This window comes from Roseivivax sediminis (genome assembly GCF_900112685.1).
GTDB classification, from domain to species: domain Bacteria; phylum Pseudomonadota; class Alphaproteobacteria; order Rhodobacterales; family Rhodobacteraceae; genus Roseivivax; species Roseivivax sediminis.
This window is the reverse complement of record NZ_FOMS01000006.1, coordinates 1-115,343: the sequence shown is the minus strand read 5'-3', so window position 1 is coordinate 115,343 and position 115,343 is coordinate 1. Positions and strand designations below refer to the sequence as shown.

Annotated in this window: 104 protein-coding genes (1 of these 104 running past the window's edge); 47 read left to right on the top strand and 57 right to left on the bottom strand. The window is 66.7% G+C overall.

The annotated features are described in order from the left end of the window. From F3H57_RS10865 to F3H57_RS10855, 3 genes are all read right to left on the bottom strand, one after another. Positions 1-447, bottom strand: partial view of a DUF7146 domain-containing protein gene (locus F3H57_RS10865; RefSeq protein WP_149755941.1) — the start only. Its footprint begins 594 nt before the window's first position; only the first 447 of its 1,041 coding nucleotides appear in the window; the start codon lies at positions 445-447; its stop codon lies off the left edge, out of view. Next, a complete protein-coding gene (locus tag F3H57_RS10860; RefSeq protein WP_149755940.1) occupies positions 447-4,793 on the bottom strand; it encodes a strawberry notch family protein in 4,347 nt (1,448 codons plus the stop codon). The genes F3H57_RS10865 and F3H57_RS10860 overlap by 1 nt, the downstream gene beginning before the upstream one ends. A gap of 114 nt (positions 4,794-4,907) precedes the next feature. Further along, positions 4,908-6,056: a hypothetical protein gene (locus tag F3H57_RS10855; protein WP_149755939.1), complete on the bottom strand. Its 1,149-nt coding sequence runs from the start codon at positions 6,054-6,056 to the stop codon at positions 4,908-4,910. A gap of 302 nt (positions 6,057-6,358) precedes the next feature. On the opposite strand from F3H57_RS10855, the gene F3H57_RS22210 reads away from it, so the two are divergent. Further along, positions 6,359-6,508 carry a hypothetical protein gene (locus F3H57_RS22210; RefSeq protein ID WP_188129661.1) on the top strand — a complete coding sequence of 50 codons (150 nt, stop codon included), beginning with the start codon at positions 6,359-6,361 and terminating at the stop codon, positions 6,506-6,508. 33 nt (positions 6,509-6,541) lie between these two features. Next, complete coding sequence (locus F3H57_RS10850) at positions 6,542-7,198, top strand: SEC-C metal-binding domain-containing protein (protein ID WP_188129660.1); 657 nt, start codon at positions 6,542-6,544, stop codon at positions 7,196-7,198. Between the two features lie 156 nt (positions 7,199-7,354). Here the strand turns inward: F3H57_RS10850 and F3H57_RS10845 are convergent, their stop codons facing one another. The 10 genes from F3H57_RS10845 to F3H57_RS10800 form a co-directional block, all read right to left on the bottom strand. Next, positions 7,355-9,481, bottom strand: coding sequence for a ParB/RepB/Spo0J family partition protein (locus tag F3H57_RS10845; RefSeq protein WP_149755937.1), 2,127 nt, complete (start codon positions 9,479-9,481; stop codon positions 7,355-7,357). Between the two features lie 123 nt (positions 9,482-9,604). Then, a complete protein-coding gene (locus F3H57_RS10840) occupies positions 9,605-10,009 on the bottom strand; it encodes a DUF2958 domain-containing protein (protein WP_149755936.1) in 405 nt (134 codons plus the stop codon). Next, a complete protein-coding gene (locus F3H57_RS10835) occupies positions 10,006-10,716 on the bottom strand; it encodes a zincin-like metallopeptidase domain-containing protein (RefSeq protein ID WP_262504511.1) in 711 nt (236 codons plus the stop codon). The genes F3H57_RS10840 and F3H57_RS10835 overlap by 4 nt, the downstream gene beginning before the upstream one ends. Positions 10,717-10,777: 61 nt before the next feature. Continuing rightward, positions 10,778-12,469, bottom strand: a complete 1,692-nt coding sequence (gene ltrA, locus F3H57_RS10830) for a group II intron reverse transcriptase/maturase (protein ID WP_149755935.1) — start codon at positions 12,467-12,469, stop codon at positions 10,778-10,780. A gap of 452 nt (positions 12,470-12,921) precedes the next feature. Beyond that, positions 12,922-13,311, bottom strand: a complete 390-nt coding sequence (locus tag F3H57_RS10825; protein ID WP_262504508.1) for an ArdC-like ssDNA-binding domain-containing protein — start codon at positions 13,309-13,311, stop codon at positions 12,922-12,924. A 183-nt stretch (positions 13,312-13,494) separates the two neighbouring features. Next, a complete protein-coding gene (locus F3H57_RS10820) occupies positions 13,495-14,361 on the bottom strand; it encodes a hypothetical protein (RefSeq protein ID WP_149755934.1) in 867 nt (288 codons plus the stop codon). After that, positions 14,358-15,290, bottom strand: coding sequence for a hypothetical protein (locus F3H57_RS10815; protein WP_149755933.1), 933 nt, complete (start codon positions 15,288-15,290; stop codon positions 14,358-14,360). The genes F3H57_RS10820 and F3H57_RS10815 overlap by 4 nt, the downstream gene beginning before the upstream one ends. Next, positions 15,287-15,715, bottom strand: a complete 429-nt coding sequence (locus F3H57_RS10810) for a hypothetical protein (protein WP_149755932.1) — start codon at positions 15,713-15,715, stop codon at positions 15,287-15,289. The genes F3H57_RS10815 and F3H57_RS10810 overlap by 4 nt, the downstream gene beginning before the upstream one ends. 49 nt (positions 15,716-15,764) lie before the next feature. After that, entirely contained in the window at positions 15,765-16,274 is a 510-nt protein-coding gene (locus F3H57_RS10805) for a GNAT family N-acetyltransferase (RefSeq protein ID WP_149755931.1), read from the bottom strand. Between the two features lie 3 nt (positions 16,275-16,277). Beyond that, the gene (locus F3H57_RS10800; protein WP_149755930.1) at positions 16,278-16,577 is read right to left on the bottom strand and encodes a type II toxin-antitoxin system TacA family antitoxin; all 300 of its coding nucleotides are present in this window, start codon (positions 16,575-16,577) and stop codon (positions 16,278-16,280) included. 166 nt (positions 16,578-16,743) lie between these two features. On the opposite strand from F3H57_RS10800, the gene F3H57_RS10795 reads away from it, so the two are divergent. Continuing rightward, complete coding sequence (locus F3H57_RS10795) at positions 16,744-17,541, top strand: hypothetical protein (RefSeq protein WP_149755929.1); 798 nt, start codon at positions 16,744-16,746, stop codon at positions 17,539-17,541. 244 nt (positions 17,542-17,785) lie between these two features. Here F3H57_RS10795 and F3H57_RS10790 read toward each other — a convergent pair whose 3' ends face one another. After that, the gene (locus F3H57_RS10790) at positions 17,786-21,079 is read right to left on the bottom strand and encodes an NERD domain-containing protein (RefSeq protein WP_149755928.1); all 3,294 of its coding nucleotides are present in this window, start codon (positions 21,077-21,079) and stop codon (positions 17,786-17,788) included. Positions 21,080-21,152: 73 nt separating this feature from the next. Continuing rightward, the gene (locus F3H57_RS10785; protein WP_149755927.1) at positions 21,153-22,208 is read right to left on the bottom strand and encodes a hypothetical protein; all 1,056 of its coding nucleotides are present in this window, start codon (positions 22,206-22,208) and stop codon (positions 21,153-21,155) included. Positions 22,209-22,474: 266 nt separating this feature from the next. Here F3H57_RS10785 and F3H57_RS10780 point away from each other — a divergent pair, with 266 nt between their 5' ends. Continuing rightward, the gene (locus F3H57_RS10780) at positions 22,475-23,656 is read left to right on the top strand and encodes a hypothetical protein (protein ID WP_149755926.1); all 1,182 of its coding nucleotides are present in this window, start codon (positions 22,475-22,477) and stop codon (positions 23,654-23,656) included. A gap of 342 nt (positions 23,657-23,998) precedes the next feature. Here F3H57_RS10780 and F3H57_RS10775 read toward each other — a convergent pair whose 3' ends face one another. After that, on the bottom strand, positions 23,999-25,351 hold the full coding sequence (locus tag F3H57_RS10775; protein ID WP_149755925.1) for a tyrosine-type recombinase/integrase: 1,353 nt from the start codon (positions 25,349-25,351) through the stop codon (positions 23,999-24,001). A 262-nt stretch (positions 25,352-25,613) separates the two neighbouring features. Then, positions 25,614-26,288 (bottom strand): TetR/AcrR family transcriptional regulator, encoded by a 675-nt coding sequence (locus tag F3H57_RS10770; RefSeq protein ID WP_149755924.1) that lies wholly within the window; start codon positions 26,286-26,288, stop codon positions 25,614-25,616. Positions 26,289-26,408: 120 nt separating this feature from the next. Between F3H57_RS10770 and F3H57_RS10765 the strand changes: the two genes are divergently transcribed. Beyond that, positions 26,409-28,445, top strand: coding sequence for an NADH:flavin oxidoreductase (locus F3H57_RS10765; protein ID WP_149755923.1), 2,037 nt, complete (start codon positions 26,409-26,411; stop codon positions 28,443-28,445). 11 nt (positions 28,446-28,456) lie between these two features. Here the strand turns inward: F3H57_RS10765 and F3H57_RS10760 are convergent, their stop codons facing one another. From F3H57_RS10760 to F3H57_RS10730, 7 genes are all read right to left on the bottom strand, one after another. Next, positions 28,457-29,257: an ABC transporter permease gene (locus F3H57_RS10760; protein WP_149755922.1), complete on the bottom strand. Its 801-nt coding sequence runs from the start codon at positions 29,255-29,257 to the stop codon at positions 28,457-28,459. After that, entirely contained in the window at positions 29,254-30,255 is a 1,002-nt protein-coding gene (locus tag F3H57_RS10755) for an ATP-binding cassette domain-containing protein (protein ID WP_149755921.1), read from the bottom strand. The genes F3H57_RS10760 and F3H57_RS10755 overlap by 4 nt, the downstream gene beginning before the upstream one ends. Before the next feature lie 92 nt (positions 30,256-30,347). After that, positions 30,348-31,403 carry a quaternary amine ABC transporter ATP-binding protein gene (locus tag F3H57_RS10750; protein ID WP_149755920.1) on the bottom strand — a complete coding sequence of 352 codons (1,056 nt, stop codon included), beginning with the start codon at positions 31,401-31,403 and terminating at the stop codon, positions 30,348-30,350. A 12-nt stretch (positions 31,404-31,415) separates the two neighbouring features. Continuing rightward, positions 31,416-32,456: an ABC transporter permease gene (locus F3H57_RS10745; RefSeq protein ID WP_149755919.1), complete on the bottom strand. Its 1,041-nt coding sequence runs from the start codon at positions 32,454-32,456 to the stop codon at positions 31,416-31,418. 73 nt (positions 32,457-32,529) lie between these two features. Further along, entirely contained in the window at positions 32,530-33,513 is a 984-nt protein-coding gene (locus F3H57_RS10740) for an ABC transporter substrate-binding protein (protein WP_149755918.1), read from the bottom strand. Between the two features lie 129 nt (positions 33,514-33,642). Further along, a complete protein-coding gene (locus tag F3H57_RS10735; RefSeq protein ID WP_149755917.1) occupies positions 33,643-34,626 on the bottom strand; it encodes an ABC transporter substrate-binding protein in 984 nt (327 codons plus the stop codon). Between the two features lie 152 nt (positions 34,627-34,778). Beyond that, positions 34,779-35,753 (bottom strand): ABC transporter substrate-binding protein, encoded by a 975-nt coding sequence (locus tag F3H57_RS10730; protein ID WP_149755916.1) that lies wholly within the window; start codon positions 35,751-35,753, stop codon positions 34,779-34,781. Between the two features lie 441 nt (positions 35,754-36,194). On the opposite strand from F3H57_RS10730, the gene F3H57_RS10725 reads away from it, so the two are divergent. From F3H57_RS10725 to F3H57_RS10665, 13 genes are all read left to right on the top strand, one after another. Then, positions 36,195-36,431, top strand: coding sequence for a hypothetical protein (locus F3H57_RS10725; RefSeq protein ID WP_223163046.1), 237 nt, complete (start codon positions 36,195-36,197; stop codon positions 36,429-36,431). A 91-nt stretch (positions 36,432-36,522) separates the two neighbouring features. Beyond that, positions 36,523-37,971 (top strand): xylulokinase, encoded by a 1,449-nt coding sequence (gene xylB / locus F3H57_RS10720; protein ID WP_149755915.1) that lies wholly within the window; start codon positions 36,523-36,525, stop codon positions 37,969-37,971. Between the two features lie 214 nt (positions 37,972-38,185). Beyond that, positions 38,186-38,758 (top strand): cache domain-containing protein, encoded by a 573-nt coding sequence (locus F3H57_RS10715; protein ID WP_223163045.1) that lies wholly within the window; start codon positions 38,186-38,188, stop codon positions 38,756-38,758. A gap of 55 nt (positions 38,759-38,813) precedes the next feature. Further along, a complete protein-coding gene (locus F3H57_RS10710; protein ID WP_149755914.1) occupies positions 38,814-41,369 on the top strand; it encodes a methyl-accepting chemotaxis protein in 2,556 nt (851 codons plus the stop codon). A 60-nt stretch (positions 41,370-41,429) separates the two neighbouring features. Then, entirely contained in the window at positions 41,430-41,966 is a 537-nt protein-coding gene (locus F3H57_RS10705) for a chemotaxis protein CheD (RefSeq protein ID WP_149755913.1), read from the top strand. A gap of 11 nt (positions 41,967-41,977) precedes the next feature. Further along, positions 41,978-42,253 (top strand): STAS domain-containing protein, encoded by a 276-nt coding sequence (locus F3H57_RS10700; RefSeq protein ID WP_149755912.1) that lies wholly within the window; start codon positions 41,978-41,980, stop codon positions 42,251-42,253. Then, the gene (locus F3H57_RS10695) at positions 42,250-42,618 is read left to right on the top strand and encodes a response regulator (protein ID WP_149755911.1); all 369 of its coding nucleotides are present in this window, start codon (positions 42,250-42,252) and stop codon (positions 42,616-42,618) included. The genes F3H57_RS10700 and F3H57_RS10695 overlap by 4 nt, the downstream gene beginning before the upstream one ends. A 7-nt stretch (positions 42,619-42,625) precedes the next feature. Continuing rightward, positions 42,626-44,806, top strand: coding sequence for a chemotaxis protein CheA (locus F3H57_RS10690; RefSeq protein ID WP_149755910.1), 2,181 nt, complete (start codon positions 42,626-42,628; stop codon positions 44,804-44,806). A gap of 2 nt (positions 44,807-44,808) precedes the next feature. After that, entirely contained in the window at positions 44,809-45,282 is a 474-nt protein-coding gene (locus tag F3H57_RS10685; protein WP_149755909.1) for a chemotaxis protein CheW, read from the top strand. Next, positions 45,282-46,178: a CheR family methyltransferase gene (locus tag F3H57_RS10680; RefSeq protein WP_149755908.1), complete on the top strand. Its 897-nt coding sequence runs from the start codon at positions 45,282-45,284 to the stop codon at positions 46,176-46,178. The genes F3H57_RS10685 and F3H57_RS10680 overlap by 1 nt, the downstream gene beginning before the upstream one ends. Position 46,179: 1 nt before the next feature. After that, on the top strand, positions 46,180-46,566 hold the full coding sequence (locus F3H57_RS10675; RefSeq protein ID WP_149755907.1) for a response regulator: 387 nt from the start codon (positions 46,180-46,182) through the stop codon (positions 46,564-46,566). Then, positions 46,563-46,922: a hypothetical protein gene (locus F3H57_RS10670; RefSeq protein WP_149755906.1), complete on the top strand. Its 360-nt coding sequence runs from the start codon at positions 46,563-46,565 to the stop codon at positions 46,920-46,922. The genes F3H57_RS10675 and F3H57_RS10670 overlap by 4 nt, the downstream gene beginning before the upstream one ends. 824 nt (positions 46,923-47,746) lie before the next feature. Further along, positions 47,747-50,668, top strand: a complete 2,922-nt coding sequence (locus F3H57_RS10665) for an Ig-like domain-containing protein (protein WP_149755905.1) — start codon at positions 47,747-47,749, stop codon at positions 50,666-50,668. A 96-nt stretch (positions 50,669-50,764) separates the two neighbouring features. On the opposite strand, the gene F3H57_RS10660 is transcribed toward F3H57_RS10665, so the two are convergent. Continuing rightward, entirely contained in the window at positions 50,765-51,382 is a 618-nt protein-coding gene (locus tag F3H57_RS10660; RefSeq protein WP_149755904.1) for a nucleotidyltransferase family protein, read from the bottom strand. A gap of 240 nt (positions 51,383-51,622) precedes the next feature. Between F3H57_RS10660 and F3H57_RS10655 the strand changes: the two genes are divergently transcribed. Then, complete coding sequence (locus F3H57_RS10655) at positions 51,623-52,768, top strand: histidine kinase dimerization/phosphoacceptor domain -containing protein (protein WP_149755903.1); 1,146 nt, start codon at positions 51,623-51,625, stop codon at positions 52,766-52,768. On the opposite strand, the gene F3H57_RS10650 is transcribed toward F3H57_RS10655, so the two are convergent. Genes F3H57_RS10650 through F3H57_RS22205 form a run of 4 tightly spaced genes read right to left on the bottom strand, consistent with a single transcriptional unit; the run spans position 52,710 to position 56,705 of the window. Then, on the bottom strand, positions 52,710-54,041 hold the full coding sequence (locus tag F3H57_RS10650) for an HlyC/CorC family transporter (RefSeq protein WP_149755902.1): 1,332 nt from the start codon (positions 54,039-54,041) through the stop codon (positions 52,710-52,712). The genes F3H57_RS10655 and F3H57_RS10650 overlap by 59 nt on opposite strands. Before the next feature lie 57 nt (positions 54,042-54,098). Next, positions 54,099-55,028 carry a site-specific tyrosine recombinase XerD gene (locus F3H57_RS10645; protein WP_149755901.1) on the bottom strand — a complete coding sequence of 310 codons (930 nt, stop codon included), beginning with the start codon at positions 55,026-55,028 and terminating at the stop codon, positions 54,099-54,101. After that, positions 55,025-56,563 carry a hypothetical protein gene (locus F3H57_RS10640; protein ID WP_223163044.1) on the bottom strand — a complete coding sequence of 513 codons (1,539 nt, stop codon included), beginning with the start codon at positions 56,561-56,563 and terminating at the stop codon, positions 55,025-55,027. Before F3H57_RS10640 ends, F3H57_RS10645 begins: the two co-directional genes overlap by 4 nt. Then, positions 56,553-56,705 (bottom strand): hypothetical protein, encoded by a 153-nt coding sequence (locus F3H57_RS22205; protein ID WP_188129659.1) that lies wholly within the window; start codon positions 56,703-56,705, stop codon positions 56,553-56,555. The genes F3H57_RS10640 and F3H57_RS22205 overlap by 11 nt, the downstream gene beginning before the upstream one ends. A gap of 103 nt (positions 56,706-56,808) precedes the next feature. Between F3H57_RS22205 and F3H57_RS10635 the strand changes: the two genes are divergently transcribed. Next, positions 56,809-57,378 (top strand): shikimate kinase, encoded by a 570-nt coding sequence (locus F3H57_RS10635; protein WP_149755900.1) that lies wholly within the window; start codon positions 56,809-56,811, stop codon positions 57,376-57,378. After that, on the top strand, positions 57,375-58,493 hold the full coding sequence (gene aroB / locus F3H57_RS10630) for a 3-dehydroquinate synthase (protein WP_149755899.1): 1,119 nt from the start codon (positions 57,375-57,377) through the stop codon (positions 58,491-58,493). Before F3H57_RS10635 ends, aroB begins: the two co-directional genes overlap by 4 nt. A gap of 6 nt (positions 58,494-58,499) precedes the next feature. Here the strand turns inward: aroB and F3H57_RS10625 are convergent, their stop codons facing one another. Beyond that, positions 58,500-59,174 (bottom strand): site-2 protease family protein, encoded by a 675-nt coding sequence (locus F3H57_RS10625; RefSeq protein ID WP_149755898.1) that lies wholly within the window; start codon positions 59,172-59,174, stop codon positions 58,500-58,502. Between the two features lie 114 nt (positions 59,175-59,288). Next, on the bottom strand, positions 59,289-59,801 hold the full coding sequence (gene ssb, locus F3H57_RS10620) for a single-stranded DNA-binding protein (protein WP_149755897.1): 513 nt from the start codon (positions 59,799-59,801) through the stop codon (positions 59,289-59,291). A 225-nt stretch (positions 59,802-60,026) separates the two neighbouring features. On the opposite strand from ssb, the gene F3H57_RS10615 reads away from it, so the two are divergent. Next, positions 60,027-60,656, top strand: coding sequence for a lytic transglycosylase domain-containing protein (locus F3H57_RS10615; protein WP_394349826.1), 630 nt, complete (start codon positions 60,027-60,029; stop codon positions 60,654-60,656). A gap of 145 nt (positions 60,657-60,801) precedes the next feature. On the opposite strand, the gene F3H57_RS10610 is transcribed toward F3H57_RS10615, so the two are convergent. From F3H57_RS10610 to miaA, 3 genes are read right to left on the bottom strand one after another with little or no spacing between them, the layout of a single operon-like run. Then, positions 60,802-62,457 carry an ABC transporter substrate-binding protein gene (locus F3H57_RS10610; protein WP_149755896.1) on the bottom strand — a complete coding sequence of 552 codons (1,656 nt, stop codon included), beginning with the start codon at positions 62,455-62,457 and terminating at the stop codon, positions 60,802-60,804. Then, positions 62,454-63,335, bottom strand: coding sequence for an AraC family transcriptional regulator (locus F3H57_RS10605; protein ID WP_149755895.1), 882 nt, complete (start codon positions 63,333-63,335; stop codon positions 62,454-62,456). The genes F3H57_RS10610 and F3H57_RS10605 overlap by 4 nt, the downstream gene beginning before the upstream one ends. A gap of 4 nt (positions 63,336-63,339) precedes the next feature. After that, positions 63,340-64,227: a tRNA (adenosine(37)-N6)-dimethylallyltransferase MiaA gene (gene miaA / locus F3H57_RS10600; RefSeq protein WP_149755894.1), complete on the bottom strand. Its 888-nt coding sequence runs from the start codon at positions 64,225-64,227 to the stop codon at positions 63,340-63,342. A 312-nt stretch (positions 64,228-64,539) separates the two neighbouring features. Here miaA and frr point away from each other — a divergent pair, with 312 nt between their 5' ends. The 13 genes from frr to lpxB all read left to right on the top strand — a co-directional run bounded on the left by frr (position 64,540) and on the right by lpxB (position 76,784). Continuing rightward, positions 64,540-65,100: a ribosome recycling factor gene (frr, locus tag F3H57_RS10595; RefSeq protein ID WP_149755893.1), complete on the top strand. Its 561-nt coding sequence runs from the start codon at positions 64,540-64,542 to the stop codon at positions 65,098-65,100. Between the two features lie 84 nt (positions 65,101-65,184). Beyond that, the gene (uppS, locus tag F3H57_RS10590) at positions 65,185-65,910 is read left to right on the top strand and encodes a polyprenyl diphosphate synthase (protein ID WP_149755892.1); all 726 of its coding nucleotides are present in this window, start codon (positions 65,185-65,187) and stop codon (positions 65,908-65,910) included. After that, positions 65,907-66,710, top strand: a complete 804-nt coding sequence (locus F3H57_RS10585) for a phosphatidate cytidylyltransferase (protein ID WP_149755891.1) — start codon at positions 65,907-65,909, stop codon at positions 66,708-66,710. Before uppS ends, F3H57_RS10585 begins: the two co-directional genes overlap by 4 nt. Next, the gene (gene dxr / locus F3H57_RS10580) at positions 66,707-67,882 is read left to right on the top strand and encodes a 1-deoxy-D-xylulose-5-phosphate reductoisomerase (RefSeq protein WP_149755890.1); all 1,176 of its coding nucleotides are present in this window, start codon (positions 66,707-66,709) and stop codon (positions 67,880-67,882) included. Before F3H57_RS10585 ends, dxr begins: the two co-directional genes overlap by 4 nt. Positions 67,883-67,909: 27 nt before the next feature. Further along, complete coding sequence (gene rseP, locus F3H57_RS10575) at positions 67,910-69,253, top strand: RIP metalloprotease RseP (RefSeq protein ID WP_149755889.1); 1,344 nt, start codon at positions 67,910-67,912, stop codon at positions 69,251-69,253. A 128-nt stretch (positions 69,254-69,381) separates the two neighbouring features. Continuing rightward, complete coding sequence (locus F3H57_RS22790; protein ID WP_262504507.1) at positions 69,382-69,507, top strand: hypothetical protein; 126 nt, start codon at positions 69,382-69,384, stop codon at positions 69,505-69,507. A 135-nt stretch (positions 69,508-69,642) separates the two neighbouring features. After that, entirely contained in the window at positions 69,643-71,991 is a 2,349-nt protein-coding gene (bamA, locus tag F3H57_RS10570) for an outer membrane protein assembly factor BamA (RefSeq protein ID WP_149755888.1), read from the top strand. Further along, positions 71,991-72,650, top strand: a complete 660-nt coding sequence (locus F3H57_RS10565) for an OmpH family outer membrane protein (RefSeq protein ID WP_149755887.1) — start codon at positions 71,991-71,993, stop codon at positions 72,648-72,650. The genes bamA and F3H57_RS10565 overlap by 1 nt, the downstream gene beginning before the upstream one ends. A 68-nt stretch (positions 72,651-72,718) precedes the next feature. Then, positions 72,719-73,414: a YoaK family protein gene (locus tag F3H57_RS10560; protein WP_149755886.1), complete on the top strand. Its 696-nt coding sequence runs from the start codon at positions 72,719-72,721 to the stop codon at positions 73,412-73,414. A 161-nt stretch (positions 73,415-73,575) separates the two neighbouring features. Beyond that, the gene (fabZ, locus tag F3H57_RS10555; RefSeq protein ID WP_149755885.1) at positions 73,576-74,037 is read left to right on the top strand and encodes a 3-hydroxyacyl-ACP dehydratase FabZ; all 462 of its coding nucleotides are present in this window, start codon (positions 73,576-73,578) and stop codon (positions 74,035-74,037) included. Then, positions 74,034-74,822, top strand: a complete 789-nt coding sequence (gene lpxA, locus F3H57_RS10550; protein WP_149755884.1) for an acyl-ACP--UDP-N-acetylglucosamine O-acyltransferase — start codon at positions 74,034-74,036, stop codon at positions 74,820-74,822. The genes fabZ and lpxA overlap by 4 nt, the downstream gene beginning before the upstream one ends. A 10-nt stretch (positions 74,823-74,832) precedes the next feature. Continuing rightward, positions 74,833-75,618, top strand: a complete 786-nt coding sequence (locus F3H57_RS10545; protein WP_149755883.1) for an LpxI family protein — start codon at positions 74,833-74,835, stop codon at positions 75,616-75,618. Further along, on the top strand, positions 75,618-76,784 hold the full coding sequence (gene lpxB / locus F3H57_RS10540) for a lipid-A-disaccharide synthase (protein ID WP_149755882.1): 1,167 nt from the start codon (positions 75,618-75,620) through the stop codon (positions 76,782-76,784). Before F3H57_RS10545 ends, lpxB begins: the two co-directional genes overlap by 1 nt. 127 nt (positions 76,785-76,911) lie before the next feature. On the opposite strand, the gene F3H57_RS10535 is transcribed toward lpxB, so the two are convergent. Next, a complete protein-coding gene (locus F3H57_RS10535) occupies positions 76,912-77,604 on the bottom strand; it encodes an invasion associated locus B family protein (protein WP_149755881.1) in 693 nt (230 codons plus the stop codon). 566 nt (positions 77,605-78,170) lie between these two features. Between F3H57_RS10535 and F3H57_RS10530 the strand changes: the two genes are divergently transcribed. The 4 genes from F3H57_RS10530 to F3H57_RS10515 are packed head-to-tail and all read left to right on the top strand — an operon-like array spanning position 78,171 to position 80,402. Further along, positions 78,171-78,779: a VOC family protein gene (locus F3H57_RS10530; protein ID WP_316633042.1), complete on the top strand. Its 609-nt coding sequence runs from the start codon at positions 78,171-78,173 to the stop codon at positions 78,777-78,779. Beyond that, positions 78,776-79,267 carry a GNAT family N-acetyltransferase gene (locus F3H57_RS10525; RefSeq protein ID WP_149755879.1) on the top strand — a complete coding sequence of 164 codons (492 nt, stop codon included), beginning with the start codon at positions 78,776-78,778 and terminating at the stop codon, positions 79,265-79,267. Before F3H57_RS10530 ends, F3H57_RS10525 begins: the two co-directional genes overlap by 4 nt. Positions 79,268-79,298: 31 nt before the next feature. Further along, the gene (locus tag F3H57_RS10520; protein WP_149755878.1) at positions 79,299-79,982 is read left to right on the top strand and encodes a molecular chaperone DjiA; all 684 of its coding nucleotides are present in this window, start codon (positions 79,299-79,301) and stop codon (positions 79,980-79,982) included. A 48-nt stretch (positions 79,983-80,030) separates the two neighbouring features. Further along, complete coding sequence (locus tag F3H57_RS10515) at positions 80,031-80,402, top strand: hypothetical protein (protein WP_149755877.1); 372 nt, start codon at positions 80,031-80,033, stop codon at positions 80,400-80,402. Between the two features lie 42 nt (positions 80,403-80,444). Here the strand turns inward: F3H57_RS10515 and F3H57_RS10510 are convergent, their stop codons facing one another. The 4 genes from F3H57_RS10510 to F3H57_RS10495 all read right to left on the bottom strand — a co-directional run bounded on the left by F3H57_RS10510 (position 80,445) and on the right by F3H57_RS10495 (position 86,180). Further along, the gene (locus tag F3H57_RS10510; RefSeq protein WP_149755876.1) at positions 80,445-81,980 is read right to left on the bottom strand and encodes a Ppx/GppA family phosphatase; all 1,536 of its coding nucleotides are present in this window, start codon (positions 81,978-81,980) and stop codon (positions 80,445-80,447) included. Between the two features lie 189 nt (positions 81,981-82,169). Beyond that, on the bottom strand, positions 82,170-84,350 hold the full coding sequence (locus tag F3H57_RS10505; RefSeq protein ID WP_149755875.1) for an RNA degradosome polyphosphate kinase: 2,181 nt from the start codon (positions 84,348-84,350) through the stop codon (positions 82,170-82,172). Between the two features lie 55 nt (positions 84,351-84,405). Continuing rightward, positions 84,406-85,107: a P-loop NTPase family protein gene (locus F3H57_RS10500; RefSeq protein WP_149755874.1), complete on the bottom strand. Its 702-nt coding sequence runs from the start codon at positions 85,105-85,107 to the stop codon at positions 84,406-84,408. After that, complete coding sequence (locus tag F3H57_RS10495) at positions 85,104-86,180, bottom strand: AI-2E family transporter (RefSeq protein ID WP_149755873.1); 1,077 nt, start codon at positions 86,178-86,180, stop codon at positions 85,104-85,106. Before F3H57_RS10495 ends, F3H57_RS10500 begins: the two co-directional genes overlap by 4 nt. Positions 86,181-86,535: 355 nt before the next feature. Between F3H57_RS10495 and proS the strand changes: the two genes are divergently transcribed. Continuing rightward, positions 86,536-87,879: a proline--tRNA ligase gene (gene proS, locus F3H57_RS10490; RefSeq protein ID WP_149755872.1), complete on the top strand. Its 1,344-nt coding sequence runs from the start codon at positions 86,536-86,538 to the stop codon at positions 87,877-87,879. A gap of 161 nt (positions 87,880-88,040) precedes the next feature. Here the strand turns inward: proS and glmM are convergent, their stop codons facing one another. The 9 genes from glmM to F3H57_RS10445 form a co-directional block, all read right to left on the bottom strand. Beyond that, positions 88,041-89,381, bottom strand: coding sequence for a phosphoglucosamine mutase (glmM, locus tag F3H57_RS10485; RefSeq protein WP_149755871.1), 1,341 nt, complete (start codon positions 89,379-89,381; stop codon positions 88,041-88,043). Further along, complete coding sequence (gene folP, locus F3H57_RS10480; protein WP_223163043.1) at positions 89,371-90,402, bottom strand: dihydropteroate synthase; 1,032 nt, start codon at positions 90,400-90,402, stop codon at positions 89,371-89,373. Before folP ends, glmM begins: the two co-directional genes overlap by 11 nt. A gap of 28 nt (positions 90,403-90,430) precedes the next feature. Next, complete coding sequence (locus tag F3H57_RS10475) at positions 90,431-91,357, bottom strand: dihydroneopterin aldolase (RefSeq protein WP_149755870.1); 927 nt, start codon at positions 91,355-91,357, stop codon at positions 90,431-90,433. A 145-nt stretch (positions 91,358-91,502) separates the two neighbouring features. Beyond that, positions 91,503-92,114 carry a cell wall hydrolase gene (locus F3H57_RS10470; RefSeq protein ID WP_149755869.1) on the bottom strand — a complete coding sequence of 204 codons (612 nt, stop codon included), beginning with the start codon at positions 92,112-92,114 and terminating at the stop codon, positions 91,503-91,505. Between the two features lie 171 nt (positions 92,115-92,285). After that, a complete protein-coding gene (locus F3H57_RS10465) occupies positions 92,286-94,856 on the bottom strand; it encodes a putative PEP-binding protein (protein WP_149755868.1) in 2,571 nt (856 codons plus the stop codon). Positions 94,857-94,957: 101 nt separating this feature from the next. Further along, the gene (glyS, locus tag F3H57_RS10460; protein WP_394349829.1) at positions 94,958-97,051 is read right to left on the bottom strand and encodes a glycine--tRNA ligase subunit beta; all 2,094 of its coding nucleotides are present in this window, start codon (positions 97,049-97,051) and stop codon (positions 94,958-94,960) included. 119 nt (positions 97,052-97,170) lie between these two features. Beyond that, a complete protein-coding gene (locus tag F3H57_RS10455; protein WP_149755866.1) occupies positions 97,171-98,022 on the bottom strand; it encodes a DUF1206 domain-containing protein in 852 nt (283 codons plus the stop codon). A 61-nt stretch (positions 98,023-98,083) separates the two neighbouring features. Then, entirely contained in the window at positions 98,084-98,605 is a 522-nt protein-coding gene (locus tag F3H57_RS10450) for a DUF6446 family protein (protein ID WP_149755865.1), read from the bottom strand. Continuing rightward, complete coding sequence (locus F3H57_RS10445) at positions 98,602-99,531, bottom strand: glycine--tRNA ligase subunit alpha (protein WP_149755864.1); 930 nt, start codon at positions 99,529-99,531, stop codon at positions 98,602-98,604. The genes F3H57_RS10450 and F3H57_RS10445 overlap by 4 nt, the downstream gene beginning before the upstream one ends. A 158-nt stretch (positions 99,532-99,689) precedes the next feature. Here F3H57_RS10445 and F3H57_RS10440 point away from each other — a divergent pair, with 158 nt between their 5' ends. After that, a complete protein-coding gene (locus tag F3H57_RS10440) occupies positions 99,690-101,429 on the top strand; it encodes a trypsin-like peptidase domain-containing protein (RefSeq protein WP_149755863.1) in 1,740 nt (579 codons plus the stop codon). Between the two features lie 34 nt (positions 101,430-101,463). On the opposite strand, the gene purL is transcribed toward F3H57_RS10440, so the two are convergent. Both purL and F3H57_RS10430 read right to left on the bottom strand, forming a co-directional pair. After that, positions 101,464-103,623, bottom strand: a complete 2,160-nt coding sequence (gene purL / locus F3H57_RS10435; protein WP_149755862.1) for a phosphoribosylformylglycinamidine synthase subunit PurL — start codon at positions 103,621-103,623, stop codon at positions 101,464-101,466. A gap of 158 nt (positions 103,624-103,781) precedes the next feature. Continuing rightward, positions 103,782-104,009 carry a DUF1127 domain-containing protein gene (locus F3H57_RS10430; RefSeq protein ID WP_149755861.1) on the bottom strand — a complete coding sequence of 76 codons (228 nt, stop codon included), beginning with the start codon at positions 104,007-104,009 and terminating at the stop codon, positions 103,782-103,784. 104 nt (positions 104,010-104,113) lie between these two features. Here F3H57_RS10430 and F3H57_RS10425 point away from each other — a divergent pair, with 104 nt between their 5' ends. From F3H57_RS10425 to F3H57_RS10405, 5 genes are all read left to right on the top strand, one after another. Then, complete coding sequence (locus F3H57_RS10425) at positions 104,114-105,520, top strand: aminotransferase-like domain-containing protein (RefSeq protein ID WP_149755860.1); 1,407 nt, start codon at positions 104,114-104,116, stop codon at positions 105,518-105,520. A gap of 168 nt (positions 105,521-105,688) precedes the next feature. Beyond that, entirely contained in the window at positions 105,689-106,153 is a 465-nt protein-coding gene (gene rplM, locus F3H57_RS10420; protein WP_149755859.1) for a 50S ribosomal protein L13, read from the top strand. A gap of 3 nt (positions 106,154-106,156) precedes the next feature. Continuing rightward, a complete protein-coding gene (gene rpsI, locus F3H57_RS10415) occupies positions 106,157-106,645 on the top strand; it encodes a 30S ribosomal protein S9 (protein WP_149755858.1) in 489 nt (162 codons plus the stop codon). Between the two features lie 351 nt (positions 106,646-106,996). Continuing rightward, the gene (locus F3H57_RS10410) at positions 106,997-107,950 is read left to right on the top strand and encodes a hypothetical protein (protein ID WP_149755857.1); all 954 of its coding nucleotides are present in this window, start codon (positions 106,997-106,999) and stop codon (positions 107,948-107,950) included. A gap of 6 nt (positions 107,951-107,956) precedes the next feature. Continuing rightward, positions 107,957-108,778 carry a hypothetical protein gene (locus F3H57_RS10405; RefSeq protein WP_149755856.1) on the top strand — a complete coding sequence of 274 codons (822 nt, stop codon included), beginning with the start codon at positions 107,957-107,959 and terminating at the stop codon, positions 108,776-108,778. Between the two features lie 56 nt (positions 108,779-108,834). Here the strand turns inward: F3H57_RS10405 and F3H57_RS10400 are convergent, their stop codons facing one another. From F3H57_RS10400 to F3H57_RS10375, 6 genes are all read right to left on the bottom strand, one after another. Next, the gene (locus F3H57_RS10400) at positions 108,835-109,452 is read right to left on the bottom strand and encodes a TetR/AcrR family transcriptional regulator (RefSeq protein ID WP_149755855.1); all 618 of its coding nucleotides are present in this window, start codon (positions 109,450-109,452) and stop codon (positions 108,835-108,837) included. Beyond that, positions 109,445-110,326: a polyphosphate kinase 2 gene (gene ppk2, locus F3H57_RS10395; protein WP_149755854.1), complete on the bottom strand. Its 882-nt coding sequence runs from the start codon at positions 110,324-110,326 to the stop codon at positions 109,445-109,447. Before ppk2 ends, F3H57_RS10400 begins: the two co-directional genes overlap by 8 nt. A 71-nt stretch (positions 110,327-110,397) precedes the next feature. Continuing rightward, entirely contained in the window at positions 110,398-111,369 is a 972-nt protein-coding gene (locus F3H57_RS10390) for an alpha/beta fold hydrolase (protein WP_149755853.1), read from the bottom strand. Then, positions 111,366-112,319 (bottom strand): homoserine O-succinyltransferase, encoded by a 954-nt coding sequence (locus tag F3H57_RS10385; RefSeq protein ID WP_149755852.1) that lies wholly within the window; start codon positions 112,317-112,319, stop codon positions 111,366-111,368. Before F3H57_RS10385 ends, F3H57_RS10390 begins: the two co-directional genes overlap by 4 nt. Positions 112,320-112,400: 81 nt before the next feature. Continuing rightward, on the bottom strand, positions 112,401-113,258 hold the full coding sequence (locus tag F3H57_RS10380) for an ATPase (protein ID WP_149755851.1): 858 nt from the start codon (positions 113,256-113,258) through the stop codon (positions 112,401-112,403). A 52-nt stretch (positions 113,259-113,310) separates the two neighbouring features. After that, positions 113,311-114,225 carry a DMT family transporter gene (locus F3H57_RS10375; protein WP_149755850.1) on the bottom strand — a complete coding sequence of 305 codons (915 nt, stop codon included), beginning with the start codon at positions 114,223-114,225 and terminating at the stop codon, positions 113,311-113,313. Positions 114,226-114,848: 623 nt separating this feature from the next. Between F3H57_RS10375 and F3H57_RS22200 the strand changes: the two genes are divergently transcribed. After that, a complete protein-coding gene (locus F3H57_RS22200) occupies positions 114,849-114,989 on the top strand; it encodes a hypothetical protein (protein WP_188129658.1) in 141 nt (46 codons plus the stop codon). A 79-nt stretch (positions 114,990-115,068) separates the two neighbouring features. On the opposite strand, the gene F3H57_RS10370 is transcribed toward F3H57_RS22200, so the two are convergent. Next, positions 115,069-115,343, bottom strand: a 275-nt coding sequence (locus F3H57_RS10370) for a transposase (RefSeq protein WP_149755849.1), incomplete at its 5' end; no start/stop codon positions are given.

Below are 115,343 nucleotides of genomic sequence, written 5' to 3'. Positions count from 1 at the left end.
AAAGCCGCGTTTGCGCAAATACGTCTCCACGAGCGTCCCCGCGATCGGCTGCGACATGGCAAACAGCCGCCGCGCCGCTTCGGCCGAGCCCGATGGCGCGGGCGTGTTGGCCGATTTCCTCGACACGGGCTCTGGTTCTGGATGCGGCAGGCTGAGAAAGCGCCGGGCTTCCGCGACCACATCAGCGAAGTCGAGCAAATCGCAACTCTCGCGGATGATGTCCAGCAGATCGCCATGCTCGCCGGTGGCGGCATCGGTCCATTTGCCGGCCTGTCCCTTGGGCGAGTCCCTGAGCCGCACGAACATCGAGCGGCCGGGCGCGTTGCGGACATCGCCAACCTGCCAGTAATTGCCCTGGCGGCGACCGTTGGAGAGATAATGGCGGCACACTACCTCAGCCTGCCGGCCGAGGCGGTGTGCCAGATCGGAGGCGTCGGGACGGGCCATTACGCTGCCTCCCGCTCGGAAATCCGCGCGAGCGGATAGGTGTCGAGCAACCTGCCGAGAACCGTCGGGCCACTCGCATCCACCGGAACGAAGAAGCGGAGCTTCCACGAGATGATCTCGGTGAACAGCCCATAGGCGCGCAGGCGATCCCGCATGGTGTCGGTGAAGCCGGTCAGCTCGATCCGGTTCGCGCCCATGACGCGGGCGCGGCGAAGCTGAAGACCCTCGGCCAGGTCGAGAATGGTCCGCCCGTCGATCAGAGCGGCATAGGCGTCCTCAGGGGCGAGGCTGCTGGTGCCAGTTGATGCGGCGCTCGCCGCCCAGGCCGGTGAGACACGGCGGCCGATGATGCGCTCGCCGTCATCGGTCTGGAGCCGATAGACCCGCGTGGATTCATTGGGCAGGCGCTTCCACACGGGCAGGAGCAGTCCGGCGACGATATGGAGCGTGCTGTTCTCGTATTCCGGCACATCGTCGAGTTCACGGGTCCAGGCCGCCGCGAAGGTCTCGCGGTCGGCTTCCCGCCAATGGCTGCCGGCCATCGTCTTGAGGGAAGCGTGAAGATGCTCCATCGGCCGGACGAGGCGGACGCGGCGCTCGATCTCGCCATCATCAAGCATCAGCGACGGCGCCGGAAGTTGGACGGCGGCGCGGCCGGATTTGCCGTTCACCAGCAGCTTGCCGATATCGGAATCGGCATGCGCCAGCGCATCGGCCAGTCTCAGGGGCCAGTTGCGCCGTTTCTCGGAGATGGTGAGGAGCTGGGTTTCCGCGCCCGTCGCCGGATGGGTGTAGATCAGCTGCCGGTCAGTGACGACGAAGCTCTCGGCCATCAACGTTTCGAGGCCAACATCATAGACACCGCTTGCGATCGCGCCCTGGACCCTGGCGTCGAGCAATTGCTCGAAGGCGGTGAACAGGATGCCCTGAAGCTCGATCGTCAGCGCCAGCAAGCGGTTGAGGAAGGTGGTGATCGGCGGCAGATCGTCCTTGATGCCGTTGGCATCCATCAGCTTGAGGCCGGTGGCGCTCTCGAAGCGTTCGAGCGAGCATCCCTCGATCTTGCCGGGCACGATCAACAGATAGAGCTGGCGCAGGGCATCGCGGGCATAAGGGCTTTCCAGATTGTCCTCGGGGCGGAACAGGCCCTGACCGCCGGTCTGGCGCTGGCCGCGCGTGATCGCGCCGAGCGTGTCGAGCCGCCGGGCGATGGTCGAGAGGAAGCGCTTCTCGGCCTTCACATCCGTGGCGATCGGCCGGAACAATGGCGGCTGCTTCTGATTGGTCCGGTTGGTGCGGCCCAGCCCCTGAATGGCGGTATCGGCTTTCCACCCCGGTTCGAGCAGATAATGGACGCGCAGCCGCTGGTTCCTGGCGGAAAGATCGGCATGGTAGCTGCGGCCGGTGCCGCCCGCGTCCGAGAACACGAGGATGCGCTTGTGGTCATCCATGAAGGCGGCGGTTTCCGCGAGATTGGCGGACGGCGCGCGGTTCTCGACAGTGAGGCGGCCGCCGGTGGCGTCGGCACCCGACTTGCGCACGATGCGGCGCGAACGGCCCGTCACCTCGGCCACCAGATCGGTGCCGAACCGCTGCACGATCTGGTCGAGCGCGCCGGGAACCGGCGGCAAGGATCCCAGATGCTCGATCAGTTCGTCGCGGCGGGCGACGGCCTCGCGGCTTTCGACCGGCTGACCGTCCCGATAGACCGGGCGCGATGACAGATTGCCTTCACTGTCGGTGAAGGGCTCGTAGAGCTGGGTCGGGAAGGAATGCTGCAGATAGGAGCCGACATATTCGCGCGGCGTCACGTCCACGCAGATGTCGTTCCACTCCTCGGTGGGGATTTCGGCGAGGCGGCGTTCCATCAGCGCCTCTCCCGTCGAGACGATCTGAATGACGGCGGCGTGGCCTTCCTTAAGATCGCGCTCGATCGAGCGGATCAGGGTCGGCGTTTTCATGGAGGTCAGAAGATGGCCGAAGAAGCGCTGCTTGGTGCTCTCGAAGGCCGAGCGCGCGGCGGACTTGGCCTGCCGGTTGAGCGTTCCCTCGCTGCCGGTGATGTTGGCGGCCTGCATCGCCGCGTCGAGGTTGTTGTGGATGATCTGGAAGGCCCCGGCATAGGCGTCATATATCCGGCGCTGCTCTTCGGTGAGCCGGTGCTCGACCAGCTCATATTCCACGCCGTCATAGGAGAGCGACCGCGCGGTATAGAGGCCGAGCGAACGCAGGTCGCGCGCGAGAACCTCCATCGCCGCGACGCCGCCATCTTCAATGGCTTCGATGAACTCGGCACGCGTGGCGAAGGGGAAATCCTCGCCGCCCCAGAGCCCGAGCCGCTGGGCATAGGCGAGATTGTGGACATTGGTGGCGCCGGTCGCCGAGACATAGACCACGCGGGCATCGGGAAGCGCATGTTGCAGGCGCAGGCCGGCGCGCCCCTGCTGGGAAGGGGCGACGTCGCCGCGCTCGCTCTTGCTGCCGCCGGCGTTCTGCATGGCATGGCTCTCGTCGAAAATGATCGCTCCATCAAATTCTGGACCCAACCATTCGACGATCTGCTTTACCCGCGAAACCTTCTCGCCACGGTCGTCGGAGCGCAGCGTGGCATAGGTCGTAAAAAGGATGCCTTCGGTTAGCGTGATGGGCTTGCCCTGCGGGAAGCGTGAGAGCGGCGTCACCAGCAGGCGTTCCATGCCGAGCGCGGACCAGTCGCGCTGCGCATCCTCGATCAGCTTGTCGGACTTGGAGATCCAGACCGCCTTGCGCCGGCCGTGCAACCAGTTGTCGAGGATGATCCCGGCCGACTGGCGGCCCTTGCCGGCGCCGGTGCCGTCACCGAGCATGAAGCCGCGCCGGAAGCGGACGACATTGGTGGCGTCGGCGGGAGCGGCCTGGACGAAATCGAAGGTCTCATCGACCGTCCACGTTCCTGCGAGATAGTCGGAATGCGCCTCGCCGGCATAGATCACCGTCTCGAGCTGGGCATCGGACAGCACCGAATGGATGTTGGACGTCAGCAATGGGCGATAGCTCGGCTTGGGCGGCGCGACACTCGCCATCGCGGCCGACTGCACCAGTCTGGTTGGATGCGCCTGAGCGCCGGGAATGCGGATCGACTGCAATCCATATGCCTCATAGATGGCGTCGGTCAGACGCGCACCGTCCGGCGGGGTCCAGTCCACGGTCTCATAGGCAAGTTCGACGCCCTCGGGATCGGCGGCGACGGATGTGGCGGGACGCGCAGCGGCCTGGCGCGCGAGGTAACCGCGAACGGTTTTCGGTGCAGCGCTCGAACGGGCGGTGGTAACCATTGGCAATGAGACGGGCAGGCGCGGCGGCACCTGCGCCTCGATCCAGCCGAGCAGGGTGGCGACATCGGGCGCGGCGCCGGGCGATGCGGGAAACACGGCCGGATCGCCGGCGGGCACTTTGTCGATGACGGTGAGCCGCGTCGGGAACGTCGTGCCGTGCCGGGCATAGACCGAGCCGTCGATAGCGGCGGTGAAGACGACACGGCCGCGCTCAGCCAGGCGGACGAACGCCTCCCGCCAGTCCGGTGCGTCTGGTGCGAAATTGGCCCCGGTGATGGTGACAAGCCGTCCGCCGGGAGCAAGGCGGGCCAGCGCCGAGGCGACGTGGCGGTAGCAGGCATCGGTCACCCGGCCCGACACGTTCGCCATTGCCGAGAATGGCGGGTTCATCAGCACCACGCTCGGGATCGCCGCACGATCCAGATGATCGTCGATCTGGGCGGCGTCGAAGCGGGTGACGTCAACGGCCGGAAAGAGGGAGGCGAGCAGGTCGGCGCGGGTCCCGGCCAGCTCGTTGAGGAGGAGCGCACCGCCGGAGATTTCGGCGAGGACCGCGAGCAGGCCGGTACCGGCCGAAGGCTCCAGCACGATGTCGCCCGCCGTGATGCCGGCGGCGGTGACGGCGGCGAGGCCGAGCGGGCTCGGCGTCGAAAACTGCTGGAGCGCCTGGCTCTCCTCGGAGCGGCGCGTATGCGTCGGCAGGAGACCGGCGATTCTGGTGATGGCGGAAAGCCGTGCTGACGGAGACGCGGCTTTGCGGAAAAGCGCCTTTCCGTATTTGCGCAGGAACAGGACGGTCGCCGCCTCACAGGCGTCATAGGCGGTCTTCCAGTCCCAGGCGCCGGAAGCGTCTGAAGCGCCGAAGGCGGTTTCCATCGCGGTGCGCAACGTGGCAGCGTCGATGCGCTGGCCGCGCTCGAACTGGGGGAGGAGCTGGCGGGCCGCCGCTAGGATGGCGACTGAAGAGTCGAAGGCGGGAACGGACGGAAGCGGCGCGGCCTGCGCCGCCGCGCCCGGGAAAACATTCTGCATGGGAAGTGCCTCGGGAGAGCGGGAACGGGACGAACCCGCTGGTGCTCTCTCTCGACCGCACGGGCTCAAACCCGTCCCGGCCCACCTCTCACTCGAACTGCCCCGAAGGGTCCTCTATCGGATCAAATGGGCGCAACCGCGCTTTCGCAGAAAGGCCTGCATCGCTTCCGAAATCGGTGGCTCGACATCGAACACCCCGAAGCGCTGCCGAAAGCGATCCCATTGTCGGCCGAGATGCCCTTTTCGGCGTGCGCTCGGGCAAAGCCAAATCCAGTCGAGTCGCCAGGGTCTCTCGCCCGGGTGGCCCTGTGGCCGGAAGGAACAAGCGCCGATGATGCGTCCATCAACATCGAAGAACAGAAATCCGACAGCGTCGGGGTCGTGACCGGCATCAAGAGCCCATTGCGGAAAGTCGTACCCGAGCTCGCGTTTGAACTCGAGCGCTCGATCATACACTTCCTGGCGCTTCCATTTCGGCGAAGCCGCGTCAACCCATGCGGCATCCAAATCCCGCTCCAGCGCCTGCATGAAACGCCTATGGGGTCGAGGCTCGATGATCGAGAAGCGCTTGCGGTGGAATGACCGATGCGACTGCTCGTCGGTGCGGGATCCTTTGACATAGGTCATGCCGCAATCGGGGCATTCGACAGCTTTGGATTCCGGGCGCTTGCGGTACTTGGGCGCACGGACCGTCAGCCATAGTGCTTGACCGTCAGTATCCGCCACATACTCCACCCGATAGCCGTGAGGTGTCTTGAATCGCGTTGTTTTCCGGCCGTTCCATTCGCGATGGGGTGCGGTCAATGTGACGGGTTCCAATCGGTGGCGGTTTTCCTGGTAGAAGAGAACCGAGATTTCCTCGCCGGTCACATAGGGCGAAGCCGTTAGTCGCCCGCGGAGGCGATCGCAAAGTTCGGAGACATCGATGCGGAAGCCCAGCCTCTCCAGCCAGATGCAGAGTGCGGCCGCGTCGACGGCCGAAAGCTTCTGAAAGCCGTAGACCTCGTCATTTCGCCGCGCCGGTCGCGGAAACACCCAACGAGATGGCAGGCTCAATGCCGCTGCGAGCGTCTTGAGATCAATGACCGCCGGGGGATCGAGGCGGCGATCCTGTGAAAGCAGATAGTCCTCCAGTTCGGCGTCCGATGCCCATCCCTCTTCCGCAATGCGTTTGTCCATCGTATTCGGCCGGCGGGGCGTGACCGGCGCCGGTCTTTGCAAGGCCTGCCAAATCGCCTCTATGGTCTTGGCCTCGATCTCCATGTGCCTCCTCGCACCGCCGAACGAATCAGCGAACCGAACCTGATGGTGCCACGAGCATTGTAAATCGGTCTCGAAGTCATTGCCGGAAACGAATACGGGTCCGGCACGCCCCGTGGCTGGGAGCGAGAGAAACGCAGAGAACTTCCGTGTGAGTCGAAGCGGAAGATGCTATATCTGCATGCGAACGGAACGGGAACGGTGATTCTCCGAGGGGTGGAATGGTCTCTATTCTATGGACAGAAACAAACAGGCCGTCGGAACGGCACATCGTGGTGCATGTGCACCAGGACGGCATGCCCAGGATGGATAAGGGCTACTTCTTTGTCAGCGACGAGAAGGACTGGGGCGGATCGGGGCCGTTCGATATGCGCCTGGACGAGACGATAAAGAGGGCTGAACAGAGAGCCCGTGAGCTCGGTATCGAGACCGTTATCGTCATTCCTCGACCGTGATGGATTCTCGAAATCGCTCAATGGACGTGCGCAGTGCCCGCGATCAGCACCGATCTTTTCAAAAAGAACTTCACGACGACGCCAGAATCGCTGAATTCGGCGATTCGGGCGTTCTGTCGCGATATCAACCCGAAAGATGACCCGGTCTACCTGCCGGTCGCGCCGGACGCCGCCGCCGTGCGTTCGGAATGCTTCAACAATGTAGCGGCCAAAGTCGCAATTGAGGGTGGGACACTCGTCTATGGCTGGCTCATCTGGGAGTGGCCGCGTGTCTTCGTGGAAGCCGAACACCACGCGATTTGGGAGAAAGACGGCACGCTGGTCGACATAACGCCAGCCATTAACGGAGAGCAGCGGATTCTCTTTCTTCCGGATCCGACGCAGACTTATGACTTCGCCTCCCAAAAGCGCCGGATCAACATCAAGCGAAGTTCTGGAGTGTTTTCCAGTGTCGACGGTTGGATCGCTGCCGCAGACAGGTTGCAGCAGGCAATCGAGGACAACTCGACAGGCAACCAGGTTACGCTTGAGCGATCTTATCTTTCCGCCTTGGGGCGCGACATACAGAACAGCTTGGCCGCCGTGTTCGTGGATCTTGCCCGGGCGACGCGGCCGAATGACCCCTGTTTTTGTACAAGCGGCAAGAAATTCAAAAAGTGCTGCGGTCCCCTGGTTCAGCTCTATCCATGATGCCCCGCTTTCGCCGGGCATGATTGCGCTGTCGAAGCATGCCCTTGGTCCGTCTGCTGGAACGACAGCCCTGCCTGTCTGGCGTGAAGAGTAGACGCGCGGCCGTAGACGGACGAGAGATCGTGCGGGGCGGCCGGAACCGCCCCGCCAAAACGGTCACTCGGCAGCGACGAGGTGTTCTTCTTCGTCACCGTCTGCGGCACTTTCCGCGTCATCCCCGGCGAGGAATTCCGGCAAGTCCTCATTGCCAGCCTCGGCACCGCCCTCGACCGGCTCGCCGTCGAGATCGGCCACGCGCAGCGGCTCGGGCAGCCAGCCGGTATCGGCCAGGAGCCGCTCTGCCTCGGTCGCCATGTCGCCCTTCTTCATGTGGTCGATAAGCTGGGCGGCCTGCTCGCCCGCGCCTTCGCGGACGGCTTCGAGAATGCGCGCCTTGGTGACGCGGCCGAGATAGTTGCCGACGGTCGGCTTCCAGCCTGCTGCCACCATGTCGAGGCCCGTGGCGTGCTGGAGGCGGTCGGCCTGCGCCAGACGGACGTCGAGCCCGTGCTGGCTGACGCCGGTTCCGCCATAGGGGTTCGGCCGCTCGAACAGCGCGTTGACCCCGAAGCTGACGCAATGGGCGAGCAGATCGAGGCGCGAGGCGTCGTCGAGATCGGTCAGCCAGTCCCAGAGCGCCTGATCGTCGGCCGGGACGTGATCGCCCCAGCGTTCATGCCGCTCGGCAATTTCGCGGGCAGCTGCGCTGTCCTTCAACTCCTCCGGCTGCGCGGAAAAGAAGACATGGCGCACGCTGGCCTCGAGGCATCCGGTCGGCGCGGTGCGCCGGAAGGTGTCACTGACCAGCTTGTGCAGCAACAGGGTCATGGCGACATCCGGGTGTTCGGCGACGGCGTTGCGCAGCGCCAGGGTGCGATGCGCGGTCAGCTCGATGACGAGACGTTCGGGCAGCGGCTTAACGCCGTCATCCTCGTCTTCCTCCGGCTCGGCGGGCTGGCCGCCGATCGTGATGACGGCACGCTGGCCGGTGGATCCATCCGACTGGTCAGCATCGCCACCAGGCTCCGATGCGTCAGCGCCATCGGATCCGACCGGGCGTTCATCCTCGGGGCGGACATAGCCGCGATCCACCGACAGGGACCCATCCGCATCGATGCTGACGAAGGCGCCGGCGACGGCGATATCGTCCGGATCGTAGATCGTCGGGCGCCGCTCGAAAGCGTCGAGCGCCTGTTCGATCTCGCCCAGCCGCTCGTCGATCTCGTCGGGAAGCTCATCGGCCTCACCATATTCGGCTTCGATCCGGTCGTATTCATCCCGCAGCGCCTCGCGGATTGTGCGCTCTTCCTCGGTCAGATCGACCGTGGTGCCGACAAGCTGCCGCAGCCCATGCTGGTGGCCATAGGGGAAGCTCACAGCGACCTCGATCCATTTCCAGCCCTCGGCGGCAATGGTCTCCGCTTCGGCCTTCAGCTTCTTGGCCACCAGCTGATCGAGCAGCACCGGGTCCTGCAACCAGCCCCCATCGTCGGACTGGAAAAGGTCGCGCAGCACGATGCCGCCAGCTTCTTCATAGGCCTCCACGCCAACGAAAACGGCCCGTTTGTCGGAGGCCCGCACTGCGGTTTCGGTCAGCATCCGGCGGATGGTATAGGGCTCCTTCTGCCAGCTATCCTTGATCGCCGCCCAGACCTGTTCCTGTCGGGCATGGTCCTCCGAGACGGTGAAGGCCATGAGCTGTTCGAGCGTTATGCCGTCCTCGGCATAGGTTTCGAGCAGCGTCGGCGAGACGGATGCGAGACGCAGGCGCTGCTTAACGACCTTCACGTCGACGAAGAAGGCCGCGGCGATGGCCTCTTCGGTCATGCCCTTCTCGCGGAGGCCCAAGAAGGCGCGGAACTGGTCGAGCGGATGGAGCGGGGCGCGCTCGATATTTTCGGCCAGCGACACCTCGTCGATGAGGATATCGCCACCGGCCTCCGAGACGACACAGGGCACCGGCGCGGTCTTGTTGAGGCGCTTCTGCTTCACCAGCAGTTCGAGTGCCCGGTAGCGGCGCCCGCCGGCCGGCACCTCGAACATGCCGGTCTCTTGGCCATCAGCATCGATCACCGGCCGGACGTGCAGCGACTGGATCAGGCCGCGCCGGACGATGGACTCGGCGAGTTCCTCGACCGAGACGCCCGCCTTGACGCGCCGGACATTGGACTGGGACAGCACCAGCTTGTTGAAGGGAATGTCGCGCGAGGACGACAGGGTGATTTTCTGAGCGGCAGTAGCCATGTTCTCAACTCCGCGACGGGCGCCGAAAGCCTCTCTCTCGGTCTGAAAACCCGTCACGAAGCGAAGCGCCGCCCTCTTCCTCTAAGAGAGCGGCGCAGCATCGCGGAACCGGGCGATCGGCATTCAGGTTTTGCGATTTTCCGTGTCGGCGGTTTTCCGGTCCGGCGCCCCGCCACCGGAAGAACGGGCGTAGAGGATGCGCTCGGCCGCCCGGATACTGCCGGCCTGGCGCGCCGCCTCGGCCCAGACCGTGATCGGGAAGTCTCCAGTGAAGAGGACGTCCCGCTCGATTCCCAGGCCGAGGGGCAGCCGGACCGCTTCCATCTCGCGGAGGCTCCAGCTTCCGAGTTCGGGGCAGCCGATATCGGCCAAGCCGAACATGGTGTCGCCGTCCGCGTCCAGTTCGGCCGCGAGCCAGACACCCTCGCCGACGGGATTGAAGAACTTGACCACCGGGATGTGGTCGACATCGCGTTGACGGCCATTGGCGAGAAGCCTTGCGCGCAGTTCGTCGGTCAGGAGGATCATGCCGCGACCCTCCCGTCGTTCGCGATGGCTGCATCGCCGCTCGCAGCGTCATCGTCAGGCAGATGGGCCAGCAGCCAGTCGGCCGCCTTGCTGGCCTGCGACGCGGCGCGGACGACGGCGCGATTGTCCTCGCGCATGACCTCGAGCCAGGAACCGATGTAATCGGCGTGCCGGACGGTCGGCACGATGCCGAGCGCGGCGCAGCAGAACGCCGCCGAAATCTCGGCCACCAGTTCCTCGAAGGCGTATTTCTTCGAACCGAAGGAACCGGAGAGATCGCGGTTCAGACGCCTGGGGGCGCCGCTGGCATGGGAACATTCGTGCAGGGCGGTGCGATGCCAATTGATCGGCTCGAAGAAGGCCTGCGGCGGTGGGACCATCACATAGTCATGCGCGGGAACGTAGAAGGCGCGGTTGCCGCCGATGCGGAAGTCGATGCCGGTGGCCGCAATCAGTGCCTCGACCCTCGGCTCGATCAGGCCGGAATCGGGCGGCGGCGCGGCCGCCGCGATTTCTTCGGGGAGGTTCTCGCATTGCGCGGCATTGAAGACCGTGAAGCGCTTGAGGAACGGAATGGCCTGCGCTTCCTCGCCCGTCTCACGGGCGCGCCGCCTCTCGTCCTCGGGGGTGAAGCGATCGGCATAGACGACGGTCGTGCCGCGTTCGCCCTTGCGCACATTGCCGCCGAGCGCGAGGTCGGGTAGCAGGGCAGCGTTACCGCTGCCCCGCCCCCTCAGAACCGTGCTTGCGAGTTACCCCGCACACGGCTCAAGCAAACCGCTTGCGATCCCGTTCACTCCTCTCGGCCGCGAGGGCTTGGAGATGGCAGTAGAGGTGCATAAGACGCTGGTTATCGAGTGTGCGTTTTCCACCAAGGCGTGGTGCCATGATATGGTGGGCGCACAGGGCCTCGTCGTTGTGCAGGGTCTCGCCGCAGCGGAAGCACACGCCCCCTTGTTCCTTGGCGAGAACCTGTTGCCGGCCGGAGAGCTCGGCATGTCGACGCGAACGCCGCCATTTCCAGTAATCTTGGAGGGCAGGATCATCTGGCGACGAGCCCCCTTTGACGAGGATATGACGAACGATCGGAGTCCACGCAAACTTGATGAGACGCCCATGATCTCCGGCAGCATCGCCAAAGACCCAGTAGTCCATCCTCTTGGGGTGCAGTTTGCCCCAGTATTTGCGCCTGACCCAGTACCACGGCTTCTTCGGATGTGTCTTCCGTGCCCAGCGAACCTCCTTGCCGAAGGTCCAACTGTCAAGCTGGGCAAATAGCCGTTTCGATACAACGCTCCGATAATAGTTGCTCCAACCACGTATGATCGGATTCAGTCGAGTGAGAACGGTGACAATGTTCTGACCGTCCAGCCCTCGCCATTCCCGTACCATCCGGGCTTTCAGCGACTTCACCGATTTCCGAGAAGGCTTGATCAACAGTTTCCAACCCCACCGGGTTTCCGGAGCCCGATATTGGCGGATGTTGAAGCCGAGGAAGTCGAACCCGTCGGATAGATGCACTATCCGTGTCTTCTCGTCTGAGAGGACAAGGCCCCGCGCTGCCAGCCAGGCGGATAGCTCCACCCGAGCCTGACGAGCATCTTCCTCGCTATCGCAGAAGACGACAAAATCGTCCGCATAGCGAATCAAGCATCGCTTGCCGACATTGTCGCCACGGGTGATGTATTTCACACCAACCGCAGCTTCCATGCCGTGCAGGGCGATGTTGGCGAGCAGAGGACTGATCACGCCACCTTGCGGCGTACCGCTGTCGGTGTCGTGGAAGACCCCGCGCTCCATGTACCCCGCTTTCAGCCACTGACGGATGAGTTCCCTTGCCGGGAATCCGTCGACAGCATTGAGCAGGAATTCATGGTCGATATTATCGAACGCCCCTTTGATGTCGGCATCGAGAACCCATTTCCGTCGGCGCACTGGTGCGGCGACATTATAGATTCTGGCAATGGCATCGTGGCATCCCCGTCCCGGCCTGAACCCATAGCTGCAAGGTTCGAAGCGAGCCTCCCAGTAGGGTTCGAGCGCGTTTTTCACCCGTGCCTGCAAAGCGCGGTCACGGATGGTGGGGATGCCAAGGGGACGCAGCTTTCCGCCTACCTTCGGAATATACACCCTACGCGCTGGCGCTGCTCGCCACGGCTGTGCCGACATGAGGTCGTCGGTCAATTCGTTGCGCTCCGCGACGGTCGTCGTGACGATACCGTCTACGCCAGCAGTGTACTTTCCCTTGTTCTCCTGAGTGACCTGTCGCACGCTTTTCAGCGTGTTCGAGTAACTCCTGAGCATCAGGTTCTGTAAAGAACGGACCTTTGCAAGGTCGTTCTCACGGGACGCCCGGAAGATGCGCTGTCTCAGATTGCGAACGCGCCGATTGACCTGCCGCCAGTTCACGGCATTCCAGTCGGTCTGTCCCTTGGTTCCGTTTGCAGAAGAATTCCGCACCTAACTTTTCCCTCGGTTAGCAATCGTCACAACGTCTTCGGGCGGTTCACCAGACCCACGTCAGCAGCCTTTCAGCTTGGGCATCGCCCTATCCGGCGGGTTATGGATTTCCCTGACCTTTCGATCTGCCGGCATTCGCTTCTTGGGTCTTCCTGTTCCCGCTGGGCATTCAGCTTCCCTTACGGTCCGCCTACCGACGCTGCCGCCGGTTCCCATCGGGGTTTCCGTGTTCCACATGAAGGAGATGCGGTCGGGGCGGGCGCTCTCCGTACGCCGGGGCGCGGTGTTCGCGGTGGGGCCAAACACACCCCAGTTCGCATTTGCCCAGCTCGGCCGTGTCAACCAACGATTACGGCCTTACTTCCTCACGACGCGTTTCAATGAGAATTCACTTGCGTTCGCCCTTCCGACCTTCGCCTCGCCCGACGAAATGCGTTGGCTGCATTTCCATCTTAGGCTTCCATTCCCGCTTCACACCGCGCCGTTACCAGCGCCGCATGGGGAAAGCGGCGACAGAGTTGAACACTACTCATGGACCCATGGGTCACTCCTTTCATGCGACTTGCACGTCGCACGGCCTGGCGGAAAGTCAGCCAGCTCTGGCCCGAAAAACCGTGCTCGATCACGGCGCCCCACAGGATCAGCACATTGATCCCGGAATATTGCCGGCCGGTCGCGGCGTTTCTCGGCATGGCGAGCGGCGCCTTGGCCGCCGCGCTCCCCCAGGGCTGGACCCAGGGCACGCGGCCGCCCTCCAGTTCGGCCACGATCTTGTCGGTGATCTCATCATAGAGGCTCGTCCGGGCTGAGCCGGCGCGAACGCTGCGGTCATGTCTCGTCATCGCGGTTCTCCGCGACGGGCGCCGGAGGTCTCTCCTCCAGCTTCCAACCCGTCACGAAAAACCCCTCCAAACTCTCCCTCTACGGAGGGCGTTGCGGGGTCTCCCCGCAGAAGGGGTCGGCCAAGACTACAGGCTCGGCCGCAGGGGAAGGCCTTCCCCTCCTACCGATCTCGTCGAGAAGTTCTAAGGAGCGTTGCGTGAGCAGACTGCGTTCATGCCGGGATGGAGGGGGACTCGATCCATTTCTTCGCGGGGCTTGAAAGTCTGCGGGTAGCTGCGGCCGAGCAATCCAAAATCGGTCTCGCCATCACTGTGGACGCGGAGCACTGCGTCCGGACTGAGGGGAAACGCAGCGTAGAGGTCGAACATTCCCCAATCGGTATGGCACCCAAGGGAGCGGCCATAGTGCTGCGTGACGGACCTGGCCGCGTCATAGACATGACGCGTGACATGGAGAGGGACCGCGATCTCCAGCACACGCGCGCGACCGATGGACGACAGCTTGTCGATGGCGTCGCCCTCATGATGATTGAAGTAGACGGACTCACCGCCCCAATGTGCGAGAAGGGAGGTGACGCCGCCGTCGTCTCGCGGGAGCGGATGCGACACCATCCAGAACTTCCCGTTCCGGCCGCCGAATTCGTCGTCGTGGAACGGGCTCGAATCGAAGAAGAATTGAGCCTCCTCGGCGGCCAGATCGCCGCTGGCGACCAGACCGGCGATCCGCTGCTGCACCGTCTCCAAGGTGGCCGGACAGATCCCTTCGGCCCGGATGATCCCGATTTCATGATCCGTCAGGCGCGTATAATGCCATGCGCGAATGGTGCGCTCGGCCATGTCGGTCGCGAGGTCTTCGACAAACGCCAGATAGTCGCCGGCATACGGATTCGAAGGGGGTGGCCCGCGTCGGTCAGATGCCTCGCGGGCGAGGAAATTGGTGCGGCTCGTCCTATAATAGTCGATGAGAAGCGCACGCTGTTCACCCAGCCTGGCGAGGAGCGCCGCATCGAAAGTCGACAGATCCCAGAGATCGATAATGGAGCCTGTCATTCGGCCACCGGCGTCGGATCAGAACGCTCTTGAGCGAGAATATCCGCGGCCTGCCAATTGTCGCCATCTTGCGTCGCGACGAATTCGCGGTCCCACACGCCCCAGCCTTCCGGAAGCGGACGCTGTGCAAGCGGGTTGTGCACATAGGTGAGAGGGCGAACGCGACGGGACATATTGCCGAGCCCGATGCGCGACCACAGGACGCCCGAGATGTCGGCAAAGCGCTCGTCGAGAAAAGCGGTTCGCGGAATCGGATCGCCGTCGCGCTCGATGACGGGCGCAGCATGAAACCCCTGATCCACGATGTCGCCGGTTTCGAGGTCAACGGTGACGTAGGCGTCGCCGATGGGAAAGAGCGAGCTTATGATCAGGGGCGGATCGTCGCCGACATACGGCCCGAAACGGCTCGCGCTGATGGCAATGATGCGGACATCGTCCCTGCCAATGACGCCCTCGCTCAGATAGCGCGCGATCCTGCGGGATTTCGTCCAGAAGGCGCTTGTGGTGCGAAGTTGAGCCTGGCGAACGGGCGCCGGGGCGAATCCCCCGCCCTCATTGATGGGCACGGGACGCGCGATCTGGTCCGGTCCAGACTCGCCGTCATCTGGCGCGATCGCCTCGATCCAGATGCGGCGGCCGTCCTCCACGACGCAAAGGTCGGGCTGGCCGCCTTCGCGGAGACGCTCGGCCGCGGGTAGAAGCGCGCGCCCGGCTTCCAGCAATGTGCAGCCGAGATACATTTCCCAGAAGCGGCCGTCGACATCGCGCGCGAATCCGTGGCGAAAGTCGGGATCGGCATAGGGCTCGTAGGTTTCCCACATCGCCTCGATGCGCTCGTGCATCTCCTGTTCGGCCCGGGATTGCCGTGCCCTGATGTTGACAAAGCCCGGATCGAGATTGTCGCCGTCGATATCGAATATGCGGGTCACTGGTTTGCGGCTCCGACGGGATCGACGGCGAGGCTGGTCGGGAAGCCGCCATGGGGTGGCGCGATATAGGCCTGGCGCGCCTTGGCGATCGGCCACTTTTTGTCCCGCCACCAGTAGAAGTCGGGATGCCCCCGCGCGGCCTGTCTTATTTCACATTCCATCTCGGTGCTCTCCCGCGTTCCAGGGACGGCGAGAAGGCGTCCTGTCGCAAAGCAGCGCACTGCGCCGCGAGCCGTGGTCTCGGTATCGAACGCGACGTCGTCGAGGCATATGCCGTAGATATCGCGCGTGATGGCGCCGGTTTCGCTTTCGATGAGAAGATCCTTCGACGCCTTGTCGAACCAGACCTTGACGCGGCTGCCGATCGCCGGCGATGCATTCTGAATGTATGGAATGGCCGGCTTGGGCCGCTTATCTTTCGGCATTGCTGAAACTCATCATTAACGTTGATCGCGAAGGGACCATGCGCGCCCCTCAGCGTCTTGCCGCGGCGATCGAGGCGGTGATCGCCGCCATCGAGCGGAACAGGACCAGGGGATCGTCCTTCGATGGAAGGAATCCGCGCCGGCGCCAGAATTCCGCCGCCTCGTCGTCGACGGCGTTGACCATCAGCGCGCGACCGCCGACCAGCCCTGCCGCGGTCACACACCGCTCGAGAGCGTGCTTGAGCAGGCCTGTACCGATCCCGCGCCCAGCCCAGCCGATGTCGGTTGCGAGTTGCCCGAGCAGCAGGCACGGAACCGGATCGGGGGGTTGACCGGTGCGGATGGACCGCGGCAGGACGCCGGGAACGACGGCGGTCGGCGCGAGGCCATAGTAGCCGACCACACGCCCCGCCTCGTGCACGACCAGGACGGCGGTAAAGCCCTTCTCCTGGTTGGAAAGCGCCCGGGTCTTGAGCCAATGGTCGAGGGTCGGTTTTCCGCAGGTGAACCTGGAAACGTCGTGAGCCGCGGTGAGCGGTTCGGGAGCCGAGAGGACCAAGGCTCAGCTTTTGGCGCCGTAGCCGGGCTCCCACGGGGCCGGACGCTTTACCAGTTCAACGATTTCGGGCACCGGGGTAGCGGGTCCGGACAGGACCTTCATGAAATCGGCGAAGCCCTCCGGGCTCATGCGAATGAGCCCGTTTTCCATCAGCACATCCTCGGCGGCGCGCACGGCGGCCTCGCGGACGAAGTCCGTGCGCGAGCGGCCGCGCAGGCCGGCGGCGCGATCGATCATAGCGACGTCGGCCTCGGGAAGGCGCATCGAGATCGGGTGTTCCTTGCGTTCAGCGTTGGTGACCATGGTTTTCTCCTGCAGGGAAAGATAGACGAGCGTAGCGCAAATTGCAATACACATCACCGGTCAGACTCCCGACCTATCGCGACAATCAGGGCAGCGGAATCCTGCGCTTGACCAAACTCTCAGTTTGTGGGAGTTAATAACTACCACTTAATGGGAGTTACGAATCATGGCGCGCCCCGGACAGTCGGCAGCGGAAGCTTTCACCTCTCGTGAAGTCGCCGTCGCGGCCGATGTGACCCCCCGGAATTTCGCATTGCTGGTGGACCAGGGGCTGGCGCCTCGGTCGACGAACGATGGCTCCGGAAAGGCCGGTCACCGCACCTACGACAGCGCCGGCCTCGCGCACGCCGCGTTGATCGGGGCGCTTCATCTCGCCGGATTTGAGCTGTTGGTATCGGCCCGCCTGGCGGCGGCATTCGCCGACGATTTTGGCGCCAGTAATGGCAGGCTGCCGTCGAATCTCAACGCCTATATCCGCGGCGAGTTGAACCCGCACAAGGGTCTGCCCTGGGGTGAGATGCCCAATGATTTGCCACTCGATTTCGAGCAGGACTACTGGCTGCACTACCTGCTGCGCAACCGGTCGACGATCTATCGGCGCGGGATCGCGATCCGGGGCGACTGCATCATCGACATCGCGGATCACGCGTTCGTCCTGACCCATTCGCAAGGGCTGGAGAAGATCAAGATATTCTCCCCGGTTTCGCGGGAGGGCCTTCCGGCGAGCCCCGATTATCGGATCATTGGACGAGGGCCTTCCGCGCGCATCGTTCCCATTCATGAGGAGGTTGATAGCCTCGACTTTCAGATCGATCCGAAGTCTGCAGAGAGAATGCGGCAGCTCGAACGCGAATATATCGACGGGCGCAAGAATGCAGTGGCCGTGGTACAGGTCAATCTGTCGCTGGCAATCCGCAACGCCTTTGATCGGTTGCAGGACGATCGCGAGAAAAAGGCGGCGTAGCGAATGGAAACGCTATCAGTGACGACCCGATCAAAAAGCGAGCCGCGACAGGGATTGAGGCGGATCGGCCAGATGAAGATTGTCTCATCATTGCTCAACCGGTCTGAGGACCTGACGCCCGATCAGCTCAAGGAAGGCCAGGGGGTAAGTTGCTTGGGTGAGCATAAGCGCGCCGCCTTATCGGAAGAGGCGGGAACTGTGGATTGCCACGGTCTCTTGAGGATACAGCGGTGAATCCGCGCGTCTATCGGTTGACGGCGGTTGTGGAAGTCTCGATTGCGCGGATGACCTCGATGGCATCTCGCGCGAACGGGTGATCTGCACTTACACGCCGCAGCCTGCGGAGATCGTTGCGATCACCGTGCTTCGCAATCACGCCAAAGGCGAAATGCAGGTCCCGATCACGAAAGCCCACCCGATGATACGATGTCGGGGGCACGCCCTCATCAACCAACTTCCGGCTGACCGCGAGCAAGTCGACCGGAAACACATCCACCAGGTTAAGCGCTGGATAGTTAGGTGGTCGCTCCGCCACGTGGCTTGCCGCCAACGGCTCGTTTATTTCCGCGAGGCAGCCGATGACACGTTGCGGACGGAGCGCGTGCAATTCTTCCCAGGCCGTGCGGGCCTGTTCCCTGTCGGCGTCGCGGCCGGACTCGGCCGCATAGACCAGTGTTCTGATGAGAACCATGCATTGTTGTGCATCGTTCTCGGCCTCCACAACCGGAAGCGGCGCTGCGTGTCGTGCGAGGAAGCGAACCGCCAGCACGAAGGCAGCCATCTCGTCTTGGCTCATCGGGTTCGTCTGGGACGGAAGTCGCGCCAGGTTCGAGAACAATGGAGCGTCTGACGGCTCTTCGTATTCTGCGATCCTTTGCGCCAAGTACCTCACGCTCAGGGAATCGCCGATCCCATCAGCTTGAAAGGCGCGGCGATAGAGCAGACGCTGGGTCTCCTCCGGCAACGCGTAGACTTCCTCGGCATAGATCCAATCAAACGGGTGATCGAACATCCGCGTGTAGACGCTGAGAGCTTGCTCGCGGATATCGTCGCTGTCCGCTTCCCCAATCACAGCCGCGACCTCGTCATGGATGGCAGCGCGCTGCCCTTCGCCCTCGTCGTCGAGTGCCCCCAGTATCTTGAGGGCATCGATCACGCTCGAATTCAACGCCCAGTTCGAGGCATGAATCTCGAGGGCGTTGATCGCCTCGATGAGGCCCGCTTTCGCCGTCTCCTCAGCATCGCGGACGAACCCGACAATGTGCAGCAGCTCCAGCCGAACATGGTACGGCTCGTATCTCCACCGCGTGCGCAATACCTCGGTAAGCTCACGCGTGAATCGCGTGATGTCCTCCTTGCCAAACAGCTCATGGCGTTGCTTAAGAACGAACAGGAGCTCGCCGGAGGTCAAGCCGACAAGGGACCGCATGGTGATCCCCGCCGGGCGATTGCCGATGATATGGGTGAACCTCGTTGCGTCAGCCTGCGTCGCGGCGAGCGTGAAGTTGTGGCGCGGTCCGAAGCCATAATAGGCCAATGCGAAAGCTTCACTGCGCAAGGCGACGTTGCCTGCACGAGCCGCCTCGGCAAGCCGCGACCGTTCCTCGACCAGTTTTGTATCCATCGCCTGGCACAAAACCAGGTATTCCTTGATGCCCGTGCCCTTGGCCGCGCGAACGCCCAAGGCCTGAAAGCGGGCTCGACTCGTCGCCGGGGGCTCGATGTGCCCCTCCCATTCGAGGCGCTTGAAGGCCTCACCATCCGTTAGTACCAGCTTGGACTGCGCGATCTCGCAGAGAAGACTGGCGTGGCTGGACTCGAGAATAGCCCAGGCTGTCGCTGTCGCCAACGGACCGAGTTCACCGTCCGCTGCATCGGCGATGATGTCTGCATCCGTGATTTCCTCCAGCACCGCACGGCAGGCCGGCTCCGTGTCGAGAGCGGCGATGATGTCGCGGGCCAGTGGACGAAAGAGCGGCGTGCCCAACCGGACGCCAAGTTTGGCGGGATCTGTCTGCGCCAGCCTGACCAGTTCTTGAGCGGCGCACGTGCTCTGAAAGATTTCGTGACTGAAGGACACCCTGCCGCCTCGAGTTTCCAGAACGCCGGCGCGCAGAACTGCCTCGCAATCGTCGAAAGTCAGGTGCTGTGCCAGCATGAACTCATCGAAGGCAGTCTCCGATAGGGAATAGGCCATTTCGTCGGTGAGGCGCGCCGCGAGCCGTCGGAGGCCCAGCGAACCCGAACGCGCATGTGGTCCCAGTCGCGTGCGGATGAATTGGTCGACGAGTTCAAGGCGCGTAACGTTTGACCGCAACTCGTTACCGATTTCACCCACGATGCGCGCCTCAAACCCGCTCCGCACGCTGCGCAGCACTTCTCTTGCCGCCGAGGTCAAGGCGCCATGTCCCCGTTCGGCGATGCGTGCCTTCAATGTCTCTGACGGTTTCCCGACGCTGACGCTGCTCAGGCCGGCCAGACCTTCTGGACGTGGCTCCTGGCTCGCAACGACAACCCGCGCCTCATACCGCCTTGCTAGAGCCTTGAGTCCTCGCAGTGCTTGGCGCGCATTTTCGGCCGACAGCTCATTCAAGCCGTCGAAGATCAGGACGATCGGTATCCCCAATTGCGTGGCCCGGCGCAGGAGCCGCGGATCGTAGGAGTCAACGAGCAGCGAAATCTCGCGCTGAACCGCCTCCGCCCACGAGCCCGAAAACAGCTTCGCCGAAACGAAGAGGCATATGGCGCCGGTCGCTGTGTGCTGAAGTCCCAGCCATTTTGCCATGAGGCTCTTGCCACAGCCGGATGGTCCCCACAAGAAGCTGCCAGCCTGCTCATTGATGGAAGCCATGAGAGCCCCTGCCTGCTCGTCATCTTCCGGAATCCATAGATCGCCATCGTGCTGGTATTCTGCAGCGAACGCCCGCCGATAGCGTTCGGCCCACTCGCTAAATGCCCAGGAGTCTTCGGCTGCCAGCGCGGCGTCCAGGGAAGTTGCGGTCAACTTCAAGGACCGCGCAAAGCCCTGCCAGGCCGCCAGTGACCACGGACTGCCTCCCGTCGCTCCCAACGCAGCCAGCACCTCGGCAGTCGACCCGATCCGAACCTTGAAGTCGCCCGCAGTGATGGTTGACCCCGCAGGAAGGTCGCCGGTCATCGCGACGAACCCATCCGGGTAGAAATCGCCGATGGGCGCTGCCTGAGCCATGGCATCACGCAGACGGTTCTTGGCATCGAGCGCCTGCTGATAGGGGTTGCGGAACGGCGTCCACTCGCCGGATGGAGACAGCCGCTCCCACGCGCCATTGATTTCGCCTCGAACTGGAAGCTTGGTGGCTTTTGCTTCGACAAGTGCGACGCCATTCTCCGTCGCCACGACGAAGTCGATCTGTCGCCCTTTGAGGTGAAAATTGCACAGGATGACGGCCGCCGTCGCGCCTCGAGTAAGATGATCGACGAGGGCGCGCAGGAAGACACGTTCCGAGTCATGTTCCAGCGGTCCGCCGCAGAAGATCGTCATTTGGCGTGTCTGATTCATGATGTGGATTCTACAGTTTCGCTGCTGAAAAGCACTCCTCGATGCAGATCATCGCGATCACACCGATCGAGCGCTATCGGCTGTCCATGGCGACATCTTCGAGGTGCTGGTGCCATCCGTGCATGTCCTCGATGGGTTCGGCCATGATCTCTTCCAACTGGTCAATCTCCTTCCTGATTTGGTCAAACATCTCCAGTGCGGTCAGGGCCGTCCGTTTGGCGCTAAGCGACCCGGCCCGCTTTCTCCAGCTCTCGAACGGCAACTGCGGGTATCTGGGCTTCCAGCCAGGCAGCAGGCGCGCGTTGAGATCCACCAGCACTTTCGTCCCTCGCGCCATCCCGAGCGCGTCCACATCAAGCGGCTTGGGCGGGAGGCCCTTCGCCTTCAGCGCCTTATCGCCATCGCGGCGAAAACGAACGATTGCGGCGATCGTGTCAGCTTCGAGCTGGATCGTCCGCAGCGTATCGACAGGGTCAACTGTTCCCGAGCGTCCCCTGGCGATGATGCCGAAAGCCGACTCCGCCTGGTCGACCCGAAACAACACATGCGCGCTCAACGCTCGCTCGACCGACATTGGCGGTTGCGGACAAGCCGCGAGCAGCCGATCGCGTAGTCCAGTCAAATCGACCTGGGCTCTGCGGTACTTCGTGGTTACCAACTCAGGCAGAAGACGACGTGCCGCATCGCTGACGACTTCAGGTTCCCAGCGCAGATGACGCTGCGCACCGAGGAGCGATTCGAGCAGCCCAGCGGCTAGGCGGAAATAGAGGTGCGCGAGCTGCCCGATGATCGGATCGTCGCGGAGTCCGACATGGTAGAGCTGGTTCCGGTACTCGTGCAGGATTGCCATCGCCCGGACCTGATCGGGCGGAATGTGTCCGAGCTCTTTTAGAAACTGGATTTTCCTGTCGAAGGCGCGGCCACGAGCGTCGCTGCGCTGTTCCGGCGTGAGCCGGCGGGAATTCCTATGCCGATCCTCGAACAATAGGTCAGCGCATTTTTGATGGCACATCAGCTCCAAACCATTGTCGACGAGGATCAATGCGATCCGCCCATTGAGCGGGTGATCAATCGCCAGTTCAGCGAGTGCGCGGTCCAGTTGTTCTGCAATGGGAACGATCGATCGCACGGATCTTCTCCTAACGCGCGCCGCAGCCGTGACATTAAAGCTCGCCGCACCTTACATTATTTGACCCGCCGCATACGGACAGGTTCCGATAGCCACAAGGAGTTCGCATCCTGAACAACCCGCTCCCCTTTGATCTAGTGTCCGCGGTCGACGCTCTGTGGCGTCACGATGGTCCGGTAGCTGGCAATCTATATGCGTCCCCCGCGTTTGTGAGGCTTCGGGAAACCTGCCAGCGGCTCTATCAATCAGCGGGATCGAAGGACGCCGTGAACTTTGCCCTCAGCCAGGCCCTCTACGGTCTCGGATTTCGCTGGAGCGACGACGCACCCGCCCGCTTTGCTGTCTCCCCGGCTATCGCAGCGGCCCGCCTTGACCAAGCCTTCAGGCAGACGGAAGCGCACCTGTTACATCTCTGTCCGCTAGATCTCGGCGACGATGTCCCCGAACTGCGTTTTGGACCCAATGCCATTCGAAACTTCACGGCAGAGGAGCTGGACGATCTCCTCGACCCCGAAGGGTTGTCGCGAAAACGGCCCGGCTGGCGTTTCGACAGCCGGCGCTTCAGCCGGTTTGCCTGGCTCGTCGTCGAAGAGATCGTGGTCCTCCCCGGAAAATCTGGCGGCCGCGTTCTCCCCGGACTGTTCGCCGATCTGCGACAGGATTTCGGGCGGATCGAACCGCACAAAAGGCACTTCCCCGCTCCGGTCGAAGCCGCGCTCTTCGCGCTACTGACGGCCCCCTGGGAGGATGTCACCAGCTATTCCGACTTGGATTGGCGTCCCTTTCGCGTGCCATGGGTCCATACTCTGTCGGACGACCTGTTTGCGCGCCGATCGACGCCGCCCGATGCCGACACATTGTCGTGGGAGCCGGACTTCTACGAAGATGAGGACGGTGCCATGGTGGAGATTGAACGACCTACACGGTTGCCCCTGACCGACGCCGCGATCCCCCAAACAGCCTATCTGGATGATGCAGCCTGGACTGAACTCCTGGAGGCTCGACGTTCCCCGCTATTTCATCGCCCGATCGACCACTTCGCGATCCGGGCGTTCGCGAGCGATGGGATCGACGAGTTTCTTGCGCATGTCACGGTGATCGAGGCCGCACTGGGACAGCCGATCGACCATGACCCGAGGAAGCGCCCGAAAATCAGCGGACAACGGCGCCAGGGCGCGACAGCACGGGTCGCGTGGCGCCTCGCGGCGCTCCTGGACGATCCCTCGGCCGGCGAGAGATACCTCGCGCTTTTCAAGGAGAGAAGCGACTTCCTCCACGGCCAGGCGATGCAGGACATACCAAGCCAAGTGCGACTGGACGCTCGACGGCTTGCGCGTCGATGCGTGTGTGCCTTGATCGGCGCAGCAACCTCACCGTCGCCTCCAGAAAACCAGGATGCCTTCCTGAACGAGCTACTGCAGCGCGGTTCGTCGCAGGCTTCGGGTTAGAACGCCGCAGATGACGGCTTCGACACGCGCATGGCAGTATTGACGAGCTCCTGACCGAAATCATGAACTCCACACGATTCTAGCCGACGTCCGACGGAGAGGCGATTCATGCACGCCGCTCTTCCGTGTTGCCCCTGTGGGTCGGCATGCGTCGGTCGACGCCAACGAATGGCCGAAGTGCCCGCGACGAGATCGAACCGCCGCCTGTGCCGTCAATCCGCTGGGCGACCACGTGCAGCGTGATGCCAACGGCGACAATGGGGTCGAGAGCCGCCACTATTGCGCTGCGCCAGTCCATCGCGCTGGACTAAGATAAATCGAGCTCAAGCGCCCATTCGCGAGTTATGCCGCGATGCACTCCGTCTCGGCGGTTTCTTCGTCGCCGATAGCCTGAAGCAGGAAGCGCGACAGCGCGGCCTTTCGGGAATCGCGATCGAGCGCATAGGCGGTCTGCTTGAATTCGACCCCATCGAGCAGTCCCTGAATGTAGCCGGAGATCGTGTCGGCCGCCATGATGAGCGCGGTATCGAGCGTGTGGATGTAGTTGCTGGTCACCGATCCCTTTGAGTGGCCGACCAGTGCAGCGATCGTCACTTCGGTGAAACCAAGATCGTTCGCGATGCTGGCGAAGCTGTGGCGCAGCACGTGCGCCGTCACATCGGCAAGGGGGGAACCCCTGAAGATATTCCGCCAGTGGTTCGGGAAACTACCGAACGCGTTGTCCTCACCCTGGCCGGGGAAGACATAGGTGCCTATCTGCTCCTCACGCCTTGCTTCGAGATACTCGACCGCGGGGAGGCCAATCGGGCGGACGGACGCGCCCTCCTTGCTGTCAGCCAGGCGCAAGCAACTTGCGTCGGTATCGACCTCGGCCCATTTCAGATTGATCATTTCGCTTCGCCGGCAGCCGGTAAGGGCGATCTGACGGATGATCTCGACGGTCATCGCGTATTTTTCGATCTCGGCGGCTTTTCGCAGCATTTCGCCGAGTGTCCGATATTCGGCTTCGGTGAGACGGCGGCCACGCACATTGTCCTTTGGCTTACGGATGCCGTGAGCAGGGTTGGACGTGATGATGCCTGCCTCCATGGCGTAGGTGAGGATGCCACCGAGCAGTCCCACTGTTCGTGTCGCCGTGCCAGCCCCGCCTCGCACGATGGATTTGCCACGCAGCTTCTTGGTCTTGACGGTCACCGCCGTCTTGCCAGCCATGACATCCTTCAAAACCTTTGCGATGTCCGCCTTGACGAGGTCCTTGACCCGGCGATTGCCTATGAGCGGAATGATATGTCTTTTGATACGACCGACATCGCTGATGATGGTGCCCGCCTTCTTCGGTCGGCCACCCTTCCCGAGGATCAAACCCGCCTCCAGGTCCTTGAGGTACAGGGCGCACAATTCCTTGACGGTGATCGCCTGGTGATCGAGCAGTCGTTCTTCGGAGGGGTTGTCGCCTTGCGCGACGCGACCGAGCTGCACCTTGGCTTCCTGCCGGGCCGTCTCCGCCGTCCAGATGCCATGCAGGCCGATCGTGTAGCGACGGGTTCGACCTGCGGCGCGATATTGGATTAGGTAGCTGCGCTTGCCGGACGCGAAGATGCGAAGGCCAAAGCCGGGCAACTCGTCGTCCCAAATGAAATAGTCCTTCTCGCGGACGGCAGCGGCGTCCACCACACGTTTCGTGAGCCTTGCCATCAGGCACTCCTCCTGTTGAGGAGGGTCTGCTTCCGCGGAAGCACCACGGAAGCAGCCGGTTGAAAATCGGAGCGAAGTTTCGGATATGGATTTCGGCGAGGAAATCCAAATTGTCCAGCAGTGTCAGTAGGTTGTAGTTTCATAGCGTGCCCTGGCGTGCATTTAGGATAGCCAGGACAAATTGCTCCGAAGGCAGAGGCCTCAGGTTCGAATCCTGACGGGTGCGCCAGCATCCAGACCACAGCCGGATCGCCAGGTCCCCTCAGGTTTCAGCCTTGTGCGGTTGGGCATGCTCCGCGGCGTCGAAGCCGAGCCGCGCGTGGAAGCGGGCGAGTTCGTTCGGGGCGGGGCCTTCGCCGCAATAGGTCTTCACGTAGCCCGGCACCCGCGCCATGCGCACGGCCGGATCTTCCTGCACCTGCATCGAGATGTAGCCGATCTGCACGAGGTAGACGGTGCGCGCGCGCACGTCGGCGTCCTGAGGCGCATAGCCGAACCGTTCGAACATCGCCCGGATCGCCGCCAGCCGCCGTTCGTCCGCGTCGTTCACGCGCGCCATGACCGCATCGGACTGATGCGCCCAGCCGCGCACGGCGAAATCGAGCTGCGGCTCGAACAGCGCCTCGTCGTGAAAGACCACGATGAGGTTCAGCACCGCTTCCTGAATCGATTCGGCATAGGCGCTGCAGGCGGTCTCGAACGCGCCGCTGTTCTTGGCGTCCCACTCTTCGAGCAGCGCGTCCAGAAGGGCGCCGCGATCCTTGAAGAACCAGTAGAAGCTCGTCCGCGACAGGTTCAGCCGGGTCGCCAGCGGCTGGATCTTCACCGCGCCGAGCCCGGTGTCCAGGAAGGCGCGCTTGGCCGCGTCGAGCCACAGTTCGCGCGAGCCGCGCCAGCCCGATGTCTTGCCGGGATCGGTGTCTTCGAGCTGTTCCATGGCGCGACATTAAGAAGCCCCGCAGCGCCCTTCAACACAAAATATACATCGATGATCTTTTAATTGACACAAGTGAACATTTCCGGCATCCGAATTGCCAAGACGCCACGGAGGTGCAGCATGTCGACCGATCCCCTTCTCCAGCCCTACGATCTGAAGCATCTGCGGCTGAAGAACCGGCTGATGATCACCAGCCACGAACCGGCCTATCCCGAGGACGGCATGCCCAAGGCGCGCTATCGCGCCTATCACGCGGAGCGGGCGCGGGCCGGCGTGGCGCTGACGATGACGGCCGGGTCGGCCTCGGTCGCGCGGGACAGCCCGCCGGTCTTCAACAACATCCTGGCCTGGAAGGACGAGGTGGTCGGCTGGATGAGGGCGCTCACCGACGAGTGCCACGATCATGACTGCGCGGTGATGATCCAGCTGACGCATCTTGGCCGCCGCACCCGCTGGGACAAGGCCGACTGGCTGCCCGTCGTGTCGTCGAGCCACGAACGGGAGGCCTCGCACAAGGCGTTTCCGAAGGTGGCCGAGGATTGGGACATCGTCCGCATCATCGAGGATTATGCCGACGCGGCGGAACGGATGAGGGACGCCGGGCTCGACGGGATCGAGCTTCAGGCCTACGGGCACCTTCTGGATCAGTTCTGGTCGCCGGCGACGAATGATCTGGACGGGCCGCATGGCGGCAGCCTCGAGAACCGGATGCGACTGTCGATGGACGTGCTGTCGGCGATCCGGGAGAGGGTGGGCGAGGACTTCCTCGTCGGCATCCGCTACGTCGCGGACGAGGACCTCGCCGGAGGGATCACGAAGGAGGAGGGGTTCGAGATCTCGCGCCGCCTGAAGGCGAGCGGGCTGGTCGATTTCCTCAACGTGATCCGGGGCCATATCGACACCGACGCGGGCCTCACCGACGTTATTCCGGTGCAGGGCATGCGGTCGAGCCCGCATCTCGACTTCGCCGGAGAGATCCGTGCGGCGACGCAGGTGCCGACCTTCCACGCCGCCAAAATACAGGATGTCGCGACCGCGCGGCACGCCATCGCCAGCGGCAAGCTCGACATGGTCGGGATGACCCGCGCGCACATGGCCGACCCGCACATCGTCGCCAAGATCCTGCGCGGAGAGGAGGACCGCATCCGTCCCTGCGTCGGCGCCAATTATTGCCTGGACCGGATCTATCAGGGGGGCATGGCGCTGTGCCTGCACAACCCCGCGACGGGGCGCGAGCTCGAGCAGCCGCATGTCGTGCCGAAGGCCGAGACGCGCCGCCGCGTCGTGGTGATCGGCGCCGGCCCTGCGGGGCTGGAGGCCGCGCGCGTCGCGGCGGAGCGGGGGCACGAGGTCATCGTGCACGAGGCGGCGAACGATCCCGGCGGGCAGGTGCGGCTGACCGCGCAGACGCCGCGGCGGGCCGAGATGATCCAGCTGATCCAGTGGCGGTTCGAGGAATGCACGCGCCTCGGCGTGAGCTTCCGGTTCAACAGCTTCGCGGAGGCCGAAACGGTGCAGGCGGATGCGCCCGACGTCGTCATCGTCGCCACCGGCGGGCTGCCGCATACGGAGGTGCTGAGCGAGGGCAACGGCCTCGTCGTCTCGGCCTGGGACATCCTGTCGGGCGATGCCGCGCCCGGAGAGAACGTGCTGATCTACGACGATGCGGGCGATTACGCCGGGCTCCAGGCGGCCGAGAAGATCGCCGCCACCGGCGCGAAGGTCGAGATGGTGACCCGCGACCGCACCATCGCCTCCGAGGTCATGGCCATGTCGCTCACCCCGGCGATGCGCGCGCTGCAGCAGCGCGACGTGACCTTCACCGTGACGTGGAAGCTGGACGCCGTGGCGCGCGACGGCAACGGCCTCTGCGCCACGCTCGGCAGCGATTACGGCGGCGCCACGCGCGAGCGGCGCGTCGACCAGGTTGTGGTGAACCACGGCACGCGCCCGCTCGACGACGTCTATTTCGACCTGCGCGAGGGTTCGACAAACCGCGGCGAGGTCGATTACGAGGCGCTTGTTGCGGGCCGCCCGCAGGAGGTGGTGCGGAACCCCGGCGGCACCTACCGGCTTTATCGTATCGGCGACGCGGTGGCGGCGCGCAACACGCACGCCGCGATCTACGACGCGCTGCGGCTGGTCAAGGCGATCTGACGGCTGGCGCCCTAACGGCGCTGGTAGAGCCGCAGCGTCAGGGGCGCCAAGGCGGCCGTCAGAAGCACCGGGGCGATCAGCGCCAGCGCGATCTGCGAAAGGCTCGCCGTGCCGGCCATCAGGCCGCGCATCGCCGTGGTCATCAGCGACACCGGGTTGACCGCCACGAAGGCGCGCAGCCAGTCCGGCATCGTCTCGGGCTGGACCATGATGTTGGAGGCGAAGACCACCGGGAAAAGCACGGTGAAGCCCAGCGTCATCACGGTCGTCGGCGTGCGGATCAAGAGGCCCAGCACGATGAAGACCCAGCCGATCCCGAAACCGATGGTCAGCAGCAATGCGAAGGCGGCGATCACCCCCGGCAGTCCCGCCTCGGGCCGGTAGCCCAGGATCAGACCGATGCCGAGGATGATGCCGCCGGCGATGAGGTGGCGCAGCACGTCGCCCACGATCAGTCCGGCAAAGGGGGCCAGGGGCCAGATCGGCAGGCTGCGGAACCGGTCGAAGAGGCCCTTTCCGAGGTCCGTCGACAGGTTCATCCCCGAATAGACCGCGTTGAACGCCACCGTCTGCACGAGGATGCCGGGCAGGAAGAACTGCAGGTAATCGCCGGTCGATCCCGCCAGCGCGCCGCCGAAGACGAAGGTGAAGAGCAGCGTGAACATGAGCGGCGTCATGATCAGGTCGAAGAGCTGCTCGGGGACGTGGCGGAATTTCAGCACCGCGCGCCAGCCGAAGGTCAGCGCGTTGGACAGCGCCGAGGGGCGCGGCGGGCGCGCGGTGGGTTCCAGTCCGGACAGGGGGGCGCTCATGCCGCATCCTCCGATTGCGGGGCGCCGCCGGTGAGCGCGAAGAACACCTCTTCGAGGCTGGGCGAGCCCATGGCGAAATCCTCGAGCGGCACGCCGTCTGCCAGCAGTGCGGCGATGGCGCCGTTGGCCGCCTCCGCCGTGGTTGCCATGACCGACAGGCGCGCGCCTTCGGGGCTGCGCTGGACGGGAGCTTCGAGCCGCGCCTCCAGCAGCGCCGCGGCGCGGTCCAGCGGGTCCGCCTCGGCCAGCGTGACGTGTAGCACGCCCGATCCGGTCGCGGCCTTGAGCTCGCGGCTGGTGCCCTCGGCGATCTTGCGGCCGCGATCGATCACCGCGATCCGTTCGGCCAGCTGGTCGGCCTCTTCGAGGTATTGCGTGGTCAGAAGCACTGTCACGCCCGATTGCGCCAGCTGGCGGATCATCCGCCAGACCCGCTGGCGCGCCGTGGGATCGAGGCCGGTGGTTGGTTCGTCGAGGAACAGCACCCCCGGCGTGACGATGAGCGAGGCGGCGATGTCGAGCCGCCGGCGCATACCGCCGGAATAATCCTTCACCTGCCGGTGCCGCGCATCGGCCAGCTCGAACGCCGCGAACAGCGCGTCGGCCCGGTCGCGCGCCGCGCGGCGCCCGAAGCCCCAGAGCCGGGCGAGGAAGATCAGGTTCTCGCGGCCGGTCAGATCCTCGTCGAGAGAGGCGAACTGCCCGGTCATCGCGATGGCGCCGCGTACCGCGTCGGGGGCGGCCGTCAGGTCGTGGCCCATCACCTCTGCCGTGCCGTCGTCGGGCGGCGTCAGCGTGGCGAGCATGCGCATCAGCGTGGTCTTGCCCGCGCCGTTGGGGCCGAGAATGGCAAAGATCATGCCCCTGGGCACGTCGAGGTCGATGCCGGCGACCGCGTCGACGTCGCCGAACCGCTTGACGAGCCCGCGCGCGCGGATCGCCGGCGCGGCCGCGTCCGCATGCGGCGCGGCGTCTGTCTGAGTCCTGCCGTCGGGCATGATTCCCCCGTGCGCTGCCTGGGCCCGCGCGCGTCATAGCACGACCCGCGCCCGGGGGCGCGGGTCTTGTCGGCTCCGGGGCGGGGCGCCGCCTAGGAGGCCTGGCGCATCCCGTCCTCGGAGGCCGCGGTGGGGACGAGCGCCTTGACGACGTCGGTCATGGGCAGGGTGCCGACGGGCGTTCCGTTGCGGGTGACGCGGAAGCTCAGCCTCGTGTCGCCGTCGGCCTTGGCGATGACATCCTCGAGCGTGGCGTTCTCGTCGACCTCGCCAGAGAGACCGCCGGGATCGTCGGTCCCCTCGGTCATCACCGTGCGTGCGCGCAGCACGCGGGCGCGATTGATGTCCGAGATGAAGTCCACGATGTAGGGATCGTTCGGGTTCATCAGAATGTGCTGCGGCTCGCCCTGCTGCACCACCTCGCCGTCCTTCAGGATCACCAGGTGATCGGCGAGCTTCAGCGCCTCGTCCAGATCGTGGGTGATGAACACCACGGTCTTCTGAAGCTCGCGTTGCAGCTCGATCAGCAGATCCTGCATGTCGGTGCGGATCAGCGGATCGAGCGCCGAAAATGCCTCGTCCATCAGCATGATGTCGGAGTTCGAGGTCAGTGCCCGCGCGATGCCCACACGCTGCTGCATCCCGCCCGAAAGCTGGTGCGGATATTGCGGCCCCTGGCCCTCCAGCCCGACGCGGTCGAGCCAGCGGGTCGCCTCCTTCTCCCATTCGGCGCGCTTGGCGCCGTCGACGATCATCGGCGTGCCGGCGTTCTCCAGCACCGTGCGGTGGGGCAGGAGCGCGAATTTCTGGAACACCATCGACATCTTCTTGCGCCGCAGGCCGCGCAGCGCGCTGTCGGAATAGGACATGATGTCCTCGCCGTCGACGATCACCTGGCCGTCGGTGGGGTCGATCAGCCGGTTGAGGTGCCGGATCAGCGTCGACTTGCCGGAGCCCGAGAGCCCCATGATCACGGTGATCTCGCCGCTGGCCATGTCGACGTTGATGTCGCGCAGGCCGAGGACGTGGCGATGCTCGTCCAGAAGCTGTGCCTTGTCCATGCCGGCCTTGGCGTGGGCCAGGGCGGCCTGCGGCTCCTCGCCGAAGATCTTGTAGAGGTTGCGGACGGAAATCTTGGGATCGGTCATCTCGCGCCCTCCTTAATGCTTCTGTGCGGCGTTGACGCGGGCGAGCGCCGCCTTGGTGGACCGGTCGAGGATCACCGCCAGCAGCACGATGCCGAGACCCGAGATCAGCCCGACGCCCAGTTCGAGATTGCGGATGCCGCGCAGGACCAGGACGCCGAGGCCGGGCGCCGAGACCAGCGAGGCGATCACCACCATGGCGAGCGACATCATGATCGTCTGGTTCACGCCGGCCATGATGTTCGGCAGCGCCAGCGGGATCTGCACGCCGTAGAGCTTCTGGCGCTTGGTCATGCCGAAGGCGTCCGCGGCTTCGATCACCTCCTTGTCGACGAGCCGGATGCCGAGATTGGTCAGTCGGATCACCGGCACGATGGCGTAAAGGATGATGGCGATGCCGTAGAGCTTGGGCTCGGTGACGGAAAACAGGAAGATCAGCGGGATCAGGTAGACGAAGGGCGGCAGCGTCTGCAGCATGTCGAGGACCGGGATCATGCCCGCCTGCAGTCTGTCCGAACGCGACATGGCGATGCCGATGGGCACGCCGAGCGCCACGCATATGACGGCGCAGACGAAGATGATCGCCAGCGTCTGCATGGCGTAGTCGTAATAATCGATGAAGGCCAGGAGCGCGAAGGAGCCGACGACGAAGGCCATCAGCTTGAACGAGCGGCTGATGCCGAGCACGATCAGCCCCAGGATCGGGATCATCAGCCACCACGGCACCGTCTGGAACAGGTCGAGCGCGTTGCGAAGCGCCCAGCTCAGCGGTTGGGTCAAGGGATCGAGCACGTAGGACAGCCAGTCCTTGATATCGAGAAAGCCGCGTTCCAGCCCGCGGGTCAGCTCGCGCGACTGGGGAAACGACGCGCAGGCGTCGTTGAGCGCGTCCATCGACGGAAACGGCGTGTCCCAGAGCGACGTCTCCGGCGCCTCGCCCGAGCTTTGAGCCATCAGGTCAGCCATCGACATCGGTGCCGAGCCGCCGCCTTCGCCGTCCCCGCCGCACCAGCCCCTCAGGCCGAGCGTGTCGAATATCCAGTCGTAGGTTGCCATTGTCCCCTGGTCCTTCTTCTTGTGCGGCGCGGCCCCTCAGGACCGCGCCGGTCGGGCGCCGCGGCGCCGGTCGTTATTGGTTCAGCACGTTCGACAGACGCTCCCGTGCCGCATCGTTCAGCCAGTCCGACCAGACGTCCTGGTAGCTGGTCAGAAAATGCACCGCCGCTTCCTCGTTGGAGGCGGTGTTCTCGTCCTTCCAGGCCAGCACGGCGTTCATCTGGTCGTTGGTGAATTGCATGTTGCGCAGCATGTCGGTCACCTCGGGCTCCGCCTCGGCGAAGCTGTCGGTGACCACGGTGAACACGTCCGCGTTCGGGTAGGCCGACACTTGCGGGTCGGCGCAATCGGGTGTCTCGTTGCAGGCATGGGCGTCGGCGTCGAAGCCGCCCATGTCGATCCGCGTCATCGGGTAGCGCCCGAGGATCGCCGTGGGCGACCAGTAATAGCCGATCCACGGCGCCTCGTCGGCATGGGCCGAGGCGATGGAGGAGGCCAGCGTCTCGCCCGAGCCGTGGTCGAAGATCTCGAAGCCTGCGTCCTCGAAGCCGGCCGCGGCGAGGATGTTGTCGTTGACCGTCCGGCAATCCCAGCCGTCCGGGCAATTGTGGAAGCGGTTGTCCAGCAGGTCGGGATTTTTCAGCACACCGTCCAGCGTGCCGAGTTCGGGATGCTCCTCCAGCAGGTAGTCGGGCACGTACCAGCCCTGCACGCTGCCATCCGACAGAACGCGGGTCAGCGGTTCGAGTTTTCCTTCCTCGACCAGCCGGTCGTAGACGGGGGCCGAGTTGACCCAGAGCTCGGTGAGGATGTCGGGCTCTCCGGTCTCGGCCACGGAGGCGAGCGCCGGGGTGATCGACGACGGCACCTTGGTGACGTCGCAGCCATAGCCCTGGTCCATCAGGAACGTGGCGACGGCGGTCACGACCGACGCCGACGCCCAGCTCATTTCGGTGATCGTCGCCTCGCCGCAGCTGCCTTCGCCCTGGGCCGGGGCGAGGGTTGGGACGGTGGCGATGGCGGTCGCGGCCGCGGCGGCCATGAAGAGGTGTCGCATGTGCAGGTCCTTGGTATCCTCAGGTCTCGGAACTCCAGTCCCAGACATGCGGCGACATCGCGTCCTGACCAGTCGGCGGCGTTCACGAACGACTTCGCGGCGCGGGCTTTGCCCGCGCCGCGCCGCCGCTCACTCGCCCAGCACGGAGGCCAGACGCTCGCGCGCGCCGTCGCTCAGCCAGCCCGACCAAACGTCCTGGTAGCTGGTCAGGAAATGCACCGCCGCTTCCTCTGCGGAGGCATTGTTTTCCTCCATCCAGGCGAGGACGGAGTTCATCTGGTCGTTGGTGAACTGCATGTTGCGCAGGAAGTCGACGACCTCGGGCTCGGCCTCCGCGAAGCTGTCGGTGACCACGGTCAGCACCTTGCCGTTTGGATAGGCCGACAGTTCGGGGTCGGCGCAGTCTTCCGTGGAATTGCAGGCGTGCGCTTCCTCGTCGTACTCGCCGACATCGACGCGCGTCATCGGGTACCGGCCGAGCACGGCGGTCGGGGCCCAGTAATAGCCGAACCAGGGTTCGTTATTGGCATGCGCCGAGGCGATGGAGGTCGCCATGGTCTCGCCCGAGCCGTGGTTGAAGATCTCGAAACCGGCTTCTTCGAGGCCCGCGGCACGGATGTTGTTGGTGTTCACGGTCTTGCAGGCCCAGCCATCGGGGCAGTTGTGAAACCGCCCGCCGAGGAGGTCGGGATTCTCCAGAACGCCCTCGATCGTGGCCAGCTCGGGATGCGCCTCGAGCGTGTAATCGGGGATCCACCAGCCCTCGATGCCGCCGTCGGACAGCACCTCGGTCAGGGGCTCGACCTTTCCTTCCGCGGCGAGGCGGTCGTAGACCGGCGCGGCGTTGACCCAGAGCTCGGTGAGAATGTCGGGCTCGCCGTTCTCGGCGACCGACGCGATGGCGGGGTTGGTTGAGGACGGCACGACCGTAACGTCGCAGCCATAGCCCTGTTCCATCAGGAACGTCGCCACCCCGGTGACGACGGAGCCCGAGGCCCAGTTCATCTCGGTGATGGACGCCTCGCCGCAGGAGGTGTCGTCTTGCGCGAAGGCGGTGCCCGCGGTCAGAAGCGCGGCGCAGGAGGCGGCCGCGACGGTGAAGGTACGTGTCATGTGGGATCCCTGATGGTTGCCTTGTTTTCGGGTCGTGTTCTTGCTTGGTCCCGACCGGGTCTTCGCCGGCCTTGGGGACGGGGAACCGCACCGCGGCGCGCCGCGATGCGGAAAATGTGCGTGCCGCCGGCGCGGCGGCCGGCGACGCAGGATCAGCCGTCGATCACCGAGGACAGATTCTCGCGTGCGCTGTCGTTCAGCCAGCCGGTCCACTCGTCCTGGAAGGTCGTCAGGAAGTGTACGGCGCCTTCCTCACCCGAGGCGGAGTTGTCTTCCATCCAGGCGACCACGGAGTTCATGGTGTCCACGTCGAAGGTCATCTTCGACAGGAACTCCGTCAGCTCGGGATGCTCTTCCGAGAAGGTGCTGGTCACCGCGGTGTTCACCGGTGCCGCCGGGAAGTCCGACTTGCCGACATCCGTCGCGTCGGGGTTCTGCGCGGCGTTATGCGCCTCTTCGTTGTAACCGCCCAGATCGACCTTCACCATGTCGTAGCGGCCGAGCGGCGCGGTCGGCGCCCAGTAATAGCCGAACCACGGCGCCTCGTCCTCATAGGCCGCGGCCATCGAGGTCGCCAGCGTCTCGCCCGAGCCATGGTCGAAAACCTCGATCCCGGCATCGGCGACGCCAAAGGCGGGCAGCAGGTTGTCGTTCACCACCCGGCAGCCCCAGCCCTCGGGGCAGTTGTGGAAGCGCGCGCCGACGAGGTCGGGGTTCTCCAGGATGCCCTCGATGGTCTTCAGCTCGGGGTGTTCCTCGGCGAGGTAGGCGGGGATCCACCATCCTTCGACACCGCCGGGGTCCAGCACGGCGCCAAGCTCCTCGATCTGGCCTTCGTCCTTGAGGCGCTGATAGACCTCGCCGGTCGAGTTGGCCCAAAGCTCGGTGACGATGTCCGGCTCGCCGTTCTCGGCGACCGAGGTCACTGCCGGCACCGTGTCGGACGGCACGATGCTCACGTCGCAACCGTAGCCCTGCTCCATGATGAACTTCGCGACGTTCGACACCACGGAGGCCGAGGCCCAGTTCATCTCGGTGATCGAGACTTCGCCGCAGCTCTCGCCGTCCTGTGCGAAGGCGGGTGCGGCCAGAAGCGTGAGGGCCGTCGTCAGTGCAATCTGTCTCATGTCAGTCCTGTAATTTGCCAAGTCGTCCGGCAGGAACCCTAGCGCGTATGTCGGCCGTGTCGCTTTCGCGCCGCGAAATGCCGTTTGCAGCCAGTCGCCGGACCGATCGGGTTTCGCGCGAGGAAGGGTAACGGCGGAACCCCGCCGATGGAAGGCGCATCCCGGAATTTCTCCATGAAAGCCATGCATGCCAGTACATGAGCGATGCCCGCAATCCTGTGACGCCGAGGCGGTGGAAACATGCAGGAATACGACGTCGATTATTCGTCAAGCGACACTTTCTGTCGCTGCGGAGCCGCTGGGCCGGTCTCGCGGGACGGACCGCGGCGACGGGACGCGGTCGCTTCGCGCGAGGTCCGGGCCGGGCAGCCCTCGCGGGGCGGCAAGACGGCGCGCTGCCCGCCGTGGACAGTCGCCGCGCCGCACGGCATGATCCGAAACATGTTCGATTTGCAGACCCCGTTCCTGAAGCCGCTCTGGCGCCGCGTCGCGATCACCGTCGTCACGCTGCTGTGGGCGCTGGTGGAGATCGCCGGCGGCAATGTCGGCTGGGCCGTTCTGTTCGGCGCCGCCGGGCTCTGGTGCGGCTACCAGTTCTTCGTGGTCTGGGACCCCGAGACGGTCGATGCGCGCGCGGCCGCGCAGCGACCGTCCCGGCGCGAGGACGGCGAAGACTAGCGCCGCCGTCCGGGGACATCGGAACGTGCTTGCCGATCCCGGCGTCATTGGTCAGGTTGCGCCCGCATCTGGGCCACAAGGGAGCGGGACGATGAGCCATCTGGGGATCGATCTGGGCACGTCGGGGCTGCGCGCGCTGCTGGTGGGCGACGGCGGCGTGCCCATCGGCGCGGCAGAGCGGCCCTACGAGGTCTCCAACCCGCAACCGGGCTGGAGCGAGCAGGACCCGGCCACCTGGGTCGCCGCGCTCGACGGTGCGATCGAGGATCTGCGTGCCGCCCATCCCGAGTTCGCGGCGCTCTCCGGTATCGGCGTGGCCGGACACATGCACGGCGCGACCCTGCTCGACGCCGATGGCGCGGTGATCCGGCCCTGTATCCTGTGGAACGACACGCGCGCGCACGCAGAGGCCGCGGCGCTCGACGCCGCGCCGGACGTGCGGGGACTGTCAGGCAACATCGTCTTTCCCGGCTTCACCGCGCCGAAGCTCCTTTGGGTGGAGGCGCACGAGCCCGAGAATTTCGCCCGCACCGCGCGGGTGCTGCTGCCGGCGGCGTATCTCAATTTCCATCTGACCGGCGGTGCCGTGGCCGACATGTCCGACAGCGCCGGGACGTCCTGGCTCGATACCGGCGCGCGCGACTGGTCCGACCGGCTGCTGGCGGCCGGGCACATGCGCCGCGACCAGATGCCCGCGCTGGTGGAAGGCTCGGAGCCGGCCGGGACGCTGCGGCCCGACCTCGCCGCCCGCTGGGGGCTGACCGGCGAGGTCACCGTCGCCGGCGGGGCCGGCGACAACGCCGCCGCCGCCTGCGGCATCGGCGCGCTCGGCGAGGGGCAGGGCTTCGTGTCGCTGGGCACCTCGGGCGTGCTGCTGGCGGCGCGCGACGGCTACGCGCCGGCCCCCGAGACCGCGGTGCACACCTTCTGCCACGCGGTGCCGGGCCGCTGGTACCAGATGGGCGTGATGCTCTCGGCGACCGACAGCCTCAACTGGCTGGCGCGGGTCACCGGCTCCACTCCGGCCGAGCTGACCGCGACCCTCGGCGAGCTGCAGGCGCCGGGCCGCGAACGCTTCCTGCCGTACCTGTCGGGCGAGCGCACGCCGCACAACGACGCCGCGATCCGCGGCAGCTTCACCGGCCTCGGCACCGACACGACGCGGGACGCGATGACGCGCGCGGTGCTCGAAGGCGTGGCCTTCGGCCTGCGCGACAGCTTCGAGGCGTTGCGCGCCACCGGCGCCTCGCCCGAGCGTCTGTTCGCGATCGGCGGCGGCACCCGGTCGCGCTACTGGCTGGAGCTCATCGCCACGGTTCTGGGCGTGCCGCTGGCGCTGCCGGCGGGGGGCGAATTCGGCGCGGCGCTGGGGGCGGCGCGGCTCGGCCTCTGCGCGGCGACGGGCGCGGCGCCCGAAACGGTGATGACCCCGCCCGAAACGGGCCGGGAAATCGCGCCGCTGCCGGGCATGACCGCGGCCATGGAGGACGGCTACGCCGCCTTCCGCGCGACCTATCCGGCGATCCGCGGCATCCAGTAGGTGCTGCCGGGCGCTTCAGAATCGCCCTGCAGGTATCTGAACGCAAAAGAAATTTCGATTTCTCGGCGCTTTGGTAAGCGCGCGGTGCGCGCCGTTCGATAGAGTTTTAGGCGTTGTCCGATCGGGGATCGGGCACGCTTTACCGCGAATTAATCGGGGTCGGGGATGTTGCGACTGTCGGCGCGGAAGCCGTCAGTTTGCAGGAGACATTCTCATGACCTTCAAGTCTGCCCTGCTGGGCGCGGTCGGGGCCGTGTGCCTCGCCGGGGGCGCTTGCGCCGCCGAGGGCAACACGGCCATGATGGCCTACGTCAAGGATCAGGCTGCCATCCTCGCAGCGGACAGCGTCGTGATGTCCGCCATGCGCGCCAGCAACGCCCGGCATGCCGACCTGACCGAGGATCAGATCCTTGCGCTCGACGCCGCCTGGCGGGCGGAAGTGGGCGCTGCCGTGACACCGACCATCTCCCCGGTGCTGGACGATCCGGCCTCCGAGATCGTGCGCGGTGCCGTCGCCAACTCCCAGGGCCGGATGACCGAGGTCATCTTGATGGACAATCGCGGCATGAACGTCGCGATCAGCGGTGTCACCTCCGACTTCTGGCAGGGTGACGAGGCCAAGTTTCTGGAGACCTTCGGTGCAGGCCCGGAGGCTGTTCACACGGGCGAAGTCGAGTTCGACGAATCCACTCAGGCCTACCAGGTGCAGGTCTCGGTTCCCGTGGCGGACGAAACCGGTGCGCTCGTCGGTGCGGTCGCAGTCGGCCTCAACATCGACGCGTTCTAGGCGGTACATCCGCTCCTCTTCGCGTCTTGCCCCGTCCACCTACAGGAATACCGTCATGCGTGGCAGCCCCTCGACCTCTCCGTTCCGTTCGATTTTCGTCACGATTGCCGCGCTCTGCGTGCTCTCTTGCGCGATCGTCGCCTTGGCCATGACGCTGGTCTACAGCCGCGGCATTCTGGAGGCGGAGTCCAAGGGCCTCCGACAAGAAGCGGAAAATCTCACCACCCTCGTCGGAGAGATGTCGGCCGCCTCGGTCCGCTTCGGCAATACGGAGCATACAATCTCCTTCCTCGACCGCCTCATGGATATGGAGGAAGGTCGAATTCTCGGCGCGGTGGCCTCCGGCCCGGAGGGCGAGGCGGTCACCACGGCCGGCTCCATGGAGGGCGTGGACGCCACGGAACTCGCCCGAGAGGCGATGATGTCCCGGCAAAGGGTGACGGGGCAGGGCGGTCTGACCATTGCCGAACCCCTCTTCCATGGCGGCGGGACCGAGCCGGTCGGAGCCCTCGTCACGCACTGGACCGATGTCATAGCGGTGGAACAGGCCGGCGATCTGACCGGCCGCGCGCTCCTGGTCACCGGGCTGGTGACGCTTGCCGCCCTCGCTGCGACGATCCTGCTCTACAAGCTCCTCCTCGTCGATCCGGTGCGCACCGCCCGGGACGTGATCGGTCGCCTCAGCCGGCACGAATACGATTTCGACGTGCCGCAGCGCGGCCGCGCCGACGAGATCGGCGACATCGCCCGCGCTCTCGACGGCCTGCGCGAACAGCTCGTGAAGGGACGTGCGGCGGAACGCGAGGCGCAGTTCCAGGGTGCCGCCTTCCGCAACGCCTCTGCGGCGCTGATGATGGTCGACAACGACCTGCGCATCACGGCCGTGAACGGCCCGCTGCGGGAGCTCTTCCATCTGGCGCGGCCCGCGCTGAAGGAGTCCGGCCGGGCCAACCCGGATCCCGAGGCGCTGGTCGGTTGTACGATGGACGATTTCCACGGGAATGCGTCCAGCATCCGCGCCAAGATCCGCACACTCGGCGAGTCCGGCATGAACAGCCACATCATCCTGGGCAACCGCCGTATCGATCTGCGCGTGAACCGGGCCACGGACGTGGCGGGCGACACGATCGGCTATGTGCTGGAATGGATCGATATCAGCGATGTCTGGTTCAAGAACGCAATGGCTGACGCGATCGAATCCTCGCAGCTGATGTGCCAGTTGACCACCGACGGGCGGATCCTGCGCAGCAACGAGCTGTTCGCCGCAGCATTGAACAGCTCCCGCGAGGCGCTTGCCGACAGCGACTTCGGACGTCTGGTCACCGGCCTTGGTACAGAGGATGCCTCGCTCGCGGACACCATGTCCCGGGTCGCCGCCGGGACCGCCTTTCACGGCGAGATCCGGCTCCGGAGCGCAGAGGGGCGTGCGCTCGTGCTCGACGGCAGCCTGACACGCGTCGCTGACATGAACGGCAAGGTCGACCGTCTGTTCCTGCTGGCCAGGGATGTCACCACGGCCCACGAGGAGATCAAGGCCGCGCGCATGGAATCCGATCGCGCCGAGGCCGAACGCATCACCGTCGTCGACAAGCTTCGCATCGCGCTCAGCAATCTCAGCGACGGCGACCTGACGGCGCGCATCGAAGACCCGTTCGCGCCGAATTATGAAGACCTGCGTGTGGACTTCAACGCCGCAATGGACAAGCTCGAGACTGCGCTGGTGGAGATTCTCGACAGCGCCTCGAACATCCGCAACGAAACCGGCGACATCTCCAACACCGCCGACAGCCTGTCCAAGCGCACCGAGAGCACGGCGGCCACTCTCGAACAGACCGCGGCGGCGCTCGACATGCTGACCAACTCCGTCCGGCACACCGCGGACGGCGCCACACAGGCCGACAAGGCGGTCTCCGCCGCCCGTGTCAACGCCGAGGAAAGCGGCGGCGTGGTGGTGGAAACGGTCGCGGCGATGGACCAGATCGCATCCTCTTCCGAAGAGATCACGTCGATCATCAAGGTCATCGACGACATCGCCTTCCAGACCAACCTCCTGGCGCTCAATGCGGGCGTGGAGGCTGCTCGGGCCGGGGATGCAGGCCGCGGCTTCGCCGTGGTCGCATCCGAGGTCCGGGCCCTGGCGCAGCGCTCTTCGGACGCGGCGCGCGAGATCAAGGAACTGATCGCCGAAAGCGGCTCCCAGGTGCAGAAGGGCGTCGATCTGGTGGGCCGCACGGGCAAAGCCCTCCAGCAGATCGCCAACTCGGTGACGGAGATCTCGACTCTCGTATCGGACATCGCCGGCTCCGCCCAGCAACAGTCGATCAACCTCGAAGAGATCAACGGCTCGGTCACCAACCTCGACCAATCCACCCAGCAGGTCGCCGCGCGGCTGGAAGAGACGACCGCGGCCAGCGAAGCGCTTCGCAATGACGCTGTGTTGCTCGTGGATACATTGGCCCGCTTCAAGCTGAGGGGCGACGTCTCCGACGCGCGCAAGGTGCAGGCCCCGACACCGCTTCCTGAACGTGCCGTCGCAGGCACGCGCGCCACTTCCACGGCGCCGACTTTCGAACCTACCCCGCAAGCTACCGAGAAATGGGCCGACTTCTGAGCGACGGCGCCCGCCCTGACACGTCACCACTGCTTCTCACCTCAGCTCCGGACCCTCCTGATGAGTGATCATTCCTTCAATTCCAGCGCCGCGCCCGTCCGTAGCCGGCTGGTCGTGCAGGGCGAATTCGAGGTCTCGAACGATCCCGGGATCGTGCTGACCACACTGCTCGGGTCTTGCGTGGCCACCTGTCTGTGCGACCCGGCCGCCGGTGTCGGTGGCATGAACCACTTTCTTCTCGCCAGCCATGACGGCGGCGCGGGAGCGAACGAACGCTACGGCTCCTACGCCATGGAGGTGTTGATTAACGGACTGCTCAAGCTCGGGGCGCGGAAGTCCCGGCTCGAAGCCAAGATCTTCGGTGGCGCGACCATGGCCGGTCGCATGGGCCGCATCGGAGAGGCCAATTGTGCGTTCGCGCGGGACTATCTCGACACCGAGAAGATCCCGCTGGTCTCCAGCAGCCTTGGCGGGGATCGCGCGCGGCGGTTGCGCTACGTGCCGGTGACCGGCCAGGCCCAGATGCTGTTCGTCGCCGAGGCCGTGCCAGCCGCACGTGCCGCTGCCGCGCCGGTTGGTGATGTCGACCTCTTCTAGGATTCAGGACCATGACAGAGCCGTTCGCGCTTCCCGAAAAACTCGACACCGTCGCGGCCCCCGCGCTCAAGGACATGCTCGCCGCTGCAGAAGGGCGACAGATCGTGCTCGACGGCGCGCAGGTCCGCAAGATCGGTACGCTGTGCGCCCAGGTGCTCCTCGCCGCCCGCCGCGCCAGCGCGGCCGGTGGTCCCACACTGACAATCCAGCCTTCGCCGGCGATGGAGGACGACCTCCGCCTGCTCGGGCTCGACACCGAACTGCTTGCAGAAGGGGATGACATATGAGCCTCAAGATCCTCGCCATCGACGATTCGCGGACCATCCGGGAGATGCTGCGCATGTGTCTGGCCCGGGCAGGCTTTGACGTGCACACCGCGGAAGACGGTGTCGCGGGGCTCGATTGTCTCGATGCGGTAGATCCCGACGTGGTGATCACCGACATCAACATGCCCCGGCTCGACGGCTTCGGCGTGATTACCGCAATCCGCGAGAACGCCGAACGCACCGCTTTGCCGATCCTGGTACTGACCACGGAAAGCGCGCAGGATCTCAAGCAGCGGGCCCGCGAGAGCGGGGTCACTGGCTGGGTCGTCAAGCCCTTCGACGACGTCAAGCTTATCGCGGCCATCCGCCGCATCGCTTCCACGTGAGCCGCCCATGTCATCGCTCGACGATATCAAGCAGATGTTCTTCCTCGAATGCGACGAGTTGCTCGAGGCCCTGAACGACGGTCTGGCCGACATCGAAGCCAGCATGCCCACGGGCGCGCTCGACCCCGAGGTGATCAACGCCGTCTTCCGCACCGTGCATTCGATCAAGGGCGGTGCGGCGTCATTCGGTCTCGAGGCGATCGTGCGTTTCTCGCATTGTTTCGAAACAGTGCTAGACCAGATGCGCGCAGGCAAGCTGCCGCCGGATGCGGAGAACATCCGTATCCTGCAGCGCTGTGCCGACCATTTGGCGGATCTGGTGGCGGCCGGTCGCGCTGATCAGGCTCCGGACACCGCGACGTCCGAACCGCTGGTGGCCCAGCTGAACGGCCTGATCGGCGACGAGGGTAGAGCCTCAGCGGAACCGGTGCAGGTCCCCGAGCCCGAGCCGGAGCCCGAAAGCGACGACGACGACCTGAGTTTTCCTCCGCTCGCAATCCCGTTGGGGCCGGAGGATCTGGCTGCGCCGGCACAAATGCTCTATCGCATAGACGTGACCGCCTCGGCGGAGCTCTTTGCCACCGGGCATGAGCCGGTGCACCTCTTCCGCGAACTGGCCGGCCTCGGCGACCTGACCGTACGCGCCGATACCGCCGGCCTTCCCGATCTCGAGACCCTTGTACCGGAGACGCCTTACCTGCGCTGGCGGCTTGAGCTTGCGACCGACAGCGGCGAAGAGGACATTCGTGAAGTCTTTGAATTCGTGGACACACTCGCCACGGTGAACATCGAACAAGTGGAACCCGAGACATCGGCGACGATCGGGCCGGCAAGCGCGTCAGAAGCAGCCTCCGCGCCGCGGAACCCGAGCGCCGAATCGGAGAATACGCCGCTTCCGCTTACCGCCGCCAAGCAGTCTGGCGCCGCTCCGCCCAAGACCGCCGCCGCCGAAGCGAGCGCCCCGGCGGCGAAGGGGCCCAAATCGACGGTCCGGGTCGATCTCGACCTTGTGGATTCGCTGATCAACATCGTCGGCGAGTTGGTGATCAACCAGTCGGTCCTGACACAAAGCTTCAGCGAAGCCAACGTGGCGAACCGCGCCGACATCGGCAGCTCGCTTGATGAGTACAAATCGCTCGCGCTGCAGATCCAGGAAAGCGTGATGTCGTTGCGGGCACAATCGGTCAAGCAGCTGTTTCAGCGTATGGCGCGGATCGTGCGCGAGACCTCGGAGGTCGCCGGTAAATCGGTACAGTTCGATACGGAGGGCGAAGACACCGAAATCGACAAGACGGTCATCGAGCGTCTGATCGAGCCGCTGACCCATATCCTGCGAAATGCCATCGACCATGGGCTCGAGACAGCGGAGAGCCGCCTCGCGGCGGGCAAGTCCGAAACCGGAACCGTCTGTCTCTCCGCGTCGCACCGTTCGGGGCGCGTGCTGATCGAAGTGTCGGACGACGGAGCCGGGATCGACCGCAAGCGGGTCTTCGAGATTGCCGCGAGCAAGGGGCTGATCGCGCAGGACGCACAGTTGTCGGAGGCGGAGATCGACCGGCTCCTGTTCCTGCCCGGCTTCTCGACCAAGGCGGCCGTGAGCGACCTTTCGGGGCGGGGCGTCGGCATGGACGTGGTGCAAAGCGCAATCCGCAAACTCGGTGGACGCGTTGCCATTACCTCGGCGCCGGGGCGCGGCACTACCTTCTCGATCTCGCTGCCGCTGACACTGGCGGTGCTCGACGGAATGGTGGTGGACGTGGCCGGACAGACCATGGTCGTGCCGATCACGGCGGTGCTGGAAACGATCCGCCCGACGCGGGACGACGTGCACATGATGGGGTCCACCGCCCAGGTCATAAAGGTGCGCGACACGTTGGTGCCGATCGTCGATCTGGGGCTTGCCTTCGGGTACCGCAGCTGCGGGCTCACGGTCACGGAACTCGTGCTGCTGCTCATAGAGACCGAGCAGGGGGAGCGTTGGGCGCTCGCGGTCGATCGGATCATCGACCAGCGCCAGGTCGTCATCAAGAGCCTCGAAGGCAATTACGGCCACGTTCCCGGAGTGGCGGCGGCGACGATCCTGGGTGACGGCAAGATCGCCCTCATCATCGACCCCGAAGAAACCGCGCAGATGGCGGAGCGTGACCTGCCGGCCCCTGCGCCCCTGCTGACAGCGATCGGAGAATGACCATGGCCGAGCAGATCGAAGACGACCACAGCACCGGCGCGCGCGAACTGGTGTCCTTCGCCATCGGCGAGCAGGATTTCTGCATGGACATCATGCTCGTACGAGAGATTCGCGGCTGGACCAACGTGACCATGTTGCCACACGCGCCGTCCTACATCCTCGGGGTGATCAATCTGCGCGGTGCCGTGGTGCCGATTGTCGACCTCGCCTCGCGGCTCGGCCTCACGCCGCTGGAGCCGACGCAGCGCCATGTGATCATCATCGCGGTTCTGGGCAATCAGACGGTGGGCTTCCTCGTCAGCGCGGTATCCGACATCCTCGGCATTTCGCCGTCCGAGATCCAGCCGCCCCCGAAGGTGGGTGCCGACGCTACTGCCGGTTTCATCGAGGGCGTGATCGCCAGTGACGACCGCATGCTGCGCATCCTCAACATTGCCGCTGTCCTGCCCCGTATACAGATGCCCGAGGAAGCCTGATGACCGAATTGTCCGACGGCCCACGCCTCGGCGCGATGACCGGCTGCGATTTCACCGCCGCCGACTTCGACGCCATCGCCCGGATGTTGCACGAAGACGCCGGCATCACCCTGGGACAGGACAGCCGGCAACTCGTGTTCTCGCGCCTCAACAAGCATGTGCGGCGACTGGGACTGACCCGGTTCAGCGACTACATCGCGCTGGTGCGCGCGCCGGACCAGCGGGCCGAGCGCTACCGCATGGTCACCTCGCTGACCACGCACACCACCCGGTTCTTTCGCGAAAGCGAACATTTCGACTATCTGACGGAGGAAATTCTTCCCGGGCTGATCGCGCCCGTGCGCGCGGGGCGGCGGCTGCGGTTCTGGTCGGCCGGCTGTTCCACCGGCGAGGAGGCTTATTCGATTGCGGCGACGGTGCTGGCAGCCTTCCCCGACGCCGCCCGTTACGATGTGAAGATCCTTGCCACCGACATCAGTCGCGAGGTGCTGGATACGGCCGCAGAGGGGCGTTACCGCGACACCGCGTTGTCCGGTCTGCCATCACGGATGCGCGATATCCTGTTCGAGTCCGGCTCGGAGTCCGGCACCGTTTGCGTGCGCGCCGAATTGCGCGCTCTGGTGACATTTCGGTATCTCAACTTCATGGAACCCTGGCCGTTGAACGGCCCGTTCGACGCGATCTTCTGCCGCAACGTCGCGATCTACATGGCCGAGGCCACGCAGGCGCACATCTGGGCGGGGCTGGAGACGGTGCTCGGCCCCGAGGGCACGCTCTTCATCGGTCATTCCGAACGGCTCGGTCCGGAATTCCGCAATCGGCTCGAGTTGTGCGGCAAGACCACGTTCTGCCGCGCCGGAGACGCCCGTCTTTCCTCAGAACGCAGGACCCTCTGACATGTCTCTCAAGAATTCGCTTTCGGTCATGGTGGTCGACGACATGAGCACGAGCCGATCGCTGATCCTGATGGCCCTCGAACAGATCGGCATCACCAATATCGACTTCTGCAAGGACGGCCAGACGGCGTTGCAGAAGATCGCGGCGAAGCCGGTTCACATCGTCATCTCGGATTACAACATGCCCGGGCTCAACGGCCTGCAGCTGCTCAAGGCGCTGCGCGAGAACAAGCAGACCAGCCGTATCGGTTTCATTCTGGTGTCGGGCAAACTCGACAAGGAAATCCTCTCGACCGGCAAGAAACTGGGACTGAACAACTTCATCACCAAACCCTTCGACACTCCCCAGATGAAAAACTGCCTGCAGGCCGTGGTGGGGCCCCTGTGAGCGAGCCGAGCGACACAGTGAACCTCGACGTGCTGTTCCGGCGTCTGGCGGGCGAGATGCGCCAGCTCGAGCAGGACGGGCTGCGGCTGGAGGGGTGGATCACCGGTGCCATGAAGGAGACCGACGAGGTGATGCCACCGGTCTCAGCGGCGCTGCAGAACCTCGACCGGCTGTTGCAGACGCTGTGCGAACTCGGCCTGCTCTTCGACGGGCTCGCCGACGAGATCGAACAGCCGCCGGTCCTGAAGCTCGACCGGGCAATCCACAAGGTGCGCCTGCGCGACCTGTCGCTCGCGCTCACCGGGGCGGCCATGCCGTGCGACGCGCCGGTCAGCGGCGAGGTCGACCTCTTCTGACACGCGCGGGCCCCGGCCCGTATCGTGTTGGGCGCGGGCTCCCGCAGGAACCGGCGTTTCGTCCCGCCGATCCAGGGGGCGGATTAGTGGTGGCGAGCGGGTCTCGCCTGCGTCGCGCCATATGTCATGCGATCCCTTCGCGATATTGTGGCGCGGCAGGATCCCGAAATCGGGCGCAAGTGCGGCCGGCGTTGGTACGCGAATCGGATCTGGCGCTCAAAAGGGAGCGCGCTTGTCGTAAATCACGCGCGATCCGGGCTATTGGTTCGCGGCGCGGAACAACAGCGACCCTGCCGAAGTGTGGCGCACAGCGCCACGATATGTCGGGACGAGCCTGGTCTTTGCGTTTCCGATTGAAAGACAATTTTCGCAACATTTGCCTTCTTTTCGGAGATCCCTGGCCGCCGCCCAGTAAAATTCGTCTGAAATGGAAACAGTCACACAACCAAAACGAGATACGCATCCACGTAGATCGCCCTTTGGGGGCCATTATTCATGTCATAGTGCCGCCTTTGCGTCACTTTTATCATTGTGCGGAAGAGCGTCAGGGATAAGAGTACCGGCAAGCCTGACTGGGGGGTGAAGACTGCTGCTGGCCACGGGGGCGGCCACACCGAAAACAATTGTCGACCCGCGGGATGCGACGGTCACGTTGGCCCGGACAACCGGGTGTCCGCCGACGGGTAATCTGTGCCTGTCGCCAAGGGGCGTACCGCGCCCGCGACCGCTGATCCGCCGGGGCAACGTGGCAACCGGCCACCGCCGAGGCGCGGTGCGTCTCGGCGCGGGGGGCAGCCCCGTCCGAATGTGAAAAGGGCGAAGAGATGACGGATCAAGTTGGAAACACGAGCCCGGACGCTCAGGACGATGCCGTGAACGCCGGTGTCGGCGTTCCGGTCACGATCCAGGTACTCGGCAACGACAGCGACCCCGACGGCGACATCCTCGGCGTGACCTTCGTGTCGCAGCCGGCGAACGGATCGGTTGTGCTGAACGACGACAACACCATCACCTACACCTCGGCAGGCGACTTCACCGGCGTCGACACGTTCACCTACGAGATCGACGACGGCCGCGGCGGCACCGACACCGCGGAAGTGACCGTGACGGTCTCCAACGACGGCGACGGCAACACCCCGCCGACGGCCGTGGACGACGACCTCGTCACCACCGTCGATACCCCGGTGACCGCCGATCTTCTGGCCAACGACACCGATCCCGATGACGACATCCTCGGCGTTTCGTTCCTCGGCACGCCCGAGAACGGCACGGTCACCCAGGAGGATCCGCTCGGCCCGGTGGTCTACACGCCGAATCCCGGCTTCACCGGAACCGACAGCTTCACTTACGAGGTCGACGATGCCCAGGGCGGCACCGACTTCGGCACGGCAACGGTGACGGTGAATGTCGGCGACGGCGGCGGACCTGAGAACTCCGCGCCCGAAGCGGTCGATGACAGCGCCTCGACCGATGTCGGAACGCCCGTGACGGTTTCGGTCCTCGACAATGACACGGACGCCGACGGCGACCCGCTGACCATCACCGACGTGTCCGACCCGGCCAACGGCGCGGTGAATGTGAACGAGGACGGTACGGTCACCTACACGCCCGATGCCGGCTTCGTGGGCGATGACTCGGTCACCTACACGGTCGACGACGGCAACGGCGGCACCGGCACCGCGACGCTCACCGTCTCCGTGGAAGACGGGACCGGCGGTGACGGCGGTGGCGGCGACGGCGATGGCAACACCGCGCCCGACGCCGTGGACGACACGGCGACCACCACCGAGGGTGAACCCGTTACCATCGACATCCTCGCCAACGACACCGACGCCGACGGCGACATCCTTGGCGTGAGCTTCATCTCGACGCCCGAAAACGGGACCGTCACTCAGGAAGATCCGCTCGGACCGATCGTCTACACGCCGAATCCCGGCTTCGTCGGAACCGAAACGCTGACCTACGAGGTCGACGACGGGCAGGCCGGCGAGAACGCCACCGACACCGCCACTATCACCATCACGGTGACCGAGAGCGACGTGCCGCCCGATGGAATCGTCGAGGGCTCGGACGGGCCCGACCTGATCGACGAGGACTATACCGGTGATCCGGACACGCCGCCGGACATGATCGACAACGAGGACGCGATCATCGAAGGCGACGGCCCGAACGATGACCGCGTGGTCGCAGGTGGCGGCGATGACACGGTAAACGCGGGCCAGGGGTCCGACACCGTCCAGGGCGGCGACGGCGACGACCTCATCAACGCCGGCAAGCCGGTGACCGAGGGAGCCATCGACACCGACGTCGTCCCGGTCGGGGATCTGCCCGAGGGCAGCCCGTTCACCCAGGAAGACGATCCCTTTAACGGCTTCGACGAGGACGACGATCCCGAGGACGACCGCGACAGCGTCGAGGGCGGTGCGGGCAACGACACGATCTTCACCGGCGACGACCGGGACACCATCAATGGCGGCACCGGCGACGACGTGCTCGACGCCGGGGTGGACGACGACCTGGTGTATGGCGGCGACGGCAACAACCTCATCACCGATCCGCAAGGCGCCGACACGGTCTATGGCGGCGCGGGCGACGACACGATCCTGGTGGGCACCGATACCTATACCGACGTGCCGACCGAGGATTACCCGGCGCCGCTCGGCTTCGAGGGCGATCCGAACACCGACGACGGCCGTGACCTGGTGTTCGGCGGCGACGGCAACGACGTGATCCAGACCGGCGACGACGCCGACACGATCGACGGCGGCGCGGGCGATGACACGATCGACGCCGGCATCGACGACGACGAGGTGACCGGTGGCGATGGCGCGGATTCGATCGTCGGCGGGCAGGGCTCGGACACGATCGACGGCGGCGCGGGCTCCGACACCATCGAGGCCGGCGCGGATGCCGACCGGATCGTCGTGGGCTCGGCCGAAGAGGGTGCCGGCGACATTGTTTACGGCGGCTCCGAGGGCGACGACTTCGACACGCTCGACCTCACCGGCGTCGGCGCGGACGGCTTCCGCCTGACCAACGTCACGCCCGACGATGACGGCCCGGACCGCGAATCCAACGGCATCGACGGCACCGTCGAATTCCTCGACACCGAGGGCAACGTCACCGGCACGCTGGACTTCTTCAACATCGAGGAGGTCATTCCATGCTTCACCCCCGGCACTCTGATTGCGACGCCGCAGGGCGAACGGCTGGTGGAGGAACTGCGCGAGGGCGATCGGATCATCACCCGCGACAACGGCATCCAGGAGATCCGCTGGCTCGGTCGCAAGGATCTCACACCGTTCGAACTGGCGCGCGCGCCGCACATGAAGCCGGTGCTGATCCAGAAGGGTGCGCTTGGCAACGGCTTGCCGACGCATGACCTTCTGGTCTCGCCGAACCACCGCGTGCTGGTCAACAACGACAAGACCGCGCTCTATTTCGAGGATCACGAAGTTCTGGCCGCGGCCAAGCACCTGACCGGGCTCGAGGGGGTGGACGAGGTCACATCGCTCGGCGTGAGCTACATCCACTTCATGTTCGACGCGCATGAGGTGGTGCTGTCGAACGGCGCGTGGACCGAGAGCTTCCAGCCCGGCGACTACAGCCTCAAGGGCATCGGCAATGCGCAGCGCGAGGAGATTCTCGAACTCTTCCCGGAGCTCGAACACGATCAGGGTCTCCGCGCCTATGCTTCCGCGCGCCGCTCTCTCAAGCGGCACGAGGCGGAGCTGCTGACCAGGTAACCCTCCGGGATACGCAGCTGTCCGGACCCGCACCCCGGTCCGGCGGATCGGGAACGGGGGCGGCGGGCGCCGTCCTCGTTTCCGTGCACTCCACAGCTAGAGTCCGGTTCGGCGGCGCCAGGCGGCCCACTCCTCCGGCGTGTCGAGATCGGTGATCGCGTGCGTTCCGGGCAGTGCGACGGGCCACACACGGTCCGCCGCGCGCTCCAGCACCGGCCGCGCACCGCGGTCGCCGGACAGCGAGGCCAGCGCCGCGAAGCAGTCGCGCGGGAAGACCACGGGATGCCCTGGCCGGCCGTCCGCCGCGGTGGCGCGCAGGATCGTCGGGTGCGCGGGATCGAAGGCGCGGGCGAGCGCGGCGAAGTCCGCTTCGCCGAGTTCGGGCATGTCGCCGGGCACGAGCATGACCGCCCGGGCGCGGGCGGGCAGGGCGGCGACGCCGGCGCGAATCGCGGCTGCCATACCCTCCTGCGCATCCGGCACCAGCACCCCCCGTGCGTCCGTTCCGATCAGTGCGCGAGCGCGCTCCCCTGGCGGATCGGGTAGGGTTGCCGCAACGTCATCGCAGACCCGCGTGGCGGCGATTGCCAGTCTCCGCAGAAGCGGAACGCCATCGACGTGTTGTAGAACCTTGTCCGCCCCGCGCATGCGTCGGGCGAACCCCGAGGCGAGAATAAGGATTGAAATTCCGGTGTTGCGTGCTTCTTTGTTCATTCGGAATATGTAACGCGGTGGTTTGCGAGGATGATCCGGGTTTCATGATGCGTTTACACGCCCACCTGTCGGGCCACGTTGACACTGAGGGCTTCATTCCCGACAATCGGTTTTAAGTGGCGACAGCTCCACGTGGCTGATGAGGGTGGCAGGGACCATCAGCGTCAGATCCAACCGCCGGACACGAACCGGCACGCCCTTGCGAGTACCCTAACGAACAGGACGCCCTGCGATAAATTCATGCGCGCACCGATTCCAGATAACCAGGCCGAGCGCCTGGAAGAGCTCGAAAGCTACGGCATCCTCGACACGCCGCCCGAGGACAGCTTCGACGAGGTGGTCGCGCTGGTCAAACAGCTATGCGACGTGCCCGTCGCGCTGATCAGTCTTGTCGACTCGGATCGCCAGTGGTTCAAGGCGCGCGAAGGCTTCGCGCTGCCCGAAACGCCGATCGAGATGTCGATCTGCGCCCACACGATCCTCGACGAGGGTGTGCTCGAGATCCCCGACACCCAGGCGGATCCGCGTACGGAGGACAATCCCCTCTGCACCGCGGGCGACGCGCCGATCCGGTTCTACGCGGGTGCGCCGCTGATTTCGGCGTCGGGCTATGCGCTCGGCTCGCTCTGGGTTCTCGACACGCGGCCGCGCAAGCTCACGGATGTCCAGCGCGAGGCTCTGCAGACCATGGCGCGGCAGGTGATGCGCCAGCTCGATTTACGGCGCGCGCTGCGGAACGAGGCGATCCTGCGCAACGAGATCGACCACCGCGTGAAGAACTCGCTGCAAACCGTGGCGTCGTTCATCCGGCTCTACACCAGCCGCGCGCAATCGGAGGAGACGCGCGATGCGCTCGCCGCGATCTCGCGCCGGGTCAACGCGATTTCCCAGCTGCACAACGAGCTTTACCGGACCAGCGAGTTCGACATGATCAGGCTCGACACCTATCTGGGCCGCGTCACTGACCTGCTGCGCGGCTCCTTTGCCCGGAACGTGTCGCTGAAGACGTCCTTCGCGCCGGTGCGGGTGGATTCGCGCCGCGCCGCGACACTGGCGATGATCGTCAGCGAATTTGCCGCGAACGCTAACAAGCACGCGTTCCCGGACAACCGCGACGGCGTGGTGTCGATTTCGCTCGAGAAGGACGAGGACGAGGCGATTCACCTGACCTGTGCCGACAACGGCATTGGCGACCAGGCGGCCCATCTGCCCACGGCGGACAGTGAGATCACGTCGATCGGCATGCGCCTGATGGAAAGCGCGGCCGAACAGATCGGCGGCCAGCTGTCGCTCGATGCCAGCCCGCAGGGTTACCGGCTCACGCTGGTCACGCCTCCGCACGCGGCAGAAGCTGGGCCTCGAGAGGTCTTATTTTCAGCCGAGTGATGCGGTTGTTCTCGCGGCTCACGACCTCGAAGCGGAAGCCGTGGAAGCTGAAGGCCTGGCCCACGGTCGGAATCATCTGCGCCTCGTGAATCACCAGCCCGGCGACGGTGTTCGCCTCGTCGTCGGGCAGCTGGTAATCGGTCGCGCGGTTGAAGTCGCGGATCGTCATCTGCCCGTCGATCCAGAAATTGCCGTCCTCGGCCCGCGTCAGCGACGGCGCGGCGTCGGGGTCGAACTCGTCGGTGATCTCGCCCACGATCTCCTCGAGGATGTCCTCGAGCGTGATGAGGCCCTGCAGCGCACCGTATTCGTCCACCACCAGCGCGAAGTGCGTGCGCCGCTTCAGGAACTGCCGCATCTGGTCGTCGAGCGACGTGGTGTCCGGCACGAAATAGGGCGGCATCGCGATGTCGGCGATCTTGAACGACTTGAGCGCTTCCATGGAGCTTTCGGCGCCTTCCATCAGCCGGTACATCGCGCGCAGCAGGTCCTTGGCGTGGATCAGGCCGATGATGTTCTCGGGGTCGTCCTTGTAGACCGGCAGCCGGGTATGGCTCGATTCGAGGCACTGGGCGAGAATGTCCGAGGGATCGCTGTCGGCATTGATCATCTCGATACCCGACCGGTGCAGCATCACCTCTTCGACCATGCGCTCGGACAGGTCGAGCGCGCCGAGGATGCGGTCGCGGTCCTCGCGGTCCACAACCCCCTCCGAATGGCCGAGGTTGAGCGCGCCGGCGATTTCTTCCCGGACGGCAAGGATCTGGCTGTCGGGATCGGTCTGCACGCCGAAGAGGCGCAGGATGAGCCGCACCAGCCTCCGCACCGCGCCGACGACCGGTGCAAAGACCAGGATCGCCAGCTGGATCACGGGAGCGACGCGTGTCGCCGCCGACTCGGGATTGGTGATGGCGTAGGTCTTGGGCAGCACTTCCGCGAAGATCAGCACCAGCAAGGTCATGATCAGCGTTGCCAGCGCCACCCCGGATTCGCCCAGGAGCCGGGTGAAGAGCGCCGTGGCCAGCGACGTGGCGAGGATGTTGACCAGATTGTTGCCGAGCAGGACCGAGCCGATCAGGCTCTCGTTGTCCTCGGTGATCTTGAGCGCGCGTTCGGCACCCTTCGACCCCTTGTCGACGGCGGCGCGCAGCTTGCCGCGCGAGGCGGCCGTCAGGGCGGTTTCCGAGCCGGAGAAGAAACCCGACAGTACCAGAAGCGCGAGGATGGCGGCAGAGGTGATCCAGAAGGCGGCGTCGAAGGCGGCGGCGTCCATGAAGGTCCCGAAGGGCTGTGGCGGTTCAGACGGTTATGTGGTGTGCGGGGCGCAGCTTCAAGTCTCGCGCGCAAGCGGATGGTGGTCGAAGACCAGTTCGCGCAGTCGCTCTTCCAGAACGTGGGTGTAGATTTCGGTCGTGGCGACATCGGCATGGCCGAGAAAGGTCTGGATCGACCTGAGGTCGGCGCCGTTCTCCAGAAGGTGCGTCGCGAAGGCGTGGCGCAGCGTGTGCGGCGTCACCTTGGCCGGCGACACACCAGCCGCGACGGCCAGGTCCTTGATGAAGGCATAGAAGGCGTGCCGCGTCAGGTGCCCGGCCTTCCCGTGCGAGGCGAAGAGATGCGGGGAGGGCGCGCGCCCCTCCGCCGCCGAAGCTTCGTCCTGCGCCGTGCGCCTCTCGACCCAGGCGGTCAGCGCCGCGCGCGCCGGGGGACTCAGCGGCACCATGCGCTCCTTGCCGCCCTTGCCGCGGATGAGCAGCAGGCGCGGATCGCCACGCGCCGCCGCCATCGGCAGGGAGACAAGCTCGCTCACCCGCATGCCCGTGGCATAGAGCACCTGCATCAGGCAGGCGTGGCGCGTGCGGTCCGTCTCCGTCCGGCCCATGGTCTCGGCAGCAGCGAGCAGGCGGTCCACCTCCTCGGTCGACAGGGTCTTGGGCAGGCGCTTGTCGCGGCCCGGGCCGGCGATCTGCAGCGCCGGGTTGTCGCCGCGCAGCCCTTCCTCGAAGGCGAATCGGTAAAGCTGCTTGATCGCGGACAGCCGCCTTGCGCGCGTCGACTTGGCAAAGCCCTGCGCGTCGCAATGGACGAGATAAGCCTCCACGTCGTCGCGCCCCGCCTCGGCAAACCCGCTCCCGCGTCGGTCGAGCCAGTCCGCGAAGTCCTTCAGGTCCCGGCCATAGGCGAGCTGCGTATTGCTTGCCGCACCGCGTTCCGCCGCCTGCGCCTCCAGGAAGGCCGAGATCCAGTGTGCGTCACTCACCGGACATCCTCCGCGAGAATCGCCAGTTGCAGCGCGGCGCGGCGGGCGGTGTCCTCCAGCCCCAGCGCGCGCAAGGTGCCGAGCGCTTCGCTGAGGTCGTTGCCGTTGCCGTCGGCCCCCGATCCGAACAGCGCCATCGCCCGCAGGATCGCCTCGCCCAGCCGGTTCTCGCCCGCCATCGCGGTCAGCGCGCTGCTCTCGGCGCCGGGCGCGAATCCGGCGGCCAGCGCGGCGGCATGGGGCAGGGCGGGCGTCTCCTCCGGGGCCTCGCCCCGCGCCAGCGCGACCAGGAAGCGCAGCGCGTCGGTCTCCGCCGCGATCCGGTGCGAGGCGTCCTCGTAATCGTCCGACAGAAGCGCTGCCTCCGCCGCGATCCGCCCCGCGCGGCCCGGGAGTTCGCGCCCCGCGAGGTCAGGACCGAAAAACCGCGCGAAGGGCACGGCCAGCCCCTGCGCCCGCATCAGCGGCCATGCCGTGCGCAGCGCGCGTGCCAGCTCCTCGTCCGAACCGTCGCGCAGCGCCTCTTCGAAGCCCTGCACTGCCGCAACCCGGTCCCACACGCTGCCCGACGCTGCCGGTTCGCGCAGCGAATAGATGCCGAGAAGCCGGTTCTCCGACAGCGCCCCGGCGCGGGCCAGCCGTTCGGCCGCGTCGAGCTGTGCCTTCCAACCGCGATCCCCGGACAAAGCCGCGACCGCGAAGGCGCGCGGCAGGGCCGAGGCGGGCAGCGGCTCGCCCACCGCCTCGTGCAGCTTGAATTGCAGCGGCGTCGGCCGCACCGGGGGCGGCATGCCCGGCAACTCCTCGGCCATCTCGGGTGACAGGAACCGCTCCAGGAGGTCGGCGTCGCGCCCCTGCAGATCGCCAAGCGCGCGCCCCGATTCGAACGCCAGCGCGGCGCGCGGCCAGTCGCCCGCGCGGGCCGCGCAGAAGACCCGCGGCGCCACCGCTTCGGTCAGCGTCGGATCGTCCTGCAAGGCGTCGCAGGGGGCGCTCTCCTGTCCGGTCAGCAGCGCGACCTTGAACCAGACCGGAAAGAGCGACCGCCGCGCCGGCCCCGCCCGATCCAAGAGCGCCGAGGCGGCGTCGAGCGCGCCTTCCTCCATCAGTCGCGCCACGCGCACACCGAGGAACCCCTCGGCGCCGCCGGGCGGGTCCGCCTCGGCCAGCATCAGCGTGTTGAGCAGCGCCGCCAGTGCCGGCACCGCGGGGTCGGCCTCCTCGATCAGCCGGCGCAGGCGCGCGGGATCGCTCCCGGTCCAGAGCGTGCGGGGCAGACCGGTGACGGACATCGGCAAGAGCCCCGCCGCGCCCGCATCCGCCGCGCCGATAGGGCCCACGTCGACCTGCGGCGCGCGCGCGTCGCGGGTCACGGGCGGCTCGTCCGGAGAGGTCGGCCGGGGCGCCGGCTCGGCCGGCGGGGCGATGGACGGCTCCGCCAGATCCTGACCCAGCCAGTCGATCGCCGACAGGGGCTCCTGCGCGGCCGCAGGCCCGCCCAGCATCAGCGCCAGGACAAGCGGCCTAGTCCACATCCAGGTCGACCGGCTGGCGCACTTCCTCGGGCGCAGGCGCGAAACTGTCGAGGCCCAGCGGCTCCGCCACATAGGCGTAGACGACCAGCAGCACCGCCCCCAGCAAGACCAGATAAAACAGCCATTTCAGGATTCGTCCCATGGTCCCGCCCGTTGTTGTCGCCTCGGCATTTTTTTGCACTTATAACTGGCATTTTGCGCGAGTTCACGTCATTCACGCGGGAAATTCGGAATTTGGGCGAGTGATGGCCGAAAGATTGTCGGTTTCCGATCCGGCCTTGCGCAAGCCGGTGGTGATGGTGGGCATGATGGGCGCGGGCAAGACGGCCGTGGGCCGTGCTTTGGCGCATCGCCTGCGCGTGCCCTTCCTCGATTCGGACCACGAGATCGAGGCCGCCGCCAACATGACCATCGCCGAGATCTTCGCGCGCGACGGAGAGGCGTTCTTCCGCCAGAAGGAGGCGCAGGTCATCGCCCGCCTGATGGACGGCCCGCCGGGCGTCCTGTCCACCGGTGGCGGCGCCTTCATGCAGGAAGGCAACCGGGCAATGATCGCGAAGAAGGGCGTGTCCGTGTGGCTCAGCGCCGATCTCGATCTTCTGTGGGCGCGGGTGAAGCAGAAGGCGACCCGTCCGCTGCTGCGGACCGCCGATCCCTACGGTACGCTCGCCGATCTGATGGAGCGGCGCACGCCCGTTTACGCCCTGGCCGACCTGACCGTGCGCACCGAACCCGGCTTTTCCATAGACGAGACCGCGCGCCGGGTGATCGACGCGCTGAAGACCCGCCCCGACGTGCTGGAGACCGCATCTTGACCGTTCAATCCGTCGCCGTCGCGCTTACCGGACGCGCCTACGAGGTGCGTATCGGCACCGGCCTGATCGCCCGCGCGGGCTCCGAGATTGCCGACCTGCTTCACCGCCCCCGCGTCGCCATCGTCACCGACGAGGCCGTGGCCGCCGCCCATCTGCCGACCCTGCAGGACGGCCTCGCCGCGAACGGCATCGCGGCCGAGGCGCTGGTCCTGCCGCCGGGTGAGGCGACGAAGGGCTGGGCCGAACTCACGCGCAGTGTGGAGTGGCTGCTCGACCAGCGGGTGGAGCGGAGCGACATCGTGGTCGCGCTCGGCGGCGGGGTGATCGGCGATCTGACCGGCTTCGCCGCCGCGATCCTGCGGCGCGGCGTGCGCTTCGTGCAGGTGCCGACGACGCTTCTGGCGCAGGTCGACAGCTCCGTCGGCGGCAAGACCGGCATCAATACCGCGCACGGCAAGAACCTCGTCGGCGCCTTCCACCAGCCCGCGCGCGTGCTGGCCGATATCGGCGCTCTGGAGACGCTGCCGCCGCGCGACTTCCTCGCCGGCTATGGCGAGGTGATGAAATACGGCCTTCTGGGCGACGAGAGCTTCTTCGAATGGCTGGAGGAGAACGGCCCGGCCATCGCCGCCGGCGATCCCGCGCTGCGCGCGGCCGCGGTGCGCCGCTCGGTGGAAATGAAGGCCGACATCGTCGTGCGCGACGAGACCGAGCAGGGCGACCGCGCGCTTCTGAACCTCGGCCACACCTTCTGCCATGCGCTCGAAGCGGCGACCGGATATTCGGGCCGGCTCCTCCACGGCGAGGGGGTGGGCATCGGCTGCGGTCTTGCCGTGGCGCTTTCGGCGCGGCTGGGGCTCTGCCCGCAGGAGGATCCGGGCCGCGTGGCCCAGCACCTCGCCGCCATGGGGATGAAGGCGACGCTGGCCGACATTCCCGGCGATCTGCCCGACGCCGATCGCCTTCTCGACCTCATGGGACAGGACAAGAAGGTGGTCGATGGCCGCCTGCGCTTCGTCCTCACGCGCGGCATCGGGAAAGCCTTCGTCACCGATGACGTTCCGCCCGAGGCAGTGCGCACGCTGCTGACCGAGGTGCTTGCCGACCGGCCCTGAGGCGCGTCAGCGCGTCGCCGCCGCCTCGGCCCGCGCGGCCAGGAAGATGATCACCCCGATCAGCACCAGCAGCAGGCCGCCCGAATAGACGCCCCAGGCCGCGAAGACGACCGCGATCGTCTGACCCAGCAGCGCCGCGATCCGCGTCGCCCGTCCGCGCTCCATGAAGAAGGCGAGGGTGGCGCGCAGGACGCGCCCGCCATCCATCGGGAAGGCCGGGATCATGTTGAAGATGACCAGCCACAGGTTCAGCGCCGCGAGCCTCCCGGCAAAGCCCGCCACCGTGCCGTCCGCGGACAGCACGTTCGCCATTTCCAGCTGCCCCACGGCCAGCCAGAGCACCGCTGCGATCACCACGTTGACCGCCGGGCCGGCCAACGCCACGGCGATTTCTTGCCCCGGCCGGCGGGGCATCCGCGCCAGTCGTGCGACCCCGCCCACCGGCAGGAGCGTGATGTCGGGGGTGGCGATCCCGAAGCGGCGCGCCATCAGTGCGTGGCCGAACTCGTGGGCCACCACGCAGGCGAAGAGGGCCAGCACGAACGCGACGTTCACCGCGGCAGCAACGGCGCCACCCGCGCTCCACGCGCTGGCCGCCACCCAGACGAGCAGCAGGAAGAACGTGTTGTGCACACGCAGCTCGGAGCCGAGAAGCCGGCCGATGGGAAAGGACCAGGTCATGTGCCATCCGTGTCGCGGTCAGGTCCATCAGACATAGGCACGATGCGGCAGCCGCTGTAGGGGCGATCCGCCGCAGGCCGCGCCTCGCCGGGCGCGGCCGAAAGCGCCCGGTCGCTAGAACGGGATCTCGTCGTCGATGTCCCGCGACGGCGCGCGCGAGGGGCCGGAGCCGCCCCCCGAATAGTCGCGGTCGGACCCGCCGCCATAGCCGCCACCCGGGCCCGGATCGTCCTGGTAGCCGCCGCCACCGCCACCGTAGCCGCCGCCGCCTTCGCCGCGGCTGTCGAGAAGCGTCAGCTCGCCGCGATAGGGGCGCAGCACGACCTCGGTCGAGTAGCGGTCGTTGCCGGACTGGTCCTGCCACTTCCGGGTTTCGAGCTGCCCCTCGATATAGACCTTGGAGCCCTTCTTCAGGTACTGCTCGGCGATCCGCGCGAGCGGTTCGGAGAAGATCGCCACCGAATGCCATTCGGTGCGCTCGCGCCGCTCTCCGGTATTGCGGTCCTTCCACTGCTCGGACGTCGCGATGCGCAGGTTGCACACCTTCCCGCCGTTCTGGAATGTCCGCGTCTCGGGATCGCGCCCGAGATTGCCGACGATGATGACCTTATTCACGGATCCGGCCATGTGACCTCTCTGTCTTGCCTCTGCGCGTCCTGCGGCGATTCTGCCCGGGGCCGGGCCGCCGATCTGGCGGACCCTACACCAGTGCCGCGGCCATCGGAACCGATTAAGGTTAACGTCGCCTTGCCCGCCGTGAGGCCATCCGCCGGCGGGGGGGTGGCGTGATCGCGCCGATCCGGTATAGTCGCGCGCAGAGGGCCAGAGGCCCCGAGGGGACAGCGAGGGACGATGCTCACGACATTGCGTTTCGCGGGCGGGGTCGCGCTTTGCGCGCTCCTGCCGTTCACCGCCACCGGCGCCGCGATGGCCGACGTGCTGTCGACGAAGAACCGCTCGCGGCTGTTTTCGTCGCAGACCCGGGTGCTCGATAGCCGGGCGGCGCAACAATACAACAATTCCGTGCGGCTGCAGCCGCCGAGTGTCGTCACGCCGACCAAGTGGGGTCCCGACGCTGCCGCCGGCGAGGGTGTCTCGCCCGCCTGGCGCGGCCGCTACCGCGGCGAGTTCCTGCCGGTGGCGCGCGCCGCAGCGCGCAAGCACGGCATTCCCGAGGATCTTTTTCTCAGGCTCGTGCAGCAGGAATCGGGCTGGAACCCGAATGCCAAGTCGCACAAGGGCGCGCTGGGCCTGGCGCAGCTGATGCCGCAGACCGCGCGGCTTCTCGGCGTCGATCCGCACGACCCTGGCCAGAACCTCGAAGGCGGGGCGCGCTACCTCAAGACCCAGTTCGTCAAGTTCCGTTCCTGGCGCCTGGCGCTCGCCGCCTACAATGCCGGCCCCGGCGCGGTCGAACGCCACGACGGCGTGCCGCCCTACAGCGAAACCCAGAACTACGTGAAGGTGATCTGGGGACACTGACCCGACGCCAGCGACCGTGACCGCCGCCGGACGCCTCCGGCGGGAGTATTTCGGGCCCAAAGAAGCCGGGTGCGTCTCTGCTGCTTCCTTGGGCCGGCAAATACTCCGGGGGGTGTAGGGGGCGGAGCCCCGACCGGCGCCGGCCTCAGGACGCAAAGCCGAGCGCGTAGAGATGGATCTCGAAGGCGGGATGCATCTCGGCTCCGAGGACATCGGGTCGCGCATGCCGGAAAAGCGCGCGCCAGTAGGGCTGCACGATCACCGCGTCCTCGCGCAGCATCGCCTGCAACTCGGCCATCACCTCGGATCGCTCGGCCGGATCGGCCAGCGCCAGCGCCCGGTCGAGCGCCGCGTCGAAATCGGGATTGGCATAGCCGGTCTCGTTCCAGGCCGCGCCCGAGCGGTAGGCGAGCGCCAATGTCTGCACGCCGAGCGGGCGGTGATTCCACTCGGTGATCGACAGCGGGTACTCGGTCCAGGCCGACCAGAATTGCGACCCGGGCAGCACGCTCTGGCGCGCCTCGATCCCGGCATCGCGCAACAGTGCCACCATGGCTTCCCCGGTGCGCCGCGCGACGCCGTCGTCGAGCGTGACGATCTCGTGCTCGACCTCCAGCAGCCCTTCCCGGATCACGAGCTGGCGCGCCGCGTCGGGGTCGTACGCCGCCGGCCCGAGATCGGCATGGTCGGGCTGGATCGGCGCGACATGGTCGTTGGCCGCCAGCGTGCCGCGGCCGCCATAGCCGAGCTCCAGGCACACGCCGTTGTCGACCGCGAGCGCCAGCGCGCGGCGCACGGCCGGGTTCGCATAGAGCGCATGGCCCCCGACCTCCGCGTTCTGATTGCCGCGCAGCACCAGGGTCGCCGCCGTGGGTGTCTCGAACCGCGACCAGCCGAGCGCGTCGGCCGCGTCGATGAAGCGGCCGACATTCTCGTAGAGCATGTCGACGCGATCCTCCTCGATGGCGCGGATCCAGCTTGCCGGGTCGGTGCCTAGGTCGATGAACTCGATCCGCTCGAGCGTGGCCGGCCCCCATCCGGGCAGCGCCGCGCCCCACCAGGCGTGATCGTCGTTGCGCACCAGCACGGCGCGGTCCTCGGGGCTCAGGCTCTCGGGCAGGTAAGGCCCGGTGCCGACCGGTTGCTCGAGCATCGTGTCCGGGTCGAAGCCCTGGGGCAGAACCGCCGCGGGATAATCGGCAAGCGCCACGATCAGCGTCGCGTCGGAGCGGGGCAGGCGCAGTCGCACGGCGCCCTCCTCGGTCCTGACCGCGCCGTCCCGCAGCCGGTTGGTGTCGGGATCGACCAGCACCGCGAGGCTGGCGGCCATCGCGTTGCCCTCGACCGACCCGTCGCACCAATAGTCGAACATCCGCGCGACATCCTCGGCGGTGAAGGCGGTCCCGTCGTTCCAGGTCACGCCCGGACGCAGGCGCAGAAGGTATTCGGTGGCGTCCGCGTTGACCTCCCAGTCCGACAGCAGCATGCCGCGCAGGGTTCCGTCGGACTGGTACTCGACGAGGTATTCCAGCCAGCCGCGGCTGACATTGGCGATCTCGGACCAGTCGAAGGTGCGCGGATCCTTGAGCGGGCGCACCTCCTGCTGGATGCGCAAGGTGCCGCCCGGGCGCCGCGCCGGCGACTCTGCCCGGGCGGCGAGGCCGCCGGCAGCGTATGCGCCCGCCGTCGTGAGCCCCTGCGCGGTCGCGCGTGTCAGGAATTCGCGCCGCGACAATCCTCCCCGGTCCAGCGCCCGGACAAGGCCGGGCAGCGCCTCGTGTCCCCGCCCGGGCCGGCTCATGGGCGGCGGGCCGAAAGCGGCGTCGCGGGCGCGTCGCGACCGGCGCGGGCGCGCAGGTCGGTCGGGGTGGCGCCGGTATGGGTCTGCACGAAGCGGCCGAAATAGGCCGCGCTGTTGAAGCCGAGCGCCTCGGCGACCTCGCCGACCGGCGGCTCGGGCTCCGACAGCATCTCGCGCGCGGCGTAGACCACGCGTTCGGTCAGCATCTCGGCGGCGCTGCGCCCGCAGGCGGCCTTGGCGGTGCGCGACAGGTGCGTCGGCGTGACGTCGAGCATGTCGGCATAATCGGACATCACCCGGTCGGAGCGGTGATGCGCCACCAGAAGCTGTGCGTAGCGCCGCACCAGCCGGTCGGCCGCGGTCTCGCGCGGGGCATCGACGGGGGCTTCGCTGCGCTGACGCTCCAGCCAGACCGCCACCAGCGTCAGGTGCGCCGCGAGCGCGTCCTGCACCATCGGCCGGTCGCGCGCGATCTCGCGCTGCATCGCCTCGATCTCGCCGGTCAGCTCGGCCTGGGCGAGCGATTCGCGCGGACGCAGGTGCAGCGGCGACCTGGGCAGCCGGTCGGTGAGGCCCGGCGGGCTCTGGATCACCTGGGCAAGGCTCTGCGGCCCGAGGTCCACGGCCATCAGCGTGCCGGCGGGCAGGAACACCGCGTTGTTCACGCCGAGGCCGCGGCGCACGCCGTCGATGACGATCTTGCCCTGGCCGCGCGTGACCCAGAGCAGCAGGTCGTCGGGGCGGTCGTGCAGGAGGCTCATGCGCCAGGGCGACTGGCCCACGACCTGCGCGAAAGGTTGGCAGAGCACCTGCCGCGGCGCTTCCACCGGTTCGTGGATGCGCGAGGGCTGGTGCAGGAAGGCGGGTCCGGTCGACATGGGTTCAGGCGGCCTCCTCGGCCGGGGTCCAGGGGGTCCAGGCGCCCATGCGGGCGCGGAACCAGGTGCGCTGGCGTTTGGCGAACTGGCGGGTCTGCGTGACCGCGCGGGCCCGCGCGGTGTCGAGGTCGAGCGTGCCGGCGACATGCGCGATCAACTCGCGCGCGCCGATGGCCTTGGCGGAGGGACGGTCCGGTGTGAAGCTGGGTGCGTTTTCGCGCGCCTCGTCGAGGGCGCCCGCGGCAAGCATTGTTTCGAAGCGCGCGGCGATACGCGGGTCGAGCCAATCCTTCGGCGCGTCGACGACGATGGCATGCGTCCGGTCCAGCGGCAGGAGCGGCGGCGGCGTGTCGTCCTGCCAGGCGGCGATGCCGCGCCCGGTCATGTGCTGCACTTCCCAGGCGCGCTGAACACGCACAGGGTTGAGCGGGTCGATCCGCGCTCGCGTCTCGGCGTCGAGCTCGTCCAGAAGCGCTCCTCGGCCCTCGCGGGCCATCCTCGCCTCGGACAGAGCCCGCGTCGCGGCATCGGTTTCGGGGATATCGGCCAGTCCCTCGGTCAGCGCGGCGAAATAGAGCCCGGTGCCGCCGACGACGATCGGCCGTTCGGGCCCCTCCAGGATCGGGGCGAGATCGCGCAGCCAGCGGCCGACCGAATAGGGCGCATCGCCCGGAACATGTCCGTAGAGCACATGCGGCGCAGCGGCCTCCTCCTGGGGCGTCGGGCGTGCGGTCAGCACGCGCCAGTCCGAGAACACCTGGATCGCGTCGGCATTGACGATCACGCCGCCCTGCCGCGCGGCGATCTCGAGCGCCAGCCCCGACTTGCCGCTCGCCGTCGGCCCGGCGATCAGCACCGGTCGGTCGGGCGGGATGTCTGCCAGGGCTCGCATGCCGTGCTCGATCCTTTCCGGGGCGCCGCGCCCCGGTCAATCCGTTTCCCAAAGCGCGCAGATGTCGACCGACCCGTGCGCGCACCATTGTCCCCGGGACGGTTTTCCGACATCAGACAGAGCGAATCTAGACCGCTGCGCGGCCCGGGCGCAACACGCGCTCACGACATTGCGCTTCGTCCCGCCGATGCCCGTTTCGCAGGCGCCCGCGGGCCGGGCGCCCCTATACAACACCGGCCGCTTGGGCCTATGGTCGGCGGCAACCGGCGCCCCCTCGGAGCGCTTGCACAGAACGGAAGACGCGACACCCCCATGGCAGACGATTTCGAACTCGACACCGACGACCTGACCCGCCGAATGGAAGGCGCGATGAGCAACCTGCGCACCGAGTTTGCCTCCCTGCGCACCGGACGCGCCTCGGCCTCCATGCTGGAGCCGGTGCAGGTCGAGGCTTACGGCCAGATGACGCCGATCAATCAGGTCGGCACCGTCAACGTTCCTGAGCCGCGGATGGTCACGATCAATGTCTGGGACAAGAGCCTGGTGAACAAGGTCGAGAAGGCGATCCGCGATTCCGGTCTCGGCATCAATCCGCAGATGAACGGCACCATCATCATGCTGCCGATCCCGGAGCTGAACGAGGAGCGCCGCCGCGAGCTCGGCAAGGTCGCCGGCCAGTACGCGGAGGGCGCGCGGGTGTCGATCCGCAACGTCCGCCGCGACGGCATGGAGACGATCAAGAAGAACAAGGACAATATGTCCGAGGACGATGCGAAGTTCTGGGAAACCGAGGTCCAGAACCTGACCGACGAATATATCGCGAAGGTCGACAAGGCGCTCGAGACCAAGCAGGAAGAGATCATGCAGGTCTGATCCTGCCCCCGGCGCTGCCGGGGGAGGGGGAAGGACGGACCGCGAAGCAACCCGGGGCAGGGGCACGAAAAGGAGAGACCTCAGATGGTCAAACCGATCCGCGACTGCGGTGGCCCGCGCCACGTGGCGGTCATCATGGACGGCAACGGACGCTGGGCGCAGGGACGCGGCCGCCCGCGGCTCTTCGGCCACCAGGCCGGCGCGCGCCGCGTGCGCGAAATCGTCGAGGCCTGCCCGGACGTGGGCGTCGAGTATCTGACGATCTTCGCCTTCTCCACGGAGAACTGGAAACGCACGCAGTCCGAGGTGGCGGGGCTGATGAGCCTCTTCCGCCGCTACATCACGCAGGAGGCCCGGTCGCTGCGCGAAGAGAACGTGCGCGTGCGCTTCATCGGTGACCGCCTGAGGCTAGACGACAAGCTGCGCACCCTTATGGACGAGCTCGAGGCGATGACCGCCCATTGCACAGGGGTCAACCTGACCATCGCGCTCAATTACGGCGGCCGGGACGAGGTTGCCCGCGCCACCAAGCGGCTGGCCGAGGACGTCGCCGCCGGCCGGCTCGATCCCGCCGAGATCGGCGAGGAGACGTTGCCGCGCTACCTCGACACCTGCCTGCTGCCCGATCCCGACCTGGTGATCCGCACCTCGGGCGAGGCCCGCATCTCCAACTTCCTGCTCTGGCAGTCGGCCTATGCCGAGTACGAGTTCGTCGATACGCTCTGGCCCGATTTCAGCGCCGACGAATTCGCACGTCTGACCGCGAGCTTCGGCGGGCGCGAACGTCGCTACGGTGCCATCTCCGCATGAGCCTGCGCTCGAAGTGGGACGATCTGGGCGAGCGCCTGACCTCTGCCGCCGTCATGGTGCTGCTGGGCGTCGCCGCGGTCTGGGCCGGGGGCGTCGTGTTCCATATCTTCGTCGCCCTCGTCTGCGGCGTGATGGTGTGGGAGCTGGTGTCCATGCTCGACGCCAAGCGCGACCGCTCGCCCTACGTGCTCGGTATCGCGGCCTTCGCGGCAATGCTGATCGCGTCCGAGGTGCCGCCCGCCTTCGCACTGCCGCTGGTGCTCGCGCCCTCCATGCTCGGCCTCGGCCAGATGGAGCGGGGGGGTGTGACATATGCCAGCTTCGCCGCGCTGATCCTGCTGGCGGGCTTCGGCATGATCGTCCTGCGCGACCGCTACGGCATCGAGTGGCTGATGTGGCTGATCCTCGTGGTCGTCGCCACCGATATCGCCGGCTATTTCTGCGGCCGCTCCATCGGCGGCAAGCTCCTGTGGCCGCGCGTCAGCCCCAAGAAGACCTGGTCGGGCGCCATCGGCGGCTGGGCCGCGGCGCTGATCGTCAGCGCCGGCTTCGTCTACTTCACCCGCGCCGATGCCGGGCTCTTCGGCCTGTCGGTCGCCGCCTCCATGGCCAGCCAGATCGGCGACATCGCCGAAAGCGCCATCAAACGGCGGGCAGGGGTCAAGGACAGCTCCACCCTCATCCCCGGTCACGGCGGGCTTTTCGACCGCTTCGACGGCATGCTGGGCGCGTCGCTCTTCGTGCTGATCGCGGCGCAGCTCGTCGGCTTTCCGCCGGGCATACCCGGGGTGTTTCCGTGAGCCGGCGGCGGATCTCGATTTTCGGCGCCACAGGATCCATCGGCCAGAACACCATCGACCTCGTCCGGCGAGAGCCCGAGGCGTACTCGGTCGTCGCGCTGACCGGCGGTCGCAATATCGGCCAACTCGCCGCCGACGCGACAGAGCTGGGCGCCGAGATCGCCGTGACATGTCACGAGGACGAACTGCCGGCCCTGCGCGCCGCGTTGGCCGGATCGGGTGTCGCGGCGGCGGCCGGGCAGGGCGCGCTGGTCGAGGCCGCATCGCGCCCCGCCGACTGGGTGATGTCGGCGATCGTCGGGGCCGCGGGCCTCGCGCCGGGCCTGGCCGCGCTGGAGCAGGGGGCGACCTTGGCGCTGGCCAACAAGGAAAGCATGGTCTGCGCCGGGCCCCTGATGCTCGCGGCGGCCAAGCGCCACGGCGGCCGCGTCCTGCCGGTCGACAGCGAGCATTCCGCCGTGTTCCAAGCCCTCATCGGCGAGGACATGGCGGCGGTCGAGCGTGTCATCATCACCGCGTCGGGCGGCGCCTTCCGCGACTGGCCGCTGGAAAAGCTCGCCGCCGCCACGCCGGAAGAGGCCGCCACGCATCCCAACTGGGCGATGGGCCAGCGCATCACCATCGACAGCGCGTCGATGTTCAACAAGGCGCTGGAACTCATTGAAACGCGGGAATTCTTCGGGCTCGACCCGGTTCAGATCGAAACCGTCGTGCATCCCGAAAGCCTGGTGCACGCGCTCGTCGGTTTCACCGATGGCGCGCTGATGGCGCATGTCGGCCCGCCCGACATGCGTCACGCCATCGGTTTCGCGCTCAACCACCCGGCGCGCCGGGCGCTGCCGGTCCAGCGGCTCGACCTCGCCGCGATCGGGCAGATGACCTTCCGCCCCGCCGACGAGACGCGCTGGCCCGCGCTGCGCCTTGCGCGCGAGGTGATGGAGGCCGGCGGCCTTTCGGGCGCGGTGTTCAACGCCGCCAAGGAGGTGGCGCTCGACGCCTTCATCGCCCGGCGCATCGGCTTTCTGCAGATGGCCGATGTTGTCGCAGAGACGCTCGACAGGCTTTCAGCCGAGCGAAGCCTTGATGATGCCGTGATCGACCTTGATAAGGTCAGCCGCGCCGACCAACTCGCCAGAGAGGCGGCTCACGGCATCATTGCGGAAGTCGCATAGCTTTACGAATAAAGGGGAACGGGGACCTTGGACATCGTCACGCTGGTGCCGCAGTTCGGCGGCTTGCTCTGGACACTCGTGGCGTTCGTTATCGCCCTGTCGGTCATCGTCGCGATCCACGAATACGGCCATTACATCGTCGGGCGCTGGTCGGGCATCCATGCCGACGTCTTTTCGCTCGGCTTCGGGCCCGTGCTGTTCTCGCGCACCGACAAGCGCGGCACGCAATGGCAGTTCGCGCTCTTTCCGCTGGGCGGCTACGTCAAGTTCCGGGGCGATTCCAACGCCTCGGGCGGCACCGACGGCGACGCGATGACCGGCCTGACCGCCGACGAACGCCGCAGCACGATGCACGGCGCCCCGCTCTGGGCGCGCGCCGCCACCGTCGCCGCCGGGCCATTGTTCAACTTCGCCCTGTCGATCATCGTCTTCACCGCCATCTTCATGCTCCGCGGCGTCACCGCCGAGCCCCTGACCGTGGGCGAGCTCCAGGAACTGCCGGTGACGCAGGAACTGCGCGTCGGCGACGAGATCCTCGCCATCGAGGGCGAGGCGCTGCCGCCCTTCGACCGCGAAGGCGCCTTCGCGGACTTCCTCGACAGCCTGCCTGAACAGGAGGAGCTGTCCTACACCATCCTCCGTGACGGCACCGAACAGACGGTCACCGGGCCTTACGTCCACCTGCCGCTGGCCTCCCAGGTCGTGCCGCTGTCGGCCGCTTCCGAGGCGGGGCTTGAGGACGGCGACGTCATCCGCGCGGTGAACGGCACGCCCATCGTCGCGTTCGAGGACCTGCGCGAGATCGTCGAAGGCTCCGAAGGCGCGCCGCTCGATCTCACCGTCTGGCGCGAAGGCGAGACGCTCGACATCACGCTGGAGCCGCGCCGCACCGATGAGCCGCAGCCGGGCGGCTCGTTCCGCACCGTCTACCGCATCGGCATCGCCGGCGGCCTGTTCTTCGCCCCCGCGACCGAAACGCCGGGAATCGGCACCGCCGCGGGATCGGCCGTCGTCCAGACCGGAGAGATCATCCGCGGGTCCATCTCGGGTCTCTGGCACATGATCACCGGCGCGATTTCCACCTGCAACCTCTCGGGTCCCATCGGCATCGCCGAGACATCGGGCGCGATGGCCAGCCAGGGCACCGAAAGCTTCATCTGGTTCATCGCCGTGCTGTCGACCGCGGTGGGTCTTCTGAATCTCTTTCCGGTGCCGGTGCTCGATGGCGGGCACCTGTGTTTCTACGCCTACGAGGCAGTGTCGGGCCGGCCGCCGTCGGATCGCGCGCTCAAGGTGCTGATGTCCATCGGCCTGACCCTGGTGCTCGGCCTGATGGTGTTCGCGCTGACCAACGATATCTTCTGCCCCTGATCCGGGCCTGCTTGATTGCCGAGGCATTTGCGGCGCCTGCCGCCGCAATGCCTGCTGCGCGCCGCATTAATGCCGCAAAGCCAGCTTACCGTGCGAGCGACGCTCACGAACGGCAACTGGTGGCTTCCATGCAACTGATCTCACAAGGTTATCGCGGGCTGCGTCTGGTCTTTAAGCTTAACGGCGACTGGATGCTGACCGTGTCCGTCGTGGCTGGCGCTCTCGCGCTCGGCGCCTGGATCGCGGGCTCTTGACCGGCGTGGGCGGCGGCGCTGTCGCCGCGCCACACCGGCGCGAAAAAGCCCTGCCGGACCGGCCCTTGGTCTTTTGACAAGGCAGGGCTATCCCGATACTGCATCCACTGAGGGAAGTTTGACGGGATAGGCGGCATGACCGACAACAATAACGCGCGCCGCACGGGGAAAACCCCGCTGCGCCATGTGCTGGCATCCACCGCCGCAATTTTGGCCATAGGCTTCTCAACGACTTACACTTTCGTGCCCACCCAGGCGGCGGCACAAAGCTACACGTTCACCAACGTCTCCATCGAGGGCAACCGCCGGATCGAGGCGGGGACGATCCTCAGCTACGCCGGAATCGCGCGCGGCGAAACGGTGTCGGGCGGAGAGCTGAACGCCGCCTACCAGCGGATCCAGGAATCGGGCCTCTTCGAGAGCGTCGAGATCGTGCCGCAGGGCAGCACGCTGGTCATCCGCGTGGTGGAGTACCCGACGGTCAACACCATCTCCATCGAAGGCAACCGCCGCATCAACGACGAGGACCTGCAGCCGCTCGTCGGCTCCGTCCCGCGCCGTGTCTATTCGCCCACGCAGGCGGAGGCGGACGCCGACGCCATTGCCGGTGCCTACGCGCAGCAGGGCCGGGTGGCCGCGCGCGTCACGCCCAAGGTGATCCGCCGCTCCGAGAACCGCATCGACCTGGTGTTCGAGGTCTTCGAAGGTGGCGTCGCGGAGGTGGAGCGCATCGGCTTCGTCGGCAACGACCAGTATTCCGACCGCCGCCTTCGCCGCGCGATCGAGACCAAGCAGGCGGGCCTTCTGCGCGCGCTCATCTCCTCGGACACGTTCATCGAGGACCGCGTCCGCTTCGACCGCCAGCTTTTGCAGGATTTCTACGCCGCGCGCGGCTACGTCGATTTCCGCGTCACTGGCGTCAATTCGGAACTGTCGCGCGAACGCGACGGCTACACCATCACCTTCAACGTCGAGGAAGGGCAGCAATTCCGCTTCGGCGGCGTGAACGTGTCCTCCGACCTCGCGGAGGTGAACATCCCCGCCTTCCGCAATGCCGTGCGCGTACGCCCCGGTCAGGTCTATTCGCCGGCACTGATCGAACGCGACATCGCGCGGCTCGAACGGCTGGCGATTCGTGAGGGGCTCGACTTCATCCGCGTCGAACCGCAAATCAGCCGCAACGACCGCGACCTGACGCTGAATGTCGATTACGTGCTGACGCGGGGGGAGCGGATCTTCGTCGAACGCATCGACATCGAGGGCAACACCACCACGCTCGACCGCGTGGTGCGGCGCCAGTTCGACACCGTCGAAGGCGACCCCTTCAATCCGCGCGAAATCCGCGAGACCGCGGAGCGCATTCGCGCCCTCGGTTTCTTCGCCAACGCTGAGGTAGAGGCACGCGAAGGCTCCACGCCGGAGCAGGTCATCGTCGACGTCGACGTGGAAGAGCAGCCCACCGGTTCGATCAGCTTCGGCGGTTCGTACTCCACCAACAACGGCTTCGGCCTGTCGCTCGGATTCTCCGAACGCAACTTCCTCGGCCGCGGCCAGCAGCTGTCGTTCAACTTCAGCTCGGGCGTCGACAACCAGCGGTATTCGTTCGGCTTCACCGAACCGGCGCTCCTGGGGCGCGATCTCGCGTTCGGCCTCGATCTCAGCTACTACGAATCCAACCAGGACAACGCCGAATACAACACCGCCATCGGCACGTTGTCGCCCTCGCTGACCTTCCCGATCGCCGAGAACGCGGACCTGCAGGTGCGCTATACGCTGCGCTACTCCGACCTTACGATCCCGGGTTCGAGCGATATCGGCCGCATCGTGCGCGAAGAGGCCGATCGCGGCGAGCTCTACGAAAGCTCTGTCGGTTACACGCTCAGCTACGATACCCGCCGCACGGGGCTCGACCCGACGGCCGGCATCCTTCTGGAATTCGGCCAGGATTTCGGCGGCCTCGGAGGCGACACATCCTTCATCCAGACCCGCGCGCGCGCCGTCGCGCAGCGTCTCGTGATGAACGAGGAAGTCACCCTGCGCGCCTCGGTCGAGGGCGGGGCGCTGCATTACGACGGCGACGGCAGCCGCGTGACCGACCGCTTCCTGCTCAGCTCTTCGCGCATGCGCGGGTTCGAGCCGGGCGGCATCGGCCCGCGCGAATTCGACGATCCGAATGACATCGACGATGCGCTCGGCGGCAACTACTTCGCCGTCGCCCGCTTCGAAGCCGAATTTCCGCTCGGCCTGCCCGAGGAGTACGGCATCACCGGCGGCGCGTTCTACGATGTCGGCAATCTGTGGGGCCTCGACGAGACCAATTCCGACGTGCTCTACGAGGACGGCTCCTTCCGGCACGTCGTCGGTGTGTCGCTGTTCTGGAACACGCCGCTCGGCCCGCTGCGCTTCAATTTCTCCGAGGCGCTGGAGAAGGAAAAGCGCGACAAGGCACAGAATTTCGAGTTCACCATCTCGACCGACTTCTGATGCGGGCGCTTCGCCTCGCCCTGGCGGCGCTGGCGCTCTGGCCGGTGGCCGCTCTCGCGCAGGATCCGTCCGGACTGCAGCCGATGCAGCCGACGGGCGGCGGCGCGCTCGCCGCCGGTCCGGTCCTGGTGATAGAAAGCGACCGGCTCCTGCAGGAAAGCGCCTACGGCCAGCGCGTCCTCGATGAAATCGAGGCCGAGCGCGACGAGATCGCCGAGGAGAACGAACGCATCGCGCAGGAGTTGATCGAAGAGGAACAGGATCTGACCGAGCGGCGCGAAGACATGAATCCGCAGGATTTCCGCGCCGCGGCCGAGGCCTTCAACGAGAAGGTCGAGCGCCTGCGCCAGCAACGTGAAACCAAGGCGCAGGAATTCAGTCAGCGCACAGACCAGGTGCGCCGCCGCATCCTCGCCGCTGCGCAGCCCGTGCTGGCCCAGATCATGCAGGAAGCCGGAGCGGCCGCGCTGCTTGAACGTCGTCAGGTCTATGTGTCGTCCGATGGCGCGGACGTCACCGGCCTGGCGATCCAGCGGCTCGACGCGCGCATCGGCGACGGCTCCGACCTCGAAGAGCCGCCCGTGCCGGCCCCCGACCCGGAGGGTACCGTGCCGTCCGCCGACCCGTCCGGCCCGATCCTGCCGGCGCCGGCGGACTAGATGCTTCGCGCGCGGTGATCCGTGCCCGGGCAGGCGCGCGCAATCCGCAGTCCCGCGGGGGATGAAAGATGCTGATCCGGGTGGGTCGCGATCGCAGCGAAAGGATCGACCTCGGCCTCGCCGGGGCACTTTCGCTGATCGCCGGGGCCCTCAATGCCGTCGGCTTCCTGGTGGCCGGTTCCTTCACCGCGAACATGACCGGCAACATCTCCTTGTTCACGGAACACTTGGCCCAGCGGCAGGTTCTGCTGGCGCTGTCGTTCCTGGGTCTGGTCGGCGCCTTCCTCTGCGGCGCCGGCCTCGCCGCCTTCGCCGTCCAGAGCGGCGTGCGGCGCGGGATGCGGTCGATCTATGCCTGGGCCATCGCGGCCGAGGCGGCTGTTCTTCTGCCGCTCGGCCTCTGGCTTCTGGCCCGGCCGGGCAGCGCGCCGGACTTTTTCCTGGTGAGCCTGCTCAGCTTCGTGCTCGGTTTGCAGAACGCGGTGACCACCATGATTTCCGGCGCGAGGGTGCGGACTACCCATGTCTCCGGCATCGTCACGGATCTCGGGATAGGTCTCGCGGCGCTCGCCGGGGGAGAAGAGGCGCGCGCCGACACCGTTCCCAGGCTCAAGCTCTACGGGCTCACTCTGGCCTGTTTCGCAGCCGGCGGCATCCTCGGTACGGTCCTTTTCAGCCGAACCGGCGCCTGGATTTTCCTGCTCGCCGCGTGCGGCCTGCTTGCCCTTTCGATGCCCCAGATCCTCCGCGCGCGCATGTCCTGACCGGCGGGAAGACGACCGTTGCCACCCACGGCAAGATGCCGTGAAATCCAGGCGCGACCGGGGGTGACCCGAATTACTCCCTGCGACGAACGAGGCCCGGCTTGCCGCCTCGCGCGTGCGTTGCTAGGGCTTTGCCGCAAAAAGCGCCCGAAGGACAGGATATGACAGACACGCTCGCCCGCGCCGACATCCAGCTGATCCAGCGGATCCTGCCGCACCGCTACCCGTTCCTGCTCGTCGACCGGGTGGAGGAGATCGACGGCACGCAGCGCGCGGTCGGGATCAAGAACGTCTCCATGAACGAGCCGCATTTCCAGGGCCACTTCCCCGGCACCCCGATCATGCCGGGCGTGACCATCGTGGAGGCGATGGCCCAGACCGCCGCGGTCATGGTCGGTGTGACGATGGAGCTCGCCGATCGCAACATGCTGATCTACTTCATGGGCATCGACAACTGCAAGTTCCGCCGCAAGGTCGTGCCGGGCGACGTGCTGCAAATGACGCTCGAGACGCTGCGCGGGAAGCCCGGCGGCAAGGTCTGGAGGTTCCGCGGCCACGCCGAGGTGGACGGCGACATGGCCTGCGAGGCCGAGTTCACTGCGATGATGGACCTGACGTCTTGAGCGACCCGGTCATTCACCCCAGCGCCGTGGTGGAACCGGGCGCGACGATCGGCCCGGGCTGCGAGATCGGCCCGTTCTGCCATATCGGCCCGGAGGTCACGCTCGGCCCCGATTGCGTCCTGAAAAGCCACGTCGTCGTCACCGGCGAGACCGAGGTGGGCGAGGGCACGACGATCTTTCCCTTCGCGGTGATCGGCGAGGTGCCGCAGGACCTCAAGTTCCGGGGCGAGAAGACGCGCCTGGTGATCGGCAAGCGCAACCGTATCCGCGAACACGTCACCATGAATTGCGGCACCGAGGGCGGCGGCGGCGTCACCCGGGTCGGCGACGACGGGCTCTTCATGGCCGGCTGTCACGTCGCGCATGATGCACAGGTCGGCAACAACGTGATCCTGGTGAACAACTCGGCGCTTGCCGGACATTGCGTGCTCGAGGACGAGGTGATCATCGGCGGGCTCTCGGGCGTGCACCAATGGGTGCGCGTCGGCCGCGGCGCGATCATCGGGGCGGTCACCATGGTGACCAACGACGTGATCCCGCACGGTCTGGTCCAGGCGCCGCGCGGGCGGCTCGACGGGCTCAACCTCGTCGGGCTGAAGCGCCGCGGCGTGGCGCGGTCCGACATCACCGCGCTGCGCGCCGCCTTCCAGATGCTCGCGCAGGGCGAGGGCGCCTTCTCCGAACGCGCCCGCCGCCTCGGGGACGAAACGCAAAGCGATTATGTCCGCGAGATCGTGAATTTCGTCCTCGCCGACACCGACCGGCATTTCCTGACGCCGGGCTGAGGGGGCAGGGGTGCTGGCTCTCATCACCGGGCGGGGGCGGCTGCCGCGTGCCGTCGCCGAGGCGCAGGAGACGCCGCCGCTGGTCTGCTCGCTCCAGGGCCACGCGCCCGAGGGGCTGGCGTCCGACCTGACCTTCCGGCTCGAACGGCTCGGCAGTCTGATGCGCGATCTGCGTCGGCGCGGGGTCGATCGGGTGTGCCTCTGCGGCGGCGTCGACCGGCCCGAGATCCGCCCCCTGGCCTTCGACTGGGCGACGCTGGCGATGGTACCGCGGCTCCTGCGTGCGCTCGGGCGCGGCGACGATGGCGCGCTGCGCGGCGCCATCGCGATGTTCGAGGCGCAGGGCTTCCGCATCGTCGCCGCGCACGAGGCGGCACCGACGCTCCTGCCCGATCCGGGGGTGCCGACGGCCGCCGCACCCGCCGCCGCCGAAACGGAGGCGCGCAAGGGTGACAGGGTGATCGAGGAAATGGGCCGCGCCGATCTCGGCCAGGCGGCGGTGATCCGTGGCGACACCATCGTCGCGCGGGAAAGCGAGGCCGGGACCGACGCGCTCCTGCGCGGCTTGGGGCCCAATGCGGCGGGCGCGGTGCTCTACAAGGCGCCCAAACCGGGGCAGGATCGCCGCGTCGATCTGCCCACGATCGGACCCGAGACCGCCGCCGGCGCTGTCGCCGCTGGCCTGCGCGGCATCGTGATCGAGGCCGGAGGCGTGATCGTCCTCGAACGGGACGAGGTGATCCGCCGGCTCGACGCGGCGGGGCTCTGGCTCTGGGTTCGCGAAAGGTCGACCTGATGCGCGTCTTCATCACCGCCGGGGAGCCGTCGGGCGACCGGCTCGGCGCCGCGCTGATGGCCGGCCTGACCGAAGCGACGGGCGGCGCGGCGCGCTTTTCCGGCATCGGCGGGCCGATGATGGCGGAGGAGGGGCTGCACTCGATCTTCCCGATGGACGAGATTTCCATCATGGGGATCGTCGAGATCCTCAAGGAATACCGGTCGCTCAAGCGCCGCATCCGGCAGACCGCCGAGGCCGCCATCGCCGCCGCGCCGGATGTCATCATCACCGTCGATCTGCCGGAATTTTCCCTGCGCGTGCTGGAGCTTGTGAAGGCCCGCGCGCCGCATCTGCGCTGCGTCCACTACGTCGCGCCCACGGTCTGGGCCTGGCGCCCGGGCCGGGCCGAGAAGATGGCGCCGCATGTCGACCAGGTCCTCGCCCTCCTCCCGTTCGAGCCGCCCTACATGCAGGCCGCCGGCATCGCTTGCGATTTCGTCGGCCACCCGGTGGTGAGCGAGCCGGTCGCAGGCGCGGCGGACGTGGCCCGCTTCCGGCTGACCGCCGGCCTGGGGGAGGCGCCGATGGCTCTGGTCCTGCCCGGATCCCGCCGGTCCGAGGTATCGCGCCTCGCGCCGGTTTTCGGCAAGGTGCTGGAGCGGGTGCATGCCGCGCGGCCCGACCTGCGTTTCGTGGTGCCGGCGGCGCCCGCCGTGGCCGGCGCGGTTCAGGCGGCGGCGGCCGACTGGCCCGGGCGGCCGCTGGTGCTCGATCCGCGCGACCTCGGGGCCGAAGGCCCGGCGCAGAAGCGCGCAGCCTTCGCCGCCGCGGACGTCGCGCTGGCCGCCTCGGGCACGGTATCGCTGGAGCTCGCGGCGGCGGCGACGCCGATGGTGGTGGCCTACGACATGAACTGGCTGTCACGCGTGGTGATCGGCCGGATGCTGCGCACCGACACGGTCACGCTGGTCAACCTTGTGTCGGAGACCCGCGCGGTGCCGGAATTCATCGGCCGCGCCTGCCGCCCCGAGCGGATCGCACCGGCACTTCTGGACGTGCTGGACAACCCCAGCGACCAGGCCCGCGCAATGGAGCTGACGATGCAGCGCCTGGGTCGTGACGGCCCGCCGCAGGGCCGCCGCGCGGCGGACGCCGTGCTGGCGGGACTTCGAGACGACGCGTAAAGCGTTGTCCTGTCGGCCTTGGCGCCGCGCCTGTCCATCTTTCGGTCCGGGCACCGGCCGAATCCGCCAAAAAAAGATCGCGCCCCCGAAGCGGCGCGATCTGCAGAAGGTCGGTACGCTGGTGCGCTTACTGCTGCGCCGCGCCCTGGCCCGGCTGGGTCGGCAGCTCCGCCGGTTCCAGCGTGTCAAAGCTGTCGGTGAAGCCGGCCAGGGACATCGTCGTCGAGACCTGCTGGTCCGGTGCGTCCGCGGGCACGATCGTCACGCGCGCCTCGGCTCCGGCCTTGAACTGGTTGAGCTGCGCCGCCGCGATCCCGGCGCGCGCCACGCAGCCCTCGCCCGAACACATCATGTAGGGGATCTGCTGCGGCGCACCGCCATCGATGGAGATTTCCAGCGGCTGCGTCAGCAGCGTGCGGAGCGGCACGACGATGTTGAGCCCGGCGGCGAATTGCGATCCCTGCGGCGGCTTGAACAGGTATGCCTCGGCCAGCGGCTGATCGTCGTTGGCGGTCAGCAGCTGGAACATCTGGCACTGGGCTTCGGTGCCGTCGGGAAAGCGGATGCACTGCACCTGCCAGTCCTCGTTCTCGGCCTTGACGAACGCTTCGGGCTGGGATTGCTGCATGCCCTGCAAGCCCATGTCGGCATCGGGGTTGGGGCCGGGCGCGTCCTCGCCGCCCTCAGTCGGCGCCGCGTCGTCCGCAGGTGCTTCGGCTGCGCCCTCGGCGGGCGCATCTGCCGTGTCGTCCTGCGCCAGCGCGGGCCCTGCCGCCATCAGCGCGGCAATGAGCGAAAGGTGCGTGAGTCTGATCGTCATAGGCTCCTCCGAGCGGTGTCCGTCACATCGATCCCGCGCCGCATAGCACGCGCGCCCGGGGAAAGTGAAGCGGGCCTGTCAGGCTGGCAAAGCCCCGACACAGACCACAAAAAAGGAGCCTCCAGGAGGCTCCTTTTTCCCTTCGTGCGGACCCTTTGCGGATCTGCTTTCTCCCTGCCGGACCGGCCGACTTTGTCATTGCTCGGGACGCTACGATGGCGGTTTCACTCGGTCAACAGGCAAAATCGTGCCGACGATGCCACAGATCAAAAAAAAAGGCCGCGTCCGGAGACGCGGCCAGTCTGACAGGGAGGAAGTCTGCCCGGACCCGAAGAGGACATGTGATCCGGACAGCTTTGTTGTGGCACGCAAAGATTAAATAAGTGTGGGGACGTGCGTACGCGCGCATGACCGCGGCCGCGCATGATGCCTCCGCGGGCCGGTCAGCGCCGGGGCCTGCCGGCCAAATTGCGCAGACCCCTCAATTTTTCGCGTGCATCCACGCCTCGTCGGACGCAATGAATAGGAATGGCCATTCGGAAGACGCTGCAAGACCGGACATGCTGATGCTCGACCATCTCGTGGTCGCTGCCGAGACCCTCGAAGAGGCGGCCTCGCACGCCGAAGCGGCGCTCGGTCTGCCGCTCGCCCCCGGCGGCAAGCATGCACGTTACGGCACCCATAACCGTGTCGCGGGGCTCGACGAGGATCTGTATGTCGAAGCGATCGCCGTGGATCCGGCGGCCGAGCCGCCGCGAGAGCCGCGCTGGTTCGGACTCGACCGGTTCGCGGGGCCCGCGCGGCTCGACAAGTGGGTGGTGCGGGTGCCCGACCTGGCGTCGGCGCTCTCGGATCTGCCAATGGCCGGCCGCCCGGTGGAGATGCGGCGCGGCGCGCTCGAATGGGTGATGGCGGTGCCCGAGGACGGCGAGTTGCCCTTCGACGGAGTCTTTCCCGCCCTGATCGAATGGCGAAGCCCGGTGCCCGCCGGCGCGGCACTCGATTCGACCGGCTGGCGCGTCGACGGGCTCGTCGTGATGCACCCGGAGGCCGAGGCGCTATCGGCGCTGCTGGCGCCGCGCCTGGGCGCGGCGCCGGTGCGCTTCGCGGCCGACCCGGTGCCGGGGCTGCGCGCGGACCTCGTCCGGCAGGGGCGGCGCCGGATCCTGCAATGACCGTCCGCCCGGCCACCGCCAGCGATGCGGCCGCCATCGCCGCCATCATCAACCCGATCATCACCGGGACAACGATCACCTTCGCGGCGGACCCGCGCGCACCGTCGCAGATACGGGACTCCATTGCCGCCAGCCGCGGCGCCTATTTCGTCGTCGAACAGGGCGGCGCGGTCGCGGGCTTTTGCAATTACACCCCGTTTCGCGGCGGCGCGGGCTACGCGCGCACCTTGGAACATACCGTCGTGCTGGCGTCCGGCGCGCGCGGAGCCGGGCTCGGCCGGGCGCTGATGACGGCCCTCGAAGCCCATGCCATCGCGGCGGGCGGCCGGTCGCTCGTCGCCGCGATCAGCGCGGAGAACGAAGGCGGGCTGCACTTCCACGCAGCGCTGGATTTCACCGAGGTGGGGCGCGTGGCACAGGCGGGGCACAAGTTCGACCGCTGGATAGATCTGGTGCTGATGCAGAAAATGCTGCACGGCAGCGCCTGACATCCCCGTCACGCTGCCCTACACTCGCGACATGTCGATCTGGACCCGCATCATCGAGGCGCTCTCAGCCCTCGCCAACGGCGAGAGCCTCGCCGCGGTCTTCGACCGTTTGCGCGGACCGCGCGAACGGTCGGTGGCCTTTGCCATCGCGGTCATCGCGCTCTCGGCGAAGATGGCCAAGGCGGACGGGCTCGTCACCCGCGCCGAGGTTACGGCCTTCCGCGAGGTGTTCCACATCGCGCCGGAGGACGAGGCCGGTGCCGCGCGGGTCTTCAACCTCGCCCGGCAGGACGTGGCGGGCTACGAGGAATACGCCCGCCGCATCAAGGACATGTTCGGTGAGGACACCGGCACTCTCTGCGACCTGATGGAGGGGCTGTTTCACATTGCGCTTGCCGATGACAGCTACCACCCGGCCGAGGACAGGTTCCTGTCGAAGGTGGCCGAGATCTTCGGCATAGACGACATGCGCTTCCAGGCGCTGCGCGCGCGGTACGTGCCGGATGCCGAACCGGATCCCTATACTGTGCTCGGTGTCGATCCCTCGATGTCTCTGGAAGAGATTCGCCGGGTCTGGCGCGGGCTGGTGCGCGACAGCCATCCGGACAGGATGGTGGCGCGCGGCCTGCCCGCCGAGGCGGTCAAGATGTCGGAAAAACGACTCGTGGCGATCAATCGCGCATGGGAAGAGATTGCCGATCGCCACGCCGCCTGAAGACGTGCGCGCCATTGCAGCGGCGCCGGACGCCCCTATTTGTGAGACATGCGCCATCTGATCGCCATCCCGCTTGCGCTCTCGCTTCTGGCCGCCCCCGCTATGTCGCAGGACGCCGTGGAAGACGACGAGGGCCGCGGCTTTTCGCTGATGGAGCGGGGGGCGCAGTTGTTCTTTCGCGGCATGATGGACGAGATGGAGCCGGCTTTGCGCGATCTGCGCGCGCTGGCCGAAGATCTTGGCCCTGAATTGCAGGATTTCGTCTCGGAGATGGGGCCGGCGCTGCGCGGCGTGCTGGAGAGGGTGGAGGACTGGTCCGCCTATCATCCGCCCGAGATCCTGGACAACGGCGACATCATCATGCGCCGCAAGGCGGACCGTCCGCCGCTCGCAGATCCCTCGGATGACGTCGACATCTGACGCGTGTGGCGGGCCCGATGGGCAGATTGTCCACCCCACAGGCTACCCGACCCGGACCTCCGTCTCGGCGTCTAGAGAGCCTGCCAGCGACTTGAACCGCGCTTCCGCGACCTCTCCGAAAAGCGCCGCCGCGCCCTCGGTCAGTTCCAGCCGTAATATCCGCGCAAGGGGATCCCATTTCAGCCGCGCACCCGAGGTGCTTTCCTCCGACATCCACAGCATGGCGCCGAATCGCAGTGCCTTTCCGAGGATCTCCGCCCCACGGGTTTCGTCTGCGTCCAGAAGCGTGCCGAGATGCTCGAACCGCGAGCCTTCACGCTTGTTGCGGTAGCGGTGCAGCAATGCGAGCCCCAGGAACACCCGCTCGGAATGTTTCAGCCCGCCGAGATTGGCGCGCGTGGCGTTGTCGAAACAGGTCTCGGCGCGGTAGTCTGGATGGGCGCGCCAGCTCACGTCGTGCAGCAGGCAGGCGGCCTTCACCAGCCGCATTCGCGCCGGCCCGGCATCGGGAAAGAGCGGGCGCACGAAGTCGAAGAGCCGCCGGCCGAAGCCGGGCAGGCGGGCGTCCTTGGCCTCCGCGAAATAGCACGATTCGATCAGGGGATCGCGGTCGCGCAGCCGCTGCGGCATCTGCTCGTAGAGAAGACCCTCGCGGATGCCATAGCTCGAGATCGCGATGTCGGCCGGGGTGAACTGGCTGACCAGCCGCCTAAGCACCTCGGAGGCGTAAGGCACCAGCGCCGCGCGCGAGGAAGACAGCCCGCAGCGCCCGCGCAGCTCCTCCATGTCGGCCTTCTCGATGTATTTCGCGGTATCGGCGACGGCGTCGGCATCCATGCGGTATTCATGCAGCACGTGCAGCGGGTAGCCGCGCCGCTCCATGTCGATCCGCGCGATCGCCCGCCACGACCCGCCCACGAGGAAAAGCCGGTCGCGCTGCGTGCCCATCGTGTTGGCAAGTTCGGACATCACTTCCTTGATGTGTTTCTCGCGCGCCTTCTTGCCGCCGTCCATATCTCGCAGCTTGAGCGGCCCGAGGGGCGAGCTCACCCGCCGGCCCACGCTGCCGCCCGAGATTTCCGCCAGTTCCATCGAGGAGCCGCCGATATCGCAGACCAGGCCGTAGCTGCCCGGCCAGCCCAGCAGTACGCCCTGTGCCGACAGGCGCGCTTCCTCCTCGCCGTCGATCACCCAGATCGTCAGCCCGGTCTCCTCGTTGACCTCGGCGCGGAAGTCCGGCCCGTCCTCGGCATCGCGCACAGCGGCGGTGGCGACCAGCGTCAGCGGCGCGTTCATGCCCTCGGACAGAAGCGCGAAACGGCGCAGCGCGGCCAGCGCGCGGGCGCGTCCCTCGGGGTTCAGGCGTCCGGTCTCGGACATGCCGGCGCCCAGGCCGCACATGATCTTCTCGTTGTAGAAATAGGCAGGTGAGCGGGCGGCCCCGTCGAACACCACCAGCCGGACCGAGTTCGATCCGATGTCGACGACACCGACGCGCGACAGAGCGCGCGCGTCCTGGTCGGCAAAGAGCGGTCGCCCGAACGGGCCCCAATCGGCGTGTTCCGCCTCGGCATCCATGGTGTCGGTGTCCCTCGGGTGACGTGCCACGACGCGGTGTCTGACAAGCGGCTTGCGGGGCGTCAAGTTCCCTTGGGCCGGCGCCCTTGCGTCAGCAGGGGGTTGGCGGGGCCCAGAACCATGGTCGGAAGGCCGGAAACGGGCGACATTGTTCGGACGATGCCCTCTATGGCCCGGCTTCACTCGCGCTCAGTCGTCCCGGCCGTGTGTCAGCACCGGCACGTCCGCCGCGCCGGCCGAGCCGCGGCCCGACAGCGACGGGTTCTCCATGAAGAAACGGTGGCAGTTGAAGGCGAACTCGCCCTCCGGCACCGGCTCCCGCACGAAATGACCGTCGGGCTGCATAACCCAGCTCTGCGCTACGTCGGCGAGGTTCGCCGCCATGATCTGGCTGACGATCTGCGCCTTCACCGTGTCGTTCCGGATCTCGACCAGGTGCTCGATCCGGCGGTTGAGGTTGCGCCCCATCCAGTCGGCCGAGGACATGAACACCCGCGCCTTGGGATGCGGCAGCCCGTGGCCGTTGCCGAAACAGATGATGCGGCTGTGTTCCAGGAATCGCCCGACGATGGACTTCACCCGGATGTTCTCAGACAGGCCTGTCACGCCGGGCCGAATGCCGCAGATGCCGCGGATCACCAGGTCGATCTTCACGCCCGCCTGTCCCGCGCGGTAGAGCGCGTCGATGATGTCGGGCTCGATCAGCGAATTCATCTTCACCCAAGCCTGCGCCGGCCGGCCGGCGCGGGCGTGCTCGATCTCCTTTTCGAGCATCTCGAGCAGCGAGGATTTCAGCGTGTGGGGCGAGATCGCGATGTTCTCCAGCCCCTCGGGATAGGCGTAGCCCGACAGGTAGTTGAACACCTTGGCCGCATCGCGCCCCAGCGCCGCGTCGCAGGTGAACAGCGACAGGTCGGTGTAGATCTTCGCGGTGATCGGGTGGTAGTTGCCCGTCCCCCAATGCGAATAGGTCACCAGCCGGTTGCCCTCGCGGCGCACCACCTGGGCGATCTTGGCGTGCGTCTTCCATTCCAGGAAGCCGTACACGACATGCGCCCCCGCGCGCTCCAGCCGCCGCGACTGGCGGATGTTCGCGGCCTCGTCGAAGCGCGCCTTCAGTTCCACCAGCGCGGTCACCGACTTGCCATCCTCGGCCGCCTCGCACAGCGCCTCCACGATCGGAGAGTTGCGCGACGTGCGATAAAGCGTGTTCTTGATCGCCACCACGTCGGGATCCATCGCCGCCTGCCGCAGGAAGCGGATGACCATGTCGAAGGTCTCGTAGGGATGGTGCAGCAGCATGTCCTTCTGGCGGATCGCCGCGAACATGTCGCCGTCATGGTCCTGCACCCGTTCGGGCACCCGCGGCGTGTAGGACGGCCACAGAAGGTCCGGCCGTGCGTCCAGCACCAGCTCCTTGGTGTCGACGACGCCGACCATGCCGTCGAGCTCCACGATCTCGTCGCCGCGCACGTGCAGCTCGCGCATCACGATGCCCTTGAGCTTCTCCGGCGCCCCGGCCGAGATCGTCAGCCGCACCACCTCGCCGCGGCGGCGGCGCTTCAGGGCGACCTCGAATTCCCGCACGAGATCCTCGGCCTCTTCTTCAAGTTCGAGGTCGCTGTCGCGCAGAACCCGGAAGCCGAAATGGTCCGACGCGGTGTAGCCGGGAAAGAGCGCGTCGAGATGCAGAAGCAGCAATTCCTCCAGCAGGATGAACCGATGCTCCCCGGGTTCTGCCGGCAGCGCCACGAAGCGGTCGATCTGCTGCGGAATCGGCAGAAGCGCCTGCAGACCGCCCTCTTTGCCGCGCGGCTTTTCCAGCTGCAGCGCGAGGCAGTAGCCGAGATTGGCGATGAACGGGAACGGGTGCGCGGGGTCGATCGCAAGCGGTGACAGGATCGGGAACACCTGGTCGAGAAAGACCTCGCGCAGATGCGCGCGGTCGGCATCGGTCAGGTCCGGCCGCCCGACGATGTGGATGCCTTTTGCATCCATTTCCGTCCGCAGCTCGCCCAGGACGCGCTGCTGCGCGGCCATCAGCTCTCGCGCGACGGCGTCGATCTGCGACAGTTGCTGCGCCGGGGTCAACCCATCGGCCGCCGGCGTGGTGTTGCCCGCCTGGGTCAGCTCGCGCAGGCCGGCGACGCGCACGGTGTAGAACTCGTCGAGGTTCGACGCCGAAATCGACAGGAACCGCACCCGTTCGAGCAGCGGCACCCGCGGGTTCTCCGCCTCTTCGAGGACGCGCCAGTTGAAGCCGAGCCAGCTTAGTTCGCGGTTGATGAAGCGGCCGGGGCCGGTCGGGTCGATGTCGGGCATCTCGACCGGATCGGGCAGGGGCGCCTTGAGAAAATCAGCCTGGGTCATGCCCGCTGTATCCGCGCCTGCCGTGACAGTTTCGTGACTCTGTGCGGTCTTGGGGTCAGTCATCGTCGGTCTCCGGCTCGAGGCGTGACAGTGTCTCACGCGCAAGCGGCAGCGTCACGCGGGATCGGCGGGACAGGGCCTGACGGTCGATTTCCCCGACGAGTCGCCGCGCGGATGCGAAAGACCGCGGCATCCGCCGCACGAGGTAGGGGATCACCTGCGGCGCGGGATCGAGCTGCCGGTCGTGGAACAGCTTCGCCATCACCGCGCCCAGCAGCGCGTCGTCCGGTGCCGAGAGCCGCACGAACTGCGTGCCCATCAGCCGGCTCGCCAGGTCCGGAAGCTGAAGACCGAGCTGAGCCGGCGGCACATGCGCCGTCATCAGAAGCGCGTGCCCCTCGGCCAGGACGAGGTTGTGCAGGTGAAATAGCGCGGCCTCGCCGTCCGCGTCACCGGCGATCGCGCCGACATCCTCCACGCAGACCGGACGGTCGGCGAGATCGGGGATCTCCGCCTGCGCCAAGGCTGTCGCCGCGACGATACGCCCCCCGCTTTCTTCCTGCCAGACATGGGCAAGGTGGGTCTTGCCCGCGCCCGCCGGGCCGACCAGCGAGAATTTCGATCCCGGCCAGGCACGCCACATGTCGATTTGCGCCACCGCCATCGCGTTGGCCTCGGCGACGAAGAAGTCCTCGCGGCCGAAGGCCGGCCGGACCGGCAGGTCGAAGACGAGTTGTTCGCGCTCAGGGCCTGTCATCGGTGGCCTCCCGGCGTGGTGTCGGTGTCGCCGAGATAGAGCCGCGAGCTCTTGTATTGCGCCACCAGGAACCGCGCGACCACGCCCAACACCGCGGCCACCGGCACCGCGACCAGGAGCCCGACAAAGCCGAAAAGCGTGCCGAAGACCGACATCGCCAGCAGCAGCCAGACCGGGTGCAACCCCACCGAATCGCCCACGAGCTTGGGCGTGAGCACATTGCCCTCGATCACCTGGCCGATCTGGAAGATCGCCGCCACAGCGGCGATCCACAGCCAGTCGCCCCAGAACTGGAAGAAGGCGAGCCCGATGGCCAGTGCCCCGCCGACGATGGCGCCGACATAGGGAATGAAGGTCAGAAGACCCGCGATCACCCCGACGACGAGGCCGAACTGCAGGCCCACCGCCATCAGCGCCAGCGCGTAGTAGGCCCCGAGGATCAGGCACACCGTGCCCATCCCGCGGATGAACCCGGCGAGCGTGTCGTCGATGTCGTGCGCCAGCTGCCGGATCGTCGGCGCGTGTTCGCGCGGCAGCAGCTCGTCGATCCGCGCCACCATCCGGTCCCAGTCCAGAAGCAGGTATACCGCCACCACCGGCACGATCACGAACAGCAGCAGGATCGACACCAGCGACGCCGCCGAGGTCAGCGCCGTCTGGATCAGCTCGCCGCCCTTCTGACGGATGGTCTCTCCCAGCGATGTCATCGTCTCGCGGAAAACGCTGTCCTCGGCCAGCACCTGCGGGAAGCGCTGCGCGAGGAAATCCTGGAGGTTGCGGAACAGCTCCGGCGCCGTCTGGATCAACTGCGTGGTCTGCTGCACCAGCGTCGGGATCACCAGCAGCGCCGCGACGATGAAGATCAGGATCGCGCAGATGGTGATGATCGCCGTCGCCATCGCCCGCGAGGCGCCCAGCCGCTCCAGCTTGTCGGCCAGGGGGTCGAGGAAATAGGCGATCGCGGCGCCGAGGATGAAAGGCAGGAGCACGTCACCCATGACCCATAGCACGACGGTCAGGACGATCGCCGCGATCCCCCAGTATTTCAGTTGCGTGCGGACGGGCAGGGTCATGTGTCGTATCCTTTCGCCTGCCCCCTTGTAGGTCAGCCTTGCACCGGCTGCCATGCGGGGCGTGGCCGCGGACGGGAAAATTGATGGCGGGCTCAGGGCACGAGGCGGGTCCGGGGGCCTCGCACGGCTGCCTCGCGGCAACAACCGGGGCCGCGGTTCTTCGGCGCAGCGCCCCGGGGCGGCGGGCGGTCATGGCGTCCGATCCGGCCGGGCAGGGCGCGCGCGACGGCGTTCGGTATATTAGACCGACGGACCGGCGGCGCGCGCATACGGTCCGTACGCTCCGGTCCATTGCACTCGCCCGGATCTTTCGCCTACATCGGCCCGGACAAGTCCTTGACGCCCCGGAGTCCCCATGCGCCTCAGCCGCTATTTCCTGCCCGTCCTGAAGGAGACGCCCTCGGAGGCGCAGATCGCCTCGCACCGGTTGATGCTGCGCGCGGGCATGATCAAGCAGCAATCCGCGGGCATCTATTCCTGGCTGCCGCTGGGCTACCGCGTGCTGAAGCGGATCGAAGAGATCGTTCACGAAGAACAGCAGAAGGCAGGCCATATCCCTCTTCTGATGCCGACGCTGCAATCGGCCGATCTGTGGCGCGAGTCGGGACGTTACGACGCCTACGGCCCCGAGATGCTGCGCATGCGCGACCGCCACGACCGCGACATGCTCTTCGGCCCCACGAACGAGGAGATGATCACCGACATCTTCCGGTCCCACGTGTCGTCCTACCGCGACTTGCCGATGACGCTCTACCACATCCAGTGGAAGTTCCGCGACGAGGTGCGCCCGCGCTTCGGCGTCATGCGCGGCCGCGAGTTCCTGATGAAGGACGGCTACAATTTCGACCTGACCTACGACGATGCTATGCACGCCTATAACCGCCATCTTGTCAGTTACCTGCGCACCTACGAACGCATGGGCCTGCAGGCGATCCCGATGCGCGCGGAATCCGGCCCCATCGGCGGCGACGACACCCACGAATTCCTCGTCCTGGCCGAGACGGGCGAGTCGGAGGTGTTCTACGACAGCGAGATCACCGATCTGAAATTCGGCGACCGCGCCATCGATTACGACGACCGCGCCCAGTGCCAGGCGGTGCTGGAGGAATTCACCTCGCGCTACGCCCGTACCGACGACACGCACAAGGAAGCGGTGTTCGAAGAGCGCGTGCCCGAAGAGCGCCGCCGCCACGCCCGCGGTATCGAGGTCGGTCAGATCTTCTATTTCGGCACCAAGTATTCGGAACCCATGGGCGCCACCGTGGTCGATCCCGAAGGCAACCGCGTTCCGGTCCACATGGGCTCCCACGGGATCGGCGTGAGCCGCCTGCTCGGCGCGATCATCGAGGCCAACCACGATGACAAGGGCATCATCTGGCCGGAGGGCGTGACGCCCTTCCATGTCGGCATCGTCAACCTGAAGACCGGCGACGAAGCCGCTGATTTGGCGTGCGAACAGATCTACAACGCGGTGACGGAGGCGGGTCTCGCGCCGCTCTACGACGACACCGACGACCGCGCCGGCGCGAAATTCGCGACGATGGACCTGATCGGCCTGCCCTGGCGCATCACCGTCGGCCCGCGCGGCCTGAAGAACGGCGTGGTGGAACTCACCTCCCGCCGCACCGGCGAGAGCGAGGAACTGCCCCCCGAACAGGCCGTCACCCGCCTCGCGCAGATCTACGCCGGCAAGCTCTGATCCCGGGCGCTGCCGGCGCCGCCCGATCGCGCCTCCCGGTTTCTTTGGGCCTCAAATACTCCCGCCGGAGGCGTCCCGGCCGCGCCGATATCCCGGCTGGTCGGACGCTCCGCGCGAGCGTGCAAGGCAGACAATCCAGGGCGTGCGGCTCGACCTTATCGTCAGGCCGCAGACTCGACCTCGGCGACGATGCCGTCGACGACCTGGGCCAGCAGCCCCTCGTCCTCGCATTCGGCCATCACCCGGATCAGCGGCTCGGTCCCCGACTTGCGGATCAGCACGCGTCCCTGGCCGCCCATGCGCGCCTCGGCGTCCCGGATGCGCGCCTGCACCGCCGCGACTTCGAGCGGCGCGCGCCCCGGCGTGTAGCGCACGTTCTTCAGAAGCTGCGGCACCGGCTCGAAATTCCGGGCGAGGCGGCTGGCCGGCTGGCCGGTGCGGGCCATCTCCGCGAGGAATTGCAGCGCCGCCATCAGCCCGTCGCCTGTGGTGGCGTGGTCGGTCATCACGATGTGGCCCGACTGCTCCCCGCCGAGGTTCCAACCGCCACGGCGCATCGCCTCCACCACGTAGCGGTCGCCCACGCCGGTCCGTTCGAGCCGCAGACCGCGGGCGCCGAGGTGCTTTTCGAGGCCGAGGTTCGACATCACCGTCGCCACCAGCGTGCCGTCCTTCAGCCGGCCTTCCTCGGCCCAGCGGGTCGCCATCAGCGCCATGAGCTGGTCGCCGTCCGCGACGGTGCCGGTCTCGTCGATCAGGATCACCCGGTCGGCGTCCCCGTCGAGGCAGATGCCGAGGTCGGCGCCGTGCGCCACCACCGTTTCGGCGGCGATGCGCGGCTTGGTGGAGCCGCAATCCTGGTTGATGTTGAATCCGTCGGGCTGCACCCCCAGCGGCACCACGTCGGCGCCGAGCTCCCACAGGACCTCGGGCGCGGTGCGGTAGGCGGCGCCGTTGGCGCAGTCGATCACCACCTTCATGCCGTCGAGCCGGATGTCCGGCACGGTCGATTTCACCCGCTCCTGGTAGCGGAAGCGGCCGTCGTCGATGCGGCGTGCGCGGCCGATATTGCCGGACTGCGCGGGCTCCACGCCCTCGGCCACCAGCGCCTCGATCTCCGCCTCCGCCTCGTCCGAGAGCTTGAAGCCGTCGGGGCCGAAGAACTTGATCCCGTTGTCGTGCGCCGGGTTGTGCGAGGCAGAGATCATGATGCCGAGATCGGCGCGCATCGAGGGCGTCATCAGCCCCACCGCGGGCGTCGGCACCGGACCGAGCAGCAGGACGTTCATGCCAGTGGAGGTCAGCCCGGCGGTCAGCGCGTTCTCGAACATGTAGCCCGAGCGGCGCGTGTCCTTGCCGATCACCACGCGGTGCACGCCGCCCGCCTCGCGCCGGAAATAGCGCCCGGCCGCGGCGCCGATGCGCAGCGCCATGTCGGCGGTCATCGGGTGGACGTTCGCCCGCCCGCGCACGCCGTCCGTTCCGAATAGTTCACGTCCCATCGTTCTGCCCCTTTACGGTCGCCTGCCAGACCTTCAGTGCGGCGTTTGTCTCTGCCACATCGTGTATCCGCAGAATCTGCACCCCCTGCGCCGCCCCGGCAAGCGCCGCGGCGACGGAGCCGGGGGCGCGGGCGGCGGCGTCCCGCTCACCGGTGATCGCGCCGATGAAACCCTTGCGCGACGCGCCGAGCAGGACCGGGCAGCCGAGGCCGTGGAACAGCGCGATCCCCTGCAGAAGCGCGAGGTTGTGCGCCAGCGTCTTGCCGAAGCCGATGCCGGGATCGACCACGATCTTCGTGCGTGGAATGCCCGCCGCCTCCAGCGCCGTGACCCGCCCGGCGAGCAGGTCGTAGACGTCCAGCAGCACGTTGTCGTAATGCGGTGCCTCCTGCATGGTCTTGGGATCGCCCTGGGCGTGCATCACGCAGACCGGAAGCCCGGCCTCGGCGCAGTAGGGCGCGAGCGTGTCATCGTAGGTGAAGCCCGACACGTCGTTGACCAGCGCCGCGCCGGCCTCGACCGCCGCGCGGGCCACGGGCGTCTTGCGGGTGTCGATCGACACCGGGGGCAGGGCGCCCGTCGCGATCCGCTCGATCACCGGCACGACGCGCGCCAGTTCCTCGTCCATGTCCACGGGATCGGAGCCGGGCCGGGTCGATTCGCCGCCGATGTCGATCATCTCCGCCCCGGCCTCGGCCATGGCATGGGCGTGCCGCACCGCGACCTCCGACGCGTCGAAGCGCCCGCCGTCCGAGAAACTGTCCGGCGTGACGTTGAGGATCCCCATGAGGCGCGATGCGCTCATGTCGAGCCCCGCGACCGGCGCGCGCGGCCCGGTCAGCGCCTCCGTCCAGGCGTCCGGCAGGGTGGCGGCATCGACCACTTCGGGCGCGGCGCCCCGCGCCAGCCGCAGCGCGTGGGTGAACCAGAGCGCCCCGCCGGCAAGCGGCAGCGCGGCGTCGGGGCGGGCGGGCCCGTGCTGGACGAGGGGACGGAAATATTCGGTCATGGGCAAGGGCATGTAAGAGCTTCGCGCCGAAGGCAAGCCCCTAGCCGAGCGTCGGGCCGACCTCAAGCGCGCGCACCGGAACGCCCGGTGCGTCGGGCGCGTCCGCCCCGACGACCAGCAACTCGCGCGCGGTCATCTCCGCCGCGAACCAGGCGGCGAGGCCGAGCGCGTCGCGCGTCCGCCCCTTCGGCCCGTCGGTGGCGTCGAGCACCATCTTCGACGGGGCCCAGATGCAGATCTGGCCGTTCTTCATCGCCCAGTCGAGTTCGGTCCGGGTGGAAACGACCTTGCCGCGCTCGTCGATCGCGGCGAGGCGCCAGCCGTTCTGTTCGATCGCCAGCAGGTCGATCCGCCGCTGCACCATCTTGTGGTCGAGTCGCGGCACCGCCAGATCGTGCGGGCCCACGCAGAAGATGATCGGTGCGCCCTCGGCCTCCAGCGTGTCGATCCACGCGCCGAGGCCCGGCGCTTCCATCGCCTCGTTCGACAGGAAGACGACGCGCGGATGCGGCCGCTCCTGCACCCGTTCGTCGAGCCGCGATTCGAGCTCCCGGCGCGAGCGCACGATCTCCACACCCAGCGCGCCGGGGCCGCGGTCGAGCTTCTCGATCCGCACGAAGGCGCGCAGGGCCTGCGGTTCGGCAAGGATGCGCTCCGCGACGCGTTCGGCGAGCGTCTCCAGCAGGTTCACGCGCTCCGTCGCCAGTTCTGCCGCGATTGCCTCGGTCACGCGGTCGTAGGACAGGATGCGGTCCACGTCGTCGTCGAGCGGTCCGGTGAACGGCACCACCTCAACCACGACGTTGAAATTGATGCGCTGCTTGGTGCCGCGCTCCGCCTGGAAGGCGCCGATCTCGACCTCGCGGATGTGGTCGCGCAGAGAAATGCGGTCGCGCGGCGCGTCGCCGGCGGTGGCGAGGCTGCGCTCCGTCGGATGGGCGAAGGCGAGGCGGATTTCGGAGGCCATGGCGCGTGTTCCCGGTGCCGAAGTTTCCGGACTGTAAACGCGCTTTGCGGCGGACCGCCACCCCTCGCCGCGCGCCTGTGCCGAACGGTTGCGAAAGGCGACGTGCATGAGCGACGACCGGCGGAGCCGGCCGTCCGGCCCGCCGTCACTTCATGGAGAGTTGCAGCGGCTGGCGGTAGAAGCGATGCACGCCGATCTGCGCGGTCATCGGAAAGCGGCTGGCCCAGCGGGGCGACACCGCCACGGTGTGATAATGCGTCGCGCCCTCGGTCAACTCGCGCGGAACGCCTTCCAGCATCAGGCTGGCGACCTTGCCGACCTGGCGCTTGGCCCCGGTCTCGTGCATCGCCTCGGAGGCGCCGTCGCAGGTGTAGGAGAATTGGCAGGTCTGGTTCACCACGCCGCAGACGCTGTCGGGGTATCGCGGGCTATCCACCCGGTTGAGAATCACTTCGGCTACGGCGAACTGGCCCTTTACGGTCTCGCCGCGCGCCTCGAAGTAGAGCGCCTCGGTCAGGCATTGCCAGTCGCGTCCGCCGGCCTCGAAGGGCTGGCCGGCCAGCCAGGCCTGATTGTAGCGCAGATCCTTGACGACGCTCTTGGGCGTCACCAGTCGTTGCAGATGCGCCGCGCTCGCAGCGTTCAGCGCGCGGGTTTCCTGCCGCAGGACCTTGGTGACGCCATCGTCGTCACCTTGCGCGTGGATCGGTGCCGCGCAGACCAGCGCAGCCAGTGTCGCAACCAGGACACGGAACATTGACACACCTCGTGATGTTATCCCCTTGCGTGCGCGATGCCCTGGCAGCCGGGCGGCACGCATCCGGGGTCGGCTAGAGAAACCGGAGCGGCCTGTCCAGATCGGGGCAGGGCGGTCGGCAATACTCTGCTTATTCCGTTTTCCGAATTTGTGAAAATTGCCGACGGAGCGTCAGCCGCGTTCGATCCTGTCGCGAATGGCGAGCTGCGCCGCGGCCAGCTGGGCCACCGGCACCCGGAATGGCGAGCAGCTGACATAGTCCAGTCCAATCGCCCGGCACACGTCGATCGAGGCCGGGTTGCCGCCATGTTCGCCGCAAAGCGACAGGCTGAGGCCTGGATGACCGCGGCGGCCGCGCTCAACCCCGATGCGCAGAAGCTCGCCCACGCCTTCGGCGTCGAGCACGTGGAACGGATCTTCCTCGAACATGCCAAGGGCGACATATTCGGACATGAATCGCCCCGCGTCGTCGCGCGACAGCCCGTAGGTCATCTGCGTCAGGTCGTTGGTGCCGAAGCTGAGGAACTGCACGTGCCGCGCCACTTCCTCGGCCAGCAGGCAGGCGCGCGGCGTCTCCACCATCACGCCGAGCTTGTAGTCGAAGTCGCGCCCGCGTTCGGCGCGCACCGCCGCGGCGACGGCGTCGATTCGCGTCCGCACGTGCTCCACCTCGCGCGGGGTGGAGACGAGCGGGATCATGATCTCGGGCACCACCGGGGCGCCGTCGCGTCTGGCCTCCAGCGTCGCCTCGAAGATGGCGCGCGCCTGCATGTCGTAGATCTCGGGGACGGTCACGCCGAGCCGGACGCCGCGCATGCCGAGCATGGGGTTGTATTCGCCCATGGATTCGATCCGTCGGCTCACTTCCGAGATCGGCAGGCCGAGCGATTCGGCCAGGTCGCGCACGCCGGCGCGGTCGACGGGCAGGACCTCGTGCAGCGGCGGGTCGAAGAGGCGGATGCAGACCGGCAGGCCGGTCATGATGCCGAAAAGCTCCGTGAAGTCCGCGCGTTGCATGGGCAGAAGCTGCCGAAGCGCGTCGCGCCGGTCCTCGGGGCCATCGGCGAAGATCATCTCGCGCATGACCGTCAGGCGGCCGGGCTCGAAGAACATGTGCTCGGTCCGGCACAGCCCGATGCCGCCGGCCATGAAGTTGCGGGCGGTCTGGGCATCGGCCGGCGTGTCGGCATTGGCGCGCACGCCGATGTCGCGCTCCGCGTCCGCCCAGGCCATGAGCGTGCGAAACGAATCGTCCAGCATCGCCTCAACCGTCGGCGGCGCGCCGGCCAGCACCGCGCCCTGTGTGCCGTCCACGGTGATCGTGTCGCCGGCGCGGAAGACGCGCCCGTCCTCGGCCCGAAGCTCGCCCCGCCGCAGATGGAAGGCCATGCGCCCGGCGCCCACGACGCAGGGCAGGCCGAGCCCGCGGCCGATCACCGCGGCGTGGCTGGTCATGCCGCCGCGTTCCGTCAGCACCGCGACCGCCGCGTGCATGCCGCGCACATCCTCGGGCGAGGTCTCGCGCCGCACCAGAACGCAGGGCTCGTCCCGCGCCGCGCTGGCCTGCGCCTCGGCCGCCGTGAAGACGATCCGGCCCGTCGCCGCCCCGGGGGAGGCCGCGACCCCGCGCCCGATCGTGTCCCGCAGGGCCTCGGGGTCGACCTGCCGGTGCAGAAGCTCCGACAGCGCCCGCGGCTCGACCCGCATCAGCGCCTCCTGCCGGGTGATGATGCCGTCACCCGCCAGCCGCACGGCGATGCGCACCGCCGCCCGCGACGAGCCGGTCACCATGACACCATCGAGAATGAAGAGCCGCCCGTTCTCGATGGTGAACTCGACCTGCATCTCGGCGCGGAGGCGCCGGCGCATCCGCGCGGCATGGGTCAGGATCTCCGAAAAGGCTTCCGGCGCCAGCTCCTCCAGGGACGGCCCGCGCGGGTCCCGTTCGAGATAGAGCGACGCGGCCCCCTTCTCGAGCGCCTCGCGTCCCTGGCTCTGGCTGAGATAGCGCCCGGTGATCTGCGGCAGGCCGGTGGCGGGGTTCACCAGTTGCAGCACGCCCGAACCGCATTCGCCGACCCCGAGGCCGAGCGCCATTTCCTGCACCACGAGCCCGAGCCCTGCATCCGCCGGCGCGCCCTTGGCCTGCCGCAAAAGCCGCGCCGTCGTGCCCTCCCACGCGCGCGCCATCGAGCGGAGAACCTCCGACAGTTGCACCGCCGGGTCCTGTGGAAACGGCTCCTCGGCCTCCTCTTCGTAGGCTGCGAGCGCGGCGGCGAGGCCGGCGGCCCCCTCGGCGTCGATATCGGCGAAGACATCCGGGTCGAGTCGCGCGACCTCCACCGCGTAGGCGTGCACGAAGCGGGTATAGAGCTGCGTCGCCGCCTCGGCGCCGATGCTGCGCGCGAGGCGCGCGAGGCGTTCATCGTTCAGCCCGACATTGAGGATCGCGCCCGGCCCGCCCCAGTCGGGATCCTCGGACGAGGGGCGCACGCAGAGAACGGCGCCGGGATTGAAGCTCTCCAGCAGGGCGTGGATGTCCGGCATCTTGCCGTGGGCGATGCCGCGCACCGTCTCGAAGGACAGTGCCACCGTCCGCGGCACGGGCAGATCGAGCCGGACGAGCCGTTGCAGGCACTTGGCACGTCCGCCATGGGTCGGCGACTGCACGGGCGCGGTCGGCGTGATCGGCGTGACGTCCCGGTCCTCGATCCCGGGGTTCTGCAGTGCGGCATCGTCCATGTCGCGCGCAGGATACGCCCGCCGCCGTCACAGGCAAGGGCGCGTTTGGCGCCGTCGCGTCAGGTTCTGGTGGGGGTGGGCAGATTGCCCACCTACGCAGGCTAGCCTTCGAGCCGGGTGAGGTCGGCCACCTGCAGGCAGACCTGGCGGATCCGGCTGATCAGGTTCAACCGGTTGCGCCTCAGGATCGGGTTCTCGGCATTGACCTGGACCGCCTCGAAGAAGGCGTCGACGGCCGGCCGCATCGCCGCCATCGCCGCCATCGCCTCGGCGAAGTCCTCCGCTTCCATCGCCGGAAGGATGCGCTTTTCCGCCGCGTCGAGCGCGTCGAACAGCGCCGTCTCTTCCGGCGCCTCGGCGAACTTGCGGTCGGCACCGAAGCTGTATTCGACGCCGTCATTCTCTTCGGCCTGCGTCAGGATGTTGTTGGCGCGCTTGAAGCCCTGGATCAGGTTCTCGCCGTCCTCGGTCTCGCGCACGCCTTGCAGCGCGCGGGCGCGCTTGACGAGCAGCGTCAGGTCGTCGGCGCCCGGCATCGCAAGGCAGGCGTCGATCACGTCGTGGCGCACGCCCTCGCCCTGCAGGTGCACCTTGAGGCGGTCGTGGAAGAAATCGAGAAGGTGGCGTGACGCCGCCCAAGCTGGTGACGCTTCGTTGGAAGAGATGTCTGCCACCGCCTTCTCGAAGCTTCCCTCCGGATCGACCTGTTGAGCGAATCCAACAGAAAATGGCCCATCGTTTTCCATCAGCTGCAGCCGCAGATCGTTGATCAGAAGCAGCCGGATCACCCCCAGCGCCGCGCGGCGCAGGGCGAACGGGTCCTTCGAGCCGGTCGGCTTCTCGTCGATGGCCCAGAACCCGGTGAGCGTGTCGATCTTGTCGGCCAGCGCGACGGCAACCGAGACGGGCGCCGTGGGCACCGCGTCCGAGGGGCCGAGCGGCTGGTAATGTTCCTCGCAGGCAGCGGCTACCTCGGTGGGCAAACCAGCGGCTTCGCTGTAGTACCGGCCCATAAGCCCCTGAAGTTCCGGGAATTCATAGACCATTTCTGAGGACAGGTCGGCCTTGGCCGTGCGCGCCGCCTGCTCGGAGAGGTCCGCGTCCGCGCCGACCCGCGGCGCCAGCTCGCGCGCCAGCGCGGCGATGCGGTCGATACGGGCGGCCTGGCTGCCGAGCTTGTTGTGGAAGGTGACCTGCGACAAGCTCTCGATCCACGGCTGCATCTTTGCATCAACCGCGACACGCAAGTCGTTCTCCCAGAAGAATTTCGCATCCGACAGACGCGCGGTCAGAACCTTGCCGTTCCCGGCCAGGATCGTGGCGCCGTCGTCGGCCGTCTCGCGGTTGGCGACGGTCACGAAGCGCTCGATCCGCCCGGTCTTGGGGTTGCGCACGGAAAAGAACTTCTGGTGCTCTTTCATGGAAGTCATCAGCACTTCGGGCGGCAGGTCCATGAAGTCGCTGCCGATCTCGCCCATCAGCACCACTGGCCATTCTACAAGCCCCGCGACCTCCGCCAGCAGGCCCTCGTCCTCCACCATCTCCATCCCGCTCGCGAAGGCGAGGTTGGCGGCGTCGTTGCGGATGATCTCGGCGCGTTCCGCCGGGTCCAGGATCACGTGTGCGCGCTTAAGCTTCGCCACGTAATCGTCAAACCCGCTTACGGAAATCGGCTTTGGCGCCATGAAGCGATGGCCTTCGGTCACATCTCCCGCGGCGATCCCGTCGATCTCCAGCGGCACCACGCGATGTTCCGCCTCGTCGGTCAGAACGCACAGGATCCGGTGCAGCGGGCGCACCCAGCGCAGGGTGCCGTCGCCCCAGCGCATCGACTTTGGCCACGGGAAGGTGCGTACCACGCGCTCCAGAACCTCGGCGACGATCGCGTCGGCGGGGCGGCCGGTCGTCTCCACCACGGCAAAGAAGAAACGACCCTTCTTCTCGTCACGCTCGATCAGATCCTCGCGGGCAACGCCGGCGCCGCGCAGGAAGCCTTCCACGGCCTTGTCGGGCGCATTGGTGCGCGGGCCGCGCCGTTCTTCGCGCAGGGTGGGCGATTCGCCCGTCAGCCCCTCCAGCGCCAAGGTCAGGCGGCGGGGCGTGGCGAAGGCGGCTGCGTGGGCGTAGGTCAGGCCCGCCTCCACGAGGCCGTCCGTCACGCGCGCCTTGAGGTCGGCGGCCGCGCGGGCCTGCATGCGGGCGGGAATTTCCTCGGAGAAGAGTTCGATCAGAAGATCGGGCATCGATGGCATCCACGGGCGCTAGAGGTCGGTCGCGGCAGGGGATACCGGCCTGCCGCTTCGCCGTCCAGCAGCTAGCCAGCCGCCGCCTTCGCCTTGGCCTTGGCGCGCATCGCCAGGGTCTCCACGTCGCTGCCGGCGCGGGCCGGAACGATGCGGTAGCGCGCCTCCACGAGATTCTCGAGTGCGAAGCCCAGGACACCGATTGCGATGATCCCGAGCGCCACGCGCCCGAACGGGGCCGAGCGCACCTGATCGAGCGCGGAGCCGATGCCGCCGGCCTGACTTGGATCGGTGGTCAGCGCGGCGCCGCCGAGCAGCAGGCCGACGATGGCCACCAGCGTGCCTTGGGCGATGAACCCGGCTTGCAGCGCCGGGTCGAGCTTCTGCGTGGTCGGCGTCACCCGCATGGTGCGCTTGTACTTCTGCTTGATGCCCTTCCAGACGTAATACGCGCCGGCGCCGACGATCCCGACGGCGATCGCCGCGACGATCCACTTGCCGTAGGGCAGCTGCATCAGCCGCGCCGTCCAGTCCTGCGCGCCGCTGCCGCCGCCACCGCTCGACCGGCCGAGCGCGAGGCCCGCGACCGATACGCCGAGCGCGGCGTGGATGAGGCCCGTGATTACGAGGCCGCCGCGCGCGAAGATCCCCGAGGAATCGTCGCCGCGCCGTTCCAGATCGAGCGCGGCGGCGATGAAGCGCCAGATCGCGTAACAGATCAGCCCGGCGGCGATGACCCAGAGCAGGGCCAGCCCGAACGGTTCGGATTTCAGGTCGGCGAGCGCGCCGGTCGTGCCTTCGGCGCTGCCGCCGTCGAGCGCCGCGGTCAGCGCGAGGCTGCCGACAACCGTGTAGACGATGGCGCGCGCGGTGTAGCCGGCGCGCATGACGGGTACCACCCAGGCGGGGGCATTCGAGGCCATGGCTGCATCTCCTGTTCCGAAGGGACAGCGCATGGAGCCGGTCGGCGGTTCCTTGCCGGTCTCAGCTTTCCGGCGGCGGCGGGCAATCCTCGCCCAGCGGCGTGCCGTCATAGGCCTTGTCGCCGCACTCGTTCACCTCGTGCCAGACATAGCCGCGACCCTCCTCGGTGATCGCGATCACCCGGTCGACGCCGTAGGCGATGTTGCGCTGGCCGAGGAAGACGTCGGCGCGGCCGTCCTCGATCATCTCGCCGATCGCGTCCGCGTCGAAACAGGAAAACCAGCCCGGCGCCACGCGCGGGGCGGCGTCGGGGTAGAGCTTGTAGGTCTCGGCCGCCTCGGAGAGCGTCAGCTCGGTGTGAAAGCAGGCGCGGAAGCGGATCGGGGAGCTGTTGGCGTCGATCCCTTCGAACGTCTCGTAGGGGATCGGCTCGGCGGTGTCCGAGCCGAGAGGCACGAGCGCGATCTCGACGTCGTTCTCCGCGACTTCCTCGTAGAAGGCGTAGACCTGCAGGTAATACATCGCGCCGCCCGCGACGACGGCGCAGACGAGGATCGCGAGGGCGAGGATCTTGCCGGTCATGCTTCGACCATGCCCCCGGCTTCGGTGGTCACGAAGGCGTCCGCGCAGGCCTTGGCGAGCGCCCGGACGCGGCCGATATAGGCCTGCCGCTCGGTGACGGAGATCACGCCGCGCGCGTCGAGCAGGTTGAACAGGTGCGACGCCTTGATGCACTGGTCATAGGCCGGGTGCGCCATGACGATGCGCTGGCCGGTCTTGGGGTCGGTCTCGTCCGTCTCGAGGATGCGGCGGCACTCGGCTTCGGCGTCCTCGAAATGGCGCAGAAGCGTATCCGTGTCCGCGACGTCGAAATTCCAGCGCGAATATTCCCGTTCGGTCTGGCGGAAGACGTCGCCGTAGCTGAGCGCGATGGGCGTCTGCGGATCGTTGAAAGGCATGTCCATCACGTGGTCGATCCCGAGGACATACATCGCCAGCCGTTCCAGACCGTAGGTCAGCTCCCCGGACACCGGGTGGCAGTCGTGGCCGCCGACCTGCTGGAAATAGGTGAACTGCGAGACCTCCATGCCGTCGCACCAGACCTCCCAGCCGAGACCCCAGGCGCCGAGCGTGGGGCTTTCCCAGTCGTCCTCGACGAAGCGGACGTCGTGCATGGTAAGGTCGATGCCGATCGCCTCGAGCGAGCCGAGATAGAGATCCTGCATGTCCGGCGGCGACGGTTTGATCAGCACCTGGAACTGGTAATAATGCTGCAGCCGGTTGGGGTTCTCGCCATAACGCCCGTCGGTCGGGCGGCGCGAGGGCTGCACATAGGCCGCCGCCCACGGGCGCGAGCCGAGCGCGCGCAGCGTCGTCGCCGGGTGGAAGGTGCCGGCGCCGACCTCCATGTCGTAGGGCTGCAACACCGCGCATCCTTTCGACGCCCAGTAGGTCTGGAGCCGCAGCACGATCTCCTGGAAGCTGCGCGGTCTGTCGCTGGCGGCCATGCCGTTCATCCCGTCCTGTGATCCGCACGTTGATTATGGGGCCACAGGGCCGGGGTCAATCGCGCCGCTCCCCACATTTTGACGTGCGCTGCCGGCGGTCTCTGCTAAGCGTTCCGGGATCAAACGGACCGATGGCCTACGAGGGACAAGACACCAGCATGAAACGTATCTGGACGATCGGTGTGGCGGCGCTGCTGGCAGGCAACATGGCGTCGGCGCAGCAGGCTTCCTTCATCCAATTGGAGGCGCAGCGATCGCTGTCGCGGGCCGAGGACCGGGTGCGGGACTACGCCAGCTACCTGTCGAACGTGAACGGTTTTGCCCTGGGCGGCGGCTGGTACGGCGTTGCGCTCGGCCCGTTTTCGCCCGAGGAGGCCGCGGCCCGGCTGCGCGAGCTGCGCTCCAATGGGCAGATCCCGCGCGATGCCTATGTGGAGGAGGCGAACCGCTACCGGTCGCGCTTCTTCCCGGTCGGCGCAGGGGCCATCGCCGCGCCCGAGCCCGACGCCCCGCAACAGTCGCAGGACGAGGGTGCCGAGGCGCCGCAGGCCGAAGGCCAGACGCAACCCGAACCGCAGGAGACGGTCCGCGAGGCGCGCGCCTCGGAGGCTGAGCTGAACCGCGCGGCCCGCGAACAGCTTCAGGTCGCGCTGCAATGGGCGGGCTTCTACGACGGCCCCATCGACGCCGCCTTCGGCCGCGGCACCCGCGGTTCGATGGCCGATTGGCAGCGCGACAACGGCTACGAGGTCACCGGCGTGCTGACCACCCGCCAGCGCGCGGCCCTGCTGGGTCAGTACAACGCCGTGCTGGAGGGGCTGGACCTGCAGCGTGTCGTCGACCGGGACGCGGGCGTGTCGGTGCAGATCCCGCTCGGCGTCGTCGACAAGGACAGCGCGGCGAGCCCGTTCGTGCGCTACGAGCCGACGGGCGATCTGCCGGCCCGTGTGCTGCTGATCTCCGAGCCCGGCGACCGCACGACGCTAAACGGCCTCTACGAGATCATGCAGACGCTCGAGATCGTGCCACAGGAGGGCGAGCGCGAGCGCCGCGCGGACGGGTTCACCCTTGTCGGGCGCAACGCGCGAATGGTGTCCCACACCGAGGCGCGGCTGATCGACGGGGCCATCAAGGGCTTCACGCTGATCTGGCCCGCGGACGACGAGGAGCGGCGTACGCGCGTGCTGGCCGAGATGCAGGCAAGTTTCGCATCGGTGGAGGACATCGTGCTCGATCCCGCCACTGTGGCCGAGGAGGAACAGGCGGTCGACCTCGTGTCTGGCCTTCAGGTCCGACAGCCAAAATCCACCGCCTCGGGTTTCTACGTGGATCGCTCGGGCGCGGTGGTGACAGCTCTGGACGCGGTGCAGGATTGCGGGCGCATCACGCTCGACGACGCGCACGAGGCGCGCGTGGCGGCACGCGACGAAGCGCTTGGCGCGGCGCTGCTGGTGCCGCAGGGGCGTCTCGCCCCGCGGCAGGTCGCGTCCTTCCGGATGGACCCGCCACGCCTGAAATCCGAAGTCGCGGTGTCGGGCTATTCCTTCGGGGGCGTGCTGCCGGCCCCGACCCTGACCTTCGGCTCGCTCGAGGATCTGCGCGATCTGTCCGGGCAGGAGAACGTCAAGCGCCTCGCCCTTGCGGCGGAGCCGGGCGATGCCGGCGGTCCGGTGCTCGACAGCGGCGGTGCGGTTCTGGGCATGCTGCTGCCGCGCGACGGCGGCACGCGGCAGTTGCCCGACAGCGTGAACTTTGCCGCCAAGGCCGACGTACTGCGCGAACTCGTGGCCTCCGCCGGTCTGTCGGTCGGAGAAGCGAACGGAGAGAGGGCGATGGCTCCGGAGGACCTCACCCGGGTTGCGATGGCGATGACCGTGCTGGTGAGCTGCTGGGACTAGGCAAGGCCGGGCGGCGGCGCGCCGCCCGTTAAGCTCAGCCGAAGAGCGTGGCGAAGGTGCTGCGGTGGGCCTCCACCAGTTCGTCCAGCGGCGCGGCGCTGCCGCCGAAATCGACCGTGTCGCCGGTGAAGCGGCCAACGCTTTCGAGCCGCACCCCGGCGGCGCCGGCGCGGGTCATCAGTTCTTCGGCGCAGTCGAAATTGCAGGCGATGAGGTAGCGGCCCTGGTCCTCTCCGAACAGCGTCGGGGTGTCGCTGCTGTCGAGCTTCACGCCGACCCCGGAGCCGGCCGCCATCTCGAACGCGGCGAGCGCGAGGCCGCCGTCCGACAGGTCCGTGCAGGCGCGGATCAACGCGCGGTTGTCGCGGATGAACTCGCCGTTGCGGCGCTCTTCCTCCAGATCGACGCGGGGCGCGTCGCCGTCGTCCCGCAGGAAGACCTCCGCCAGGAGCGCCGAGCGGCCGAGATGCGATCCGCTGCGCCCGACCAGAAGGGCGACATGGCCTTCGCGGGCGCGGTCGAGGATCGGCTCCTCGTCCGCGGCGATCAGGCCGACGGCGCCGATGGTCGGGGTCGGCAGGATCGCGCGGCCGTCGGTTTCGTTGTAAAGAGACACGTTGCCCGAGACGATCGGCATGTCGAGCGCGGTACAGGCGGCGCCGATGCCGCGGATCGCACCGACGAACTGGCCCATGATCTGCGGCTTCTCGGGGTTGCCGAAATTGAGGTTGTCGGTGCTGGCGAGCGGCCGCGCGCCGACCGCGCAGAGGTTCCGGAAAGCTTCGGCGACCGCCTGCTTGCCGCCTTCCTCGGGGTTCGCGGCGACATATCGGGGCGTCACGTCGGCGGTGAAGGCAAGCTTCTTGTCCGTGCCGTGCACGCGGATCACGCCCGCGCCCCAGCCCGGGCCCTGCACTGTGTCGGCCATGACCATGCTGTCGTATTGTTCGTAGACCCACGACCGGCCGCAGTAATTGGCGCTGGAGATCAGATGGCGCAGCCCGTCGATGCCGTCGATCTGCGGCACGTCCCAGAGATCACGGTCCGGCGCCGACTCCTCGAAGGGTCGGTCGTATTCCGGCGCGTTGCCCGAGAGCGCCGAGAGCGGCAGGTTCGCCTTCTCTTCGCCGCCGTGCATCACCACGAAGCGGTCCTCGGCGATGGTCTCCCCGACGATGGCGAAGTCGAGGTCCCACTTGTCGAACACCGCGCGGGCGGCGTCCTCCTTTTCGGGGTCGAGTACCATGAGCATCCGCTCCTGGCTTTCCGAAAGCATCATCTCGTAGGCCGTCATCGCGCGTTCGCGCGTCGGCACGCGGTCGAGGTCGAGCCGGATGCCGAGCCCGCCCTTGTCGCCCATCTCCACGGCCGAGCAGGTCAGGCCCGCGGCGCCCATGTCCTGGATCGAGACCACCGCGCCGGTGGCCATGAGTTCGAGGCAGGCCTCCATCAGGCGCTTTTCGGTGAACGGATCGCCCACCTGCACGGTGGGGCGCTTGTCCTCGATGCCCTCGTCGAATTCGGCCGAGGCCATGGTGGCGCCGCCGACGCCGTCGCGGCCGGTCTTGGCGCCGAGATAGACGACGGGCCGGCCGACACCGGAGGCGGCCGAGTAGAAGATCGCGTCCGCGTCCGCGAGGCCGGCGGCGAAGGCGTTGACGAGGCAGTTGCCGTCATAGGCGCTGTCGAAGCGGACCTCGCCGCCGACCGTGGGCACGCCGAAGGCGTTGCCGTAGCCGCCGACGCCTTCCACGACGCCGTGCACGAGCTGGCGGGTCTTGAAGTGATCGGGATGGCCGAAGCTCAGCGCGTTCATCGCCGCGACGGGCCGCGCGCCCATGGTGAAGACGTCGCGCAGGATGCCGCCGACGCCGGTCGCGGCGCCCTGGTAGGGCTCGATGTAGGAGGGGTGGTTGTGGCTCTCCATCTTGAAGACCACCGCCTGGCCGTCGCCGATATCGACGACGCCGGCATTCTCGCCGGGCCCGCAGATGACCTGCGGGCCGTCCGTGGGCAGGGTGCGCAGCCATTTCTTCGAGGACTTGTAGGAACAATGCTCGTTCCACATGGCCGAGAAGATGCCGAGTTCGGTGAAAGTCGGCGCGCGGCCGGTGATCTGCAGGATGCGGTCGTATTCGTCGGGCTTCAGGCCGTGGGCGGCGATGAGCTCGGGCGTGATCTCCGGATCCTGCATGGCGGCGTTCCTGTCCTGTCTGTCGGACGGGTCTTTAAGGCCTCGCGGCCGGACAGGAAAGGGCTCGATCCGCCGTGGCGGGCGTCCTCGCCGGGACCGCTGCAAAAAAAGAGCCGCCCGAAGGCGGCTCCAGGGAAGAGGTTCCGACAGGTCAGGGATCAGTCCTGCCAGAACTTTCGGCGGGCCTCCGCTTGGGCGGTCCACCGATCGAGGCCGATGTCGCTCAGCAGGTGGTCGTCGAGATCGGCCAGCGCGCGGCGCGTTCGGCGTCTTTCGGACCATTTCGCGAGCACCACTGCCACCGAAAGCGCGACTGAAGCCGGGGCGGGCAGCCGGGATTGACGACTCAGAAATGCCGTCTGCGCAAGGTGGGGGGCGGAAGACATCGGTCTGTTCCTTTCCTTCCGAAATTGTATTGACACAATATGGCGACTTTGCCATGGATATCTTGGTACATTGCGGGCACTAACGGGTCGATGGAAAAATTGTGATGGATACAATTCTGTCTGCTTATGCGGACGAGGCCGGGGCGGGGCCGAAATACCGCAAGGTGGCAGAAGCGATCCGACGATGCATCGGCGCCGGGACACTGGAAACCGGCGACCGTCTGCCGCCGGTGCGGGACCTCGCCTGGGCGCTGAAGATCACGCCGGGAACGGTGGCGCGGGCCTACGGGCTGCTGACCGACGAGGGCACCGCCACCGGCGAGGTCGGGCGCGGCACTTTCGTCGCCGCGCGCCAACGGCCGGCGGCGCCGGAGCGTGAATGGCCCGTCCCGCAGGTCGCACCAGCGGAGGACACCGACCGCGTCGCCTTGTTCGGGCCGAGCGTGCCGGACATGGGGCAGGTGGCCCTGATCCACGACGCGCTCGCCCGGTTGGCCGACCGGCCGCATCATAACCTGCTGAACTATCCGTCCCGGACCGGCTATGCCCCGGCGCGGGCGGCGGTCGTGCGTTGGCTGAGCGGCGCGGCGCTGGGACCGCTCGAACACGAGGATCTCGTGCTCTGCCATGGCGGGCAATCGGGCGTGTCGCTGGTGATGCAGACCGTCCTGAGCGGCGCGCGCCCCGTGGTGCTGGTGGAGGAGCTGTCCTATCCGGGCTTCCGCCGCGCGGCCGACCTGATGCGCGCCGAGGTCGTGGCGGTACCGATGGACGCGCAGGGTCTCGTGCCGGAGGCGCTGGACGAGATCGCGGTGAAGCACGGGGCGCAGCTTCTGTGTACCAGCGCCGAGGTGCACAACCCGACCGGGATCGTCACACCGACGTCGCGGCGCGAGGCGATCGCCGAAGTCGCCCGCCGGCGCGGTCTGCACGTGCTGGAGGACGATTGCTACCGGCTCGGTCCGCAGGCGGGGCCGGCCTACCGCGCGCTGCTGCCCGACACGGGCTGGTACGTCAATTCGCTGTCCAAGGGGCTGACCCCTGCGCTGCGGGTGGGCTTTGCCGTGGCGCCGCGCGACCAGGCGGCCGGCCTGCGCCGTTCGGCCGAGCACGGCTTCTTCGGGCTCGCCAGGCCGCTCGCCGACCTCGTGGAGGACCTGCTGAGCCGGAGTGAGACGCGGCGCATCATGGCGGCGGTGCGCAGCGAATACGGCCGCTACATCCGCGCCGCAGTCAACGCGCTCGGCGGCTTCGACGTGACATGGCGCCCCGAGATCCCGTTCCTGTGGCTGAAGCTGCCGGCCGGCTGGCGCGCGGCGTCCTTCGTTCAGGCGGCCGAGGCGCGTGGCGTACAGCTTCGCACGGCCGAGGATTTCGCCGCTCGCGACGGATTTGCCCCGCATGCGGTGCGCATCGCCGTGAACGCGCAAGTGCCGCTGGAGCAGTTCGAGACCGCGATGGGGCGGCTCCGCGCGCTGCTGGACGAGCCGCCGGAGCGCATCGCGGTGTGAGAATGTGGGGTATTTTGATACCTATTTTGCAGGTGATTGATATAACGCGGAAAATTTGCGGAACGTGCGCTTGACCGTGTGTGCGACACGCTTATAACCCGCCCATCGGATTTGGCGGCACCGTTTGCCGCAGCTCACCACACCATGAACCCCAGGGGACACCCCGACATGAAGACCTACTCTGCGACGCCCGCGGATATCGACAAGAAGTGGATCGTGATCGACGCTGAAGGCATCGTTCTCGGCCGCCTCGCCTCGATTATCGCGACGCGGCTGCGCGGCAAGCACAAGCCGCAATTCACGCCGCATATGGACATCGGTGACAACGTCATCGTCATCAACGCCGACAAGGTGCAACTGACCGGCAAGAAGCGGCAGGAGCACTTCTACTGGCACACCGGTTATCCGGGCGGCATCAAGTCGCGCACGAAAGAACAGATCCTCGAAGGTGCACATCCCGAGCGGGTCGTCTTCCAGGCGGTCAAGCGGATGCTGCCGGGCAACAAGCTTGCCAAGCAGCAGCTGACCAACCTGCGCGTCTATGCCGGCAGCGAGCACCCGCACGAGGCGCAGACGCCCGAGGCGCTGAACGTCAAGGCGATGAATTCCAAGAACACCCGGGTGGCGAAGTAAACCATGGCTGATCAGATCAACTCCCTCGAAGAGCTGGGCGAAGCCGCAGGCGTCGAAACCGCCGCGCCGGCACCCGAGATCACCCGCGAGCCGAAGCGCGACGAGTTCGGCCGCTCCTACGCCACGGGCCGCCGCAAGGACGCCACCGCGCGCGTCTGGATCAAGCCGGGCTCGGGCAAGGTCACCGTCAACGGCAAGCCGCTGAACGAGTACTTCGCGCGTCCCGTGCTGCAGATGATCCTCAACCAGGCGTTCACCGTCGCCGGGGTCGAGGGCGAATTCGACGTGATGGCGACCGTGAAGGGCGGCGGCCTGTCCGGCCAGGCCGGCGCGGTGAAGCACGGCGTCGCCCAGGCGCTGCAGCTTTACGATCCGTCGCTGCGCCCGGCGCTGAAGGCCGCGGGCTTCCTGACCCGCGACAGCCGGACGGTGGAGCGCAAGAAGTACGGCCGCGCCAAGGCGCGCCGGAGCTTCCAGTTCTCCAAGCGCTGAGTCTTTCGGACGCATCGTGTACGGTTAGGGGCCCGCAGTATGCGGGCCCTTTAGTTTGCGCATATACCGAACGTGACGGCGGCCCGACAACATGACACTGAGCTGGATCGATGCCGCGCAACGCCGCTTCCCACTCCGGTTTTTCTGTGCTTGCAATGAAGATGCGGATGCCGACATGGTCTTCTGGCCAAGAGGAATGCGAGAGCATCAGACATCGGCTCGTCTCCATGATCCCTATACGATGCTGTATATCGGGTCGCCTTGAGGTGTGCGGCGAAACATGTTTCGTGCGTCTCGAACTCTCAGGACGTGTAGCCACAAGTTAGGGCTTTCTGTGGAAAGCGCATTCGAATGAGTGAACGCCAATTCCGACTGGAGATTGTTTATCAATCACGCCACCAGCTCTACGGCAGCGTCGAGTTGCGAGTGATTCAGCTAGCCGAAATGCTGGAATGCTATTTGGGTGACCGTGTTTCTGTCCGATTGGTGCCGTTCGATAAGGTGCAATGGTATCTCCAAGAAGGCTGGGCCTTCACCAGACCAGGAAACACGGCAATCCTATTCTCTAAGTCGTGCCTCAAGAACGTTCGGCAGAGTACATTGGGAATTTGCAGACTACGCGGTCTTGTCACGTTGATTGACTACGTCGACGGGGACCTCGGCATGGCACGGCACTTGTCACCGGACCTTCACCTCGCGGCCTCTTACGGCGCGGAGCGTGAATTGAATCTTGTGCTGAATGAGAAACCCAATCGGGGTCGGGAAGCAGTGCGGCTGCTCCATCATAATACAGACACTCGACTCGAAAGCGCCATGACGCGTGACCTGGAGTCGTTGCGGCCCGTATACATAGGTGATCCACGCAACACGTTTCGCAGCCCGGATTTGGCGAATGCTGTGAGTTTTGTGCCCTTCAAACGTTCGACCGAGGTCGAAGAGGTTCGCGAAGCGATTGCGAATAGCAATTTCCACATTTGTGTCCGCAACCCCGTCATGCGGGATGAAGGAAACGTCTTGAAACCATTCACCAAGGGGTTCCTGGCGGCGCATGTCGGGGCGCCGGTCCTCGCATGGCGTCACGATCCAGAAGCAATGCGTTTTCTCGGAGACGACTATCCGTATCTCATCGAAACTCTCGACGAGACATCTGTCTTGAACGGGATTGCCTACGCAGACGAGACATACAAGACAAAGGTATGGGAGGCGGCAGTTGATCGGATGCGATCTATCCGGCGCGAGGTTAACAATCAGAAGATTGCCGTGGATCTATTCGAGATCATATCGGCCGCGATGAATGCAAGGTGATAGATCGTGAGCGAGTTTGGCGAAATTGTTGTCTACTCCTGTTTCTTCGGAGAGCCCGAGAGCCTGAACATGGCGAGTATGGGGGAGGGCCGCGGTTACAGGCGGGCAATTGTGACGGACGATCCGGATCTCAGGGTTCCGTCGGTAGAAATGGTGTATGACGATCTTGCACCGTTGAGTCCGGTGCGCGCGTCCCGGCGCGCCAAATTGATGCCGCATAGATACTTCCCGGACGCCGATTGGTGTATCTACGTCGACAACCGTTTGACGCTTGACGTACGCCCGGTCGATATAGTGCGGCACGCACAGACGCAATTCTCCACGAACAGCCGAACGGTCAAACGGATGGCCTTCCGACACTCCGTTCGCAAAACACCATTCGAGGAATTGGATCGTTTATATTCCATTGGTATCATCTCAAGATCGGATTGGAAGACGACGAATGATCTGTTCTTGTCTGCGGGCCTCCAAAGCGACGATCTGACAATGAATCCCATCCTGGTTCAGAAGATGGGGGACGACGCCACAGATGAGCTCAACGAACGGTGGTATGAGGTATTCCTGACTTTACCTGCGCGCGATCAATTGGCTTTACCGCTTGTTGAGCATACGCTCGGGCGAAAACTCGCGCGCAGCCCTGAACATTTCTCCACTTTTGTGACGTGGCCCGCAATTCCACGGCGCAACCGCGCGACCCGCCTCTTGCGGGTGTCGGACCGGAAGCCGAAGCTTTTTACGTTCTCACGTATTGGCTATAAGTTCAGAAAAATACAGTCCGAAATGGACATTCGTTCAGCGCAGGGCAAACGGAACCCATCATCCGAGTAGAATATGAACAATTTTGGCTCGACTTCCATTTGGTATTGTTTGGAGCGCAAATCTTTTCATTTGTCTCCCGGGATCAGCCCCAATCCCCGCAGGTAAACCCCGATTCCGGTCTCGAGCAGGTCCTCGGGCGGGAAGGGCGAACGGTTGCCGGGCGAGTTGCGGGCGAAAAGCTCCACCACGCCGTGGCTCAGCGCCCAGATATGGGCCGAGAACATCGAGGCCGGCGGGCGGCGGTCGGCAGGGATGTGCTGCGACAGGTCCGCGGCGGCACGCTCCAGCACGCCCCAGGACCGGTTGGCGACCGCGGCGAGGTCGGCGCTGCGGTTGACCGAGATACCGCTTTCGAACATCGCGATGTAGTGGCCGGGATACTTGCGCGCGAAGGCGAGGTAGGCGCGGCCGGTCGCCTCGAATGCGGCAAGTGCGGAGGGCTGGCCGCTCTCGTACGCGTATTCCATCAGGTCGCTGAAGATCTCGTAGCCCTGTCGCGCCGCCTCGGCGATCAGGTCCTCGCGCCCGTCGAAATGGCGGTAGACCGCGGCCGGTGTGACGCCGGCCTGTTTGGCGGCCTCTGACAAGGTGAAGCCGGTCGGACCCTTCTCCTCGATCAGTTCCAGCGCGGCCTCGACCAGCGCCTGCCGCAGGTTACCGTGATGATAGCCGCGCTTACCCATGCCAGATGTCCGGACCGCCGACGATGGCAGGGTCGGTTCGGCCGACCGCGTCTGAAGACCGCCGTGCATAGGGCAGGGGCGCGAGCACCGTGCGCAGCGCCTCGAGCCGGGTGCGTCGCTTGTCGTCGGCGCGCACCAAGGTCCACGGTGCGAATTCGGTGTGCGACCGCGCGAAGGTCTCGCGGATCGCAGAGGAGTACGCCTCCCAGCGGTTCAACCCCTCCACGTCGATCCAGGAGAGCTTCCATTGCTTGAGAGGGTCGCGTTCACGCTTGAGAAAACGGCGCAGCTGTTCGGCCCGGCCGACATTGAGCCAAAGCTTGAACAGGTGAATACCGTCGTCGGTGAGCATCCGTTCGAAATTCGTTACCTGCGCGAAGAAATGTTCGCGCTGGCCTTCCGTGCAATAGCCGAACACATGCTCCACCACGGCCCGATTGTACCAGGAGCGGTCGAAGAGCACGATCTCTCCGGCGGCAGGCAGGTGGGACACGTAGCGCTGGAAATACCACTGACCGGCCTCTGTCTCGGACGGCTTGGCCAGCGCCGCGACGCGGGCGCCGCGCGGATTGAGGTTCTCGCGGAAGCGCCTGATCGTGCCGCCCTTGCCGGCGGCGTCGCGGCCCTCGAACACGATGAGGACACGCTGGCCGGTCTCTTTCACCCAGGCCTGCAGCTTTACCAGTTCGATCTGCAGGGCTTCGAGTTCGGATTCGTAGATCGCCCGCTCCAGCCGCCGATCGTAGGGATAGCTGTCCGAGGCGATGTCGTCGGGCGCGGCCGCAGCAATGGCCGCACGGACCTCGGGCGGGGCCGCGTGGTCGTGGAAGGCGCTGATCGCGCCGCCGAACGGCAGGGTGTCGCGGTCTTGCATCGAGGTTCCCGATAGGGCCAACGGCCCGGGTCTAGGATGTTAAGGGAATTAACGCAATTGCCCACGTGCGGTCAGCGCAGCCCGGCGCGGGCAGCGGCGCGGTCGATGGCGTCCTCGACGGCGTCCGGGGCGACATGGTGGGGCATGTGGCCCACGCCCTCCAGCACGGTCAGCCGCGCGTCGGGCAGGCGCTGCGACAGCGGCTGCGAATGGACGTCGAGCGGCACGATCTCGTCGGTGTCGCCGTGGACCAGTTCCACCGGGAGTGCGAAGCCGGGATAGCGCTCCGACATCGTCACGACGTGGGGCCGCAGCGTGTTGACCTGCCGCGCATTGGCGCGCAGCGACGCGGGCCGTAAGGTCAGGCCCGGGCCGACATAGTCGACGTAGCCCTCGGGCGGCGATTGCGGCTCGAAGATCGACGCCAGCACGCCCTGCACCCGGTCCGTTCCGGCGGTGGCCGCGACCACCGGCGCGACCAGCGCTCCGCCGAGCGCGGAGCCCAGCACCGTGTACTGCGCGCCGAGATCGCCGGGCCAGGGCATTGTCGCGCCCGACACCACGACCAGAGCGGCGGCCGGATGATCGAGCCCCCAGGCCATCGCCACCGCGCCGCCGTAGGAATGACCGACGACCACGGGCCGCTCCACGCCCAGCTCCGCCGCCGCGCGGGACAGCAGGCGGGCCTGTTCGGCCGGGCTCTCGCCCTCGCGCTGAAAGGCGCCGCCATACCCGTCCATCCGGTCGGTATAACCGTGGCCGGGCCGGTCGAGCACGATCACCCGGTAGCGATCCTTGACCCGGTCGACGAAATCGAAGGTCCAGTCGCGGACGTTGCCGCTGGCGCCGTGGATCAGCACGAGGTCCGGTCCCGATCCGGTCACGACCGCATGAACGCGCGTGCCGTCCACCTCGACGAACTGCCCGATCGGGGGCCATCGATCTTCCGCTCGCGACCCGCGAACGTCCGCGCGCCTGTCGACCGCCGCGGCACAGCCGGCGAGGATCAGCACGAGAAGGCCGAGTGCGAACTTCACGCTCACCCGAACGCGAGGCCCAGCGGCGTGGTCAGGTCGGTCCCGACGCTTTCGATGTCGAAGGGCGTGGTCAGGTAGACCTGGCTGATCCAGTTGCCGTAGAGCAGGTGTGCATGGCTGCGCCAGCGGTTCTGCGGGGTCTTCGACGGGTCGTCGTCGGGATAGTAGTTGGACGGCACGCGCACCGCCCTTCCTGCGGCGACGTCGCGGTCGTACTCTTCCTTCAGCGTGCCGGAATCGTATTCCAGATGGTTGAAGATGTAGAGGGCGCGGTGTTCCGGGTCCTCCACCAGCGCCGGGCCGGTCTCGTCGCTGTCGATGAGGATCTTCAGGCCCGCCGCCTCGATCTCCGCGCGCCGCAGTTCCGTCCAGCGGGAGACCGGCATCACCATGTCGTCCGAGAAGCCCCGCAGGTACGGAGAGGCGGGATTGCAGGAACGGTGGCGGATGCATCCGAAGGCCTTGGCGTCCAGGAGGTGCTTGGGAACGCGGTGGAAGTGGTGGATCATCGCCATCCCGCCCCAACAGACGCCAAAGGTGGAATGAACGTGGCTCTGCGTCCAGTCGAAGAGGCGGCAAAGCTCGTCCCAGTAGGTCACGTCCTCGAAGTCGAGATGCTCGATCGGGGCGCCGGTGATGATCAGCCCGTCGAACTTCTCGTCCGTCGCCTCCACCTCGTTGAACGGGCGGTAGAAGCTCTCCATGTGCTCGGCGGCGGTGTTCTTGGTCTCGTGGCTCGACATGCGGATGAGCGACAGCTCGATCTGCAAGGGCGTCGCGCCAATCAGCCGGGCGAACTGGTTCTCGGTCGCGATCTTCTTGGGCATCAGGTTCACCAGCCCGATGCGCAGGGGGCGGATGTCCTGCAGCTCGGCCAGCTCCTCCGACATCACCAGCACCCCCTCGCGGTCGAGAACGGAGAAGGCGGGAAGATCGGCGGGCAAGCGAATGGGCATGAAACGGGTCCGGGCCAAGGGGCGTGCGAGTGTCGCAAATAGGACGGTGCGCGCCGAACCTCAAGCTTTGCGGCCCGCGGCTCAGTCTGGCAGGGCGTCCGCGATCGCCTCGACAAAGTCCGCGCCGCTCTTCACGCGGGCCATGTCTTCGGCGGTAACGCGCACCCCCCAGTTGCGGGCCATCGCCTCGTAGAGCGGTTGGCGATGCGACAGCGCCTGCGAATAGACCCAGCGGATGAAGGCGTCGGGGTCGACCTTGTCGGGCGCCACCTGCATCTGGACGACGTAATCGTCCCACGCGCGGGCAAGAAAGGCGGGCTGATAGGCCATCGGCTTGGGATCGCGGTCGAAGCGACGGACCAGTTCCTCGGTGTGGGCCTCGGTGCCCTCGATCCACACCATCAGGCAGTGCTGCGACAGCGTGGTCAGAATCGGGTCCTCGGGGTCCTCGGGATCGACCCATTCGCAGATCGACCCGCCGGTGTCGCAGACGAAGTGCGGATAACCGTAGAGCATCTGGGCGCGGTCGATGAAATATGGCGTGTCGAGCAGCGCCTGTTCCTCGGCGCGGGCGAACCGGTCCTGCCGCAGCTTGTAGGTGTCGATGTCGAGCCCGCCCTGCGCCGGATCGCCCGGCTTGCCGAGATAGGCGGAGACCGCGCCGAGATTGTGGAACGTGATGTTGGAGCCGATGTAGATCGAGTCGTTCATCAGCAGGTTGCGCAGGAACGGCACCTTCATCGCCTCGGCCTTGGCGTTGTCGGTGATGTATTCGCCCATGTAGCGGGTGCCGATGCGGTAATCGATCGAGTAGTGGAACCAGTCGCGGCTCTCGCGCAGGATGTTCGACAGGTGGGTCTTGCCGAGGCCCGACATCGCGAAGAGCAGCACGCGCTTTTTCGGCGCGGCGCGCCAGTCTTCCGCGGTCCGATAGATCATGGCGCACCTCCCCTCGGGTTTTGGCGGTTGCTAGCCGGGGCCGGGGCGCGCGTCAAACGCTGCGCGCGTCCCGTCGGCGCAACAATCGCCCGTCGATCAGCGCGAGGCCCAGCGCGAGGAGCGCAAAGCCGCCGAAGGCCGAGGACGACAGGGTCTCGCCGCGCACCAGCGCACCGAGCGTGATCGCCACCGGCGGGATCATCAACGTCACGAGAAGGAGCGTGCCCGACCCGGTGAGCGCGAGGATGCGGTAATAGAGCAGGTAGGCGCACGAGGTCGCGACGAGCGCGTAATACCCGATGGCGGCGAGGGTGCGCAGGCCGAGATGGGCGGGTGGCATGCCCTCGACGGCAAGCGTGACAGGCAGCATCACCAGCGTCGCGGCGGTGAGCATCCCGGCGGCGGCCACCTCGGGCGTGAGGCCGCGCAGGAAGCGGCGGCCCCAGGCACCCGCGACCGCATAGGACAGCGTGCCGCCCAGAACGGCAAGCTGCGCCAGGCTGGTGACGTCGAGCGCGACCAGCGCCCGCCAGCCGATGGCGGTGGCGACGCCGGCGAACCCGATCAGCGTGCCCGCCGCCTTGCGCGGCGAGAGCCGCTCGTCCGAGAAGACCAGCGCGGCGACCAGCACGCCCCAGATCGCGGTGGCGGCGTTGAGGATGGAGGTCAGCCCGGTCGGGATGTGAAGCTGCCCCCAGGCCATGAGCGAGAACGGGATCGCGTTGTTGAGGATGCCCATGCCCAGAAACGCCACCCAGAGCCGCGGATCACGCGTTACCGGCAGGCGGCGAACCGCGACCCAGAGCCAGAGCGCGAGCGCCGCCGGCCCGGTGCGGTAGAGCACCGAGGCAAGCGGTGCGATCTCGTCCAGCGCGGTGCGGATGGCCAGGAACGAGGCGCCCCAGATCAGCGCGAGCGCGACGAGCAGGGACCACGCTCGGGGAGGGATGTCGGTGGCTTGGGTCATGTGCCCGATCATGCGGAAGGGCCGGTGGTGCGGCGACCCGAAAGCTGCTGTTTGTCGGCGCGGTGTGCACGATACCCCTGAGCGGCTTGTGCAGCACTCGAACGAAGCCCGCCGCGCGGAACCAAGGCCGTCGGGCCGCCGCGTAAAGAAAAAGGGCGCCGCAAGCGACCAGCCCCTCAGGTAAATGTTGATAGTTCGCAGAGCCGCCCCTAAGTGGGCGGCTCTCGAGCTTTAAATTACTGACATTTGAGGAGTTGGTGCCGCCAAGAACGTCCCGATGAATTCTTCGACGCCGAAAAGACGCCTTCCCCGACTGGTCGGCGGCTTCAGCGTCAACTCTTGCCGCAACCCGCATTGCGACCGGTTCGGCCTTCTTCTTCACCCGTTTTCTGTCCAAGGACGCCGAGGCGGCGACCAGGATCACGGTCGGGTGGTTGGCTCGGGCGAAGACCGAACATTTCGGTGCCCCGCATGCGACGGCTTCAACATCCTCAAGTCGAACACCGCTATCACCGAGGAGTACTTCCGGCTGTCCCGTCAGTATAGGAAAAAGTTTTTCCTGTCCTGTAGAACCGAGTCCTGTCCGAACTTCGATCTACCCTTGGAGCTTCTACGAGCCGGCCATGGTGCCGCGCGTCGCGAACATCCTGCGCTTCTATCACAACTACATGCTACCTGCCTCGGACCGGAGCGGCGCAACACCCGCGATGAAGATCGGTCTGGCGAGAGGTCTGGTGTATCGCCGAGATCTGCTCGCCGCGTGACCGCTATGCGGAGATGTTGTTGAAAAACTCGCCTCAGTTTTCCCGTGGACTGGATAGCCATTGCGGTCCTGCCAACTTCTCAGGCCACTGAAGGCCTCAGCTTGGCGAGTTTGCGGAGGTTCTGGACGGTTGCGGCTATGTGGAACTCGTCTTTGGCGCCATTTGGTCCCCTGAGGCGAAGGCGGTCGAGGCCAAGAATGCGCTTCAGGTGAGCGAAGAGCATCTCGACTTTCTTCCGGGCGTATCCCGAAGTGACATAGGCATCGGTCTTGGCGATCTCTCGGGCTTTCTGGCGCGCGTGCTCGTACCGCGATCGGGAGATCTTTCGCGTGGCCTGGTTAGGTGTGCAGTGCG

Coding starts and splice junctions, on each gene's coding strand:
- F3H57_RS10860 (WP_149755940.1), bottom strand. CDS start 4,793: ATGCAGAATGTTTTCCCGGGCGCGGCGGCGCAGGCCGCGCCGCTTCCG.
- F3H57_RS10855 (WP_149755939.1), bottom strand. CDS start 6,056: ATGGAGATCGAGGCCAAGACCATAGAGGCGATTTGGCAGGCCTTGCAA.
- F3H57_RS22210 (WP_188129661.1), top strand. CDS start 6,359: ATGGATAAGGGCTACTTCTTTGTCAGCGACGAGAAGGACTGGGGCGGA.
- F3H57_RS10845 (WP_149755937.1), bottom strand. CDS start 9,481: ATGGCTACTGCCGCTCAGAAAATCACCCTGTCGTCCTCGCGCGACATT.
- F3H57_RS10840 (WP_149755936.1), bottom strand. CDS start 10,009: ATGATCCTCCTGACCGACGAACTGCGCGCAAGGCTTCTCGCCAATGGC.
- F3H57_RS10825 (WP_262504508.1), bottom strand. CDS start 13,311: ATGACGAGACATGACCGCAGCGTTCGCGCCGGCTCAGCCCGGACGAGC.
- F3H57_RS10820 (WP_149755934.1), bottom strand. CDS start 14,361: ATGACAGGCTCCATTATCGATCTCTGGGATCTGTCGACTTTCGATGCG.
- F3H57_RS10810 (WP_149755932.1), bottom strand. CDS start 15,715: ATGCCGAAAGATAAGCGGCCCAAGCCGGCCATTCCATACATTCAGAAT.
- F3H57_RS10800 (WP_149755930.1), bottom strand. CDS start 16,577: ATGGTCACCAACGCTGAACGCAAGGAACACCCGATCTCGATGCGCCTT.
- F3H57_RS10795 (WP_149755929.1), top strand. CDS start 16,744: ATGGCGCGCCCCGGACAGTCGGCAGCGGAAGCTTTCACCTCTCGTGAA.
- F3H57_RS10790 (WP_149755928.1), bottom strand. CDS start 21,079: ATGAATCAGACACGCCAAATGACGATCTTCTGCGGCGGACCGCTGGAA.
- F3H57_RS10775 (WP_149755925.1), bottom strand. CDS start 25,351: ATGGCAAGGCTCACGAAACGTGTGGTGGACGCCGCTGCCGTCCGCGAG.
- F3H57_RS10770 (WP_149755924.1), bottom strand. CDS start 26,288: ATGGAACAGCTCGAAGACACCGATCCCGGCAAGACATCGGGCTGGCGC.
- F3H57_RS10765 (WP_149755923.1), top strand. CDS start 26,409: ATGTCGACCGATCCCCTTCTCCAGCCCTACGATCTGAAGCATCTGCGG.
- F3H57_RS10760 (WP_149755922.1), bottom strand. CDS start 29,257: ATGAGCGCCCCCCTGTCCGGACTGGAACCCACCGCGCGCCCGCCGCGC.
- F3H57_RS10755 (WP_149755921.1), bottom strand. CDS start 30,255: ATGCCCGACGGCAGGACTCAGACAGACGCCGCGCCGCATGCGGACGCG.
- F3H57_RS10750 (WP_149755920.1), bottom strand. CDS start 31,403: ATGACCGATCCCAAGATTTCCGTCCGCAACCTCTACAAGATCTTCGGC.
- F3H57_RS10745 (WP_149755919.1), bottom strand. CDS start 32,456: ATGGCAACCTACGACTGGATATTCGACACGCTCGGCCTGAGGGGCTGG.
- F3H57_RS10740 (WP_149755918.1), bottom strand. CDS start 33,513: ATGCGACACCTCTTCATGGCCGCCGCGGCCGCGACCGCCATCGCCACC.
- F3H57_RS10735 (WP_149755917.1), bottom strand. CDS start 34,626: ATGACACGTACCTTCACCGTCGCGGCCGCCTCCTGCGCCGCGCTTCTG.
- F3H57_RS10730 (WP_149755916.1), bottom strand. CDS start 35,753: ATGAGACAGATTGCACTGACGACGGCCCTCACGCTTCTGGCCGCACCC.
- F3H57_RS10725 (WP_223163046.1), top strand. CDS start 36,195: ATGTTCGATTTGCAGACCCCGTTCCTGAAGCCGCTCTGGCGCCGCGTC.
- xylB (WP_149755915.1), top strand. CDS start 36,523: ATGAGCCATCTGGGGATCGATCTGGGCACGTCGGGGCTGCGCGCGCTG.
- F3H57_RS10715 (WP_223163045.1), top strand. CDS start 38,186: ATGACCTTCAAGTCTGCCCTGCTGGGCGCGGTCGGGGCCGTGTGCCTC.
- F3H57_RS10710 (WP_149755914.1), top strand. CDS start 38,814: ATGCGTGGCAGCCCCTCGACCTCTCCGTTCCGTTCGATTTTCGTCACG.
- F3H57_RS10705 (WP_149755913.1), top strand. CDS start 41,430: ATGAGTGATCATTCCTTCAATTCCAGCGCCGCGCCCGTCCGTAGCCGG.
- F3H57_RS10700 (WP_149755912.1), top strand. CDS start 41,978: ATGACAGAGCCGTTCGCGCTTCCCGAAAAACTCGACACCGTCGCGGCC.
- F3H57_RS10695 (WP_149755911.1), top strand. CDS start 42,250: ATGAGCCTCAAGATCCTCGCCATCGACGATTCGCGGACCATCCGGGAG.
- F3H57_RS10690 (WP_149755910.1), top strand. CDS start 42,626: ATGTCATCGCTCGACGATATCAAGCAGATGTTCTTCCTCGAATGCGAC.
- F3H57_RS10685 (WP_149755909.1), top strand. CDS start 44,809: ATGGCCGAGCAGATCGAAGACGACCACAGCACCGGCGCGCGCGAACTG.
- F3H57_RS10680 (WP_149755908.1), top strand. CDS start 45,282: ATGACCGAATTGTCCGACGGCCCACGCCTCGGCGCGATGACCGGCTGC.
- F3H57_RS10675 (WP_149755907.1), top strand. CDS start 46,180: ATGTCTCTCAAGAATTCGCTTTCGGTCATGGTGGTCGACGACATGAGC.
- F3H57_RS10665 (WP_149755905.1), top strand. CDS start 47,747: ATGACGGATCAAGTTGGAAACACGAGCCCGGACGCTCAGGACGATGCC.
- F3H57_RS10660 (WP_149755904.1), bottom strand. CDS start 51,382: ATGAACAAAGAAGCACGCAACACCGGAATTTCAATCCTTATTCTCGCC.
- F3H57_RS10655 (WP_149755903.1), top strand. CDS start 51,623: ATGCGCGCACCGATTCCAGATAACCAGGCCGAGCGCCTGGAAGAGCTC.
- F3H57_RS10650 (WP_149755902.1), bottom strand. CDS start 54,041: ATGGACGCCGCCGCCTTCGACGCCGCCTTCTGGATCACCTCTGCCGCC.
- F3H57_RS10640 (WP_223163044.1), bottom strand. CDS start 56,563: ATGTGGACTAGGCCGCTTGTCCTGGCGCTGATGCTGGGCGGGCCTGCG.
- F3H57_RS22205 (WP_188129659.1), bottom strand. CDS start 56,705: ATGGGACGAATCCTGAAATGGCTGTTTTATCTGGTCTTGCTGGGGGCG.
- F3H57_RS10635 (WP_149755900.1), top strand. CDS start 56,809: ATGGCCGAAAGATTGTCGGTTTCCGATCCGGCCTTGCGCAAGCCGGTG.
- F3H57_RS10625 (WP_149755898.1), bottom strand. CDS start 59,174: ATGACCTGGTCCTTTCCCATCGGCCGGCTTCTCGGCTCCGAGCTGCGT.
- ssb (WP_149755897.1), bottom strand. CDS start 59,801: ATGGCCGGATCCGTGAATAAGGTCATCATCGTCGGCAATCTCGGGCGC.
- F3H57_RS10615 (WP_394349826.1), top strand. CDS start 60,027: ATGCTCACGACATTGCGTTTCGCGGGCGGGGTCGCGCTTTGCGCGCTC.
- F3H57_RS10610 (WP_149755896.1), bottom strand. CDS start 62,457: ATGAGCCGGCCCGGGCGGGGACACGAGGCGCTGCCCGGCCTTGTCCGG.
- F3H57_RS10605 (WP_149755895.1), bottom strand. CDS start 63,335: ATGTCGACCGGACCCGCCTTCCTGCACCAGCCCTCGCGCATCCACGAA.
- miaA (WP_149755894.1), bottom strand. CDS start 64,227: ATGCGAGCCCTGGCAGACATCCCGCCCGACCGACCGGTGCTGATCGCC.
- frr (WP_149755893.1), top strand. CDS start 64,540: ATGGCAGACGATTTCGAACTCGACACCGACGACCTGACCCGCCGAATG.
- uppS (WP_149755892.1), top strand. CDS start 65,185: ATGGTCAAACCGATCCGCGACTGCGGTGGCCCGCGCCACGTGGCGGTC.
- F3H57_RS10585 (WP_149755891.1), top strand. CDS start 65,907: ATGAGCCTGCGCTCGAAGTGGGACGATCTGGGCGAGCGCCTGACCTCT.
- F3H57_RS22790 (WP_262504507.1), top strand. CDS start 69,382: ATGCAACTGATCTCACAAGGTTATCGCGGGCTGCGTCTGGTCTTTAAG.
- bamA (WP_149755888.1), top strand. CDS start 69,643: ATGACCGACAACAATAACGCGCGCCGCACGGGGAAAACCCCGCTGCGC.
- F3H57_RS10565 (WP_149755887.1), top strand. CDS start 71,991: ATGCGGGCGCTTCGCCTCGCCCTGGCGGCGCTGGCGCTCTGGCCGGTG.
- F3H57_RS10560 (WP_149755886.1), top strand. CDS start 72,719: ATGCTGATCCGGGTGGGTCGCGATCGCAGCGAAAGGATCGACCTCGGC.
- fabZ (WP_149755885.1), top strand. CDS start 73,576: ATGACAGACACGCTCGCCCGCGCCGACATCCAGCTGATCCAGCGGATC.
- lpxB (WP_149755882.1), top strand. CDS start 75,618: ATGCGCGTCTTCATCACCGCCGGGGAGCCGTCGGGCGACCGGCTCGGC.
- F3H57_RS10535 (WP_149755881.1), bottom strand. CDS start 77,604: ATGACGATCAGACTCACGCACCTTTCGCTCATTGCCGCGCTGATGGCG.
- F3H57_RS10530 (WP_316633042.1), top strand. CDS start 78,171: ATGCTCGACCATCTCGTGGTCGCTGCCGAGACCCTCGAAGAGGCGGCC.
- F3H57_RS10525 (WP_149755879.1), top strand. CDS start 78,776: ATGACCGTCCGCCCGGCCACCGCCAGCGATGCGGCCGCCATCGCCGCC.
- F3H57_RS10520 (WP_149755878.1), top strand. CDS start 79,299: ATGTCGATCTGGACCCGCATCATCGAGGCGCTCTCAGCCCTCGCCAAC.
- F3H57_RS10515 (WP_149755877.1), top strand. CDS start 80,031: ATGCGCCATCTGATCGCCATCCCGCTTGCGCTCTCGCTTCTGGCCGCC.
- F3H57_RS10510 (WP_149755876.1), bottom strand. CDS start 81,980: ATGGATGCCGAGGCGGAACACGCCGATTGGGGCCCGTTCGGGCGACCG.
- F3H57_RS10505 (WP_149755875.1), bottom strand. CDS start 84,350: ATGACCCAGGCTGATTTTCTCAAGGCGCCCCTGCCCGATCCGGTCGAG.
- F3H57_RS10500 (WP_149755874.1), bottom strand. CDS start 85,107: ATGACAGGCCCTGAGCGCGAACAACTCGTCTTCGACCTGCCGGTCCGG.
- F3H57_RS10495 (WP_149755873.1), bottom strand. CDS start 86,180: ATGACCCTGCCCGTCCGCACGCAACTGAAATACTGGGGGATCGCGGCG.
- proS (WP_149755872.1), top strand. CDS start 86,536: ATGCGCCTCAGCCGCTATTTCCTGCCCGTCCTGAAGGAGACGCCCTCG.
- glmM (WP_149755871.1), bottom strand. CDS start 89,381: ATGGGACGTGAACTATTCGGAACGGACGGCGTGCGCGGGCGGGCGAAC.
- folP (WP_223163043.1), bottom strand. CDS start 90,402: ATGCCCTTGCCCATGACCGAATATTTCCGTCCCCTCGTCCAGCACGGG.
- F3H57_RS10475 (WP_149755870.1), bottom strand. CDS start 91,357: ATGGCCTCCGAAATCCGCCTCGCCTTCGCCCATCCGACGGAGCGCAGC.
- F3H57_RS10470 (WP_149755869.1), bottom strand. CDS start 92,114: ATGTTCCGTGTCCTGGTTGCGACACTGGCTGCGCTGGTCTGCGCGGCA.
- F3H57_RS10465 (WP_149755868.1), bottom strand. CDS start 94,856: ATGGACGATGCCGCACTGCAGAACCCCGGGATCGAGGACCGGGACGTC.
- glyS (WP_394349829.1), bottom strand. CDS start 97,051: ATGCAGGCCCGCGCGGCCGCCGACCTCAAGGCGCGCGTGACGGACGGC.
- F3H57_RS10455 (WP_149755866.1), bottom strand. CDS start 98,022: ATGGCCTCGAATGCCCCCGCCTGGGTGGTACCCGTCATGCGCGCCGGC.
- F3H57_RS10450 (WP_149755865.1), bottom strand. CDS start 98,605: ATGACCGGCAAGATCCTCGCCCTCGCGATCCTCGTCTGCGCCGTCGTC.
- F3H57_RS10445 (WP_149755864.1), bottom strand. CDS start 99,531: ATGGCCGCCAGCGACAGACCGCGCAGCTTCCAGGAGATCGTGCTGCGG.
- F3H57_RS10440 (WP_149755863.1), top strand. CDS start 99,690: ATGAAACGTATCTGGACGATCGGTGTGGCGGCGCTGCTGGCAGGCAAC.
- purL (WP_149755862.1), bottom strand. CDS start 103,623: ATGCAGGATCCGGAGATCACGCCCGAGCTCATCGCCGCCCACGGCCTG.
- F3H57_RS10430 (WP_149755861.1), bottom strand. CDS start 104,009: ATGTCTTCCGCCCCCCACCTTGCGCAGACGGCATTTCTGAGTCGTCAA.
- F3H57_RS10425 (WP_149755860.1), top strand. CDS start 104,114: ATGGATACAATTCTGTCTGCTTATGCGGACGAGGCCGGGGCGGGGCCG.
- rplM (WP_149755859.1), top strand. CDS start 105,689: ATGAAGACCTACTCTGCGACGCCCGCGGATATCGACAAGAAGTGGATC.
- rpsI (WP_149755858.1), top strand. CDS start 106,157: ATGGCTGATCAGATCAACTCCCTCGAAGAGCTGGGCGAAGCCGCAGGC.
- F3H57_RS10410 (WP_149755857.1), top strand. CDS start 106,997: ATGAGTGAACGCCAATTCCGACTGGAGATTGTTTATCAATCACGCCAC.
- F3H57_RS10400 (WP_149755855.1), bottom strand. CDS start 109,452: ATGGGTAAGCGCGGCTATCATCACGGTAACCTGCGGCAGGCGCTGGTC.
- ppk2 (WP_149755854.1), bottom strand. CDS start 110,326: ATGCAAGACCGCGACACCCTGCCGTTCGGCGGCGCGATCAGCGCCTTC.
- F3H57_RS10385 (WP_149755852.1), bottom strand. CDS start 112,319: ATGCCCATTCGCTTGCCCGCCGATCTTCCCGCCTTCTCCGTTCTCGAC.
- F3H57_RS10380 (WP_149755851.1), bottom strand. CDS start 113,258: ATGATCTATCGGACCGCGGAAGACTGGCGCGCCGCGCCGAAAAAGCGC.
- F3H57_RS10375 (WP_149755850.1), bottom strand. CDS start 114,225: ATGACCCAAGCCACCGACATCCCTCCCCGAGCGTGGTCCCTGCTCGTC.
- F3H57_RS22200 (WP_188129658.1), top strand. CDS start 114,849: ATGGTGCCGCGCGTCGCGAACATCCTGCGCTTCTATCACAACTACATG.